The 115,343-nt window shown below is 66.0% G+C and carries 90 protein-coding genes, 1 tRNA gene, 1 pseudogene and 2 riboswitches (2 of these 94 running past the window's edge); of the genes and pseudogenes, 40 read left to right on the top strand and 52 right to left on the bottom strand.

The genetic code is table 11. The features are described 5' to 3' along the window. From FOC84_RS18080 to phnE (FOC84_RS18055), 6 genes are all read left to right on the top strand, one after another. On the top strand, positions 1-55 hold the final stretch of the coding sequence (locus tag FOC84_RS18080; protein WP_173145632.1) for an HAD-IIB family hydrolase. Its footprint begins 761 nt before the window's first position; 55 of the gene's 816 nt are visible here — the last part of the coding sequence; its start codon lies beyond the left edge, outside the window; it ends in the stop codon at positions 53-55. Between the two features lie 12 nt (positions 56-67). After that, positions 68-886, top strand: coding sequence for an IclR family transcriptional regulator (locus FOC84_RS18075; RefSeq protein WP_173145631.1), 819 nt, complete (start codon positions 68-70; stop codon positions 884-886). A gap of 161 nt (positions 887-1,047) precedes the next feature. After that, on the top strand, positions 1,048-2,046 hold the full coding sequence (gene phnD / locus FOC84_RS18070; protein WP_173145630.1) for a phosphate/phosphite/phosphonate ABC transporter substrate-binding protein: 999 nt from the start codon (positions 1,048-1,050) through the stop codon (positions 2,044-2,046). A 6-nt stretch (positions 2,047-2,052) separates the two neighbouring features. Further along, complete coding sequence (gene phnC / locus FOC84_RS18065) at positions 2,053-2,823, top strand: phosphonate ABC transporter ATP-binding protein (RefSeq protein ID WP_173145629.1); 771 nt, start codon at positions 2,053-2,055, stop codon at positions 2,821-2,823. Continuing rightward, a complete protein-coding gene (phnE, locus tag FOC84_RS18060) occupies positions 2,820-3,704 on the top strand; it encodes a phosphonate ABC transporter, permease protein PhnE (RefSeq protein WP_173145628.1) in 885 nt (294 codons plus the stop codon). Before phnC ends, phnE (FOC84_RS18060) begins: the two co-directional genes overlap by 4 nt. Further along, the gene (gene phnE, locus FOC84_RS18055) at positions 3,701-4,525 is read left to right on the top strand and encodes a phosphonate ABC transporter, permease protein PhnE (RefSeq protein ID WP_173145627.1); all 825 of its coding nucleotides are present in this window, start codon (positions 3,701-3,703) and stop codon (positions 4,523-4,525) included. Before phnE (FOC84_RS18060) ends, phnE (FOC84_RS18055) begins: the two co-directional genes overlap by 4 nt. Positions 4,526-4,595: 70 nt before the next feature. On the opposite strand, the gene FOC84_RS33400 is transcribed toward phnE (FOC84_RS18055), so the two are convergent. Then, positions 4,596-12,176, bottom strand: coding sequence for an autotransporter-associated beta strand repeat-containing protein (locus FOC84_RS33400; protein ID WP_254241696.1), 7,581 nt, complete (start codon positions 12,174-12,176; stop codon positions 4,596-4,598). 195 nt (positions 12,177-12,371) lie between these two features. Further along, positions 12,372-12,458 (bottom strand): annotated as a pseudogene (locus FOC84_RS33555) (ESPR domain-containing protein); the annotation flags it as partial. Between the two features lie 341 nt (positions 12,459-12,799). Between FOC84_RS33555 and FOC84_RS17990 the strand changes: the two are divergent. After that, the gene (locus FOC84_RS17990; protein WP_173145626.1) at positions 12,800-14,458 is read left to right on the top strand and encodes a CYTH and CHAD domain-containing protein; all 1,659 of its coding nucleotides are present in this window, start codon (positions 12,800-12,802) and stop codon (positions 14,456-14,458) included. Between the two features lie 78 nt (positions 14,459-14,536). On the opposite strand, the gene ftsY is transcribed toward FOC84_RS17990, so the two are convergent. Continuing rightward, the gene (gene ftsY, locus FOC84_RS17985) at positions 14,537-15,634 is read right to left on the bottom strand and encodes a signal recognition particle-docking protein FtsY (RefSeq protein WP_438800886.1); all 1,098 of its coding nucleotides are present in this window, start codon (positions 15,632-15,634) and stop codon (positions 14,537-14,539) included. A 307-nt stretch (positions 15,635-15,941) separates the two neighbouring features. On the opposite strand from ftsY, the gene rsmD reads away from it, so the two are divergent. From rsmD to FOC84_RS17965, 4 genes are all read left to right on the top strand, one after another. Next, on the top strand, positions 15,942-16,508 hold the full coding sequence (rsmD, locus tag FOC84_RS17980; protein WP_173145624.1) for a 16S rRNA (guanine(966)-N(2))-methyltransferase RsmD: 567 nt from the start codon (positions 15,942-15,944) through the stop codon (positions 16,506-16,508). A 58-nt stretch (positions 16,509-16,566) separates the two neighbouring features. Beyond that, positions 16,567-17,070, top strand: a complete 504-nt coding sequence (coaD, locus tag FOC84_RS17975) for a pantetheine-phosphate adenylyltransferase (RefSeq protein ID WP_173145623.1) — start codon at positions 16,567-16,569, stop codon at positions 17,068-17,070. A gap of 125 nt (positions 17,071-17,195) precedes the next feature. After that, positions 17,196-17,447 (top strand): YfhL family 4Fe-4S dicluster ferredoxin, encoded by a 252-nt coding sequence (locus tag FOC84_RS17970; protein ID WP_173145622.1) that lies wholly within the window; start codon positions 17,196-17,198, stop codon positions 17,445-17,447. Then, the gene (locus FOC84_RS17965) at positions 17,444-18,667 is read left to right on the top strand and encodes a benzoate/H(+) symporter BenE family transporter (RefSeq protein WP_173145621.1); all 1,224 of its coding nucleotides are present in this window, start codon (positions 17,444-17,446) and stop codon (positions 18,665-18,667) included. Before FOC84_RS17970 ends, FOC84_RS17965 begins: the two co-directional genes overlap by 4 nt. A gap of 22 nt (positions 18,668-18,689) precedes the next feature. Here FOC84_RS17965 and FOC84_RS17960 read toward each other — a convergent pair whose 3' ends face one another. After that, the gene (locus FOC84_RS17960) at positions 18,690-19,076 is read right to left on the bottom strand and encodes an MOSC N-terminal beta barrel domain-containing protein (protein ID WP_173145620.1); all 387 of its coding nucleotides are present in this window, start codon (positions 19,074-19,076) and stop codon (positions 18,690-18,692) included. After that, complete coding sequence (locus tag FOC84_RS17955; protein WP_173145619.1) at positions 19,073-21,601, bottom strand: AsmA family protein; 2,529 nt, start codon at positions 21,599-21,601, stop codon at positions 19,073-19,075. Before FOC84_RS17955 ends, FOC84_RS17960 begins: the two co-directional genes overlap by 4 nt. A gap of 394 nt (positions 21,602-21,995) precedes the next feature. Here FOC84_RS17955 and FOC84_RS17950 point away from each other — a divergent pair, with 394 nt between their 5' ends. Together FOC84_RS17950 and FOC84_RS17945 are read left to right on the top strand one after the other, a co-directional pair. Continuing rightward, positions 21,996-23,594, top strand: a complete 1,599-nt coding sequence (locus tag FOC84_RS17950; RefSeq protein ID WP_173145618.1) for an MDR family MFS transporter — start codon at positions 21,996-21,998, stop codon at positions 23,592-23,594. Positions 23,595-23,597: 3 nt separating this feature from the next. Then, positions 23,598-24,044, top strand: coding sequence for a MarR family winged helix-turn-helix transcriptional regulator (locus FOC84_RS17945; RefSeq protein WP_173145617.1), 447 nt, complete (start codon positions 23,598-23,600; stop codon positions 24,042-24,044). 44 nt (positions 24,045-24,088) lie between these two features. Here FOC84_RS17945 and FOC84_RS17940 read toward each other — a convergent pair whose 3' ends face one another. The 6 genes from FOC84_RS17940 to FOC84_RS17915 form a co-directional block, all read right to left on the bottom strand. Beyond that, positions 24,089-25,393: an HlyD family secretion protein gene (locus FOC84_RS17940; protein WP_173145616.1), complete on the bottom strand. Its 1,305-nt coding sequence runs from the start codon at positions 25,391-25,393 to the stop codon at positions 24,089-24,091. Beyond that, the gene (locus tag FOC84_RS17935; protein WP_173145615.1) at positions 25,386-26,873 is read right to left on the bottom strand and encodes a TolC family protein; all 1,488 of its coding nucleotides are present in this window, start codon (positions 26,871-26,873) and stop codon (positions 25,386-25,388) included. The genes FOC84_RS17940 and FOC84_RS17935 overlap by 8 nt, the downstream gene beginning before the upstream one ends. Next, entirely contained in the window at positions 26,866-28,185 is a 1,320-nt protein-coding gene (locus FOC84_RS17930) for an ABC transporter permease (RefSeq protein ID WP_217278767.1), read from the bottom strand. Before FOC84_RS17930 ends, FOC84_RS17935 begins: the two co-directional genes overlap by 8 nt. Continuing rightward, on the bottom strand, positions 28,109-28,783 hold the full coding sequence (locus FOC84_RS17925; protein WP_173145614.1) for an ABC transporter ATP-binding protein: 675 nt from the start codon (positions 28,781-28,783) through the stop codon (positions 28,109-28,111). Before FOC84_RS17925 ends, FOC84_RS17930 begins: the two co-directional genes overlap by 77 nt. Positions 28,784-28,912: 129 nt before the next feature. Then, positions 28,913-29,728, bottom strand: coding sequence for a hypothetical protein (locus tag FOC84_RS17920; RefSeq protein ID WP_173145613.1), 816 nt, complete (start codon positions 29,726-29,728; stop codon positions 28,913-28,915). A 73-nt stretch (positions 29,729-29,801) separates the two neighbouring features. Next, the gene (locus tag FOC84_RS17915; protein WP_173145612.1) at positions 29,802-30,272 is read right to left on the bottom strand and encodes a hypothetical protein; all 471 of its coding nucleotides are present in this window, start codon (positions 30,270-30,272) and stop codon (positions 29,802-29,804) included. 618 nt (positions 30,273-30,890) lie between these two features. Between FOC84_RS17915 and FOC84_RS17910 the strand changes: the two genes are divergently transcribed. Both FOC84_RS17910 and FOC84_RS17905 read left to right on the top strand, forming a co-directional pair. Continuing rightward, positions 30,891-31,646: a sulfite exporter TauE/SafE family protein gene (locus FOC84_RS17910; protein ID WP_173145611.1), complete on the top strand. Its 756-nt coding sequence runs from the start codon at positions 30,891-30,893 to the stop codon at positions 31,644-31,646. A gap of 38 nt (positions 31,647-31,684) precedes the next feature. After that, positions 31,685-32,071, top strand: a complete 387-nt coding sequence (locus tag FOC84_RS17905; protein ID WP_173145610.1) for a ligand-binding protein SH3 — start codon at positions 31,685-31,687, stop codon at positions 32,069-32,071. A gap of 127 nt (positions 32,072-32,198) precedes the next feature. Here FOC84_RS17905 and FOC84_RS17900 read toward each other — a convergent pair whose 3' ends face one another. Further along, on the bottom strand, positions 32,199-35,006 hold the full coding sequence (locus tag FOC84_RS17900; RefSeq protein WP_217278766.1) for a glycoside hydrolase family 19 protein: 2,808 nt from the start codon (positions 35,004-35,006) through the stop codon (positions 32,199-32,201). A gap of 324 nt (positions 35,007-35,330) precedes the next feature. Continuing rightward, entirely contained in the window at positions 35,331-36,089 is a 759-nt protein-coding gene (locus FOC84_RS17890; protein WP_173145609.1) for a hypothetical protein, read from the bottom strand. 609 nt (positions 36,090-36,698) lie between these two features. On the opposite strand from FOC84_RS17890, the gene FOC84_RS17885 reads away from it, so the two are divergent. Then, the gene (locus FOC84_RS17885; RefSeq protein WP_173145608.1) at positions 36,699-37,856 is read left to right on the top strand and encodes an STY4528 family pathogenicity island replication protein; all 1,158 of its coding nucleotides are present in this window, start codon (positions 36,699-36,701) and stop codon (positions 37,854-37,856) included. Between the two features lie 204 nt (positions 37,857-38,060). On the opposite strand, the gene FOC84_RS17880 is transcribed toward FOC84_RS17885, so the two are convergent. The 10 genes from FOC84_RS17880 to FOC84_RS17835 form a co-directional block, all read right to left on the bottom strand. Continuing rightward, positions 38,061-38,702: a tyrosine-type recombinase/integrase gene (locus tag FOC84_RS17880; protein ID WP_254241695.1), complete on the bottom strand. Its 642-nt coding sequence runs from the start codon at positions 38,700-38,702 to the stop codon at positions 38,061-38,063. Positions 38,703-38,897: 195 nt separating this feature from the next. After that, positions 38,898-39,989: a redox-regulated ATPase YchF gene (ychF, locus tag FOC84_RS17875; RefSeq protein ID WP_173145607.1), complete on the bottom strand. Its 1,092-nt coding sequence runs from the start codon at positions 39,987-39,989 to the stop codon at positions 38,898-38,900. 97 nt (positions 39,990-40,086) lie between these two features. Then, positions 40,087-40,872: a CPBP family glutamic-type intramembrane protease gene (locus FOC84_RS17870; RefSeq protein ID WP_173145606.1), complete on the bottom strand. Its 786-nt coding sequence runs from the start codon at positions 40,870-40,872 to the stop codon at positions 40,087-40,089. Further along, positions 40,872-41,468 (bottom strand): aminoacyl-tRNA hydrolase, encoded by a 597-nt coding sequence (gene pth / locus FOC84_RS17865; protein ID WP_054451950.1) that lies wholly within the window; start codon positions 41,466-41,468, stop codon positions 40,872-40,874. Before pth ends, FOC84_RS17870 begins: the two co-directional genes overlap by 1 nt. 97 nt (positions 41,469-41,565) lie before the next feature. Next, positions 41,566-42,180 carry a 50S ribosomal protein L25/general stress protein Ctc gene (locus tag FOC84_RS17860; protein WP_173145605.1) on the bottom strand — a complete coding sequence of 205 codons (615 nt, stop codon included), beginning with the start codon at positions 42,178-42,180 and terminating at the stop codon, positions 41,566-41,568. Positions 42,181-42,326: 146 nt separating this feature from the next. Then, positions 42,327-43,277, bottom strand: coding sequence for a ribose-phosphate pyrophosphokinase (locus tag FOC84_RS17855; RefSeq protein ID WP_173145604.1), 951 nt, complete (start codon positions 43,275-43,277; stop codon positions 42,327-42,329). A 140-nt stretch (positions 43,278-43,417) separates the two neighbouring features. Beyond that, positions 43,418-43,494 (bottom strand) — tRNA-Gln (locus tag FOC84_RS17850). A gap of 1 nt (position 43,495) precedes the next feature. Beyond that, entirely contained in the window at positions 43,496-44,407 is a 912-nt protein-coding gene (gene ispE, locus FOC84_RS17845) for a 4-(cytidine 5'-diphospho)-2-C-methyl-D-erythritol kinase (RefSeq protein ID WP_173145603.1), read from the bottom strand. Between the two features lie 73 nt (positions 44,408-44,480). Then, a complete protein-coding gene (gene lolB / locus FOC84_RS17840) occupies positions 44,481-45,023 on the bottom strand; it encodes a lipoprotein insertase outer membrane protein LolB (RefSeq protein WP_173150217.1) in 543 nt (180 codons plus the stop codon). A 53-nt stretch (positions 45,024-45,076) separates the two neighbouring features. Then, positions 45,077-46,963, bottom strand: a complete 1,887-nt coding sequence (locus FOC84_RS17835) for a tetratricopeptide repeat protein (protein WP_173145602.1) — start codon at positions 46,961-46,963, stop codon at positions 45,077-45,079. Between FOC84_RS17835 and mutM the strand changes: the two genes are divergently transcribed. The 4 genes from mutM (at position 46,962) to FOC84_RS17815 (ending at position 50,880) form a co-directional block, all read left to right on the top strand. Then, the gene (gene mutM / locus FOC84_RS17830; protein ID WP_173145601.1) at positions 46,962-47,789 is read left to right on the top strand and encodes a bifunctional DNA-formamidopyrimidine glycosylase/DNA-(apurinic or apyrimidinic site) lyase; all 828 of its coding nucleotides are present in this window, start codon (positions 46,962-46,964) and stop codon (positions 47,787-47,789) included. The two genes, FOC84_RS17835 and mutM, sit on opposite strands and share 2 nt — an antisense overlap. Before the next feature lie 139 nt (positions 47,790-47,928). Then, a complete protein-coding gene (locus FOC84_RS17825; RefSeq protein ID WP_173145600.1) occupies positions 47,929-48,882 on the top strand; it encodes an MBL fold metallo-hydrolase in 954 nt (317 codons plus the stop codon). A 113-nt stretch (positions 48,883-48,995) separates the two neighbouring features. Then, positions 48,996-50,666: an FAD-dependent oxidoreductase gene (locus FOC84_RS17820; RefSeq protein WP_173145599.1), complete on the top strand. Its 1,671-nt coding sequence runs from the start codon at positions 48,996-48,998 to the stop codon at positions 50,664-50,666. Between the two features lie 19 nt (positions 50,667-50,685). Beyond that, on the top strand, positions 50,686-50,880 hold the full coding sequence (locus FOC84_RS17815; RefSeq protein WP_438800840.1) for a DUF2783 domain-containing protein: 195 nt from the start codon (positions 50,686-50,688) through the stop codon (positions 50,878-50,880). A gap of 6 nt (positions 50,881-50,886) precedes the next feature. On the opposite strand, the gene FOC84_RS17810 is transcribed toward FOC84_RS17815, so the two are convergent. Continuing rightward, positions 50,887-51,795, bottom strand: a complete 909-nt coding sequence (locus FOC84_RS17810) for a LysR family transcriptional regulator (protein WP_173145598.1) — start codon at positions 51,793-51,795, stop codon at positions 50,887-50,889. A gap of 170 nt (positions 51,796-51,965) precedes the next feature. Here FOC84_RS17810 and hmgA point away from each other — a divergent pair, with 170 nt between their 5' ends. After that, entirely contained in the window at positions 51,966-53,264 is a 1,299-nt protein-coding gene (gene hmgA, locus FOC84_RS17805) for a homogentisate 1,2-dioxygenase (protein WP_173145597.1), read from the top strand. 124 nt (positions 53,265-53,388) lie between these two features. Continuing rightward, positions 53,389-54,705: a fumarylacetoacetase gene (gene fahA / locus FOC84_RS17800; RefSeq protein ID WP_173145596.1), complete on the top strand. Its 1,317-nt coding sequence runs from the start codon at positions 53,389-53,391 to the stop codon at positions 54,703-54,705. Here the strand turns inward: fahA and FOC84_RS17795 are convergent. From FOC84_RS17795 to FOC84_RS17760, 8 genes are all read right to left on the bottom strand, one after another. Continuing rightward, a complete protein-coding gene (locus tag FOC84_RS17795) occupies positions 54,648-55,619 on the bottom strand; it encodes an acyltransferase (RefSeq protein WP_254242023.1) in 972 nt (323 codons plus the stop codon). The genes fahA and FOC84_RS17795 overlap by 58 nt on opposite strands. A 522-nt stretch (positions 55,620-56,141) precedes the next feature. Beyond that, a complete protein-coding gene (locus tag FOC84_RS17790; RefSeq protein WP_173145594.1) occupies positions 56,142-58,037 on the bottom strand; it encodes an LTA synthase family protein in 1,896 nt (631 codons plus the stop codon). A gap of 144 nt (positions 58,038-58,181) precedes the next feature. Continuing rightward, a complete protein-coding gene (locus FOC84_RS17785; protein ID WP_173145593.1) occupies positions 58,182-58,910 on the bottom strand; it encodes a FadR/GntR family transcriptional regulator in 729 nt (242 codons plus the stop codon). Positions 58,911-59,075: 165 nt separating this feature from the next. Continuing rightward, a complete protein-coding gene (locus FOC84_RS17780; RefSeq protein ID WP_173145592.1) occupies positions 59,076-59,810 on the bottom strand; it encodes a phosphatase PAP2 family protein in 735 nt (244 codons plus the stop codon). Positions 59,811-59,873: 63 nt separating this feature from the next. Next, positions 59,874-61,244, bottom strand: a complete 1,371-nt coding sequence (locus tag FOC84_RS17775; RefSeq protein WP_173145591.1) for a sensor histidine kinase — start codon at positions 61,242-61,244, stop codon at positions 59,874-59,876. After that, complete coding sequence (locus tag FOC84_RS17770; protein WP_173145590.1) at positions 61,241-61,957, bottom strand: response regulator transcription factor; 717 nt, start codon at positions 61,955-61,957, stop codon at positions 61,241-61,243. Before FOC84_RS17770 ends, FOC84_RS17775 begins: the two co-directional genes overlap by 4 nt. A gap of 28 nt (positions 61,958-61,985) precedes the next feature. Then, positions 61,986-63,401 (bottom strand): FAD-binding oxidoreductase, encoded by a 1,416-nt coding sequence (locus tag FOC84_RS17765; protein WP_173145589.1) that lies wholly within the window; start codon positions 63,399-63,401, stop codon positions 61,986-61,988. 117 nt (positions 63,402-63,518) lie between these two features. Beyond that, a complete protein-coding gene (locus tag FOC84_RS17760) occupies positions 63,519-64,148 on the bottom strand; it encodes a BPTD_3102 family carboxylase-like protein (protein WP_173145588.1) in 630 nt (209 codons plus the stop codon). A gap of 335 nt (positions 64,149-64,483) precedes the next feature. Between FOC84_RS17760 and FOC84_RS17755 the strand changes: the two genes are divergently transcribed. Next, a complete protein-coding gene (locus FOC84_RS17755; protein WP_173145587.1) occupies positions 64,484-65,875 on the top strand; it encodes a phosphomannomutase/phosphoglucomutase in 1,392 nt (463 codons plus the stop codon). An 8-nt stretch (positions 65,876-65,883) separates the two neighbouring features. Next, positions 65,884-67,437: a glucose-6-phosphate isomerase gene (pgi, locus tag FOC84_RS17750; protein WP_438800839.1), complete on the top strand. Its 1,554-nt coding sequence runs from the start codon at positions 65,884-65,886 to the stop codon at positions 67,435-67,437. Positions 67,438-67,474: 37 nt separating this feature from the next. Here pgi and FOC84_RS17745 read toward each other — a convergent pair whose 3' ends face one another. The 10 genes from FOC84_RS17745 to coq7 all read right to left on the bottom strand — a co-directional run bounded on the left by FOC84_RS17745 (position 67,475) and on the right by coq7 (position 80,328). Continuing rightward, the gene (locus FOC84_RS17745) at positions 67,475-68,608 is read right to left on the bottom strand and encodes a glycosyltransferase family 4 protein (RefSeq protein ID WP_173145585.1); all 1,134 of its coding nucleotides are present in this window, start codon (positions 68,606-68,608) and stop codon (positions 67,475-67,477) included. Further along, positions 68,605-69,762, bottom strand: a complete 1,158-nt coding sequence (locus tag FOC84_RS17740) for a glycosyltransferase family 4 protein (RefSeq protein ID WP_173145584.1) — start codon at positions 69,760-69,762, stop codon at positions 68,605-68,607. Before FOC84_RS17740 ends, FOC84_RS17745 begins: the two co-directional genes overlap by 4 nt. Continuing rightward, entirely contained in the window at positions 69,759-70,874 is a 1,116-nt protein-coding gene (locus FOC84_RS17735; protein WP_173145583.1) for a glycosyltransferase family 4 protein, read from the bottom strand. The genes FOC84_RS17740 and FOC84_RS17735 overlap by 4 nt, the downstream gene beginning before the upstream one ends. Before the next feature lie 3 nt (positions 70,875-70,877). Beyond that, positions 70,878-72,809, bottom strand: a complete 1,932-nt coding sequence (gene asnB, locus FOC84_RS17730; RefSeq protein WP_173145582.1) for an asparagine synthase (glutamine-hydrolyzing) — start codon at positions 72,807-72,809, stop codon at positions 70,878-70,880. Positions 72,810-72,854: 45 nt separating this feature from the next. Continuing rightward, positions 72,855-73,997: a glycosyltransferase family 4 protein gene (locus tag FOC84_RS17725; protein ID WP_173145581.1), complete on the bottom strand. Its 1,143-nt coding sequence runs from the start codon at positions 73,995-73,997 to the stop codon at positions 72,855-72,857. After that, a complete protein-coding gene (gene murJ, locus FOC84_RS17720; RefSeq protein WP_173145580.1) occupies positions 73,998-75,347 on the bottom strand; it encodes a murein biosynthesis integral membrane protein MurJ in 1,350 nt (449 codons plus the stop codon). It abuts the gene before it with no gap. Between the two features lies 1 nt (position 75,348). After that, positions 75,349-76,374: an SDR family oxidoreductase gene (locus FOC84_RS17715; RefSeq protein ID WP_173145579.1), complete on the bottom strand. Its 1,026-nt coding sequence runs from the start codon at positions 76,372-76,374 to the stop codon at positions 75,349-75,351. 9 nt (positions 76,375-76,383) lie between these two features. Continuing rightward, positions 76,384-77,661 carry a Vi polysaccharide biosynthesis UDP-N-acetylglucosamine C-6 dehydrogenase TviB gene (gene tviB, locus FOC84_RS17710; RefSeq protein ID WP_173145578.1) on the bottom strand — a complete coding sequence of 426 codons (1,278 nt, stop codon included), beginning with the start codon at positions 77,659-77,661 and terminating at the stop codon, positions 76,384-76,386. A gap of 103 nt (positions 77,662-77,764) precedes the next feature. Next, the gene (locus FOC84_RS17705; RefSeq protein ID WP_088142591.1) at positions 77,765-78,871 is read right to left on the bottom strand and encodes an MraY family glycosyltransferase; all 1,107 of its coding nucleotides are present in this window, start codon (positions 78,869-78,871) and stop codon (positions 77,765-77,767) included. A gap of 779 nt (positions 78,872-79,650) precedes the next feature. Beyond that, a complete protein-coding gene (coq7, locus tag FOC84_RS17700) occupies positions 79,651-80,328 on the bottom strand; it encodes a 2-polyprenyl-3-methyl-6-methoxy-1,4-benzoquinone monooxygenase (protein WP_173145577.1) in 678 nt (225 codons plus the stop codon). 125 nt (positions 80,329-80,453) lie between these two features. On the opposite strand from coq7, the gene FOC84_RS17695 reads away from it, so the two are divergent. The 4 genes from FOC84_RS17695 (at position 80,454) to FOC84_RS17680 (ending at position 84,970) form a co-directional block, all read left to right on the top strand. Further along, on the top strand, positions 80,454-80,897 hold the full coding sequence (locus tag FOC84_RS17695; RefSeq protein ID WP_088142589.1) for an OsmC family protein: 444 nt from the start codon (positions 80,454-80,456) through the stop codon (positions 80,895-80,897). A gap of 110 nt (positions 80,898-81,007) precedes the next feature. Beyond that, positions 81,008-81,979: a thymidylate synthase gene (locus FOC84_RS17690; RefSeq protein ID WP_173145576.1), complete on the top strand. Its 972-nt coding sequence runs from the start codon at positions 81,008-81,010 to the stop codon at positions 81,977-81,979. Positions 81,980-82,336: 357 nt separating this feature from the next. Beyond that, positions 82,337-84,400 (top strand): putative bifunctional diguanylate cyclase/phosphodiesterase, encoded by a 2,064-nt coding sequence (locus tag FOC84_RS17685; protein ID WP_173145575.1) that lies wholly within the window; start codon positions 82,337-82,339, stop codon positions 84,398-84,400. Positions 84,401-84,484: 84 nt separating this feature from the next. Next, the gene (locus FOC84_RS17680) at positions 84,485-84,970 is read left to right on the top strand and encodes a dihydrofolate reductase (protein ID WP_173145574.1); all 486 of its coding nucleotides are present in this window, start codon (positions 84,485-84,487) and stop codon (positions 84,968-84,970) included. Position 84,971: 1 nt separating this feature from the next. Here FOC84_RS17680 and FOC84_RS17675 read toward each other — a convergent pair whose 3' ends face one another. Next, entirely contained in the window at positions 84,972-86,399 is a 1,428-nt protein-coding gene (locus FOC84_RS17675; RefSeq protein WP_173145573.1) for a PLP-dependent aminotransferase family protein, read from the bottom strand. 161 nt (positions 86,400-86,560) lie between these two features. On the opposite strand from FOC84_RS17675, the gene FOC84_RS17670 reads away from it, so the two are divergent. From FOC84_RS17670 to FOC84_RS17625, 10 genes are all read left to right on the top strand, one after another. Continuing rightward, a complete protein-coding gene (locus FOC84_RS17670; protein WP_173145572.1) occupies positions 86,561-87,886 on the top strand; it encodes an aspartate aminotransferase family protein in 1,326 nt (441 codons plus the stop codon). 94 nt (positions 87,887-87,980) lie between these two features. Further along, positions 87,981-89,474 (top strand): CoA-acylating methylmalonate-semialdehyde dehydrogenase, encoded by a 1,494-nt coding sequence (locus FOC84_RS17665; protein ID WP_173145571.1) that lies wholly within the window; start codon positions 87,981-87,983, stop codon positions 89,472-89,474. 217 nt (positions 89,475-89,691) lie between these two features. Further along, positions 89,692-91,200 (top strand): M81 family metallopeptidase, encoded by a 1,509-nt coding sequence (locus FOC84_RS17660; RefSeq protein WP_173145570.1) that lies wholly within the window; start codon positions 89,692-89,694, stop codon positions 91,198-91,200. A gap of 82 nt (positions 91,201-91,282) precedes the next feature. Beyond that, positions 91,283-92,848, top strand: a complete 1,566-nt coding sequence (locus tag FOC84_RS17655) for an ABC transporter substrate-binding protein (RefSeq protein WP_173145569.1) — start codon at positions 91,283-91,285, stop codon at positions 92,846-92,848. Between the two features lie 24 nt (positions 92,849-92,872). Next, positions 92,873-93,814 (top strand): ABC transporter permease, encoded by a 942-nt coding sequence (locus FOC84_RS17650; RefSeq protein WP_054451986.1) that lies wholly within the window; start codon positions 92,873-92,875, stop codon positions 93,812-93,814. A gap of 270 nt (positions 93,815-94,084) precedes the next feature. Beyond that, a complete protein-coding gene (locus FOC84_RS17645) occupies positions 94,085-94,990 on the top strand; it encodes an ABC transporter permease (protein ID WP_173145568.1) in 906 nt (301 codons plus the stop codon). A gap of 5 nt (positions 94,991-94,995) precedes the next feature. After that, on the top strand, positions 94,996-96,687 hold the full coding sequence (locus FOC84_RS17640; protein ID WP_173145567.1) for an ABC transporter ATP-binding protein: 1,692 nt from the start codon (positions 94,996-94,998) through the stop codon (positions 96,685-96,687). 34 nt (positions 96,688-96,721) lie between these two features. Then, a complete protein-coding gene (locus FOC84_RS17635) occupies positions 96,722-98,131 on the top strand; it encodes an amidase (protein WP_173145566.1) in 1,410 nt (469 codons plus the stop codon). Between the two features lie 33 nt (positions 98,132-98,164). Beyond that, a complete protein-coding gene (locus tag FOC84_RS17630) occupies positions 98,165-99,640 on the top strand; it encodes a M81 family metallopeptidase (RefSeq protein WP_173145565.1) in 1,476 nt (491 codons plus the stop codon). Between the two features lie 238 nt (positions 99,641-99,878). Further along, positions 99,879-101,843, top strand: coding sequence for a DUF945 family protein (locus FOC84_RS17625; RefSeq protein WP_173145564.1), 1,965 nt, complete (start codon positions 99,879-99,881; stop codon positions 101,841-101,843). A gap of 82 nt (positions 101,844-101,925) precedes the next feature. Here FOC84_RS17625 and gcvP read toward each other — a convergent pair whose 3' ends face one another. The 8 genes from gcvP to FOC84_RS17585 all read right to left on the bottom strand — a co-directional run bounded on the left by gcvP (position 101,926) and on the right by FOC84_RS17585 (position 112,742). After that, the gene (gcvP, locus tag FOC84_RS17620; RefSeq protein ID WP_173145563.1) at positions 101,926-104,799 is read right to left on the bottom strand and encodes an aminomethyl-transferring glycine dehydrogenase; all 2,874 of its coding nucleotides are present in this window, start codon (positions 104,797-104,799) and stop codon (positions 101,926-101,928) included. Between the two features lie 103 nt (positions 104,800-104,902). After that, positions 104,903-105,280, bottom strand: a complete 378-nt coding sequence (gene gcvH, locus FOC84_RS17615) for a glycine cleavage system protein GcvH (RefSeq protein ID WP_042795177.1) — start codon at positions 105,278-105,280, stop codon at positions 104,903-104,905. A gap of 98 nt (positions 105,281-105,378) precedes the next feature. Beyond that, on the bottom strand, positions 105,379-106,479 hold the full coding sequence (gene gcvT, locus FOC84_RS17610) for a glycine cleavage system aminomethyltransferase GcvT (RefSeq protein WP_173145562.1): 1,101 nt from the start codon (positions 106,477-106,479) through the stop codon (positions 105,379-105,381). Positions 106,480-106,565: 86 nt separating this feature from the next. Next, a riboswitch (glycine riboswitch) is annotated at positions 106,566-106,688 on the bottom strand. Positions 106,689-106,723: 35 nt separating this feature from the next. Continuing rightward, positions 106,724-106,819: riboswitch (glycine riboswitch) on the bottom strand. A 55-nt stretch (positions 106,820-106,874) separates the two neighbouring features. Next, positions 106,875-107,768, bottom strand: coding sequence for a ZIP family metal transporter (locus tag FOC84_RS17605; protein ID WP_173145561.1), 894 nt, complete (start codon positions 107,766-107,768; stop codon positions 106,875-106,877). Between the two features lie 30 nt (positions 107,769-107,798). Beyond that, positions 107,799-108,413: a superoxide dismutase gene (locus FOC84_RS17600; RefSeq protein ID WP_173145560.1), complete on the bottom strand. Its 615-nt coding sequence runs from the start codon at positions 108,411-108,413 to the stop codon at positions 107,799-107,801. 148 nt (positions 108,414-108,561) lie between these two features. Then, positions 108,562-109,764: an NAD(P)/FAD-dependent oxidoreductase gene (locus FOC84_RS17595; RefSeq protein WP_173145559.1), complete on the bottom strand. Its 1,203-nt coding sequence runs from the start codon at positions 109,762-109,764 to the stop codon at positions 108,562-108,564. After that, positions 109,764-112,025: an arginine/lysine/ornithine decarboxylase gene (locus tag FOC84_RS17590; RefSeq protein ID WP_173145558.1), complete on the bottom strand. Its 2,262-nt coding sequence runs from the start codon at positions 112,023-112,025 to the stop codon at positions 109,764-109,766. Before FOC84_RS17590 ends, FOC84_RS17595 begins: the two co-directional genes overlap by 1 nt. 264 nt (positions 112,026-112,289) lie before the next feature. Continuing rightward, positions 112,290-112,742: a hypothetical protein gene (locus FOC84_RS17585; protein WP_173150213.1), complete on the bottom strand. Its 453-nt coding sequence runs from the start codon at positions 112,740-112,742 to the stop codon at positions 112,290-112,292. 113 nt (positions 112,743-112,855) lie between these two features. Between FOC84_RS17585 and FOC84_RS17580 the strand changes: the two genes are divergently transcribed. Next, positions 112,856-113,374 (top strand): GNAT family N-acetyltransferase, encoded by a 519-nt coding sequence (locus FOC84_RS17580; protein WP_088142571.1) that lies wholly within the window; start codon positions 112,856-112,858, stop codon positions 113,372-113,374. A 9-nt stretch (positions 113,375-113,383) separates the two neighbouring features. Here FOC84_RS17580 and FOC84_RS17575 read toward each other — a convergent pair whose 3' ends face one another. Then, the gene (locus FOC84_RS17575; protein ID WP_173145557.1) at positions 113,384-114,625 is read right to left on the bottom strand and encodes a GGDEF domain-containing protein; all 1,242 of its coding nucleotides are present in this window, start codon (positions 114,623-114,625) and stop codon (positions 113,384-113,386) included. Between the two features lie 165 nt (positions 114,626-114,790). On the opposite strand from FOC84_RS17575, the gene FOC84_RS17570 reads away from it, so the two are divergent. Then, on the top strand, positions 114,791-115,343 hold the 5' portion of the coding sequence (locus tag FOC84_RS17570; RefSeq protein ID WP_173145556.1) for a GNAT family N-acetyltransferase. 299 nt of this gene lie beyond the right edge of the window; the window shows 553 of its 852 coding nt (coding positions 1-553); it begins with the start codon at positions 114,791-114,793; its stop codon lies off the right edge, out of view.

Raw genomic sequence — 115,343 nt, 5'->3', positions numbered from 1 at the left:
GGAAATGGCCGACCGGCTGCTGGCCGCGCGGTCCACCCAAGCACAGCCGGCCTGAGGTCCGCACACCGTGGCGACATCCCATCCCGTTTCATCCCCGGCCGCCAACGATGGCCGCCGCAGCATCCAGTCGATCGAGGTGGGCGTGCCGCTGCTGGCCGCCCTGGTCGACGCCGGCAAGCCCCTGACCCTGCGCGACCTGGCGGCAGGCGCTGGCATGACCTCGGCCAAGGCGCACCCGTACCTGGTCAGCTTCATCCGCGTCGGCCTGGTGCAGCAGGACGCCATCACCGGCCAGTACGAGCTCGGCCCCTTCGCCCTGCAGATGGGCCTGGTCAGCCTGCAGCGCCTGGACCCCGTGCGCGTCGCCATGCCGGAAATCGCCAAGCTGCAATCGGAAATCGGCCACACGCTGGGCATCGCCGTGCTCGGCTCGCACGGCCCCACCATGATCCACATGACCGAAGCCAGCTACCCGGTACACGTGAACATGCGCAAGGGCACGGTGATGTCCATGCTGCATACGGCGACCGGCCTGGTGTTCGCCGCCTGGCTGCCGCCCAAGGTCAGCGAGCACTACATCGCGCGCGAGGAAGGCGACACGGCCGTCATCGCCAGCGTGCCGCCCCCGCGCAAGGCCTCCCGCGCCAACATTGAGGCGCAACTGGCGGACATCCGCGTGCACGGCATGGCACGCGCGCTGGGCAACCCGCTGCCGGGCGTGGACGCGCTGTCGGTGCCGGTCTTCGACAACACCGGCAATATCGTCCTGGCCCTGACCAGCCTGGGTCCCACGGGGCTGTTCGACGTGGCCTGGGACGGCGCCATCGCCCGGCCGCTGCTGGCCTGCGCGCAGGAAATCTCGCGCAAGCTCGGCTACCGAAGCTGAACGGGCCAAATTCGCGCAAAAACGAATATAAATCGAACAAAACGAACAAAAGCCGAAAAGAAAGGCAGGGACTTTCCCGAGTGCAGCCCCTCCTCTTCCATGTTTGAATTCAGGTTGAATTAAGTGACACGTCACACAAACAAAGAAAGAGGAGACACAAGATGCAAGCTCTGCGCCTGCTTCAAGCGGCCACGCTGGCCGCCTTCGCCCTGGGTACGTCCGCCGCGCAGGCCGCCGATGCCTGCACCAACCGCGGCGATCTGGACCAGATGTACTGCGACGCCAACAAGGACCTGGTGGCCGACACGCCCACCGATCCGGCCAAGCTGAAGACCCCGTCCACGCTGGTATTCACCTACACCCCGGTGGAAGACCCGGCGGTCTACGAAGACATCTTCAAGCCCTTCACCAAGCACCTGTCCGAATGCACGGGCAAGCGCGTGGTGTTCTATCAGGTGCAAAGCAATGCCGCGGAAATCGAAGCCATGCGCTCGGGCCGCCTGCATGTGGGTGGTTTCTCGACCGGCCCCACCGCCTTCGCCGTGAATATCGCCGGCGCCGTGCCGTTCGCCGTCAAGGGCTACGCCGACGGCTTCCAGGGCTACAACCTGATCGTCATCGTCAAGAAGGACAGCCCCTACCAGAAGCTGGCCGACCTGAAGGGCAAGAAGCTCGCGCACACCGCGCCCTCGTCGAACTCGGGCCACATGGCGCCGGTCGCGCTGTTCCCCAAGGAAGGCCTGACCCCCGACAAGGACTACAAAGTCATCTTCTCCGGCAAGCACGACCAATCCGTCATGGGCGTGAACTCCGGCGACTACGACGCCGCGGCCGTGGCCTCGGACGTGTTCAAGCGCATGGTCGAGCGCGGCCAGGTCAAGGAAGCCGACTTCCGCGTGATCTACAAGAGCGAGAAGTTCCCGACCTCGTCGTTCGCCTATGCGCATGACCTGGAGCCGAAGTTCCGCGACCAGATGCTCAAGTGCTTCTACGACTACCGCTTCCCGGCAGAAATGTCGAAGGCCTTCGACGGCGCCGACCGCTTCTATCCGGTGACCTACGAGAAGGACTGGGCCATCGTGCGCCAAGTCGCCGAATCCGGCGGCGAGAGCTTCAACCGCGCTGCCTACGACCGCGAATCCGCCAAGAGCAAGAAGTAATTCCGTATGACGACGTCGCTACGCATTTCCGGCCTGGTGAAGGAATACCGGGCCGGCCGGCCGGTACTCAACGGCATCGACCTGCAGATCGCGGGACAGGGGCTGACCGCCATCATTGGCCCCTCGGGCACCGGCAAGAGCACGCTTCTGCGTTGCATCAACCGGCTGATCGAACCCACCAAGGGCGAGATCGTGCTGCAGTCCCAGGATGGCACCGTGGACCTGGCCCGCGTGCGCGGCGCGTCGCTGCGCCGCGCGCGCCGGCGCATCGGCATGGTGTTCCAGGAATACAACCTGGTGGAACGCCTGACGGTCATGGAGAACCTGCTGACTGGACGGCTGGGCTACACCTCCGCCGTGAAGGCGTGGATGCGCCGCTTCGAGCCCGAGGACATCCAGCATGCCTACAAGCTGCTGGACACCGTGGGCCTGGCGGGCTTTGCCGACCAGCGCGCCGATGCGCTGTCGGGCGGCCAGCGCCAGCGCGTGGGCATCGCCCGCGCGCTGATGCAGCGTCCGCAGCTGCTGCTGGCGGACGAACCCACCTCCTCGCTCGATCCCAAGACCTCCGTCGAGATCATGGAACTGCTGTCCGAACAGGGCAGCGCCACGGGCATTCCCGTCATCGTCAACATCCACGACGTCGAACTCGCCCGCCGCTACGCCACCCGCATCGTCGGCATGTCCGGCGGGCATGTGGTCTATGACGGCGACGGCCAGGGGCTGGACGCCACCATGCTCAAGACCATCTACGGAGGCGAGTCTTGGCTGGAATGATCGCACCCAAAGGGGCCCGCCCCTTCGCCATGTCCGGACGCGCCAAGGCGGGCCTGCTGTTGCTGCTGGCCTACACGCTGTACGCCGGCGCGCAGCTGGACTTCAGCTGGGCGCGCTTCGAAACCGGCATGGGCCACGCGTCCACGTTTCTGGCGCGCATGTTCCCGCCCAACTTCGAAAAGCCTGCCACCTTGTGGAAGGGCATCGCGGAGAGCCTGGAAATCGCGGTGCTGGCTTCGGTGCTGGGCATCATCATCGCCCTGCCCATCGGCTTGCTGGGCGCGCGCAACATGATGCCCACCTGGGTATCGTGGCCCGCCCGCGCCATCGTGGCGCTGTGCCGCGCGCTGCATCCCGTCATCGTCGCCATCCTGTTCGTCAAGGCCGTGGGCTTCGGCGCGCTGGCCGGCATCCTGGCGCTGACGGTCGCCTCCGTCGGCTTCATCGGCAAGCTGTTCACCGAGGCCATCGAGGAAATATCGCTCAAGCAGGTCGAAGCGGTGCGCGCCACGGGCGCGTCGTTCGCCAACGTGATCATCTTCGGCGTGCTGCCGCAGGTGTTCGCCCGCTTCATCGGCTTTGCGACCTACCAGTTCGACTCCAACCTGCGCAATTCCACCATGGTGGGGATCGTGGGCGCGGGCGGCGTGGGCGGCACCTTGTTCTCGGCGTTCCAGCGCTTCGACTACGACTTCGTCAGCGCCATCCTGCTGACCCTGATCGCCATCATCATGCTGGGCGAAATCCTGGCGGGCTTCGTGCGCGCCGTGTTCCTGGACAACCTGGGCTTCGACCGCATCCTGCAAGGCCGCTTCGCCGGCGCGCGCGGCATCGGCAGCAGCACAACGCCGGTCAAGCGCCGGGCGGAGGTGGACGAATGAACGCCCATGCCTCCATCCTGAATCCGGCGGGCACGCCGCGCGTCTGGCAACGCTACAGCATGGGCCAGCGCCTGTTGCGCTTCGCGCTCTACCTGCTGCTGGTCGCGGCCATCGTGCAGGCGATCCGCGGCGTCGAGGTCATTCCGGAGTTCCTGTACGACGCGCCCGAGCAGATGGCCGACCTGTTCCGGCGCATGTGGCCGATAGACTGGGCCTACTACCCGGAAGGCGTGCACGGCGCGCTGATCGAAACGCTGCACATCGCCACGCTGGGCACCATCCTGTCCGTGGTGATGGCGGTGCCTGTCGGGTTGCTCGCGGCCAACAACCTCACGCCCAGCAAGACCGTCAACATGCTGGCCAGGCTGATCCTGGTGTCCAGCCGTTCGGTCAATTCACTGGTGTGGGCGCTGCTGTTCATCGCCATCTTCGGGCCGGGCGCCCTGGCCGGCACGCTGGCCATCGCGTTCCGCTCCATCGGTTTCGTCGGCAAGCTGGTGGGCGAAGCCATCGAGGAAGCGCAGCGCGGCCCCATCGAGGCCGTCACCGCCACCGGCGCCAGCAAGGCCTCGGTGATCTGGTACGCCTACTGGCCGCAGATCCGCCCGGCCTTCTGGTCCATCGTGCTGCTGCGCTGGGACATCAACGTGCGCGAATCGGCCGTGCTGGGCCTGGTTGGCGCCGGCGGCATCGGCATGGCGCTGGACACCGCGCTGAACCTGTTCCAGTGGGACCGCGTGGCGCTGGTGCTGGCCGCCATCTTCGCGGTGGTCGTCGTGGCTGAAATCATCATCACCCAGGTCCGCAAACGCATCCTCTGACGCGTCCGCGGATCCCTGCAGCGTTCCTTTGCTCCGCCCGGAAACGGGCGTTTTTTTTTGGGGCGACGACTCAGAACCGCACGTTCAGCCCCGCCCTGACGCCGTGATCCTGGGCTCCGCTGGCGAGCTGCCCCTGATACGACAGATCGAAGGAGACCTTGCGGGATACCTGCACATCCAGCCCCGCTTCCAGTACCGCGCTGTTCTTCGCGATGGGCACGCCGGCCACGGTAAAGGCATCGCCCGCCGCGAAGGCCTGGGTGGCGGCGGGTTTCAAATCGCCAAAGGCGTAGCGCCAGCCCAGCGATCCCCGGGCCGTGGCTTGCGCGCCGCCCAGTTCGAAGCTGGACATGAGCCGCGAGCCCAGTGTCGTGTACGTGGTCTCGTTGGTCTGGCTGTTGGCGCGCAGCGCCGCGGCGCCGCCGCTCTCGCTGTAGCCGTCGGTCTTGAGGTTGACATAGGCCAGGTTGGCGAACGGCTCAAGCGCGGCGATGCGCGTGTCGATGCGGTAGCTGAGGTCGGCAAAGGCCTGGACGGTGCGGCCATCGTAGTTGGCCTTGAGGCGGTCGGAGTAGCCGGGCATGGCAACCGAGCGCCGAGTCGCGATGTCGTGCCAGCTGTAGGCCAGCCCGCCGCGCAGACCCAACGCACCCCATTGGCCGCCGCCGTAGGCGCCAAGATGGTAGTTGTCGCTGTCGCCGGAGGAGGCCCGGTCGCGCAGATCGAAATCCGTGCGGGTGTAGCCCGCCATCAGACCCAGCCGCCAGGCGTCGGACACCGGCGCGTCCACACCCAGCAGAAAGCCGCCGGTCGAGCTCTTGACCTGAGCGGCGTTGCCGTCGCCATCGGTCTGGCGCCAGGAACCCAGACCCTGTATCCAGCTGGCTGGCCCCATGGCGCCCGCCGGAGCCAGCCGGGCGCCGTCCCCGGCGGACGCCAGGACTGGCGCCGCCGATGCGCCGACCGCGCCTGCGGCCGAGCGCAGGCGCTCGCTGGCCGCGTCGCGCACATAGCGGCTGTCCTCGAGCAGCACGGTCTTGGCCGACGCGTGGATTTCGCCGGACAGTTGGTCGAAACTGGAACGCAGCAAACCCTTGTCGTCGGGCAGCGCCACGATCGCATCGTAGAGCCCGTTGCCCGCCGCCATGCCGATGCTGTCGATGGCGCCCGCCGCCGCGCGCTGGTTGCGCGTGGCAGCGGCGGTGGCCATGGCCGTGCCGTTGCGCGTCAATTCCAGCGACACCCGGCCCGCGCCATAGTCGTACCCAAGTTGCGGCGTCAGGAAGGCATAGTCGGAAGTCACCGTGTCGAACCGGCCGGACAAGGCGCCGTCAGCGGCCAGTAGCGTGTACACGGAACGCAGTCCGTAGTCGCCATCGATGCCGATATGCGCGACGGAGCCGCCATTGATCGTGGCATTGCCAGTGACATGGATGAGGTCGGCATCGGCGCCGCGCGGATTGGTTTCCACGGCGTAGCGCGCGCCGCTCTCGATGACGAGATCGCCATCGACGGTCAGCGTGCCTATGGAATTGCCCGGCGCCAGCGTGGCGCCGGCCGCCACCGTCACCGTCGAGCCGGCTCCCGAGCCCACGGTGCCCGCGCCTGCAAGCACGCCGCCCGCACCGATATTCAAGCCGCCGCCCAGCTTGCCGTTCAGGGCCAGCCTGCCGCCCTGGACCGTGGTGCTGCCGGTAAAGCCCGAGCTGTCGCCGGTCAGCCCCAGCGTGCCGGCGCCGCTCTTGACCAGGGCACCGTTGCCGGAAATGGCGCCGCCGAACGACGCATTCGCGCCCTGATCGAACACCAGCGTGCCGTTGTTGTCGACGTTGCCGAGGATCGAAGCGGCATTGCCGACCAAGATGCCGTCCCGGATCAGCGTGTTGCCGTAGGCATTGGCCGAGTTGTCCAGACGCAGCGTGCCGGACCCGGTCTTGATCAGATTGCCGCTACCCGAGACCATGCCGGTCAGGCCCAGCGTCGTGCTGGCGGCGACGTCGAAGGTCCCTGTCTGCGCCAGCGCGACCGTGCGCGCGGTATCGAAGCTGCCCGTGGCCGCCAGCGTGCCGCCATTGAACGTCAACGCGCCAGCGGCCGCGCCCAGGTTCGCGTCCTGCGCGACCTGCAAGACGCCGCCGGCGATCGCGGTGCCGCCGGCATAGCTGTTGCTTGCGCTCAGGATCAGCGTGCCGGCGCCAAGCTTGGCAAACGCGCCAGCGCCCGAAACCGTGCCGCTCAGGCCCAGCGCCGTGCCTGCAGCCACGTCGAAGCGACCCGACTGCATCAGCGACATCGGGCGCGTGGTATCGAATGACGCAGTAGTCGCCAGCGTGCCGCCATTGAACGTTACCGCGCCAGCGGCTGCGCCCAGGTTCGCGTCCCGCGCGACCTGCAAGGTGCCGCCATCGACCCGCGTGCCACCGGCGTGGGTATTGCTGCCGCCCAGCACCAGCGTGCCAGCCCCGGTTTTGGCGAACATGCCGCCTCCCGACACCGTGCCGTTCAGGCCCAAGACCGTGCCTGCGGCGACGTCGAAGCTGCCCGACTGCGCCAGCAGGACAGCGCGCGAGGTGTCGAACGACCCCGTGCTCGCCAGCGCGCCGCCGTCGAACGTCAGCGCGCCTGAAGCCGCGCCCAGGCTCGCGTCCTGCGCGATCTGCACGCTGCCGCCAACGATGCGCGTGCCGCCGCCATAGGTGTTATTGCCGCTCAGCACCAGCGTGCCGGCCCCCGCCTTGATGAGCATGCCGTTACCCGATACCGTGCCGGCCAGGCCCAAGGCAGTACCGGCCGCCACGTCGAAGCCGCCCGCCTGCGCCAGCGTGATCGCGCGCGCGGTGTCGAAAGTCCCGGTAGTCGCCAGCGTGCCGCCGTTGAAGCTCAGCCCGCCCGTGGCCGCCCCCAGGTTCGCGTCGCGGCCAACCTGCAGCACGCCGCCCGAGATGGTCGTACCGCCGCCATAGCTGTTGTCGCCGCTCAACACGAGCGTGCCCGCGCCGGCCTTGGTCAGGGTCCTGCCGTCCCAACCGCTGGCGGCACTGCCGGCTTGATCCGTCAACGCCGCTCCCACCAGGAAGCTGTCCGTGGCGTTGGTCAGCGTGAACGTGCCGTGCGCCAGGTTGTTGCCGGCGCTCCAGGACAAGCCATAAGTCGCCAGATACTGCATATTGTCCGCCGACTTGCGCGTATTGACGGTCATGTAGTCCACGGCGCCCGTGAAGCCGCCTACGCTCACCGACGCGAAGTCTCCGCTGATGCCGTGGCGGGTATCGATCAACACCTGGTCGAGCCGGCTCGTGTCGGAGATGCCTGCCAGCCGGAACGTCACGCCATCGCCCAGCAAGACGCGATCGGACTGCAAGGCGGGGCGGCCAGTCGCTGCCGCAATCTCCAGGGCCGTACCGTCGGCCAGATCGGTATCACCCGCCACCGACAGCACGGCCGTCCCCTGCACCGACAGCGTGCCGCCGGCAACCTTCAGATCGCCGCTCAGGTGGTTTGCCTCGCCCGCGACGCCATTGCCGTATTGCAATGTGCCGCCCGTCACCGCGGCCGAACCGCCCAGCACGCCTTGCACGATCAGCCGCCCCTGCGACACGGTCGTCTTGCCTGTGTACGAAGCGTGATTGCCGGCCAGGTCCAGCGTGCCTGCGCCGGTCTTGATCAAATTGCCGCTGCCGGAAATGGCGCCGCCAAAGCTCGCATCGGCGGCCTGCTCGAACACCAGCGTTCCGTTGTTGCCGACATTTCCCGAGACCGAACCGGCATGTCCGACCAGCGTACCTGCCTGAATCCACGTATTGCCGTAGGCATTGGCTCCGTTGTCCAGGCGCAAGGTGCCTGCTCCGGCCTTGAGCAGGTCTCCGTTGCCCGACACCTTGCCCGTCAGGCCCAGCGTCGTGCCGGCAGCCACGTCGAAACTGCCTTGCCGTGTCAGCGCGATCGCGCGCGCCATGTCAAAGATGCCGGTGGTGGCCAGCGTGCCGCCATCGAGCGCCAGTCCGCCAGCCGCGGCGCCCAGGTTCGAATCATTGGAGATTTTCAGCCTGCCGCCATCGATACGCGTGCCGCCGGTGTAGCTATTGCTGCCGCTCAACACCAGCGTGCCGGCTCCGGATTTCGCCAGCATGCCCGAGCCCGATACCGGACCCGTCACGCCCAGCGACGTGCCAGCTGCCACGTCGAACCCCGCCGCCGCGCCCCCCAACGTCACGGCGCGCGACAAATCAAAGGACGACGTCGTCGCCAGCCTGCCGCCGGTGATGTACAGACGGTTGACCAGCGCCCCCAGGCTGGCATCGCTCCCGATCTGCAAGGTGCCGCCGGCAATCGTCGTGTCGCCGATGTAGCTGTTGCTTGGGCCCAGGGCCAAGGTACCCGCCCCCGTCTTGACGAGGGAACCGCCGCCCGAGATTTGCCCATTCAGCCCCAGCCTGGCACCGTCTGCCACGTCGAAGGTTCCTGAGTTCGACAGCGTGACGGCGCGCGCGGTGTCGAAGGAGCCCGTGGCGGCCAGCGTGCCGCCGTTGAAAGCCAGCCCGCCCGAGGCTGCGCCCAGGTTCTCATCGCGCGCCACTTGCAGCGTGCCACCCAGGATCTCGGTGCCGCCGGTGTAGCGGTTGTTCCCGCTCAGCACCAGCGTGCCCGCGCCCGCCTTGGTCAGGCTGCGGCCGTTCCAGCCTTTCGCGGCATTGGGCGCCTGATCGCTCAGCGCCGCGCCGGCCTCGAACCGGTCCGTGGCGCCGGTCAGCGTGAACGTGCCGCCTGCCTGATCGTTGTTGGCCATCCAGCTCAGACCATAGCTGGCCAGATACTGCAGTTGATCCGCCGATTTGCGCGTGTTGACGGCAAGGTAGTCCACCGCGCCCGAATAGCCGCCGACGCTCACGGACCCGAAGTCCCCGCTGATGCCGGTACGGGTATCGATCAGGACCTTTTCCGCCATCCCCGCGCCGGTGATGCCGTTGATCCGGAAAGCAACACCGTCGCCAAGCGTGACGCTGCCCGCCTGCAAGACCGGCCCGTTCGCGCTGGTGTCGACGTCCAGCACAGTGTCATCAGCCAGGCCGACATCGCCCGCGACCGACAAGGTGGCGGCGCCCTGCACCGACAGCGTGCTACCCGCAGCCCTCACCTTCAGGTCGCCACTCAAGCGGTTGGCCGCGCCGACAACGCCATTGCCATACTGCAAGGTGCCGCCCGTGACCTCCGCCGAGCCGCCCAACACGCCCTGCACGGCCAGCGTGCCCGCCGACACCGTCGTCTTGCCAGAGAAAGCAACATGGTCCCCGGACAGCACCAGCGTACCTGCGCCCTGCTTGACGAGCGCGCCAGCCCCGAAGATGCTGCCCGAGAAGTTGCCATTGATCGCCTGGTCGAACACCAGCTTGCCGCCGTTGTTGACGGTGCCGGAGATCGAAGCGGCATTGCCGATCAGCGTCCCCGACTGGATCCAGGTGTTGCCGTAGGCATTGCCCGCCTTGTCCAGGCGCAGCGTGCCCGCGCCGCTCTTGATCAGGTCGCTGCTCCCCGTCACGCTGCCGGTCAGGCCCAGCACGGCGCCGTCAGCCACGTCGAACCTGCCAGGCTGCGCCAGCGCGACGGCGCGCGAGGTGTCGAAAGAGTGCGTGACCGCCAATGTCCCGCCGCTGAAGGTCAGCGTGCCGGAACCCAGATTCGCATTGTTTGCGACCTGCAGCGTGCCGCCGGCGATCACCGTGCCGCCGCTGTAGGTGTTGTTGCCGCTCAGCACCAGCGTGCCCGCTCCTGCCTTCGTCAGCGTGTTGCCATCCCAGCCGGCCGCGGCATTGGCGGCCTGGTCCGACAGCGCCACGCCCACGTCGAAACGGTCCGCAGGGTTGGCCAGCGTGAAGGTGCCATGGCCCAGATTGTTGTTGGCGGTCCAGCTCAAATCGTAGGTGGCGCGGTACTGCAGGCCGTCCGCGGATTTGCGCGTGTGGACGGTAAGGTAATCGACGGCGCCCGTGAAACCGCCCACGCTCACGCCGCTGAAATCACCATCGATGCCGTTCGTGCTCTGGATCAGTACCTTGTCAAGCTGGCTCCTGTCGGCAATGCCGCTCAGCTTGAACACCACGCCGTCGCCCAGCTTGACCTTGTTTGCCTGCAATGACGGACTGCCCGCGCCGGCCGCGATGTCCAACACGGTGGCGTCGGCCAGATCGACGTCGCCTGCGACCCCGAGCGTGGCGCCCCCTCGCAGCGCCAGCATGCTGCCGACGCCGGAGACTTTCAGGTTGCCGCTCAGGCTGTTGGCCGCGCCCGTGGCGCCATCGCCATACTGCAGCACGCCGCCCGTCACCTCCGCGGATCCACCCAGTTTTCCCATCACGGTCAACTTGCCGCCCGACACCTTCATCGCGCCCCTGAAGCCGGAGCTGTCTCCCTCCATGATGGTGGAGCCGGCGATCTGGTTCAGCTGGTGTGTGCCATTGCCCGTGCTTTTGAGCTGCGCCAGGAATCGATAGCCCGCATCGGCATGGTTGAAATTGAGCGTGGCATTGCCCTTGCCGAATTCGATCGCCGAGGCGTTGAGCGTACCGGCCGCGACGGCGGCCTGGTTGGCCTGCGCGCCGATATTGATCGTGCCGGTCGTGCCGAACCCGGGGAACAGGCCATCCTTGGCCAAGGCAACCACCCCTGTTCCGTTCGCACCGACATTGACGGCGCCCGCATTCGCGATCGTCACGCTGCCGGTGCCAAAGAGGAGAGCCTGGCCGAAGCCCAGATTGAGCGCACCGGTATTGTTCCAGGAGGCGCCGGCTCCGCTGACGACCACACTGCCGCTGCCGCCCATGCTGCCCACCACGCTGTCGACAGTCGTGACGACAGCGCCCGTCTCGATGCTCAATAAGCCCTGGGCTGACATGTCTCCCACCAGGAGTCTGCCGCCGCTGGCCCAGGCCGATCCGCTCCCCGTCACCAAGACGGTCCCATGGCCGTCCTGCATGCGGCCGACATAGGCGTCGTTGCTGCTCACGTAGCCGCCCTGCTCGACCGTCATCGCCCCCCGCGCACCGTCCGTGCCGATCAACAGGGCATGGCTGTTCACCCAGCGGGAATTCGCACCGAAAACCGTTACTTGAGCGGCGGAACCCATCTTGGCGTTGACCGTGCCAAACTGGTTCGATACCGTGCCCCCGTCAAGAATTCTGAGCTCGCCGGAGCCGACTTCGCCGACAAACAAGTTGCCCGCAATGTTCCAGGCCCCGCCGCGGCCCACGTCGACCCTGGCCCTGGCGCCCGCCGCAATTCCGGCATCGAGCCGTCCTTCGGACGCGCCCAGTGTGTTGAGAATGGTCAGCCTTCCGCCCATGACCTTGACCGCGCCCGCGAAGGCCGAACTATCACCGCGCAGCAGCGTCTCGCCGGCATAGTGATTGAGTTTATGCGTGCCCGACCCGCGGCTGACCAGCGCCGCGCCGAAGTTGTGGAGGTCGTTGGTGTTGAAGTTCAGCGTGCCCGCGCCCGCGCCGAACTCGAGTAGCCCCGTCGCCAGGACACCGGCGCCCGCGGGCGCAGCGCCGGGAGCCGCGCCGATGTTGATCGTGCCCTGAGCCGAGGCCGAGTCGGCCAGAATCACCATGTGGCCGGGCAGTATCGTCACCTGGCCGCCATCGGCAACGGTCAATGTTCCTACACCGGTCATGCCCACGTGAAGCGGGCCGACGACCGTGAGGTATGGATCTGAATAAGCTCCGAAAGTGGTATCGCCGGTGAGGGTGACCATCGGCCCTGCCTGTACTGCGCCGGCCGTACCCAGGGCCGCCAGCAATATCGCCATCAACGGCAGGCGCGCGCGCGCGGATCTGCTTTCACGGCGACCGCCCTTGCCTTGCCCGCGGGCATGCTCACTTACAACCTGCCACAATCCCGCGCTGCGGTTGAAGACTATGCGATACGTGCGGTTCATGGGGCTCTTCTGTAATCTTGGCCCGCGCAGACTGGCGCCCAGCGGACGCGAGTGGAAATGGCAACGTGCGGGTCGCGTTACCCGCCGATTACAATTAGAAAAGCGATCCGTAACATTGCATATCACTGAAACTGGGTAATTTCAGCGGCCCCGCCGGCTCCGGGCCATATGGCTACCGGCCCTTGGATGCTCCAGCAAGCGTCAGGCGATCAGCCCGCTCAGCCAGTTGTTGATGCGCCGCAAACACGTCTATGCTCCATGTGAAATAAATATGACCGGTCATCAAATCGCCCCCCTTGTTTGATTAAGATCTCGGCTTTTGCCGTTGGACGCTCGTCGCCATGTCGGAACAGGAATTGAAACTGCACGTGCCCGCGGCTTCGCGCCAGGCGGTGCAGCGAGAGGTCAAGCAGCGCGAGGCGACCCGCATCCGCCTGCACGCCATGTATTTCGATACGCCGGAACGCGAACTTGCGCGGGCGCGCATCGCCATCCGGCTGCGCCAGGAAGGCCGCGACTGGGTGCAGACGCTGAAGATGCCCGGCATCAATGCCATCACGCGCATCGAACTCAATCACCCGCGGCCCGGTCCGGTGCTGGACCTGTCGGTGTATGCCGGCACCGAAGTCGAAGCCGCGCTGGCGGCCGTCAAGGGCGAACTGGGCCTGCGCTACGAAACCGATGTGCAGCGCCTGCTGCGCAAGGTCCGCACGCGCTACGGCACGGTGGAACTGGCCTACGACACCGGCATCCTGCGCGCCGGCGCGCTGGAGCTGCCCATCTCCGAACTGGAATTCGAATTGGTATCGGGCCGCCCCGCCGCCATCTTCGCGGCGGCTCGCGGCTGGCAGCAGCGCCACAGCCTGGTGCTGGACCCGCGCAGCAAGTCGGAACGCGGTGATGCGCTGGCCCAGCTGGCGCAGCGCCTGGCCGACGCTGACGCCATTCCCGGCGATGACCTCGAAGCCCGCCGCGCACAAGCCATCGCGCAATTTTGGGCGCCGCGCGGCGCCACATCGGTCAAGCTGCGCGAGGACATGACGGCGCCTCAGGCCATGGCGCGCATCGCCGCCGAATGCCTGGACCAGATTGCGCGCAACGCCGCGGTGCTGGCCGAGGTCGACACCGAAGGCGTATACCGCGCGGGCAACTCCGAACACGTGCACCAGTTGCGCGTGGGCGTGCGCCGGCTGCGTTCGGCCTGGAAGCTGTTCGACGGCTGGATCGCGCCGATTCCGGACGCTCTGCTGCAAGGCGTGCGCACGCACTTCGCCGCCTTCGGCGCCAACCGCGACCAGGACGTGCTGAACGAAACCGTGGCGCCCGCGCTGATGCGCGCGGGCATGCCTGTCATCCCGATGGAAGCCGCGCCCCCGGATCAGGACGCCCGCAGCATCGCCGGCGGCAAGGCTTTCCAGGCCTGGCTGCTGGAGCTGCTGGAATGGAGCCTGGACGTGCCGCCGGCCCTGCCTTCCACCGAAGGCCAGACTATTGCCAACGGCACGCCCAGCGACACCGCGCCCGAGCCCGCCATCCGGCTGGAAGGCGGCGTGGCGACGCCCAGCGTCAAACCCACCATCATTCCGATGCTGGCGCCCGCACCCGATCCGCAGCGCCTGCACAAGCAGCTCGCGCGGCGGCTGCATCGCTGGCACAGCAAGGTGGCCGACCAGGGCACGCAATTCGCGACGCTGGACATTCCCACGCGCCACGAATTGCGCAAGCGCGGCAAGCGCCTGCGCTACAGCCTGGCGTTCGCCGAATCGCTGCTGCCTGCCGGCAAGCTGCGCGGCTATCGCAAGCTCTTGTCGCGCGTGCAGGACGTGCTGGGCGAAATCAACGACCTGGCGGTGGCCAAGGACTACTACGAGTCGTGCACCGCCACCCACCCGCAAGCCTGGTTTGCGCTGGGCTGGATCAGCGCCCGCCTGGAAGAACTGGCCGACGACGCACAGAAAGCGTTCGACGACCTGGCCGCCAGCAAGCCGTTCTGGAAGTGACGCGGGCTTGAATACAAAAGGGACGGCATGCGCCGTCCCTTTGTTTTTTCCGGCGCCTGCGCGCCGGACCCATGGGCCTCAATCCGCCAGCAAAGCCCCGGCGAACTCGTCGGCCACGAAGGGCTGCAGGTCTTCCAGGCTCTCGCCCACGCCGATCCAGTACACCGGGATCGGGCGCACGCCCTGGCTGCCCGCGGCCACGGCGGCCAGCGTGCCGCCCTTGGCGGTGCCGTCCAGCTTGGTCACGACCAGGCCGGTCAGATTGATGGCGGCATCGAAAGCGCGGATCTGCGCCAAGGCGTTCTGACCGGTATTGCCGTCCACCACCAGCAGCACCTCGTGCGGCGCGGCGGCATCCGCCTTGCCGATGACGCGGCGGATCTTCTTCAGTTCTTCCATCAGGTGCAATTGCGTGGGCAGGCGGCCCGCGGTATCCACCATCACCACGCCCATGCCGCGCGCGCGGCCCGCGTTGACGGCGTCGAACGCCACCGCCGCCGGATCCCCGCCTTCCTGCGAAATCACGGTCACGTTGTTGCGGCTGCCCCATTCGATGAGCTGCTCGCGCGCGGCCGCGCGGAACGTGTCGCCGGCAGCCAGCAGCACGCTGGCGCCCTGGCGCTGGAAGGTATGGGCCAGCTTGCCGATGGACGTGGTCTTGCCGGCGCCGTTGACGCCAGCGATCATGACGACCAGGGGCTGCGTGCGCTTCAGGTCGAAGGCGCGCTCCAGCGGGCGCAGGTGATCGGCCAGCAGTTGGCGCAAGGCCGCCTTCACCTTGGCCGGATCCTCGATGCGTTCCTTCTTTACGCGGGCGCGCAGCGCGGTCAGGAGCTTTTCGGTGGCCTCCAGGCCCGCATCGGCCATAATGAGCGCCGATTCGAGTTCCTCGAACAGGTTCTCGTCGACCTTCACGCCGACGAAGATGCCGCCTATGCTCTGGCCCGTGCGCGACAGGCCTTGCTTCAGGCGGGACAGCCAGGAAGCCTTCTTGGGGGCTTCGGCGGCAGGCTCGACGGCAGCCACGGGAGCCGGCGCCGCCACCGGAGCCGCAACCGGAGCGGGAGCAGAGGGCGGCGTGGGAGTGGGTGCCAACGGCGCGGGAGCCGCGACGGGCGCCGGAGCCACTACCGGAGCGGGTACCGGTGCCGGAGCTGGAGCATGTACCGGTGCCAGAGTGGCTGCCGGAGCTGGAGCATGTACGGGCGCAAACGTTGCAGGCGCAACCGGCGCAGGCGTTGCGGCCGGCGTCTCATGCGGTGCAGCAACTGGCGCGGCGGCCGGCGTCGCAGCCGGCGCGGTGGCGGCGGGCGGTTCGATGCTCGGTTCGATTCGCGGTTCGGCGGCAACCGGCGCCGGCGGCGCAGGAATGACCGGAACGGGCTCGGCAGGCGCAACAACGGCGTCTGCGGCCTCCGGCGGCGGCGCGGGCTGGACCGGCGCGGCGGGCGGAGGGGATTTTTTCTTGAAGAAGCGGCTAAACATGGGTAACAAGTATATTCGTATCGTCGGGGGCCAATACAGACGCACCCCCATTGCCGTGCCCGACGTGGAGACGCTGCGCCCCACGCCCGACCGGGTGCGCGAGACGCTGTTCAACTGGCTCAATCACCTGTGGGGCGGCGACTTCGCCGACAAGCAGGTACTGGATCTGTTCGCCGGCAGCGGCGCCCTGGGCTTCGAGGCAGCCTCGCGCGGCGTGGCGCATGTGCAGATGGTCGAGCGGGACAAGACCGCCGCGTCCGCGCTGCGGACACTACGCGACAAGCTCAAAGCCGACATGATACGCATCCACGTGGGCGACGCCATGCAGGTCGCCGAACGCATGGATGCGTCCCGATTTGACCTGATTCTGCTGGATCCGCCCTTCGGCCAAGGCTGGCTGCCGCGCCTGTGGCCCATTCTGCCGGGCATTCTGACCGAGCATGGGCTAGTCTACGTAGAGGCGGAAAACCCCATCGAAGCCCCCGAAGGATTCACGATCTTGCGGCAGGACAAGGCAGGCGCGGTCCACTACCACCTGCTGGAATTTGCTGCATTGCGCAAATAGGTCAATAATCCGAGCTTCGGAGGATGGTGTACACCACTAATAACGGTACGGAGCTCGCATGATCATCGCTGTATATCCTGGCACTTTCGACCCGCTGACCAGAGGCCACGAAGACCTGGTCCGCCGTGCCGCCACGCTTTTCGACAAGGTCGTGGTGGGTATCGCCATCAGCCGCAACAAGAAGCCCTTCTTCAGCATCGACGAACGCGTGGAAATCGCGCGCGAAGTGCTGGGCCACTATCCCAACGTGGAAGTGCAAAGCTTCGCCGGCCTGCTCAAGGACTTCGTGCGCGACCAGAACGGCCGCGTCATCGTGCGCGGCCTGCGCGCCGTGTCCGACTTCGAGTACGAATTCCAGATGGCCGGCATGAACCGCCATCTGCTGCCCGACGTCGAAACGCTGTTCATGACGCCCTCGGACCAGTACCAGTTCATCTCCGGCACCATCGTGCGCGAAATCGCGCAACTGGGCGGCGACGTGAGCAAGTTCGTGTTCCCGTCGGTCGAGCGCTGGCTCCAGGAAAAGGCCAAGGAACGCCGCGAACAGTCCTGGCCGGGCTGAGCCCCGCCGCAGGTATTGCTCCACCCTCGAAGGGCGCGCAGAGCGCCCTTCTTGCGCTGCGCGGCCCGGGCGGGCGACGGCGGTACAATGCGCGTAGCCCTACCCGCCCCATACCGTAGCCCGCCATGGCCCTGACCATCACCGAAGAATGCATCAATTGCGACGTTTGCGAGCCCCAGTGCCCGAACGAAGCAATCTCCATGGGCGAGGACTATTACATCATCGACCCTGACCGGTGCACCGAATGCGTGGGCCACCACGACGAGCCGCAATGCAAGGTGGTGTGCCCCGTGGAGTGCATCGAGCTGCACCCGCAATGGAAGGAAGGCCAGGAACAGCTCATGGCCAAGTACCGCCGCCTGACCGGTGCGGCATGAGCGACGCCGCGCAGTCCAGCATCAACCTCCCTCCTGCCCGCCACCACGCTCGCCGTGATCTGTCCGCATCGGCCATCGCCGCCGGCCTGGTCGCCGTACTGGTCAGCTTCGGCGGCACCGCCGTGCTGATGGTGCAGGCAGGCCATACCGCGGGCCTGGATTCCGCGCACATCGGTTCCTGGATCGGCTCGCTGAGCCTGGCGTTCGGCCTGGGCGGCGCCGTGTACAGCCTGCGCACGGGCCTGCCCATCGTCATGGCCTGGTCCACCCCCGGCGCGGCCCTGCTGGTCACCGCGCTGGCAGGGGTTCCCTTCAATGAAGCCATCGGCGCCTTCATCCTTGCCGCCGCGCTGACGCTGGCCTGCGGCCTGTTCGGCTGGATCGATCCCATCCTGCGCCGCATCCCCGGCGAAATCGCCGCGGCCATGCTGGCGGGCGTGCTGCTCAATTTCGGCATGGGCGTCTTCAGCAACATCAAGCAGCAGCCCGCGCTGGTGCTGGCGATGTGCGCCGCCTATCTGCTGTGCCGGCGCTGGGCGCCGCGCTACGCGGTGCTGGTCGTCATGCTGGTGGCCATCGCCATTGCCTTCGGCTTGAACCTGATCCAGCTGGACCTGCTGGACTGGCGCCTCACCGAATTCGTCTGGACCACGCCCGCCTTCAGCGCGCAGGCCGCGGTCAGCCTGGGCATTCCGCTATTCGTCGTCGCGATGGCCTCGCAGAATCTGCCCGGCCTGGCCATCCTGCAAGCCGCCGGCTACCAGCCGCCCGCCTCGCGCCTGGTGGCGGCCACCGGCCTGCTGGGCCTGCTGGCCGCGCCCTTCGGCGCGCACAGCGTCACGATGGGCGCCATCAGCGCGGCCATCTGCACCGGCCCCGAAGCGCACGCGGACCCGTCCAAGCGATACATCGCCGCCGCCACCTACGGCCTGGGCTATGTTGTGCTGAGCGTCGTTGCCGGCGCCGTGGCCGTGTTCTTCCAGGCCCTGCCCGCCGCCTTGCTGGCCGCGCTGGCCGGGCTGGCGCTGCTGGGCACCATCATGGGCGGCATGGCCGCGGCCATGGCCAACCCGCAACGCCGCGAAGCCGCGCTCATCACGCTGCTGGCCACGGCATCGGGCTTCAGTTTCTGGGGTATCGGTTCGGCCTTCTGGGGCCTGATGGCGGGCCTGCTGGCCCACGCGGCATTCGAGTTCAAGCGCTCGGGCACGCAGGCCTGAGCGGCCCTTGCGCCCGGCCCGTTCAGGCCGGCCAGGCAGCCACGGGCGTGTCGGGATGCACCTTCATGATGCGGCAAGGCACTTGCACGAAGTTGGAAATCCAGGCTGCGGCCAGCTCCCCTTCGTCGATCACGTCGATCACCTGCTCGCCCACCTTCATGCTGTAGCGCACGCTGTCGTCGTCTTCGATGACGTCCAGCGGAATATCCATGCGCAGCATGCCCGGCGCCTTCAGCACCAGATAACCCAGCCGCAGCTCGACCGCGACCTCGGCCAACCGAGGACACAGGGCGCGGTTCAACCACTGCCCGGAATCGTTGGCGACCAGCCATTGCCGGTGATAGCCAGCGGCCTGGGCCTGCGTGGTGGCGCCGCACTCGGCCACGGGTTGGAAGTTCTCGGCGTTCATTTGCCCAGCAGTCCCTTCAAAGCCTTGTCGACGGCCGCGCCGCCCTTGCCCTTGCCTGTCACCGCTTCGCGCAGCTTGTTTTCCAGGCTGCGCTGGAGAATGCCGCCGATGGCGTCCTTCCAGAGCACGGTGTAGGTAGGCTTGTCGAACGGCCCCTTGACGTGCACGGGGATGGTCACGTCCTTCAGGTCTATCAGTTCCTTGCCTTCCGGATCGGCAGCCGGATTGACGACGCGGGCGCGCGCCACCAGGTCCAGCTCGCTCTTGACGAAGTCGATGGTGGCCGGTTCGCCCTGTGTCACGCGCAGCAGGGGCGACACCACGTTCAGGCGCTTGACCGCGGCCACGCCCTTGGTGAAGGCCAGGTCGGCGTCCATCTCGGAGAATGCCGTCTGCTTGCTGGTGTCGGAGGCCACGGTCTCGTTCTGCGATTCCGGTTTGAAGGCGGCCTTCAGTTCGCGCAGCGTCTGCGTCAGGTTGATGCCCTTGACCGCGCCGTCGCGCAGGCGCAGTTGCAGGGTGCCGCCCAGGCCGCTCTTCATGGCGTAGGCGTTGGCGCCGGCCGTCTTCAGGTCCAGCGCAAGGCTGCCCGTTCCGCTCAGCACGTTCTGGCGCGCCAGGTCCATCAGGAACGGTTCGATGGCGATGCCGGCCAGCGACATCTTGGTGGCCAGCTGGTTGCCCTGCGCGGCGTCCACCGACAAGGTGCCCGCCAGCTTGCCGCCGTAGAGGCCAGCCGTCAGGCTGGAGATGTCCAGCTTGCCCTTGTCCAGCTTGATGGCGGCGCCGACGTCGTCGGCCTTCAGGCCGCGCACGACCAGCTTGCCGACCTTGATGGTGCCGTTGACGCTGGGGCCGATCAGCGCCGACAGGTCGATCGTATCGTCGGCGGGCTTGGCGGGAGCGGGGGGAGCCGGAGCAGCGGCCGGCTGCGCCGGCTTGCCGTCTTCCTTCTTGGCTTCGGCAGGCTGCTTGGAAGCGGGCTGCGCGGGCGTTGCCGCCGCGGGCGGCACCAGCTTGTCCAGGTCCAGCGTATCCACCACCAGCGCGAAACTCACCTTCGGTGAATCGCTCAGCTTGGTAATGTCCGCGCTCAGGTCGAACTTGCCGCCTTCCAGCACCGCGTTGATCTTGCTGGTGGCCTGATCCTTCAGCAGGTCCGCGGTCACGCTGCCGATCACGGGAATCTGCAGGCTGCCCTTGGGCAGCCCGGGATCGGTGATGTTGACGTCGCCGCGCAGGCCGGACAGGCCGCCGCTGCGCTGCAGCAGGTTCAAGGACAGCGGCGAGGCGAAGTTCAGCTTGACGATCCTTTCGCCGTTCTTGGAGGTGCTGTCCAGCTTGGCTTCCTTGATGTCCAGCTCACCGGCGTTGCCGCTGATGCCGTTCAGGCCGAAGCTCGCGTCCAGGCCGCTGATGCGCACGCGGCCCGTCAGCGCTTCACCCGTGGCCGACGCCGGAGAGATATTGAGCGCGGGCGCGTCCACGGCGAATTCGAAGGGACCATCGGCCACGCCGCCCTTGGCGCGTATCGCCAGCTTCTCGATCTGCAGCTGGCTCTTGTGCGGGTCGATCGCCAGCTTGGGGATGGCCACGCTGGCATCCACATTGGTCGCGCGCGCAGCGGGATCCGTGACGTCGCCCTGGAACACGACTTCCAGGCCGGCGATGTCCAGCGCAGACTTCTGGCCGTTGAAGGCCAGATTGCCGCGCATGGCCAGGCTCTTGGCCTCGGCGCCCGGCAGCTTGCCGTCCATGCGCAGGTCCAGCTTCTGCGCGGCGTAACGCTTGGCCGACGGGTCCAGCGTCAGCAGCGCCTGGCCGGTCAGATTGGCGTCCACGCGCGGATTGCCGCCCTCGACGCGCGCGGTCATGCGCACATCGAACGGCTGATTGAAGGTAACGCGGCCGGTGTTGGCGTTGATCTTGGTCACCGCCACCGCCATGCCCGTGATGGCGTCCTGCAGCTGCACCTGGCCGTCCTTCAGGTCCAGCCCGGCGATGTCGATCTGCATGTTGTTGCGCGGCTGCGGCAGGTTGCCGTTGGCGATGGCCTGCACCGCGCTCTGCGCCGCGCCCGCCAAGGCTTCGGCGGGATTGGCCGGCGCCGCCGTGACCGGCGCGATGCCGCCCACGAGATTGCTGAAATTGAAATGGCCTTGCTTGTCCCGCACCACCCGGGCCTTGAAACCGGTGATGGCCACGTGATCGACGACGAAGCTATTGGACAGCAGCGGCCACACGGCAACCGCCAGCCTGGTGCTATCGATGGAGGCGAAGGTTTCGGCGCTGTTCGGCTCGGACAGCGACACGCCCTGGACCGACAGCCCGATGCGCGGGAAGAGCGACAGCTCGATCTCGCCGTCGATCGTCAACGTGCGTTGGTAGCGTTGCTGGACAAGCTCTTCCAGCTTGTACTTGTACGCGTTGGGGTCGAATGTCAGCAAGAAGATGGCCAGGCCAACGACGGCCACGACAACCAACACTACCAGGCCTATCAAAATGCGCTTGAACCACGTTTTCATTGCTGCCCCGTCGGTACCTCGACTGGAAATCCTTGAATGCCGTCCGCAGCGCCAGGCGCGCGGAAGGTGCTTTAGCGGCGGAAAAACCGCCCGGCCCATGTAGCCACGGCCTTTCAGGGCGTGCCCGCTCTCTTGCCGAGCCTGGGGCTGCGGCGCCAAAAATGGGGATCTGCCAAGGAAAGCCTGATGAAGACGCCAGCTAGACCAGCGTACAGATAGCGCTATCGTAACAAATCAAGCCGGCTTCGCGCGGAAAGCCAGGCAAAACCGCGCAAATTCAGCACTCTTGCCCCGGGCTCCGTGCTTCGAAATCCAGCCTCGGACCTGACAACTTTCTGTCTCGCGGATTGTAGGGCTAGAATGATTGATACATCAATCATTGATAGATCCAACAATGTCCGCCCCCGCTACAGGCACCCCGCACTCGCCCGGCCAGGTGCTTCCTTTCCGCCAGACCCTGCTCGCCATGCTGGGCATGTGCTTCGTCATGATGATGGTCGCCATCGATCAGACCGTGGTCGGCACCGCGCTTCCGACCATTGTGGCCGAACTCAAGGGCTTCGAACTGTATGCATGGGTAGCGACGTCTTACCTGCTGACCTCCGTCATCACCGTTCCCATCTTCGGCCGGCTGGGCGACTACTACGGGCGCAAGCCGTTCGTGGTGGCGGCGATCGTGCTGTTCACCCTCGCCTCGGTGCTCTGCGGCGCGGCCGACAGCATGTTCACGCTGGTCCTGGCTCGCGCGCTGCAAGGCATAGGCGGCGGCATGCTGGTGGGCACCGCGTTCGCCTCCATCCCCGACCTGTTCCCTGATCCCCATGTACGGCTGCGCTGGCAGGTCATGCTCAGCTCCGCCTTCGGCATCGCCAACGCCGTGGGCCCGACCCTGGGCGGCGCGCTGACGGAGCACTACGGCTGGCGCTCGGTGTTCTACGTCAACCTGCCCATCGGCATCCTCGGCCTCTGGTTCGTCGGACGCTATCTGCCGCACCTGCGCAACCACACGACCGGCCGCGTGCGGCTGGATTGGCAGGGCGCGGTGCTCATCGCGCTGGCGCTGGGCAGCCTGCAACTGCTGGTCGAATTGCTGCCCAAGGAAGGGCTGAGCGGGCCCATCATGCTGCTGGGCGTGGGCAGCGCGGTCGCCTTCGCCGTCCTGCTCTGGTGGGAACGGCGCTGCCCGCACCCGCTGCTGCCGCTGGACATGTTCCGCAACCGCGGCCTGGCCATGCTCTTCACGCTGGCCCTGCTGGTGGGCGTGACCATGTACTCGCTGCTGTTCTACGCGCCGCTGCTGCTGCAGGGCGGCTTCGGGCTGTCGCCCCAGGATGCCGGCCTGCTCATCACCCCCATGGTGGTCTTCATCACCGTGGGCAGCATCATCAACGGCCGCATCATCACCCGCATCCGCAATCCCAACCGGATGCTGTATGCGGGCTTCATCCTGATGGCGCTCTCGTGCCTGGGAATTGTTACCACCCATAGCTATACGTCACATGCGCTCATCGCCGCATACATGCTGATGGCCGGCCTGGGCATGGGCTTCATCATGCCCAACCTGACGGTCTTCGCCCAGCAGACCGCCGGCCGCAGCCATCTGGGCATCGCCACCGCACTGCTGCAATCCCTGCGCATGATAGGCGGCATGCTGGGCACGGCGATCGTCGGCACCATGGTCAGCCACAGCTATTTCAGCGGCGTCGAGTCCACCCTGCGCGGCGCTTCCGCCCGCTGGCTGCCCGAGCTGAACGATCCCCAGATGCTGGTCAATCCCGCGGCCCAGACGCAGTTCCTGGCACAATTGGCGCATCAAGGCCAGGACGGAACCTCGCTGATCGAGATCGCGCGCGTCGCGCTTGTCGGCGCCATCCACGAAGGACAGCTCATCGCCCTGGTGGTTGCCGTGTTCGCGCTCTGGTGTGTGCGGCGCGTGCCGCCGGTCCAGTTGATCCGCCCCTCCAAACCGGAGCCGGCCGGCGTCGGAGAATAGCTTTTGCCCAAACAACAACAAGGCTTGCAGGTCATCCAGCACATGGGGCAGACCTACCGCGGCATGCAGAGCGCGTTCAGCGGCACGGTCGGCCACGCCCTGCCCCGCTGGCGCATCCTGCTGGCGCTGCACGAATGCGGCCAATGCTCGCAGAAGCACCTGGCCGAACGCTGCCGGCTCGATCCCGCATCGCTCACGCGCCAGTTGCAGGCCATGCAGAAACTGGGCTGGATCGCGCGCGCGATGGACCCGCAAGACAACCGCCTGACCAACGCCAGCCTCACGCCCGCCGGCCAGGCCGTGGTGGACGAGGCCCTGCCCAAGCGGGCGGCCTTCTTCGAAGAGTCGCTCAAGGGTTTGTCGGCCGCGGATATCGATACATTGAACCGCGTGCTGAGCGTGCTGGAAGCGAATTTCCTGCGGAAGGCGGATAAGACGCCTCAAGGTTGAAGACGCCAGGCCGAATGCGGCGTTGGCGGAAAACCTCCGAGCAGTCACCGCGCCCGCGCCCTGGACTGCCCATAACCTGTCTGCACATATCCCACATCCAATCCCTGCACCTCCACGCCCTGCGCTATCGCCTGGCCGGGTTTCACGACGATCTTCGACGGCAAGGCATCCAGTGTTGCGCGATAGAGGACGTAGGATGCTCCGTCGGCATCAATCCGCAACGCGTCGGGCGGCACCGCGATGCCCTGTTCATTGCGATACAGAATGACCGTCAAGCGAGCGCTCATCCCTAACCGGACGTGCTTGCTGAGATCGGTGAGCGAGGCGTCGACCGATGCCACTACGTCGTAGTATGCGGCAGCCCCTTGCACGTCCATTGCGTTGCCTTGCACCGCAATGGACTCGATGTGCCCGCCCAGCACCTGCCCGGCAAAGCCGTCGCCCGCGATCTGCACCGGCATGCCTACGCGCAACCGGTGCAGATCCATCTCCTCCACCCTGGAGAGCACCTGGATGTGTTCCCGCCCAGTCACGCTCAACAAGGGCGTACCCTGGCTGACCAGCACGCCAGGCTGCACGCTCAGCGCCTTCCCTCCGTCGGGAACCGAGGGGCGCGCGACGAACCCCGCAAATGGAGCCGTGACCGCCTGACGATCGCGTTGTGCAAGCAACGCCTGATGGCGAGCCTGAGCATTGACCAGCTCCATCTCGACGATCTCCCGGTCCACGCCCTGCCCGCGAGTCTCAACGATGTGCAGCTCCTCCTGCGCGGCGAGCAGATCCTGCTGCTGCGTGCGCACCAGTTGCGCCATGGTGTCGACTTCCATGCGGGCGACGATGCCGCGCGCAAAGAGCATCCGGGTATCGCGCAGGTTCGTCTCTGTATTTTCCAGGGTAGTGCGAGCGGTCTGCACGGCTCGTCGAGCGCGAAAAACGTCGGAACTGCTGTCCCAGTTGCGCAGCTGATTGGCTTCCCGCTGTGCCTTGAGCAGCTCAGCCTGTGCCTGACGCAGCTGAATATCGATCTTCCCAGGGTCAAGTCGTATCAGAACTTGCCCCGCATCAACGGACTGTCCTTCGCGCGCCAGCACTTCGCGGATGACACCTTCGAATGGAGCCCCCAGCGTCTCCTGACGGCTCGGCTGAATACGTCCGACCAAGCCAAGCCGCTGTTCGAGAAGCCGGGGCTCCACGGCCACCCACTCGCTCGTTGCCGGCTCTGTCTCCGCGGCATCTGTCTTCCATGGCCGCCAAAGCAGCATGCCGCCAGCCAGCGACAGCAACATCAGCAAGAGTGGCCTGCGGCCGATGAAGAAGAGAGCTTGGCTCGCAAGACGGAAGCTAGTCATCGAGCGCGATGTCCCAGCTTTGCAGCGTGGTCCCCAGCTTCTGGTCCAGTTCGGCCTGCGCATTGAGATAGCTGACAAGCGCGTTGAGCCTCGCGTTTTCCGCATTGCGCAGATCATTCTCGAAGCTCAGGACCTGAAAGTTGCTGGAGCGGCCCACGGTGAGCTTTTCACGTTCTATTTCCAGTTTTCGGCGAGAAAGATCGCGTGCACGCTGGGAAATTTCGTATTGGCGCCACCGCGTTCCGATATCGCGCACGGCGTTGACCACATCACGCTCCAATTGTTGGCGAGCCTCCGCCAACTGAAGTTCCTGGCTGCGCACGTTGACCTCGGCCTGTACTTCGGTCTGGCGCGTGCTCAAGTCGCCAATGGGAATTTCCACCTGAAGCCCAACATAGTTTTCCCAGTTGCGCGAGGCGCCGCTCAAGGCGCTGCGCTCGCGCGCCTGACTGGCGCCACCCACGAGCGATACATTCCAGAGGCGATCGTTGCGCGCGACGGCAAGATTGACGGTAGCTTGCTCGCTGGCAATGATCTGTGTCAGATAAGCAGGTTGAGAAGCTTCGGCCTGCCGTAGCGCTTCGACAGCATTGACGTCCAGGCGCTGCGCCTGCAAGGCCTCGGTCGCGACAATCGGCGTGTTCAGGTTCAGGGTCAGCAACTGCAGCAGGGCCAGGCGAGCGCTCTCCACCTGATTGCGCGTGTCTTCATAGGCCAGTTCCTGCGTGGCCACCTCGGCTTCCGTTTGCACAATTTCAAATTCGGCCATGCGCCCGGCAGCGATCATGGCGCGATTGACGTCAACCAACTGACGCGCGCGCTCCAGCGATTCCTGCGCAATCGCCAACTGCCCCTGCGCTTGCAGCAGTGCTCGGTAGGAAACAACGACCTGCGTGATGGTCTGCGCGACAATGAGCTTAAGGTTGAGCCGGTTTATCAGTTCATTCAGGCGCGCGAGGCGCACGGGGGCCGTCGCGATGTCCTTCCCGGCGCCGCGCAACAAAGGCTGGATCACAGCGATGTTGGCGCCGTCATTGCGCGACAGGCCGCCCTCGCTGGCCCGCATGTGGCTGTAGTTCCAGCCCAGGCTGACACGACTGCCATAAGGCGTCTGCAGACTCGCGGTGGGGGCCAGGGTCCCCTGTCGGTAGGGATCCGCCTGATTCCGCAGAGAAAGGTAGCTGCCGCGGAGCGTCAGCTTTGGCGTAAAACGATCCTCGGCCACACGCAGGTCGAACTTTTGAGCCACGCGATCCAGATAGGCGCTGCGAATGGCACGGTTTTCCCGCAACCCCAGATAGATTGCGTCGCTCAATGTCAGATCGATGGTTGAGGCATTCAACGACTTCCCGGTAGCGGCAGGTGCCCCCTGGCCTTGCCGACCTGCCTGCATCGGTGCCGTCCGCGCCGCGGCTCTTTCAGAAGTGATGAAGAGTGCTGCGGCAAGCAGCGCAGCAACAATGGCGTGCAGCCTACACATCGCGCAGCGCCTCTACAGGCGCCAGGCGCGCCGCCGCCAACGCCGGTGACAATCCAAAGAACAAGCCAATCGCAATGGCGCTGCCGACACCCAATGGCAACGCCGCCACCGATGCTGAAAACGACGACCAGCCGGAGAGATGCACGAAGAGCCTGGCCGCCGCGAAGCCGCATGCCGCGCCAACCAGCGAACCAGCGGCCGACAGCAGGATTGCCTCCAGCAGAAAGAGGCGCGCAATATCCATGGGACGCGCGCCCAGCGCCATGCGTACGCCGATTTCCCGGCGCCGCTCCGCGACGCTCATCACCATGACATTCATCACGCCTATCCCGCCCACCAGCAGGGAGATGCCCCCCAGACCCGTCAGGAACCATGAAAACAGGCGTGACTGCTGCGCCATGCCGTCCAGCAATTGCTGGGGGATCTGCACATCGATCTCGAATCCGGGCAACCTTTCCGTCAGCCAGGCCTGTAGCTGGGGTGAGGTATGCCCGAGCGTACCGCTATCGGCGTTACGAGCCAGGATGCTGGAAATTTGCGGAAGCGGCATGACACGCCGCATCCCTTCGACGGGCAAAAGAACCGCATCGTCCGGGGAAACGGGTAGCAATGGATTCTGTCCGTTCGGCCATAGAATGCCGACCACTTCAAACAAGTAGCCGCCAAGCCGCATCTGGTCACCCAATGAAACGGCAACGCCTGCGCGTTCCCACTCAGCCGCGACATTCGCCCCCAAAACCGCATGGGTGGCTCCAGCGTCGAACTCGCTCAGGAATCGGCCTCGCGCCAGCCGCAGATCCAGAACGTTCCGCAGCTCGGTATTACTGCCCAATACCGTGACGCTCAGGGAACGTCCCCGCAACCGTGCTTCCGCGCCCGTTGGAATCAACACGGCCGCCGCCGCAATATCGGGCAGCGCTGCGCGCAACGAGCCGACATCCAGGTGAGCGACGGCGGGCACCGCGGCACTGCGACCCTCGATGCGATTCTTCACGCTGGCCACCAATAGATCAGTGCCCATGCCTTGGAAGACGCGCATGGCTTCAAGCTGGGCGTTGTGCCCGATGTTCAACAGCGCCACGACGGCCATGCAGCCCACCGCGATCCCCAACATGGACAAGATGGCCCGCCGCCCCTGCAAGCGGAGGTTCTCGATCGATTCTCGCAGCAGTTGCGACCAGGACGGGCCATAACCGGATTGCAGGACATGACGCCCAACATGTGGCGCCCGCGCCCTAACCATGTGCCTCCCGGATTCGGCCATCGCACACTTCGATGCGGCGTTCCATGCGATTGGCAATTCCATGGTCATGAGTCACCAGGATCAGCGTGGCGCCTTGCTCCCGATTCAAGGAAAGCAGCAGATCAATAGTGTCCTGTGCGGTCTGGCCATCGAGATTGCCGGTAGGTTCATCGGCCAGCAACAGGGCCGGCTCGCCCACCAAGGCCCGGGCAATGGCCACGCGCTGACGCTGGCCGCCCGACAGATCCGCGGGGAGGTACCAGGTGCGTTCTTCCAATCCCACCTTCGCCAGTTGCGCCAGGGCAGCCTGTCTCGCTGCCGGCCGCGACAGGCCGCGATACAGCAAGGGCAACGCGACATTGTCCAGCGCATCGAGGCGCGGCAGTAGATGGAAGCTCTGAAAAACGAATCCAATACTCCGATTGCGCACCCGCGCGCACTCGCCGGAGCCGGCGCGCGTCATATCCACACCGGCGAGCAACACACGCCCGGCGGTGGGCGCATCCAATAGCCCCATGAGGTTGAGCAGTGTGCTCTTGCCGGATCCCGATGCACCGACGATGGCGCAGCTTTGGCCCGCGGGGATGGAAAGCGACACGTCGTGCAATATTGCTTGCCTGGAAGCGCCCGCAGCATAGGCATGTGTGATTCCCTCCAGGCGGAGCATGTCCGTGTCGTATATTCCAGGCACTCCTCCCCCTTCCATCCGCAAACACAAGCATCGCCCCGACAGATGTTCGTTGGCATCAGCGGCAACCGAACACGGCGACTCAGCCGCCTCGCGACGCGCGATATATCAAGAAGCCGATCTCATCCTCAATGCTCCCGCCACATGCGCGGGAGCCACGGTGTGGCGTCGCTTGCCCTGATCGTCGCTCAAGCGCTTTAGCAACAGCGTCAGCAAGGATTGGAATTCGTCCTTCTGCGGCGTCGACTCCGTACGCTTCGACTGAGTAATCGCTACCTCCAGCTTGGCCTCGTAGTCCTGGGGCTCCTGGGCTCTTAGAATGGGCGGCAACGATCTGTGGTAATCCAGCATTTCCTGCAGGGTTTGGGGCGAATCCCGACCTATCCGACGGGAGTCATCGTTCAGCTTCGCGATGATGCCCCGCCTCCATACCTGATCCTGGTCATAGTCTTCCCGCCAAGCCGCTTGACGCTCATTGACGGTGAAGGCTCCGCTATCGTCGTAGGTGATCAATGCCAATTGCTCGCGCGACATCCCTTTGAAGGGATTGGGACCCGCGCCGTTGGCGAAGTCGGTAGCCTGCTTGGCCAGGGCGAGCCGTTGTGGATCGTCCGACTTGGGCACTTCGGCATCAGCCTTGGACTTGTTCATCCGGTAACCGTCGCCTATCAGCTTATCGACAGTGGCGTCGACAATCTTGACCAGGCCCTCGCGGCTGGTGCTGGCATCCCTAGCGGCCGCCCGCGTGCCCGCTTCGCTCAGCAAACGCGCGAGCGACGAAACGCCGGTCTTGCTGGCGGGCAGTGAGCCAGACGCGCCGGACGCCGGAGACGCATGGCTGACGGCGGTTTTACCGGCGAGGTCCTGCCGCGCGGGCTGCTGGCTGCGTACCGCGGAATAACTGAATTGATTGATGTGATTCATATGCCGGTCCATCGTTGATAGGATTTAGACTGTATGCGGCAGCAAGGAGGCAGCGCGAGGCTGCCCCGCCTTGCTACCTCATGGTGAACTCAACCGACCACTCGTGGGTTACGGGGTTCTGCAAGGTGAACGCGGCATTGCAATCCGCCCCTCCGGTGCCCGTGGCCGTCTTGTTCCACTTCGGTATCTTGGTGAGACCACCCGTAATCAGTGATCCCCCGCCAATGGCATACACAAATGTGGTGCCGAAGACGCATGTCTTGCCGTCCATCGTGTAGCGCACGACGGCTGCGTTGGCGTCGGGACTGATCAGGTTCTGCACTTGATACGAGTCTGAATCGCCCGCTCTGACGAGTTTCTTAGGTTTTGGCCTCGCATCGACAAAGGTGCTGGTTTCGTTATTGGTCACGGGCGTATACGTAGCCGGCTGCGCCCCCAGATTCTTGAACGTAACCGTTACCGCAGGCCCTGAAACAGCCGCTCCGGCAGCGCACATCGTAGTGGCGGCAAGTGTTGCTACAACCATGGCTTTCTTGATTTGCATCGCACGAACTCCCATCTGGGCGCTTTTGTGTCGAGTCAGCCCTGGTTGCGGCACATCCGCCAAGCACAGCCTATTCAAATGTGCTGTCGCGCAACCTATCCATCGACGAGCGTCGACACGTTGGCATTGTTAAGAGATTCACTTTCCATTTCCTGCGATTTCTTAACGATTTAGCGACCCAAAAATTTAGCTCTTTTAATCCATCCCTATTCAAAATAACAGGGTTAAATAACTGGAATTCCTAAGAAATCCCGTCAACCGTAGAAAATCAGCGAGACTGACGATACTCTGCTACTTGACTTGAAAACCTCTATGCAAAAGTAAACCGCACGAAGAACGAACTCCATGGAAGCTCTATAAACGGACTAATGCCGAGTATCGGGCTACATTTTCGTATGACCACAGACAAAGCATGAATCAATCTCCAGAAAATGATTAATTCGAGATAATGCATCCGCGCCTTCTTGGCACCCAGAGCTCTCGTTAATCATGGATCTTCTTCCTGACACCCGCAACCATAAGACCCTTGTTATCGGACCATAGGAAAATGCGATTTTCGAGGCACGGGAATCGCCCATAATGCAAATCCCTTCCGTACAAGGCGCAAAGAGCACGGCAATGGATTCCGTATATCTGGTGGTCACCCTGGGCGCGGTCATCGCGGGCTTCGTGCAAGGCCTGTCGGGCTTTGCGTTCGGCCTGGTGGCGATGTCGTTCTGGGCCTGGGTGCTGGACCCGCGCCTGGCTGCGGCGCTCGCGGTCTTCGGCGCCTTGGTGGGGCAGGTCCTCGCCGCCATCACCGTGCGCCGCGGCTTCGACCTGGGACGATTGCTGCCTTTCGTGATCGGCGGCCTGTTCGGCATTCCGCTGGGCGTGGCGCTGCTGCCGCGCCTGGACATGGACTGGTTCAAGGCCATACTCGGCGCCCTGCTGGTGATCTGGTGCCCCGCCATGCTGTACGCCAAGAACCTGCCGAAGATCTCCGCAGGCGGCCGCGCGGCCGACGCGGCCGTCGGCATGGCCGGCGGCGTGCTGGGCGGCATCGGCGGCTTCACGGGCACGCTGCCCACCTTGTGGTGCACGCTGCGCGGATTGGACAAGGACGCGCAACGCGCCATCATCCAGAACTTCAACCTGTCCATGCTGCTGGTGACCATGGGCACGTATCTGGCAAGCGGCATCGTCACGCGCGCCATGCTGCCCATGTTCGCCATCGTCGCCGCCGCCATGCTGGTGCCGGTGCTGCTGGGCGCGAAGCTTTACATAGGCATCAGCGAGGCGCGCTTCCGGCAGATCGTGTTGGGGCTGCTGACGGCGTCCGGCGTCGCCTTGCTGGCATCGGCAGTGCCGCGGCTGCTTGAACGCGTGGCATAGTTCCGCCCCTGACAGCAACACGGACAGGTACAACACCCATGAATCCCGATCGCCGCTACCTCGTCGTCCAGGCCCACGCCAGCGAGTTTCCCGAGCCCATGCTGGTACGCAAGGGAGATCGCGTCACCGTCGGCGAGCGGTACGATGGCCCCGAGGGCTGGCCCGACTGGTATCTCTGCACGCCAGCGAACCAGGAAGCCGGCTTCGTGCCGGCGCAATTCCTGGATCGCCACGCCGACGGCAGCGCCACGATGCTGGAGGATTTCACCAACAAGGAACTGGATGTCGCGGAAGGCGAAATGCTGCGCGGCGAACGCGAATTGAATGGATGGGTGTGGGCGGTCAGGCTCGTGGATGGCGAGACGGGCTGGGTGCCGCTTGAAAACTTGCGTGCATGCGGCCAGGAAGCTCAGGCGCAGGGATGAGACGGCCATCGTGGGCTGACAGAGATCCGCTGGCCCGTGCCGAACATTTCAGTGGACCGCCACCGCAGATTCGATCGTCGAGAAATGACATCGACTTTGCCCACGGATCAGCTGGCAAGCCCCCTAGCTAGAGTGCCTTTGTACGGAGATCAATGAGTTGACGTTGGTCGCGCATGGACGATTCCGAACGATTGAAGGTGGGCGCCACCGTCACCGTCGGCTGCTCGCCATCCTTGATGCGTTTTGTCTTTACCCGCGCCGCAGCCGCCGCCTTTGAAGCTGCCTTCTTGGCACTTGCCTGCGCAATGCGGCGGAACGTGGCCATCACGGTGCGTTTGTCGTCGTCGAAGTCGCCATGATGGGTGGCGCCTGAGGCGGAAAGAGAGTCATCCGGCTCGGTGTTGGGCGCCAGCACCAGATCCACGCCCAATTGCTGCATCAGCGTCCGGTCAATGAAGCGCTCCATGCCCAGGATGGGGCAGCCATCGCGAAACAGTGGAATGCGCGCCGGGTCTTCGAAGGCGTTGGAAACCAGGTAAAGCAGCGACTTGTTGTAGATGCGGCCGCAGTTGTCATCTCGCTCGGCCTTATCCGTGAGGGCAAAGATGGCCATCTTTTCGACCTTTTTCTTCTCCAGCGCGGACGCGTAATGCTCTTTGAACAGCTCTACCTGGCAGGCGGGCGCCCACAAGGTGCAACTCTTTACGGGGATCTTCCGCGCGCCCAGCAGGCTGACCAACGGCGCCAGCAGGATGGAACCGGCGCTGTGACCGACCATGTGCACTTCCAGCGCGGGCAGGCGTTTACGCAAAGCCACCAGCAGGTCGGCGACTTGTTCGGCCGCACCACCATTGTCGCTGGCAGCCAGGGCGTTCTGCTTCATTTCGCTCCAAGCGGATTTTCCGGTGAGCGTGCGCGCCAGCGGCTCCAGCGCATCGTCCAGGCGGTCCAGCATGAAGTCCTTGGCGGCATCCAGCCCCCCCTCGGGCTTTCGGCGATTGACGGCATCGCGCAGGATGTTGGTGATGGTGGTCCAGTAGTCCGAACGCCAGATAAAGGCCAATGGATAAACCTCGCCATCCAATAGCAACGGACGATACTCGGCCAGCCGCTGCACGGCGGCCTGTTCACCCACCAAACCGCCGTGGGCATAAAGAAGGATCCGCGGCACCGCCCAGCCACCGGTAACGCGCGGGATATCCTCGTCGAAAACACGCTGGAGTTCGTCAGTCGTGCTGCCGTAATCGCCACCGGCTTTGAGCGCGCCATTGTTGCCCACGCTGATGATGTGTGGCCGCAAGTCGGCGTAGGAATAGCTGACGGACTGAGCTGCCGTGGTGGCATGCACCGTCGCGGTAGATTCCGGCCGCCGCAGCGTGACTGGCGCGCCCAGGCGGGCCACCCACACGTCGGTGCCGTTCTCCAGCCAGTCGTCGTAGCTCAGCAGACCGAAGCCGCTACGGCCCCAGGCGGGTCCCCAGGAATTCTGAATCCAGAAACCGCGCTCGTCGTAGGCGACGATGGCGAAAGCATGTCCGCCCAGGATTGCGGACGACTGCTGGATCTCCCCATCCGCACCCACATGTGACCATCCTTCATGGACGGTGCAGGTCGCGTACAAGACGCCCACCTCGGCGATCGCCGAATGCATGGCCACCAGATCCTTGTGGTTGACCCGGAAATATGCCCCCAGCGGACGACGCAGCGCGTCGACCACGCGCTCGTCGTTCAGGCCGCCCTCGGCAGGGGAACCCTTGGAGGCAGACTTGACGGCCTTCTTACCCACTTTGACCACGCCGCTGGGGTAGAGCGATTCGGAGCAAACGCCATGCTTGTGCCATCCTTTCATGGCTCCACGTGCGCTGGAGCCGGAATAGTCCTCGCCCGGCCATTCGTCATAGCGACGGGCCAGCTCGTACATCATGCGTGGACTTACCGGCGTTGCATCGGGTACCACGCGCCGGCGCAGCAGCAGGTAGTGAGCCACGGTGGCCAGGCCATAGCCGGTACATGCCCCTTCGGCACCTTGATCGAGGATAGGCACGTTGCACTCAAGATAGTCACCCAGCGGTACGTGCAAGGGCACTTCGATCAGCGTGGGGGTATACATCTGATCGCGGAAGTCCAGGGTATCCGGCCGAGCATCGAGCCGCCGCGCAGGACCTGCGCCTGCCGCCTCCTTTTTGGTCGCGGCGTTCGCCTGGCCGCGGCGGCGTTTGCCGCTTGCTTTCTGATCGGTCGGCTCATCATCGGGCGCGGCCTCCGCGATGAACTCCCAGCCGCGTGTCAACGCCTCCGCCGCCATCGCGGGCGCGGCGCGCCGCGCGCCTGCCTTTCCCCCGCGCCGAGTGGCTTGTACCGGACCAGCAGCCATGTCGGGCAGGCTGCCGCGCAGGACGTCAAGTGCCAGGGCATAGAGGCGCCGCCGGTCATCGGCACCATTCTGGCCTCCGTTGATGCGGCGCGTGATCTCGTCAAACTGGCCTGCATCGGCCAGCGCATTGAGCCCATTACGTTCCCAAAACAGCCCCGCAATCCGGAAACCCACCACGGGGTCGGCTGCTTGTTCAGGCTGACCGACCAGATCCAGGCCCAGCAGTTCCCCATAGCGCGCATAGTTGGCACGACCGGTGATCTGGATCGGTCCACGGCCTTTGAAGCGGCGACCGTCGCCCGGATGCGCGTTGCCAAGTCTGCGCGCCAGATCGCTGGGAGGTTCATAACGCCGCTGCGCTGCCGTCGGCCCCCAGAGCTCCTCCAGGAACTGCAATTCCCCCGACTCATGGCCCAACTGCGCCACAAAGGCGGCCGCCCGCCGCAGGTTGGCGTCGATCTGGTGAGCCGCCATGGCATCGTTGAGAGGCTCCAGGCACTGCGCACGGCGAAGCCGGGATGCGTGGCGCATGATCTGCGCGAGTTGGACATCAGTCAGCATGTTCGTCTCTTCCTCGGCCAGCATCTATCGTCAGTGGATCTTTGCGTCCGATGCTAGTCATGCGCTTTCACATTGCATATCCCTTCAATTGGGTATGGCGCACAGTCAGAGCTTGTCATAGGTTATTGGGCCCCAGGATATTGGGCCCCTGACCCTGGAGCAGGAAAGCCGCCTGGACGGAGCGAGGTTCTGCCCCAGAGGATGACCGTCAAACCACGGGCACTGGGTGCGGTCCAGCAACGGGTGGAGGCAGCGCGCACCGCCCATCGCCAGCGTTGCCGGCTACAGTCCAATCGTCGGATTTTGCTTGGAAGCTCGAATCGGCTACTGCCGTGCAGCAGCCTTGAGCGTTTCCTCTACTCTGGACAACTCTGCTTGCGTCTGAGGGCCGGCATTGCGCGCGCGGACAAGCGGCAGGACCTGCCCAGCCAAAGAGCGCGCGTCTTGAGTCCAGGCACGGGGGTCCGTGCGAGAAAGAAAATAAAGCACATTGATCAAGCCGCTCGGAGAGAGCTTGTCGATCTGATCGCTATTCAGCAACTTCAAGGCCTCGACAATGGCGTCCGCTGAATCATTGAAGTCTCTCTGCAACCTGCCCGTGGCGCGGCGGCGTTCGTCCACGCCAGGCGCATTCATCTGAGAAACAAGGCGAACAATTTCCGCATTTTCAATCTTGGCGATGGTTGCGACACTTTGCGCGGCGGCTTTGCGGACCTCCTCGTTGGGTGACTGCTGCAGCCCTGCGAGCAAGCCGTCCGCCTCTTCTTTGGAAAGTGCAAGCCGGACCATGGCGAGCGCAGCATTGCGCTTGGCCCCATCCTGAACGCTCAGCTCGGGAACAAGACTGTAGACCCACTTGTAACGCTCCACGCGTTCCTTGGACTCTTCAACGCTGGTGCTGCGTCGCCGAAGCTCGGCATCCAGCGCCGCACTCTGAATCTTCAAATCCGCCTCGCGCTGGTCAATCAGTTGCTTGGTCTGCGCATTCCAGATCGTCAGTACGATGGTTACAAGCGTCCCCAAGACACCCACGCCCGCAACGATGCGGTCGAGCCATGATCGGGTAGTGCCTTGGGTATCCATCTCAAAGACCTCACGGGGTGGGTCCGTACGTGTTCGTTGGATTCAATGCATGCTACGGCGGGCATCGCTAGGTGTCTAGTCGCGGAACCACGCACTTTTCCGCGGAGACCTTGGTCAACCTCAAGCGCTGGGCGATGACGGTGTTGGGTTCGCCGTCGGTACTGTTCAGAACCATGCGCCCCCCTATTTTCCAAGGCGGCAGGCGGCGAGCGACTGGCTGCCAACGGCTGAAACCAAAAAACCGCGCATTTGCGCGGCTTTTCAGGTACTTCCACAATTTCACCGAGTTTCACGAAACGCCGTGAAATCGGTCAGACGGATCAGACGTTGATCACACGTTTAAACGTTGATCGGTCTGCAAAGGGCCGTGAATGCTAGGTTTCGCGGGGAAATCAAGCCACTGCCTTTGCGGGAATCGCTGGAAGTACCCCCAGTTGTACCCCCATAAGGGGTATCGGGATGATAGATCAGTCTGGATGCCGGTGCCAGCGCTGCGCCTGCCGGATAAAACGGGTATGGCGCAGACCGCATTGTTGGCTGACGCATGGAACGGTACGCGATGAGATGCAGGGGAACGGGCCGCTGTTGCCCATACCTCGGAGAGCTCTCATGGCAAACCGTCACACCCGCCACAATCCGCTGGGGCAAGATGCCCTGTTCACTACGCCGGCCTCGCTCATGCTCGATGCCCGCCTCACGCCGCTGGAGCGCAATGGTTGGCAGGTTCTGCGCATGCTGCGCTCTGCGGAAGGCATCAGCCCACTGGCGAACCTGGGGCAGTTGCGCCGCTATCTCACCTCTACACCGCTGGGGCAGCGGGCCGGATACGAGACGGCCCGGCGCGCTCTCGTCGTGCTTCGGCTGACGGGGTGGATCAGTCTGGTGGGTCAGCACCGCGATCCTCTGACCGGCCATGTGCTCAGCGAGCTGTATCAGGTTCACGAAAGTGCCCTGGACTTCCAGCAGGCCCGCACGCTCGATGCCAGTCTACCCGCGCTTTTGCAAGCCTCCATCGGCCATGAAAACAACCAGGTAGATCGGGTGGCCGTCCACATTCAGGCAGTGCTGGCGCAGGCACCTGAAGCCGCCTCCATTGCGACCCACGATCAGCGCCACGATGACGATGATTTGCCCCCTATGCCGCCGTCGCAGGCGAGCGAGGCAGCCGACCCGCTGCCATTGTCTGGCGATTCCGCTGGCAGCACGCCTGTTCCGCAACAGACCGAACACGCTCGCCACATGACGGCTGAGCAGGGCAGTACGTATAAGACGTATATGTATAAAAAAGAACGTACGTACCGCGCGCGCGAAGGCGACGGCGATCCGGCATCGCAGTCGGTGAGCTTGCCGCCTTGCCTGAGCAATGCCCAGGCACATCAGCAAAACGACGTGCAGGCCGCCTTGCGGCGGCTGTCGCCGCAGCATCGCCGGGAAGTGCTCGACGAGTTGCAGGCTCGCAGCCAGAGCGGCACCGTGCGCAATGTCGTGGCCTACTTCTTCGTCTTGGTGAAGCGCGTCGTTGCGGGCGAGTTCCGCTTGTGGGCAGGTCGCAAGGAGACGTCTACCACCCCACGGCCTGCCGAGAATCGACCGGCAGCTCCGCCGCGCACCGCAGACCGCCCAAAACCGACTGCGCAACCGGCATCACGTGAAACCGCCCTGGCGCACATCGCCAACATCCGCAAGATCATGAACACCTCGACGAATGCAGGGGACATCGCAGCGCAGGCAATGCAGACCAGGGGATGGCAACCGCATCCTGCGTAATAAATGCTGCCGCGAAACGGGCCGTCACTGCACGCCGCAGTGACGGCCCCGCACACGCCAGCAACAATGCGGGCGCACACCAGATCCCATTGTGTGCGGCAGACATGATGAAGCCCGACCTACACTGACCGGGCAGTTGCCAAGACCAATGGGCTTCGTACATCGGCAACCCCAACAGCGCAGGTTCCTGTAAGCTCAGACCCGTCAAGGCGGAACCACCCCAGGTATGCCCAGCAGCCCACGCAGGCTGGGGATCGGATTGGCCTCGACCAGCCCCCGCACCACCGCGAACTCAAAGATCGCCGCCAGATCGCCTTTGACATGAATGGCTGCCCACGCACCGTGGGCCTTGCACTCTTCCAGCAGTGGGCGAATCTGTTTAACGCCAATGTCACTCATCGGCATCCCGTCGAACTTCGGCGACAGGTACTTCCTGATGCGGGATTCTTTCGTACGGTAGGAACTGAGCCCGAAGACCGGTTTGATCTCCGCCAGGTACGCTTTCGCTACCTTGGCAGACGAGCTTTCACGAGCACGCTTGCGTTCCTCCAGCACTTCCAGGTTGCGCTGCTTGACCTGCTGCCGCTCATGCGCAGGGTGGATACCTTGCTTGACCAAGGCACGCGCTTTCTCGCGGGCAGCGCGAGCCTCCGCAAGACTTACCTGGGGAAAGCTGCCAATGGCAAAGAGGTTCTCCTTGCCTTGCAGGCGGTACTTCCACCGCCAGAGCTTTCCGCCGGCGGGCTTGACCAGCAGGAACAGGCCCCCGCCGTCTGATAGTTTCCAATCTCGATCAGTCGATTTGGCCGACCTGACCTTGAGGTCGGTGAGTAGGTTTTCGGGCATCGTTGGACTCCACTGCGGGGAAAAGTACCCCCACGGTTGAACACGAGTACCCCCAACGCTACCCCGAATTTTCCGGACCTCGATGAACATTAGGAACGCTCAGCAGACCGTATTGTTTCCGCAACTCATTGATTTAAAACGAGTCAATCCGTCCACCAAACGCTACTGAGCGCCACCGAGATCCAGCAAAAATCGTCAGACGTTGAACAGGAAGTTCATCACGTCCCCATCCTGCACGATGTATTCCTTGCCTTCGGCGCGCATCTTGCCCGCTTCCTTGGCGCCCTGCTCACCCTTGTAGGTGATGAAGTCTTCGTAGGCGATGGTCTGGGCGCGGATGAAGCCGCGTTCGAAGTCGGTGTGGATGACGCCAGCGGCTTGCGGCGCGGTGGCGCCGATCGGCACGGTCCAGGCGCGTACTTCCTTCACGCCGGCGGTGAAGTAGGTCTGCAGGCCCAGCAGCTTGAAGGCGGCGCGGATCAGGCGGTTCAGGCCGGGTTCTTCCATGCCCATGTCCGACAGGAAGGCCAGGCGGTCGGCATCGTCGAGGTCGACGATTTCGGATTCGATGGAGGCGCAGATGGCGACCACGGGCGCGTTGCGCGCGGCGGCGAATTCGGTCAGGCGGTCCAGCAGCGGATTGTTGGTGAAGCCGTCGTCGGCCACGTTGCCCACGTACATCGCGCGCTTGGCGGTGATGAAGCAGAGCTGGGCGATATCGGCCTGCTCTTCGGCCGAGAGATCCAGCGCGCGGATGGGCTTGGCTTCGTTCAGCTGGGCCACGCATTTTTCCAGCACGGCCACGATGCGCTGCGATTCCTTGTCGCCGGAGCGCGCGGTCTTCTGGTGACGATGCAGCGCCTTTTCGGCGGTCTGCATGTCGGCCAGTGCCAGCTCGGTTTCGATGACTTCGATGTCGGCGATGGGGTCGATCTTTCCCGCCACGTGGATCACGTTGGGGTCTTCAAAGCAGCGCACCACGTTGACGATGGCGTCGGTTTCGCGGATGTGCGAGAGGAACTGGTTGCCCAGGCCTTCGCCCTTGCTCGCGCCGGCGACCAGGCCCGCGATGTCGACGAATTCGACGGTGGCGGACAGGATGCGTTCGGGCTTGACGATTTCAGCCAGTTTCTGCAGGCGCGGATCCGGCACTTCGACCACACCGACGTTGGGTTCGATGGTGCAGAACGGATAGTTCTCGGCGGCGATGCCGGCGCGGGTCAGAGCGTTGAAGAGTGTCGATTTGCCTACGTTGGGCAGGCCGACGATGCCGCATTGCAGAGCCATGGGAATCCTGTGTAAGTACGGTATTGATCGTTAACGTTCTAGTTTACCCCGGCTGGGCGCTCAAGCCCCGCCGGCCCGGCCGCCGTTGCGGCCCCGCTTAAGCCGCGGCGGCAGGGACCCAGCGCATGATGACCCAGATCATCAAAATGGGGCCGGCGTTGAAAACGGAGTGCAGCAGGATCGCCGCGCCGATTCCGCGGCGCACGCGCATCCAGCCCAGCACCAGGCCCGTGAGCCATTGCGGCAGCACCAGCAGGGGCAGCAGCCAGTACGGCGTCTTGCTGTAGACGAAGTTGGTCAGGTGCACCGCGGCGAAGGTCAGCGCGACCAGGTGGAACACCAGGCCGAAATGCCGCAGGTAGTAGCGCCGCCAGGTGGTGTCCCAACCTTGCAGCGGTTCGGCGCGCTGGCGCGCGCCCCAGCAGGCCAGGATCACGAATGCGGCCAGCAGCAGGCCGGTCCAGACCTTGGGCCCCCACAGCACCACGGGCACCATCGCCGGAATCAGCCACAGCGCCTGCTTGGGGCGGCGCAAGCCGTAGCGGAACAGTATCTCTTCCACCAGCGGCGCCCAGATGACGGCGGTCAGCCAGGGGATGTTGGCGGGATCAAGCCGGTGCGTGACGCCGCCCAGCCCGGCGGCGGCCACTGCCACTGGCCCCAGCGCAAACAGGTTCACTGCCCACAGCAGCGCGGCCCAGGCCAGCAGGCGTCCCGGCCCCAGGCCCGGCCACCAGTCGGCAACCAGCCCGCTGGCGGCCGCACGGCCCGGCAGGCGCGAAGCGGGATGCGGATGGCGGATGAAGCGCCAGAAGTCCGCGATCTCGCTGCGAAAGCGCAGTTTTCCGCCAGACACCGACGCCGATTGCCGCTGGTCTGTCATCAGGCCTCGTTGCCGCTATGGAGTTGACGCGTCGCCAATGGAAAATCGCCGGCCAGCATCGCCGGCACCACGGCGCGGCAACGGTCGATCACCGCTTCTATCTCTTTCTGCTCTTCACGGCGCGGCGGATGCAGCACGAAGTCCGCCACCTGCTGGGCCAGGCCCAGCGTGCGGGGATGGCCGATGCCGATGCGCAGACGCCAGAAGTTGGGGCTACCCAAGGCCGCCTGGATGTCCTTCAAGCCGTTGTGGCCGGCATGGCCGCCACCCTGCTTCAGTTTCACCTGGCCGGGCATCAGATCCAGTTCGTCGTGCAGCACCAGCACCTGCTCCGGCACCAGCTTATAGAAGCGGGCCAGCGCGCCGACCGCCTGGCCGGAACGGTTCATGTAGGTGTTGGGCTTTAGCAGCAGCACGTTGTCCGCGCCCAGGCGGGACTTGGCCACCATGCCAAAAAAGGACTTCTCCAGCGCAAAAGAAGCGCGCAAGTCGTCCGCCAGGTGGTCAGCCAGCCAGAAGCCGGCGTTGTGCCGGGTGGTTTCGTAGTCGGGGCCGGGATTACCCAGCCCCACGATGAGGCGTATAGGAGTAGACATGATGGGGGTGTTTAAACCAAAAAACCCTGCGCATGCAAATGCACACGCAGGGTTTCGGGCATCAGCCGCGGAAAGCCCGGGGGCTTCCCAGCGGGACTTAGGCGGCCGGAGCTTCGGCAGCGCCTTCGTCGGCGGCAGCGCCGCCCTTGACCACGGCAGTGGCGGCCAGCAGCGGGTTGGCGTCGCCACCGTGCGGGACGTAGGTCACGCCCTTGGGCAGAGCGATGTCGGCCAGGTGGATCGAAGCGCCAGGCAGCAGATCCTTCAGGTCCACTTCGATGAACTGGGGCAGCGCTGCCGGCAGGCAGGTGACTTCCAGTTCGGTCAGGACGTGGCTGATGATGGCGCCGCCCAGCTTCACGGCCGGCGAGACTTCAGCGTTGATGAAGTGGAACGGGACCTTGGTGTGCAGGGCCTGGTTGGCGTCCACGCGCTGGAAGTCCACGTGCAGGACTTGCGGCTTGTAGGCGTGCCATTGAACCGAACGCAGCAGGACTTGTTCTTCCTTGGCTGCGCCTTCCAGCGCCATTTGCAGGATCGACGCGTGGAATTGTTCCTTGCGCAGGGCGTGGTAGATCTCGTTGTGGTCGAGTTCGATGTTCAGGGGGGCAGCCGTACCGCCATAAACGATGGCGGGAACGCGGCCCGCGCGGCGCAGGCGGCGGCTCGCACTCGAACCCTGGACGCTACGCGCAGTTGCATTGAATTTCATGGAAAACTCCAAAAACAATAAGGGCGAAGAGACTTCGCCGGTTGGTACACGGCACGCGAAATACGCGCCGCGTTTGTTGCGCCTTGCCGCGACCAGCAAGGCGCAAAACTCTGTATCCGGACTACCCGTCCGAGGGATGCCGCGTCTTAGTCGACGAACAGCGAGCTGACCGATTCCGCGTTCGAGATACGCAGGATGGTCTCGCCCAGCAGCGCGGCGCACGACAGCTGGCGGATCTTGCCGCTGGCCTGGCCTTGCTCGGAGAGCGGAATGGTGTCGGTGACGACCAGTTCGTCCAGTTGCGACGCTTCGATGCGGTCGATGGCGCCGCCCGACAGCACCGGGTGCGTGCAATAGGCGTAAACGGCGCCGGCGCCGCGGTCCTTCAGGGCCTGCGCCGCCTTGCACAGCGTGCCGGCGGTGTCGACCATATCGTCCATGATGATGCAGGTGCGGCCGTCGACTTCACCGATGATGTTCATCACTTCCGACACGTTGGCGCGCGGACGGCGCTTGTCGATGATGGCCAGATCGGCTTCCAGCTGCTTGGCCAGCGCGCGGGCTCGCACCACGCCGCCGATGTCCGGAGACACGATAACCAGGTTCGAGAAATTGCGGCGCCAGATGTCGCCCAGCAGGATCGGACCGGCGTAGATGTTGTCCACGGGGATATCGAAGAAGCCCTGGATCTGGTCGGCGTGCAGGTCCATCGTCAGAACGCGGTCGACGCCAGCCACTTGCAGCATGTTGGCCACGACCTTGGCCGAGATGGCCACGCGCGCCGAGCGCGGGCGGCGGTCCTGGCGGGCATAGCCGAAATAAGGAATGGCGGCGGTGATGCGGCCAGCGGAAGCGCGGCGCAAGGCATCGACCATCACCATGATTTCCATCAGGTTGTCGTTGGTGGGGGCACAGGTGGGCTGCAGGACGAAGACGTCCTTGCCGCGCACATTCTCGTTGATCTCGACCATCACTTCGCCGTCCGAGAAGCGACCGACGGTCATCTTGCCCAGGGACATATCGAGGTGGTTGACTACGTCCACGGCCAGCCGAGTGTTGGCTGTACCCGTGAAAATCATGAAGCTATCGTTTGCCATGATGGATGATGCGATGGTCGTTTTAAGACACTAACGAGGTGATGCGAGGTGATGCACCAGCGGACCCGGAAAATAAAAAAGCTGCTGAACCCGGGCCAGTGTCTTACAGGCGTGTTCAACAGCTTTTTTATGTATTCGGTTGGCTGGGGAGGAAGGATTCGAACCTTCGCATGCCGGAATCAAAATCCGGTGCCTTAACCAGCTTGGCGACTCCCCAACTATCTTGCAATCCAATTCCGCAACGGATGTTCAGCTAACCCAGTACATGCCTGCACTAACCGAAACCGTGGATGCGTTTGGCTGAATATTTTATCAGCGCCGCGCATTATAGCGGATATTTCTGCTTCTGCCAAAACGGCTTCGGAGAGTTCGGAAAATTCGGCGAATAAACACGCACCAGATCCCGACATGCGAACCGGGGCTCCACGAAGGATTCCCTGTTCAGCAAGCCACCGCGATGCCCCAAGCACTTCTGGGTAAAGACGGTAGACCACCGGCTCCAAATCATTCCTGCCGAAGCGGGAAGTAGGCGAAGCAAGAAAGACAGCTATTGTGATGTAAGAAGAATCCCTTGTCAAATCGGGCGCCGAAAATATCCTAGGCGTGGGCACGCTGGCATCCGGCTGCGCCACCAGATAAGCGCGCTCCGGCAGCGTCACCGCGGTCAGATCTTCGCCCACGCCCTGAGCAAAGGCGGACTGCCCGAAGACGAAGACGGGCACATCGGCTCCCAGCGGCAGGGCGAGCTCCATGAGTTCGCGCCGCGACAGCCCCGTGCCCCACAGCCGGTTCAGCGCGATCAGCACCGAGGCGGCATCGCTGGAGCCGCCGCCCAGGCCGCCGCCCTGGGGAATGCGCTTTTCCAGGCCGATCTGCACGCCCTGCTTCGTGCCTGTGGCACGCTGCAGCGCGTGCGCGGCGCGCAAGGTCAGGTCCTGCTCCTCCGGTACGCCCGGCAGCTCCGTGGCGCGGCTGATGACGCCATCGGCGCGCACGTCGAAGTGCAGGGTGTCGCACAGGTCGATGAAGCGGAAAACGGTCTGCAGCAGATGGTAGCCGTCGGCGCGGCGGCCCACGACGTGCAGGAACAGATTCAGCTTGGCGGGAGCGGGTACGTCGTAGAGAGTCACGGCTGGGCGAAAAAAAAGCGGTCGCCCGATTTTACCGGGCGGCCGCCTGTTCCGGGCCGAGGCGGCCCATTGTTCAAGGCTGGTTGACAACCAGGCGCAGCATGATGCGGCGGCCCGGCTCCAGGCGCTCCAGCACCAGCAATTGGGGACCCAGCGTGTCGTAGCGCGACAGCCGCGCACGCCAGCCGCCCTGCTCGAACGCCGCCGGCCGGCCCAGTTCGTCGCGTGATACTTCGGTGGCTTCAGGCGTGGCGGCCAGCTTGCCGCGCAGCCAGTCGCGCAGGCCGGACACCGGCATGCTGCTGCCCAGCGCCTCGGCTGCCAGCGCATCGGGATTGTCGGCGACCAGGCGGGTGCCGTCGGCCTTGGTCAGGCTGGCCGCGCCTGGCCCACCTTCCACGCGTGCCTCGGTCGAGCCCAGGGGATTGGTCAGGTCCAGCACATAGCGGCGGCCGTCGTCCGACCACGAGAAGCCGCCCTGCACGGCATTCTGCTTGCCGCTTTCCTCGTTGACGGTGATGGCGAAACGGCCGATGCGCGAGAAGGCGTCGGCGCTGGCGCCTTCGATCGGCTTGGGCGTGGTGCAGGCGGCCAGCGTCGCCGCCAGCATTGCCATCAGGAACCAGCGCAGCGGCGCGGTGGCGCCGCACACACGTTGGAATACTGCCGTCACAGGCTGATCCCCAGGCGCTTGGCCACGTCCTGAACGGTCTTGTTCTTGGGATCCTTGGCCACCGCGGCGCGCAGCAGCTCGATAGCCTGGTCGCGCTTGCCCTGGGTCCAGAGGACTTCGGCCAGGTGGGCCGCGATGTCGGCCTCCGGACGCACGCTGTAGGCGCGCCGCAGGTAGTCGGCCGCGGCCGCGGAATCGCCCATGCGGTACTTGACCCAGCCCATGCTGTCGAGAATGAACGGGTCGTTGGGAGCGAGTTCGAGCGCTTGCGTGATCAGATCCAGGGCCTCGGGCAGACGCTGGTTGTGATCGGCCAGCGTGTAGCCCAGCGCGTTGTAAGCGTGCGCGTGGTCCGGGTCCAGCGCGATGACCTGGCGCAGCATGCGCTCCAGGTCGGCCAGACGGTTCTGGCGTTCGTACAGCATGGCCAGTTCGTACTTGATCTCGACCGTGTCGGGCAGCGCCTGATCGGCCGCCTCCAGCACCGACACCGCCTGCTTCACGCGGTCGGCGTCGCGCAGGATCTGGGCCTTGGTCAACACGCCCAGGGTGCGCTCTTCCTCGTCCTGGGGACCGGCGGCGTCGATCATGGCCAGCGCGTCGTCGATGCGGCCGCTCTTGGCGCGCAAAGCGGCCTGGCGCATGCGTACCGAGTAGCGCAGCGTCGGATCGTCGATGCGGCCCAGTTCGGCGATGGCGTCGTCGTAGTGCCCCTGGTCTTCGGCAATGCGGGCCAGCAGCACATGGGCGTCGGCTGCGGCGGCGCCGGCGTCGGTCGCGCCCGGCACCGTGGCACGTTGGCGCTGCTGCTGCACGTCCAGATATTGCTGCAACAGGCTCTTGGCCTGCGGCAGCTGTCCGGCCTTGTAAGCCAGTTGCGCCTGCATGAACAAGAGGTCGAAATCTTCCGGCGAGCGGCGCGACATGGCCTGCAATTCAGCCAGCGCGCCGTTGTAGTCGCCGCTGTCGGCCAATTGGCCGGCCAGCATCAGGCGCACCTTGCGGGCGTTGGGATTGCGGGCGATGTAGGCGCGCGCCTCGGTCTGCGCGCGCTGCGGGTCCACCTTGTAGCCGTATTCCAGCACGCGCAGGGCGGCGGGTTCCGACTTGGGATCCGCGGCCAGGGCCGCGCGCGACTCCTGCGCGGCGCGGGTGTAGTCGCCCGAGGCGGAGGCCACGTCCGCCAGCGCCAGGTGCGCGGCCGGCAGCTTGCGCACGCTGTCGCTGAGCGATTCATCCAGGATGCGCAAGGCCAGGCGGCGGTCGTTCAGACGGCTCAGCACGGCCAGGGCCTGGCCGATGGCGGCCGGCTTGTCGCGCGAGGAATCGATGCGGTTGCGCAGAGCCTGCGACAGGCCCTTGGTCTGGCCGTTGGCGGCGGCCAGCGCCAGCTCGGTGGAGCTGGCCTCGACGTCGTTGGGAGACAGGCGCGCCCAGACCCGGGCGGCGTCCAGGGCGCCGGGCAGGTTGCCGCCAGCCAGTTGGAACTCGAGGGCGCGGCGGGCCAGGCGTGGATCGCCGGTATCCCGCGCCAGGCCCAGCATGGTGGTAGCCGCCGAGCCGTACATGCCGCGCTGCGCGGCGATCTCGGACGCGAGCACGCGATAAAAGATGTCGGCGGTCAGCGAGACATAGGGCAACTGCCCGGGGCGCAGCCGGATGACTTCGGTTTCAGGGTGGCGGCTCTGGGGCGCCATCCGAGGCCCGGTCGCGTCGCGCGTCCGGCTGTCGGCGGCCTGGGCCGGTGGGGTCAGTATTGCTGCCAGCGCAAGCGCTAGCGCGGCGATCCCGATGTTTATAGGTTTGAAAGACGACTTCACGCGGCCCGTCCGGTTGATGGCACAATCTTCGTACACGCAATTAATGATCTTACACTGGCTCATGCCGGAACTGCCTGAAGTCGAAACCACGCGTCGGGGAATCGACGCCGTCATCACCGGCCGGACGCTGACGCGGCTGGTCATCCATGAATCCCGCATGCGCTGGCCCATCCCGCCGGATCTGCCGGCCGTGATCGCTGGCCGCGCCGTGCTGGAGTGCGCGCGACGGGGCAAGTATCTGCTGCTGCGGTTCGAACACGGCACCCAGATCGTGCATCTGGGCATGTCGGGGTCTCTGCGCAGCGTCGCCCCCGGCGAATTCCTGCGCAAGCATGACCATGTCGAATGGATCTTCGAGGAAGCGGTGCTGCGCCTGCATGACCCGCGGCGCTTCGGCGCGGTGCTGTGGCACCCGGAGTCCGACGGCCCCATCGAAGCCCATCCCCTGCTGGCCAAGCTAGGCATCGAACCCTTCGACCCGCGTTTCGACGGCGCCTGGCTGCACCGCCACTTCAAGAATCACGGCGCCGCCATCAAGCAGGTGCTGTTGGCGGGCATGGCCGTGGTGGGCGTGGGCAATATCTATGCATCGGAAAGTCTGTTCCGCGCCCGCATCAATCCCAAGACGCCGGCCAACAAACTGTCGCCGGCCCGCTGCGAGCGCCTGGCCGACATGGTGCGCGCCACCCTGGCCGACGCCCTGACCTCGGGCGGCAGCACGCTTCGGGACTATGTCGGGGCCACCGGCGAGCCGGGCGCCTACTTCGAGATCCACGCGGCGGTCTATGAACGCGAGGGCCAGCCCTGCCGGGTCTGCGGCACCCCGATACGGCGCATCGTCCAGGGGCAGCGCGCTACCTATTACTGCCCGAAATGCCAACGGAACTGACCTATTCCACTCCGAAAATCTGCGGGAAATCCCTGTAAAAACAAGGACATTTGTTTATAGCAAACGTATTGCACAAACACTAACGCCGAGCTATATTCCTTCCACACACCCTATTCCTAGAAAAGTGGAAGGAGCCTCCATGAGCAAGCAATTCGCCTCGCACGCCGACCTGGACGACAAGGTCGTCTCGTTCGAAAAACTGTCCGACAACGCCTATGCCTACACGGCCGAAGGCGACCCCAACACGGGCGTGATCATCGGCGACGAGGCCGTCATGGTGGTCGACACCCAGGCCACCCCGGTCATGGCGCAGGACGTGATCCGCCGCATCCGCGAAGTCACGGACAAGCCCATCAAGTACATCCTGCTGTCGCACTACCACGCCGTGCGCGTGTTCGGCGCGTCGGCCTACAACGCCCAGGAAATCCTGGCCAGCCGCGACACCTACGACCTGATCGTCGAGCGCGGCGAACAGGACAAGGCCAGCGAAATCGGCCGCTTCCCCCGCCTGTTCCGCAACGCCGAATCGATTCCGGCCGGCCTGGTCTGGCCGACCATGACGTTCAAGGGCGAGATGACCGTCAACCTGGGCAACCTGGAAGTCAAGCTGCTGCAAGTGGGCCGCGGCCACACCAAGGGCGACACCATCGCCTGGCTGCCCGAGCAGAAGATCCTGTTCGCCGGCGACCTGGTCGAGTACCAATCCACCCCCTACTGCGGCGACGCCTATTTCCGCGACTGGCCCAGCACGCTGGACGCGCTGTCCAGTTTCGAAGCCGAAAAAATGGTCCCGGGCCGCGGCCCCGCGCTGAAGAACGCCACCGAGGTCCGCCAGGGCCTGGCCGGCACGCGCGCCTTCCTGACCGACCTGTACGGCGCGGTGAACCGCGGCGTGGCCGAAGGCAAGGACCTGAAGACCATCTACCGCGAGGTCTACGACTTCATGAAGCCGCGCTACAGCGACTGGGTGATCTTCGACCACTGCATGCCGTTCGACGTATCGCGCGCCTATGACGAGGCCACCGGCTACACCGACCCGCGCATCTGGACCGACAAGCGCGACCTGGAGATGTGGGCGCAGCTGGAAGGCTGATCCCGGCGGGCCGCCCGCCGGCGGCCCTTCCCCGCTGGAACCGGAATCGCGCGCCGCAAGGCGGCGCGCGGCTTCGTGACATAAAAACAATATGACCCACACAGGAGACAACCGTGGGAGACATCGACTTTCAGGCGATGGAATTCGCCTATGAAAAGCACGCCGACCAGGCCGCCAGCGCGCAGGCAAGGCATCAGGTGGTGGTGGTGGGAGCCGGCCCGGTCGGCCTGACCACCGCGCTGGATCTTGCCCGCCAGGGCGTGCGCGTGGTGGTGCTGGACGACGACTTCCGCCTGTCGACCGGTTCCCGCGCCATCTGTTTCTCCAAGCGCACGCTGGAAATCTGGGACCGCCTGGGCGTGGGTCAGCGCATGATAGACAAAGGCGTGTCCTGGAACGTGGGCAAGGTCTTCTTCCGCGAGCAGGAAGTCTGGCGCTTCGACCTGCTGCCCGAGCCCGGCCATCGCCGCCCCGCCTTCATCAACCTGCAGCAGTACTACGCCGAAGGCTATCTGTACGAGCAGGCGCGGCAGGAACCCAATATCGATCTGCGCTGGAAGAACAAGGTCGCCGGCGTGGAGCAGTGCGACGACGGCGTCGTCCTCAGCGTGGAAACGCCCGACGGCGCCTATGCGTTGCATGCCGATTGGCTCATCGCCTGCGACGGCGCGCGTTCGCCGGTGCGCAAGCTGATCGGCCAGGAAAGCCATGGCCGCATCTTCCGCGACCGCTTCCTGATCGCCGACGTCAAGATGCAGGCGGACTTTCCGACCGAACGCTGGTTCTGGTTCGACCCGCCCTTCCACCCCAACCAGTCCGTCCTGCTGCACCGCCAGCCGGACAATGTCTGGCGCATCGACTTCCAACTGGGCTGGAATGCCGACCCGGTCGAGGCCGTCAAGCCCGAGAACGTGCTGCCGCGCATCCGCGCCCTGCTGGGCCCGGACGCGCGCTTCGAGCTGGAATGGGTCAGCGTCTATACCTTTGCGTGCGAACGCATGGACAAGTTCCGCCACGGCCGCGTCGTGTTCGCGGGCGATTCCGCGCACCGCGTGTCGCCGTTCGGCGCCCGCGGCGCCAACAGCGGCGTGCAGGACGCGGAAAACCTGGCCTGGAAGCTGAAACTGGTGCTGGCTGGCCACGCGCCCGAGACGCTGATCGACAGCTACGCCGTCGAACGCGAATACGCCGCCGACGAGAACATCCTGAATTCCTCGCGCGCCACCGACTTCATCACGCCCAAGAGCGACATCAGCCGCAGCTTCCGCAACGCGGTGCTGAACCTGGCCAAGACCCACCCCTTCGCGCGCTCGCTGGTCAACAGCGGCCGCCTGTCGCTGCCCGCGACCTACGCCGGCTCGCCGCTGAACACGCCGGACACGGACGCCTTCAGCGGCCGCATGGTGCCGGGCGCGGTCGCGCTGGATGCTCCCGTGAACGCGCAGGATTGGTGGCTGGCGCAGCTGGACGGCGAATTCGTGCTGGCCCTGTTCTGCGGCGACGCCCTGCCCGACCGCGACACGCTGCTTGCCCTGCAAGCCCTGCGCATGGCGCCGGTGCCGGTCAAGGCCGTGCTGGTGGCCAGCCCGCAGTGCAATCTGTCCGCGCTGCCCAAGGAACTGCCTGCCGTGACGGACCGCGAGGGCTGCCTGGGCAAGCGCTACGACGCACAGGCCGGCACCGCCTACCTGATCCGCCCCGACCAACACGTCTGCGGCCGCTGGCGCGCCTTCAACGCTGCCGCCGTCGCCGCAGCAGTCGGCCGCGCCACGGGCCGCGCCTGAACTTCGAGATCACTCCATCATGCTGATTACCGAAACCAATCTGATCTCGCCGGATGACTTCTACGAAGCCCTGATCGAGACCCACCGCGATCTCACCAACGAGCAAAGCCAGGAACTCAACGCGGCGCTGATCCTGCTGCTGGCCAACCACCTGGGCGACATGAACGTGCTGCGCGAGGCCCTGCGCCAGGCGCGCGCGTCCGTGGCGCCGTAAACCCGTTCACGCCCCCACCGCGAACGTATTCACGATCAAGGCGCGCAGCCACTGGTTGCCGCTGTCCCGGTCCACCCGGCGCTGCCAGTACATATTGGTCTGCAGCGCCGGCACTCTTATCGGCGGCGCCATGTAGCGCAGGCCAAACGGCGGCGCCGCGCTGGCGGCGAGTTTCTCGGGCACGGTAGCCAGCAGATCGGTCGCGCTGACGATGTACGGCACGGCCGAAAAGTGCGGCACGCTGAAATGCTCGGCCAGATCCACGCCCGCGCGCTCCATGGACTGGTTGACCTGCCCATAGGGCGCGGCGCGCGACACGATGAGGTGGCGTTCGGCGCGGAACGCCTTCAGGCCCATGCCGGCGTGCGCCGTCGGATGCGCCTGCCGGAACAGGGTCGCATAGCCCTGGCGGAACAGCATGCGCTGCAACGTGCCCGCCCCCATTTCATCGAATGCGCCGATCGCCAGATCCACCCGCCCGGTCTCCATTTCCCGCGGCAGATCCGGTCCTTGCACCCGCACCGAATCGATGCGCACCAGCGGCGCCACCTGCACGCACACTTCCATCAGGCGCGGCATGAAGTGGATTTCGCCCACGTCCGTCATCGCCACCCGGAAGCGGCGCGTGCTGGTGGCCGCGTCGAACACGTCCTGGTCCTTCAGGGCCTGCGACAGCATGGTCAGCGCCTCGCTGACCGGACCCGCCAGGCGCTGCGCGCGCGGCGTGGGCAGCATGCCCTGCGCCGTGCGCACGAACAGGTCGTCGCCGAATGCTTCCCGCAAGCGCCGCAGCGCGTTGCTGACCGCGGGTTGCGACAGGTCCATGCGCCGCGCCACGGCTGACAGATTGCGGTCCTCCAACAAGTGCTGGAACAGCAGCAGCAGATTCAGATCGACATCGCGCAACTCGGCCATGCGCACCCCCTACTATTCACAAAATTTATAGTCTCTATTTTTACATTCCCGTAGCCGCAGCGGGGGTTTTTTCCGACAATGGCATATCGGCCCCCCGGACACCTTTCCGTACCGGCCACCCCCAACCAGGCCGCGCAGCCAAGCACCGCGCCGCCACTCAGGAGGATTCCATGGAACTGCAATACCAGACCGGCTTCGGCAACAATTGCGCCACCGAAGCCCTGCCCGGCGCGCTGCCGCTGGGCCGCAATTCGCCGCAGCAATGCCCCTACGGCCTGTACGCCGAACAACTTTCCGGTACTGCCTTCACCGCGCCGCGCAGCGAGAACCGCCGCTCCTGGCTCTACCGCATCCGTCCCGGCGCGCAGCACAAGCCGTTCGAAGCCTTCGACGGCGCCGCCGGCTGGCAAAGCACCTTCGGCCAGGGCCCCGTCACGCCCAACCAGCTGCGCTGGAGCCCGCTGCCCATTCCCGCCGCCCCCACCGACTTCCTGGAAGGCGTGAAGACCTGGGGCGGCAACGGCAGCCCCGACGAGCTGGGCGGCGTGGCCATACACATGTATGCCGCCAACCGCTCGATGCAAGGCCGCTATTTCTACAACGCCGACGGCGAACTGCTGCTGGTGCCGCAGGAAGGCCGCCTGCGCCTGGCCACGGAACTGGGCCTGATCGACCTGGAGCCGCTGGAAATCGCGGTCATCCCGCGCGGCGTGCGCTTCCGCGTGGAACTGCTGGACGGCAGCGCGCGCGGTTACATGCTGGAGAACTTCGGCGCGGCCATGCGCCTGCCCGAACTGGGCCCCATCGGCTCGAACTGCCTGGCCAACGCCCGCGACTTCAAGACCCCGGTGGCCTGGTACGAAGACATCGAGGGCGACTTCGAACTCATCGCCAAGTTCACGGGCGGCTTCTGGCGCGCCTCCATCGACCATTCACCGCTGAACGTGGTGGCCTGGCATGGCACGCACGCGCCGTACAAGTACGACCTGCGCAACTTCAACACCGTCGGCTCCATCAGCTACGACCACCCGGATCCCTCGATCTTCACCGTGTTGACCGCGCCGTCGGACACCCCGGGAACGGCCAACATGGACTTCGCGATCTTCCCGCCGCGGATCCTGGCCATGGAGAACACCTTCCGTCCGCCCTGGTTCCACCGCAACATCGCCAGCGAGTTCATGGGCCTGATCCAGGGCGTCTACGATGCCAAGGCCGACGGTTTCGCGCCGGGCGGCGCCAGCCTGCACAACTGCATGAGCGGCCACGGTCCCGATGCCGAGACCTTCGAAAAGGCCTCCCATGCCGACACCAGCAAGGCCCACTACATCCGCGACACCATGGCGTTCATGTTCGAGACGCGGCGCGTCATCCGCCCCACGGAACAGGCGCTGGCCTCGGTAGAATTGCAGGGCGACTACTACCGGTGCTGGCAGGGCATCGCCAAGCATTTCGACCCCAGCAAGGCGTGACGCGCAGGCCTCCTGCTTTCCACGCCCGCGGCGATGAGCGCAAGCTCATCGCCGTTTGGCATTTGTATTTTCCGGCGCCTGGCGCCCGGCCACCGCATAACCACACTGAAAGAGACACGCAGCCATGACCACCATCAACGAAACCCACGACCCGTCCTTGAAGAGCTGGATTGCCAGCGCCAACACCGGCAAGTCCGATTTCCCGGTACAGAACCTGCCCTACGCCGCCTTCCGCCGCCAGGGCACGACGGAATCGTTCCGCCCTGGCGTGGCCATCGGCGACCAGATCCTGGACCTGGCCGCGCTGGCCGCCAAACAGCCCTTCGAAGGTCTGGCGGCCGAGGCCCTGGCCGCGTGCGCCACGGACAGCCTGAACGCCCTGATGGCCCTGGGCCAAGCCCACTGGAGCGCCCTGCGCCTGGCGCTGTCCCGCGCGCTGCGCGAAGGCGCCGCCCTGCGCGGCACGGTCGAGCCCCTGCTGGTCGCCCAGGCCGACGCCGCATACACCACGCCCGCCCGCATCGGCGACTACACCGACTTCTACATCTCGGTGCACCACGCCACCGCCGTGGGCAAGCAGTTCCGCCCCGACAATCCCCTGCTGCCGAACTACAAGTGGGTGCCCATCGGCTACCACGGCCGCGCCTCCAGCATCGGCGTGGACCAGAAATTCCCCCGCCCCGTCGGCCAGACCCGCCCCGCCAATGAAGGCGAAGCGCCGCAATTCGGCCCCTGCGCCCGCCTGGACTACGAACTGGAACTGGGCATCTTCGTCGGCACCGGCAACGCCCAGGGCGAGCGCATCCCCCTGGCCGACGCCGAATCGCACGTGTTCGGCCTATGCATCCTGAACGATTGGTCGGCGCGCGACATCCAGGCCTGGGAGTACCAGCCCCTGGGCCCCTTCCTGTCGAAGAACTTCGCCTCCACGATCTCGCCCTGGATCGTCACCATGGAAGCACTGGAGCCGTTCCGCACGCAGTGGCTGCGCGGCCCGTCCGAACCGCAACCCATGCCCTACCTGGCATCCGACGCGAACCGCGCCAAGGGCGCCTTCGACGTGCAGATGGAAGTCCTGCTGACCACCGAAAAGTCGCGCGCCGACCAGCAGCCGCCCGCCTTCCTGTCGCGCAGCAACTTCCGCGATGCCTACTGGAACGTGGCGCAGCTGATCACCCACCACACCGTCAACGGCTGCAACCTGCAAGCGGGCGACATGCTGGGCACCGGCACCCTGTCCGGCCCGCAACCCTCGGAAGCAGGCTCCCTGCTGGAACTGAGCAACGGCGGCAAAAGCCCGATCGACCTGCCCTGGGGCGAAAAGCGCACCTTCCTGCAGGATGGCGACCAGGTCATCATCCGCGCCGAATGCGTGAAAGCCGGCTACCCGCGCATCGGTTTCGGCGCATGCTCCGGCACGGTGCTGCCCGCCCGCGCCTGATCCGCGCCGGCGCCCGTCCTGGCGGGCGCCGTCAAGGCCTCGATCTCATCGTCCTTGGCCTGCCACTGCTGGCCCAGCCAGTGGTGGAAGGTCGTGCGGAAAGCCTTGTCGCCGGAGTAGTTGCCCTCGCAGAACTCCGGCGGCACCGGCAACTGCCGCATGCGCACCAGCACCTGCCCCGCGCGGCCGCAGGCCAGATCCCAGAAACTGGGCGCCCCCTCCGGATAGGCGATCGTCACGTCTATCATCGAGCGAAACCGCTTGCCCATCGCATTCAACGCCACCGCCAGCCCGCCCGCCTTGGGCTTGAGCAGATGCCGGTACGGCGATCCCTGCGCATCGCGCTTGGCAGGACTGAAACGCGTCCCCTCCGCAAACACCATCACGCTGGTCGGCACCAGCGAAAACTTCGCGCAGGCCCGCCGCGCAGTCTCCTGATCCTGCCGCCCCAGATCCGGATTGCGGCGCAGCGCCGCCTTGCCGTGGCGCTTCATGAACGGAAAATCCAACGCCCACCACGCCAGCCCGATTACCGGCACATAGATCAGCTGCTGCTTCAGGAAGAACTTCAGCAGCGGAATGCGCCGGTTCAACGACTGCTGCAGCACGAAGATATCGACCCAGGACTGGTGATTGCAGTTCACCAGATACCAGTCCGCATAGCGCAGCCCACTATTGCCCTGCACATCCCAGGACACATCCTGGATCCGCGCCAGCCACCCGGCGTTGCAGGACACCCAGGCCGTGGCGATGCCGTTGAGCACGGGATCGACGCCCCGCCTGACCGCCGCGAACGGCAGCAGCAGCTTCAACAAGGCCAGAGGGAACAGCAGCAGGCACCAGAACACCGTGTTGAACGCCAGCCAGACGGTACTGACGACACCCGTCACCCACGCGAACCGCCCGCGCGGCAACGGCAGCACGCGACGCCGCACGGACGCGCGGGCATCGGATTTATTCGATTGGGCCGCGGCAGCGCGGCCAGCCCCGGAAGACGATTCAGGAAAAGTCATGCGCCAGTTTCCTACCTTCAAGAAAAATCCGACTTGCGCAGAATCAAGCCTACCATCAGCGCGCAGCGTCAGCACTCACCGCAAGACAGAGCGTATGCTCGATGAGGCCGCCCGGGCGGCCTCATCGAGCGGGCACCGCAAGATCTTCCGCCACAAAATGACGGTGCCAATTATCCCAAGAACAACATTCTCCCCCGCGATTTCTGGCAATTAACCACCGGAGCTTGGGGCGTTGGGGGCCTGGGGCGCGCGGGGCGTCGATAAGCCCGAGGGAATCCGTAGGGAGCCGAAGGCGTACGAGGATGACGCAGGGGAAGTCCGGAGCGAAGGCTCCGGACCGCAATCGTTGCCCCGCGCGCCCCAGGCCCCCAACGCCCCAAGCGTCTTAAGAACCAGCAACATCCCGCATAAAGAAAGCCACCATCAAGGCAACCGATACCGCTCTTCCCGATAAGCCCAGCTAGCCCACAAGGCATGCGCCAAGGCCTCTTCCGAGAGCTGAGGATCCAAAGGCTCCACCGGCGCATAGACCTCGTCACGCCCCACAGGCGCCGCCTCATACCTGAACTGCCGCGGCGGCTTCGAAGGCTCCAGCACCAGCAACTGATCCCCCCGCAGATACCCGAAATTATCCGCGTACTGCATCATCGCCCGATTCGGATCCCGCTGCGTCAGATCCACGCCCAGCATGGGATTCACGTTGTCCAGGCCCATCAAGGACAGCATGGTAGGCGCCATGTCGATCTGGCTCACCAGCCGCTCATCCTGCCGAGGCGCAATCCCCGCCCCCAGAATCAGCGCAGGAATCTGGAAATGCCGCACCGGCACCGGAATGGAGCCATAGACGCGCGAATCGTGATCCGCGATCACCAGGAACACCGTGTTGTCCCAGTATGGCGCCTTGCGCGCCTTGTCGAAAAACTGCCCCAGCGCCCAATCCGCATAGCGCACCGTGTTGTCCACCGTGGCCGGATCGCCCACCGGCTTGATGCGACCTTCCGGATACTCCCAAGGCGAATGATTGGACACCGAGAACGCCAGCGTGAACACCGGCTTGTCGCCATCCGCGCGCAGCAGCCGGTCCACCTGATTGAACATGTCCTCGTCCGACGCCCCCCAGGATCCCTCGAACACCGGATTCACGAACTTCGGACGATCCACGATCTCGTCGAAACCGTTGCCCAGGAAAAAGGCCCGCATATTGTCGAAGTGCGACTCGCCCCCGTACACGAAGCGCGAATGGTAGCCATGCTTGCCCAACAGCTGCGCCAGCGTGAAAAAGCCCGTCTGCGACCGCGGCAGCTTCACCACGGCATCGGCCACGCTGGGCAGGAAGCCCGCCGTGACCGCCTCGATGCCCCGCACCGAGCGCGTGCCCGTCGCATAGGCCCGATGGAACATCCAGCCTTCCTGCCCCAAGCGGTCGATGTTGGGCGTCAGATCCCGGCCGCCCAGGCTGCCCACATACTGCGCACCCAGGCTTTCCTGCAGGATGATCACCAGGTTCAGCGGCTTGTCCCGGCGCACCGTCGCCTTCTGCTCGTGCAGGCTGGGATAGCGCGCATCCAGCGGCGCACCCGTCAGTCCGGCCTTCTCGCGCACGATGGCGTTCATCTCATCCACCGCCATCTTGGGATACATGGCCGCCGACGATCGCTCATCGCGCATGCGGTAGGCGGCGTCAAACACGCTGTACAGCGAATTCAACGCCAACGCATTGACCATGGCGTCCGAACTGTAGGCGACCTTGGCCGGATTGATCGGACGATGCTCCAGCGTGCCCCGCGCCCCCAGGAACACCAGGGCGAGAATCAGGAACGAAGCCACCGGCCGCTTCCACCACGCCATGAACGGATCGCGCACACGGGTGGGAAACAGCCGGACCGACAACCAGGCGGCCAGCACCAGCACCACGAAGGCCGCCAGCAGCACGCCCTTGTAGCCCTGCCACAGCATCGAACCGACTTCCTTCGGATTCAGCAGGTAGATGAAATAAAGCCGGTTGGGCCGCGTGTCGTATTCCGCGATGAACGGCGGCGTGGAAACTTCCAGCAGCACATACAGCATCCACCAGACGCGGAACCACCAGGCGGTGATGCGGATCGCCAGCGGCCGGTGCCCAAACCAGGGTGACAGCACCGCCGGCAGCGCGATCACCATGGACATCAGGCAGACGTCGATGCGCAGCCCCCCCAGCAGCAACGGCCCCAGCCCGCCAGCGGCCTCGACCCGGTCCCACATCCAGAAGGCCAGGCCCAGACGCGACAGCGTCAATAGTGCCAGGATGGCGACGATGAACCGTAGCGTCAGGCGGCGCATGCGGCTGCCCTCCGCTGGCGCAGGAACGCCCGCTCAGATGATGAAATGCCGCCGTGTATGCCGAGCAGAGCCATGCCGCCTCGTGGTCCGAAATTTGAAAACGCGCAAAGATTAACGCGGTTTTGCGCGAGCCAGCGGCCGCCCTTACTGGGCGCGCCGCAGCCGCTCGCGGCTGTTGCTCAGATGCGTGCGCATGGCCGCGCGCGCGGCCTCCGCATCCTGGCGCTGAATCGCGCCGTAGATGTCCTCGTGTTCGAGATTCACGCGCGCCAGATAGGCGGCGCGGTCCTCGTGCGCGAACTTCGCCGAATTGATGCGGGTGCGCGGAATGATGGCCGAGCCCAGATGCGACATCAGGTCCGCGAAGTAGCGGTTGTCCGTGGATTGCGCGACCAGCAGATGGAACTTGAAATCCGGCGTGACAGTGTCCCCGCCGCTGTCCAGCGCACTCTTGAAGGCATCCAGCGCGCGTTTCATCTCAAGCAGTTGCTCCGGGCTGCGACGGGCCGCGGCCAGGCCGGCAGCCTCGCTTTCCAGGCAGATGCGCAGCTCTAGCAGGACCAGTATGTCGCGCACCGTGCCGATATCGGCCGGGTCCACGCGAAAATCCCCGCCGCCGCTGGGTTCAAGCGCGTACGTGCCCACGCCATGATGCGTCTCGACCAGGCCAGATGCCTGCAGCCGGGACAAGGCCTCGCGCACCACCGTACGGCTGACGCCGAACTGGCGCATGATCTCGGATTCCGTCGGCAACTTGTCGCCGGGCCGGATGTCCCCGGCACGGATGCGCTCCGTAATGCTCTCGACCAGCCCCTGGGCCAGGTTCCGGGGACGGCGCCGCGGCGTGACGGAAGTATCGGCGGGAACGGTCATTGGGAATTATCCGAAAGCAGTTGAGCACGGCCCAGGGCCGAACGTCGGCGCCCATTGTACTTTGGGCCGGCCGCGCGCCTGCACATCAGCATGGCGCCAGCGACGCGCGGCATGCCGACGTATTCACCCGGGGTTGGCACAGGCGCAGGCCGGAAAATCCCGCGACTAGCGGTTCAGGTCCCTGGCGGGGGGCCGGGCCACGATGAGGGGATAGAAAAACAGGGTCGCCAGGAACCACAGCAGGGCCGCGGACCAGAGCGTCTGGCTAAGGAAATGGGCGCCCTGCAGGATGCGCACCACGGAAAAACCCACTCCGGCCGCGATGCCCACGGCCAGCCCCCACCAGCGCCAGGCGGGACGCCCCAGCGCCCAGCCCAAGAAATACAGGGTCAGCATCGAGTAGCCCGCGCCGGCATGGCCGCTGGGCAAGGCGCCGCCCGCCCCGGCCCGCGCCCAGGTCCACCAGTGCAAGGGATAGGGGGTATAGCCGCCCAGGGAATCCAGATCGTAGGGTCGGGGCAGCGTGGTGTAGTGCTTCAACTGATTCACCAGCACCTGCCCCGTCAGGCAGGTTGCCGCCAGGGCCAGTGCAGGCCCGCGCCACGGCCGCCAGGCCGGAATGCGATAGCTGGCCGCCGCCACGCCCACCGCGGCCAGTCCTATCCCAATGGGCAAGGCCAGCACCATGCGATGGCCGATCAGGTCCAGCCCACGGTTCAGGCGCAGCGGAAAATCGTCCAGCACAGGATCGAACAGCGCGCGGGCGATGCGCAAATCCAAGCCGGAGACATTGGCCCACCACGCCAGACAGGCCAGCGCGAGCGTGATCGCAAAGACATGGCTGAACAGATACGAGGCCGGCGTCGGCTTGCGCGGCGCGGGCGGCGATAGAGGCGGCATGGTGGGCGACAGGAGGTCCGTCAGGCAAACGGGCAGCTTAGGTCGCCGACAGTCGAACTTTCGTCAAATTTGACCTTGCGCGCCGCGGGCCGCCTCCACCACCAGGCCCGCGTCGGCCTCGAAACGCAGCGTGAAGCAGGTGCCGCGTTGCTCGCCCTGCCGCGAGGAATCGACCGTCAGCGACCAGCCCTGCATGTCGCAGACGCGCTTGGCGATCGCCAGCCCGAGGCCGCGCGCCGTCTCGTCGGGACTTCCCGCGCCCGAATCCCGCATGCGGCCGCTGTAATAGCGGCGAAACAGGAAAGGCAGGTCGTCGGCGGCAATGCCCTTGCCGTCGTCGCGCAACTCCAGCGCGCCGTCGGCGGCGATGCTCGCCGTCAGCGTCGCCGGCGCGGCGTGCTCCACCGCATTGCGGATCAGATTGCGCAACACGGTCAGCAAGGCATAGCGATCCAGCGTACGAACCTGGCCGGCGGCGATCCGGTTTTCGAAACCCAGCCCGGCCAACCCCGCCTGGGCTTCGTAGCCGCGCCAGGCGTTGTCCATGCATTCGGCGAGATTGACGGACTCTGCCGGGCGCAGCTCATCCCGCGCCATGGAGCGCGCGCTCTCCAGCGACACAATCACATCGTCCACGTTGTCCACCACGCGGGTCAGGCGCTGGCGCTGGTCCGGAGTCAGCACCTGGGTCAGCAGCATCAACTCGCTATCCGAGCGGATCGCGGCCAGGGGCGTGCGCACCTCGTGGCTGAGATTGCCCGCGAATTCGCGCTCGCGCGCGATCGATCTGTCCACCTGGCTCTGCACCCGGTTGAAGGCCTCTATCAGCCGGCCCGCTTCGTCGTCGCGCGTCACCGCCATGTCGGGCGACCCGGGCGCCCAGGTTGCCAGCCGGTCGGTCAGGTCCAGCAGCGGACCGACCGCGATGGCGGCCACGCGCCGCGACAGCGCATAGGCGCCCACCACGCAAATGGCGCCCACGCCCAGCACAATCAAGCCGAAGTCATGCACCCGCCCTTCGTTCTCGGTGGCGTCGTACAGCAGGTACACCTTGCCCCGCGCCGTTTCCGCCACCATCACGTGCCAGGTGTAGGCGCCGGGCTCGACCAGGTGCAGGCCGCTATCCAGGGATTCGATTTCCTGCGGCAGGCCAGCGGGCCGCTTGCCGTCCACGCCGACCCAGGCGCGCATGGAGCCGCCCAATTCACGCACGCCATCGCGCGGCAGGAAACCGTCGCTGGTGCGAGCGTGCTGCACCAGCCGGTCCATTTCGGTATTCAGGATGTCGTTGACCAGATCGTCTTCCATCTGGTCGAAGGTCAGGTAGGCCAGCAGGGCCAGCGCCGTCACGAACAGCGCCACGGTTCCGGTCAGCGCCCATACCACGCGCTGGGTCAGGGTGCCTCCGGCAGACGCCGCGGAAACGCTGCTCATCTCGCAGCCCCGGCTTCCAGCGTCAGCCGCCAACCGGTCCCGTGGATGGTTTCGATGCCGTCGAAACCGGCATCGGCCAATGCGCGCCGCAACAGGTGGACCTGGCTGCGCAAGGCGTCGGACGAAGGCGGCTCGTTGCCCCACAAGGTGGACTCCAGCTCCTCGCGCGACACCACCCTGCCCGGATCGCGCAACAGCGCTTCGATGATGAGGCCGGCCTTGCGCGTGAGGTGCACGGGGTTGCCGTTGACCGACACGGCGCGGTTGCGGGTGTCGTAGGACAGAGGGCCAAAGGCCCGCACCGAGTCCACCGTCGCGCCCTTGGCGCGTTGGATCAGCGCGATCAGGCGCGCTTCCACCTCAAGCAGCGCGAAAGGCTTGGTCAGGTAGTCGTCCGCGCCATGCGAGAATCCGGCCAGCTTGTCTTCCAGGCTATCGCGCGCCGTCAGCATCAGCACCGGCACGTCCGCGCGCATGTCGTTGCGCAGCGTGTGCAGCACCGCGTTGCCGTCCATGCCCGGCAGGCCGATGTCCAGGATCAGGGCATCGAAGCGCTGCTCCTTCAGCCGCTGCAGCGCGGCCGGACCCGAGTAGGCGGCATCGGGCAGGAAGCCGCGCGCCTCCAGGAAGGTGTACAGATTGCCGGAGATGACGGGATCATCCTCCACGATCAGCACTCGGTAATTCGCGCCCGCTGCGGGACTGGTTGCCATGATTGGGGTTCCTGTCGTGCGCGGCGCCTCAGGCCCGCAGCACCTTGCCCGGATTCATCAGCCCTTGCGGGTCCAGCGCTCGCTTTATTCTGCGCATCAGATCCAGTTCGACCGCGCTCTTGTAGCGCGGCAGCTCGTCGAGCTTGAGCTGGCCCACGCCATGTTCCGCGCTGATCGAACCGTTGTGCGCGTGCACGCTGTCGTGCACCACGCCGTAGATATCGCCTTGCAGCGCCAGCAGCTCGGTCTCGGTCTGCCCCGGCGCGTGAGCCACGTTGTAATGCAGGTTGCCGTCGCCCAGGTGGCCAAAGATCACGTGGCGCACGCCGGGAAAGCGCGCCTGCAGCAAGGCGTTGGTCTTGTGCACAAAACCGCCGATGGCGGAAATCGGAATCGACACGTCATGCTTGACTGACTTGCCCAACTCCGCCTCCGCCAGCGGAATGCTTTCACGTAGATGCCACAACGCCTTGCTTTGCGCCACGTTCGCGGCGATGGCGGCATCGTTCACCAGGCCCCTTTCGATGGCCTCGCCCAGCACGGTTTCGAATCGTTCACGCGCGTGCGCCTCGCTTTCGCTGTCGGACAGTTCCAGCAGGGCGAACCACGGCGATGCGGCGGAATCTCCCTCGAACGGCAGGCGCTGCTGCGGGAACAGGCGTACGACGGCCTGCAGGCAGGCGCCGCTCATCAGTTCGAAGCCGGTCAGCGCCGCGCCAAAGCCCGCGCGGGCGCGCGACAGCAGCTCGACGGCCTGGTCGATGCCGTCCAGCGTCAGCAACGCCGTGCACGAAGCCACCGGCCTCGGAAACAGTTTCAGCGTCGCGGCGGTGATGATGCCCAGCGTGCCTTCGCTGCCGATGTACAGGTCGCGCAGGTCGTAACCGGTGTTGTCCTTGCGCAGGCCGCGCAGGCCGTTCCAGATCTCGCCTTCGGCGGTCACGACCTCCAGGCCCAGCGTCAGCTCGCGCGTGTTGCCATAGCGCAGCACCTGCGTGCCGCCGGCATTGGTGGCGAGGTTGCCGCCTATGGTGCAACTGCCTTCGGCGGCCAGGCTCAGCGGAAACAGCCGGCCGGCGGCAGCCGCGGCCTCCTGCACCGCTTGCAGCACGCAGCCGGCCTCCACGGTGATCGTGTCGTTGTCGGTATCCAGTGCGCGCACCGCGGTCAGGCGGGTGGTCGACAGGATCACCGCGCTGCCCGATGGGTCGGGCGTGGCGCCGCCGCACAGGCCGGTATTACCGCCTTGCGGCACCACCGGCACGCCGTGCCTGGCGCACAGCTGCACGGCCGCCGCCACTTCCGCGGTCGAGCCGGGACGGATCACGGCCAACGCGGCCCCTCGATAGCGGCGGCGCCAATCCAGCACATAGGTGTCGGCATCCGTGCCCGTCAGCACGTGGGAAGCGCCCAGAAGGGACTGTAGATCGCTCAGCAAGGTCATAGCGCGGCACAAGTAGCGCCCGGGCGCGCCCAGGCTAGGGATGTGCGGCCTATTGTAGGGGTTGAAATGCCCCAGGTCGCGGCACGGCGGGCTTGCGCAGCCCGCCGGCAGACCGATTCAGCCCACCGCCTGGTCGAGCCGCGCGCCCGTCAGGCCCGAACAATAGGCTCGCGAGGCAATGCGGTTCATGAGGAAGGCGCGGTCGACGCCCGCGGGTCCGGGCATTTCCGACAAGGCGCGATAGGCACGGCGCAGGACCTCGCCCCGGGTCGCGCCGCACACCAGCAACCGCGTGCATGGCAAGCGGCGGTCCACGCAGCCGTCGATGCGCACTTCCAGCGCATGGGCGGCGACGGGCTCGCAGTCATGCACCGCCGCGCCCGAATGGGCCTGCGCCTGAGCGTCGATCACGCGGAACACGCCGCTGCGGTCGTCCAGCGCGAAAGCGACAGTGCCCATGCCCTGCCAGCCGCGGTCCCGCGCCACGTCGGCGGCGACCGTGCGCAGCGCGCTTTCCACGGAGACCGGCAGATGCGGCGCCGGGGATTCGGCGATCAGGACGCGGGCATCGCGCCATACGCAGCGCTCCCAGGCCCGGCCCGTGGCCAGGCCGCCCGCCTCGGAAACGAACACGTGGATGTCGAGCCGGCGCTCACGGCCTGCGGCCGGTCCGGCGTGATCCGTGGGCGGACCCCGCCGGTTTGAGGCGCCTCTGGATGACATGACAGTAGAAACTTTGGCGCCCATGGCCCCTCCCGGTCTTTCTGCTTGCATAGCAAGCGTATCACCTTCGGACGACGAGCAAGTTTTATGCCACGCGCCGCCCCCCCTGGGCAAGCCCCTGGCGCACGGCCGCGCGCCGCACCGGAACAAGGCGCCAGCGCTCAGGCACGCACCAGATCTGGGCGGATCGCGTGCCGCCGTGCATAGACGGAAAAAGCCCTACGCCGTCTGTCGGATGAAGGGGGAGCGCCAATGGGGGATAATTCCGGTTTAACCCCTAGCCAGGCGCGTTTTTATACGCGGGTTTACCAGAATCCGCGCCTAAACCTGTACTGCAACCCAACATCCAAGGAATCGCCGTGGGCGACAACACGCAATTTCCGGGCTCGGTCTTCAAGGCCTACGACATCCGCGGCACGGTGCCCGACCTGATCGACGCCCGCTTCGCCCGCGCCCTGGGCCTGGCGTTGGCCGCCCGTGCGCGCGAACACGGCGTGCAGACCCTGGTCGTCGGCCGCGACGGCCGCCTGAGCAGCGAAATGCTGTCCGTGGCGCTGCAGGAAGGCATGCTGGAAGGCGGCGTCGACACCCTGGACATCGGCATGGTGCCCACGCCCCTGGTCTATTTCGCCGCCAACGTCATGCAGACGGGCTCGGGCGTCGCCATCACCGGCAGCCACAACCCGCCCAAGTACAACGGCTTCAAGATGATGATGGGCGGCCGTGCGCTCTACGGCGAGGACGTGCAGGCGCTGGCCGCCAGCATGAACGGCCCCGCCAGCGCCCCGGCGGCACGGCCCGGCGCGCGCCGCCAGCTGGACCTGGTGGCTGCCTACATCGCGCGCGTGGCATCGGGCGTGAAGTTGGCCCGGCCCATGAAGATCGCCATCGATTGCGGCAACGGCGTGGCCGGCGCAGTCGCCCCGGCTCTGTTCCGCGCCCTGGGCTGCGAAGTCACCGAACTGTTCTGCGAAGTGGACGGCACCTTCCCCAACCATCACCCCGACCCCGCCGAACCCAAAAACCTGCAGGACCTGATCAAGTGCGTGGCCGAGACCGATTGCGAACTGGGCCTGGCCTTCGACGGCGACGGCGACCGCCTGGGCGTGGTGACAAAATCGGGCCAGATCGTCTGGCCGGACCGCCAACTGGTGCTGTTCGCCCGCGACGTACTGGACCGCAACCCGGGCGCCACCATCATCTATGACGTGAAGTGCAGCCGCCACGTCGGCCTGTCGGTCGAAGCCGCTGGCGGCGTGCCGCTGATGTGGAAGACCGGCCATTCGCTGGTGAAGGCCAAGCTGGCCGAAACCGGCGCACCGCTGGCCGGCGAGATGAGCGGCCATATCTTCTTCAAGGAGCGCTGGTACGGCTTTGACGACGGGCTCTACACGGGCGCCCGCTTGCTGGAGATCGTGTCGCGCGACGCCGACCCCTGCGCGGTGCTGGAAGCCCTGCCGCAAGACGTTTCCACCCCCGAACTGAAGCTGGAAATGGAAGAAGGCCAGCCCTTCACCCTGGTCCAGGCCTTGCAGGACCAGGGGCAGTTCCCCGGTGCGGACCGCGTGATCACGATCGATGGCGTGCGCGCGGAGTATCCGGACGGCTTCGGCCTGGCGCGCCCCTCGAACACTACCCCCGTCGTCGTGCTGCGCTTCGAGGCGCAGACGCCGGCGGCGCTGGAACGCATACAAGCCGACTTCCGCCGCGAGCTGACCAAGCTCGCGCCGCAAGCCGATCTGCCTTTCTAGTTTTGCCTATGCCCTTATCGAACAGCCCAGCCTGGCAACAGTTCATCGCAGCCACGCTCGCCGCCCCGCGGCGCGGCGAGCAATTGCGCGTCCTCAACGCTCCCGGGCTGCGCCTGGACCTGAGCGCGCAGGCCTATTCCCCGGACCTGCAGAAAGCCGAGGCCGCGCTGCTCGAACAGCAGGGCTTCGATGCTGCCCGGGCTTGCCTGTTCGACGGCGGCAACGCCAACTGGACCGAGCAACGCGCCGCCTGGCACACGGCCCTGCGCGCGCCTCAACCACCCGCCCGGGTAGCCAAGGCCGTGCTGGCCGAACGCGAGCGCATGCGCGAATTCGTGCGCCAGGCCGACGCGGCCGGACGCTATGGCAGCGTGCTGCACCTGGGCATAGGCGGCAGCGACTGGGGCCCGCGGCTGGTCACGCGCGCCCTGCGCCACGGCGGCGCGCGGCGCGAAGTGCGTTTCGCGTCCAACGTGGATTCGCATTCGGTTGCGGACGCGATGAGCCGGCTGGATCCCCATGACACCCTGGTCATCGTCGCCTCCAAGTCGTTCACCACGACCGAACCGCTGGCCAACGCCGAGGTCGCCATGAACTGGCTGCGCGACGCCGGCGTGGCTGATCCGATCAAGCAGGTCGTGGCGGTCACCGCCAACGTCGAGGCGGCCCTGAATCTGGGCATCCTGCCCGACCACATCTTCCAGATCTGGGACTGGGTGGGCGGACGCTATTCGCTCTGGTCCGCGATCAGCCTGCCGGTCGCGCTGGCGCTGGGCACCGACGCGTTCGACCAGTTGCTGGCGGGCGCCGCCGCCATGGACGAGCATTTCCGCACCGCCCCCATCGAGGAAAACGCGCCCGTCCAGCTGGCGCTGGCCGGCGTCGTGAACCGCAGCGTGCTGGGCTACGACTCCCTGGTGATCGCACCCTATGATTCGCGGCTCTATCACATCGTGCCTTGGGCCCAGCAGCTGGAAATGGAATCGCTGGGCAAGGTCGCCACCGCCGACGGCAGCCCGGCCGGCGTGCCCACCGGCCCGGCCGTCTGGGGCATGTCGGGGACCGACTGCCAGCACACCTTCTTCCAGTGGCTGCACCAGGACACCCGGGGCGCTCCCGTCGACTTCATCCTGTGCGAAAAACCTGACCACGCCTACGCGCGGCATCACGAGCTGCTGATCGCCAACTGCCTGGCGCAGCGTTCCGCGCTGCTGCGCGGCAAGTCCTTCGAGGAAGCGCTGGCCGAAACCTCCGCCATCGAAAGCGATCCCGGCCGCGCGCGGCTGCTTGCGCAGCACCGCGTCCACCCGGGCGGGCGGCCGTCTTCGCTCATCGTGCTGCCGCACCTGGAAGCCTATACCCTGGGCGCGCTGCTGGCGCTGTACGAGCACAAGGTGTTCACCCAGGGCGTGGTGTGGGGCATCAATCCCTTTGACCAATGGGGCGTGGAATTCGGCAAGGCGCTGGCCAAGGGCATCATGCACGAGCTGAATTCGCAGCAGGCCAGCCGGCAGGACCCCTCTACCCGCTACTGGATCGACGCGATCACGCGCCGTCCTTGAGGCCTGGCCGGCGCCCGCGCGGCGCCGGCGCGTCAGCTCAGGCGCTGAGCGCGTCGTAGATTTCCACGTGAATGCGCGCCACGCGCTCGATGTCGAACTCGCGCTCAGCCAACGCCCTGCCCGCAGCACCCATGGACTGCCGCAAGGCCGGATCCTCGGCCAGACGGGCGATAGCGTCCGCCAGCGCCTGTGCATCGCGCACCGGCACCAACAGCCCGGTCTCGCCGGGTTCGATCGCATCGCGGCAGCCAGGTACATCGGTGGTCACGACCGCGCGCGCGCAAGCCGCGGCCTCGATCAGCGACTTGGGCAGGCCTTCGCGGTAGGAAGGCAGCACGGCGATATGCGAGGCCGCGTACAGCGCGGCCACGTCGGCGCGTTCACCCAGCGCGCGCACGCACCCTTCCCGCTGCCAGGCGTCCACATCGTCCTGCGTCGCCGAGGCGGGATTGCCAGCGTCCACGCCCCCGACCAGCTGCATCGTGATGGGCAGGCCGCGCTCGCGCAGCAGCCTTGCCGCCTGCACGAATTCCTGCACACCCTTGTCTCGCAATAGCCGCGCCACCATGGTCGCCACGACGGGCGGCGCCGGTGGTTCGGGTTGGGCCCGATACTCGTTCAGGTCCACGCCCGCGCCCCGGATCATGACGACCTGGGTGTCGCGCACCGCGCCCAGCGACTTGAGCAGATCGCGGTCGCTGGCGTTCTGGAAGATCACGCGGCTGTTGGGATGGCCCAGCGCCAGCCGGTACAGCCGCGCCACCACGGCGCGCACCAGCTTCATCTTCAGCGAATTGGACAGGAACACGAAACCCAGTCCGGAAATCGCCGCGACCATGCCCGGCACGCGCGTCAGGCGCGCGGCGATGCCGCCGTACAGCACGGGCTTGATCGTGACCAGATGCACGATTTGCGGGCGCAGGCGGCGGAACAGCCGTATCAGGGCCAGCAGCGTGCCCAACTCCTGCAAGGGATGCTTGCCGCTGCGCGTCATGGGTATGGCGTGATGCGTCATGCCCAGCGCCTCGATGTCGGCCACGGCCGGGCCGTCCATCGTAGCCACATGCACTTCGTATCCCGCCTGTTGCGCCGCCAGCGCCACCGGCACGCGGTGCGACATGAAGAAGGCCGGATTGTTGACGACAAACAGCAGACGGCGCCCTGCGCTCATGCTTGCACTCCTGAGATGCGGCGCCATACCGCGATATAACTTTGCACCATGCGCGCAAGGTCGAAATTTGCCAGCACGCGGGCGCGGCCTGCCTCGCCCGCGCGCGCATGCCCACGCGACGCGACCTCGCGCAAGGCCGTCTCAATGCCGCGGGCCAGCGCCTCGGACTGCTCCGGCGGCACCACCACGCCGGTATCGCCGACGATATAGGCCGCGTCGCCCACGTCCGTCACGACGCAGTAGACGCCACAAGCCATGGCCTCGGCCACCACATTGGGGAAGCCCTCCGCGCAGCTGGACAGGACATGCAGGTCCAGTCCGTTCATCGCGGCGGGCACATCGTCGCTGGGACCTGCCAGCACCAGCCGGTCGCGCAGGCCTAGCCGGTCGATCAGGGCTGCCAGCTCCGCATTGGTCGTATCCATGCCGCGGCCTATCAGCACGCAACGCAGTCCAGCGTCGCGTCCATCGCGCACCAGCGCGGCGACGGCGCGCAACAGGTTGGCGTGGTCCTTCAGCGGATCCCAGCGGGCCACGCAGCCGATGGCAGGGACATCCTGCGGCAAACCCCATTGCACGCGAACGCGCTGCCGGGCCTCGTCGTTCGGTGCAAAACGCGACAGGTCATAGCCGTTGGCGATCACCACCATGCGTTCGCGGTCATAGCCTTTATCGGCATGGCGCTCGGCCGACTTCTGGGCGGCGCACACGATGGCCTTGGGTACGCGGCCCGACAGCAGCGCGCACGCACGCAGCACCAGGCGCGCCGAACGGCTACTGCGCTCCAGGTGGTCGCCGGAATTGCGGATGCCCCAGGCGATGGCGCGCACGCCCGCCAGGCGCGCCGCCAGGCCGCCGATCAGGTCGGCGTGGTACATCCAGGTCTGCACCGCGTCGGGACGCGCCGCGGCGATCAGCGAACGTAGCGCCATGAAGCCGCCCAGGCTGACGCGCCCGCGCTTCATGCCCAGCGCATGCACGGCGACACCGGCCGCGCGCAGGCGTTCGCCATAGATGCCTTCGTCGGTCAGCGACACGACGATATGCTCCACATCCGCCCCGGCGTAGGTGGCCAGGCGGAACAGCACGGACTCCGCGCCCCCCTGCCCCAGGCCGGTGATGACGTGCAGGACACGCAGCCGCCGGGCGTTCATCGTCCCTCCCGCACGGCATCGAACAATTCATCCCACTCAGCCAGCACGCTGGCCAACGCATAGCGCTGCCGCACCGCGGCCGCGCCCCGCAAACCCAACTGCTGGCGCAGGGAGGCGTCGCCCAGCAGGCGGCGCAAGGCCTCGCGCAAGGCATCGCGATCGCCCGCAGGCACCAGCAGGGCGTCCTCGCCGTTGCGCGTCATCTCGCGCGGCCCGCTCGGGCAATCGAACGCCACGCAGGGCAGGCCCAGCGACATGGCTTCCAGCAACACATTGGGAAAGCCTTCCACCAGCGAACTCAGCACGAAAGCCTGGCCGCGCGCGAGTTCATCCCAGGGCGCTTCGGTACGGCCGGGCAGACTGATGCGCGACTGCAGGCCCAGGCGCGCGACCTGCTGCTCCAGCGCGCCGCGCTCGGGGCCTTCGCCCCAGATGCGCAGGTTCCAGTCCGGGAAATCGGGCGCCAGCTGCGCGAATACGTCGATCAGCAGGTCGAACTGCTTGTCGGTGACCAGGCGTCCCATCGCCAGCAACTCGCGGGGGCCGCCATCTTCGCGCTGCGGCACCCGCGGCGCATCCAGCAAGGGCGCCGGCAGAGGATTGGGAATCACGGCCAGGCGCTTGATGCCAGGCACCTGCCGGGCAAACGGGCCGGCGGTGTCCTCCGCCTGGACCGTCACCATGTCGGCGCGGGGATACAGGATGCGGCGCAGTTGGCGCCATACCGTTCCGGTCGTGGTTTCCGCCACAGGATTGGTGCGCTCGCAAACGATGAGCGGCACGCCCAGTCCCAGGGAAGCCAGGATGGCGGCCACGTTGACGTTGGTCAGGAAGGACACCACCACGTCCGGCTTTGAATCGCGGATGTGCCTGCGCAACGCGAGCAGACGCTTGAATGCCGCCATGGCCCCTGACGCGCGCGTACCCGCCAGATCCGCCAGCCACGCCAGTTCGACCTTGTCCGACAGCGGATAGAAGCAGCTGCCCTTGGACGAGTAGGTGGGCGTCAGGATGACGGAATCCCCGCGTTCGGCCCATGCATTGACCAGCGTGGCGGCGACCCGTTCGGCGCCGCCCGCGTGCATGGAACTGACCAGCATCAAGATTTTCATGCGTCAAAGACTCCCAACCGATCCTCCTTGCTCCTTGCCGTCGCGGTAGCGGTCAAGCCAGGCCTGCATCATCAATACGCCCCACAGATGGCTGTCCCAATTGCGATGGCCCGACGTGTGCTCGCGCCATTTGCGCAAAATGGGCTCGGGTTCGAACCACCCCTCCTGGCGCAAACGCGCCGGGTCCAGCAGCGCATCGGCCCATTCGCGCAGCGGGCCGCGCAGCCATGCGGCCAGCGGCACGGCGAAACCGCGCTTGGGACGGTCCACCAACGCCTGCGGCACATGGCGGTGCAACACCTGGCGCAGCAGCCACTTGCCGGTGTTGCCGCGCACCTTGTATTGATGCGGCAGGCTCCAGGCAAACTCATACACACGATGGTCGATCAGCGGCACACGCGTTTCCAGGCTGACGGCCATGGCGGCGCGGTCCACCTTGACCAGGATGTCGTCCGGCAGGTAGGTCACCGTATCCAGCTTCATCATGGCTTCGAAAGTGGAGCCCTGCATCGCCCGGGCGAACTCGGACACAGGCTCCACGCCGCCCTTCACCACGCGGGAAGGGTCGGCCCAGTACGACACGAAATGGCGATAGAACTCTCCGCGCGTGTCGGTGCGCAGCAGTTCGCCCAGCTTGCCGACCTTGCCGCGCCAGGCACCACGCCCAGGCAGATGGGTGGACGCGCTCAACAGCGCTCCGGCGGGCTTGCGCAGCAGCGCGGGGACGCGCTCGCATTGCTGCCACCAATTGTTCACGCGGAAATAACGCGAATAGCCGCCGAAAAGCTCATCGCCGCCATCGCCGGACAGCGCCACCGTGACGTGCTGGCGCGCCATGCGCGTGACCAGCGAGGTCGGAATCTGCGACGAATCCGCGAACGGTTCGTCGTACATGTCGGCCAGCGTGGGCACCACGGCCAGCGCATCCTCCGCCGTCACGTACAGTTCGGTATGGTCGGTGCCGAGGTGCGTGGCCACGGCCTTGGCGTGCTGTGCCTCGTCGTAGCCCTTCTCGTGAAAACCAATGGCGAAGGTGCGCACGGGCTGCGAACTCTGCGCCTGCATCAGGGCCACGATGGTGGACGAATCGATACCACCGGACAGGAAGGCCCCCAGGCTCACGTCGGACAACATCTGGCCGCCGACCGCCTTGGACAGCACGCCTTCCAACGCGTCGGTGGCCTGCGCGTCGGACTCGAACGACAGCAGCGATTGCGCGGAGGTATCCGCGGCTTCGCGGGCCGACCAGTACACGCGCGGCTCGGGCATGCGGCGGCTGCGGGTGTCGTCGGCCGTGAATTCGACCCAAGTGCCCGGCGGCAGCTTGGCGATGCCCTGGTAAATGGACTGCGGCGCCGGGATGTAGTTGTGCCGCATGAACGACGCCAGCGCGTTGCGGTTGAGCTCGCGGCCGAAGCCCGGAATCGGCATCAGGCCCTTGAGTTCGGAGGCGAACACCAGCTCGGCGCCTGAGTAGCCGTAGTACAGCGGCTTTTCGCCCATGCGGTCGCGCGCGAGCACAAGCTTGCGCGAGGCGCGGTCCCACAGCGCGATGGCGAACATGCCCACCGCGGCCTGCAGGGTGGCCTCGATGCCCAGGGCAGTGAAGCCCGCCAGCAGCGTTTCCGTGTCGGAATGGCCGCGCCAGGACGGCGCCAGCGCCGATTGCTCGAGCTGCTTGCGGATGTCCAGGTGGTTGTAGATTTCACCGTTGAACACCATGACATAGCGGCCGCAGGCAGACGTCATGGGTTGGTGGCCTGCCTCGGTCAGGTCGAGGATCGCCAGGCGCACGTGCGCCAGCGCCAGGTCGGCCTCGGGGTCTTCCCAGAAACCGTTGCTGTCCGGCCCGCGATGGCGGATGCGGCGGCAGCTTTCCGCCAACACCTGCGCCTTGTTCCCGACAGGGCCCCAAATCCCGACTATTCCGCACATGATGAAGTTCTCGTTGTCACTGTAGCAACAGCGCGACGCGCGGCCTCAACGGCCCGTTGCGCTCACGCCGTCAAAAAGTTCTTGCCATTTCCGCAGTACGCGCGCGGCCGAAAAACGGTCGCGCACGTCGGTCGCCGCCTGCGCCATGCGCAGGCGCTCCGTGTCATTGCGCATGACGGCGTCCAGCGCCTTGCACAGCGCAGGCACGTCGCCGTTCGGGCGCACCAGCACGCCGTCCACGCCTTCTCGAATGATCTCGCGCGGCCCCGTGTCGCAATCGAACGATACGGCGGCCAGCCCGCTCGCCATGGATTCGAGCAGGGTGTTGGACAGCCCTTCGAAGCGCGAAGTCAGCACGTACAGATCGGCGCTTTCATACCAGTCGCCGACGTTGCCCGCGCGCCCCGGCATGAGGATGCGCGCCTGCAGACCGGCCTCGCGCACCTGCGCCTCCAGGGCGCGACGCTCGTCGCCCTCGCCCAGGATAACCAGATCCCAGCCGGGATGCGATACGGCCAATTGCGCGTAGGCCTGGATCAGCAGATCGAACCCCTTGTCGGCGTGCAGGCGCCCCACCGCCAGCAAGCGCTTGCGGCCGTCGCCAGACACCGGGGCCAGGACCGGTTCGGCGCGCGGCAGGGGAAAGTGTACGGGGTTGGGAATGACGGCCAGTTTGCTGCCCGGCACGTGCTGCGCCAGCCAGTCGGCGGTACCGCGGGTCAGCGCGACCACGCTGGCCGCGCGCGGATACGTCAGCCTGCGCAGGCGCTGCCAGAAGCCCGACAGGGTCTGCGAGGGCGGATGCGTATGTTCGGTCGCGATCACCCGGCAGGACAGGCCCGTGCAAGCCAGCACCGACAGCACCGACGCGGTCGTCATCATGCCCAGCACGATGTCGGGGCGGAACGACTTGACCACGCGGCGCAAGGCGCGCACTCGTTGCACATTGCTCCAGATGCCGCGCAGGCCGCCGCCCTCGCTCGCCGTGTGCAGCACCTCGCGGCGCACTTTGGGATGCAGGGTATAGACGTCACCCTCGGCGCTGGCCTGCGTCACCACCATCACTTCGCGGCCCATATCGGCCCAATGCGCGCTCAGATCGGCGGCCACGCGCTCCGCGCCGCCGCCATGCAGGGAATGGATGAACAGCAGGACGCGCGGCGCCGGGCGGGTATCGGTCACGGGCATTCAATCGGCCTCTTTGGATTCAGCCTTGCGCATCGCCACCGCGAGGTAGCATGCGAAGGACAACAGATACATGAGGCTGGTGGCCAGCATGATGCCGGCCGCGCCCATCTTGGGCGCCAGCACGGTATTCAACACCGCCTTCAGCGCGAAATTGGCGACGGCGATGGCGGCCATCACGCGGTAGCGGTTCTGGCTGGCCAGCAATTGCACCAGGATCAGCACGCCAAAGTAAAACGGCAATTGCAGCAGTCCCCAGCGAAACACGTGCGCCACGGCCTGGGTGTTCTCGGCGGTGAAGGCGCCGCGCTGAAACAGCACCGACACACCCCATGGCGCCAGCATCCAACCCACGGCGACGGCAACAGCGCCTGCGGCCACCATCAGCACTGACCATTTAAGGGCCATGGCGCGCGCGCGCTCGGAATCGCCGCGTGCTTGCACATCGGCCAGCACCGGCAAGGCCGCACGCCCCACCGACACGGCGCCGATCCCCAGCACCAGCGACAGCAGCCGGCTGGCGTAGCCCAGCGTGGCGTTGGCATTCGCGCCCAGGTTGGCGGCGGCGTACTGGTCCAGCGGGCCGACGAAGCTCATGGCGACCTGGCCGATCAGCATTACCCCCGCGGCGCTCAGCAACTCGGGCCAATGCGGCGATTGCAACGTCAACCGTGGCGCGCCCCAGAAGCCGCCATCGGCGCGCGCCGCCAGCCAAGCGAGCCAGACGGTCTGGATCGCGTAGCCCACCAGGGTGCCCCACAGCAGCGGACCGACGCCGTCGGCGCTGGCGGCCAGCATCACCCAGGCCAGCGTCGCCACGGCGGGCACGCTGTCCAGCAAGGTATTGACGTGCCGCTCCTGCGCCCGCAGCCGCGCGGCGCTGATGCCTGCAATGAGCAGCAGCGTCGACACCGGCGCGAAAGCGCCTAGCAGTTGGCCGGTCATGTCGCCCACGCGGGCCGACAATCCCTGCCCCAGGACGCCCAGCACGTACGGCCAGGCGAACCAAGTCAGCAGCGCCAGCGCAATGCCCGCCGCGGCCACCCAGCCCTGCAACTCACTGATGAACAGATTTCTTTCGGCGGCATCGGCGCGGCGCAGCCGCACCAGCACCGGAATCAGGACCACCGACAGCACGCCCACGATGGTCACCGGCAGCCAAGTGGCCATGGTCATCGTGAACTGGTAGGCGTCCACGGCGTCGCTGACGCCGTAGCGGTACGCCACCGCCATCTCCTTGATGGCGCCAGCGGCCTTGCCCAGCAGCAGGAACACCGCCACCCGGAAGGCGCCCTTGAAGATGCGCTGGTGGTCCGGGTGGATGCTGCCGAGTTTTCTGACGAGTGCTTTCAAATCAACGCAGGAATTGCGTGTACCAAGGCATGGCCACTTCCAGGCCTTGCAGCACGGTGTGCGTAGGCTCGTAACCCAGCAGCCGGCCCGCCTTGCTGACATCCGCCTGCGAGTGGCGCACGTCGCCCGCGCGGAATTCGGCGTAAACCGGCTGCTTGGCATAGGCCACGCCCTGAGTACCCAGCGTCTTCACCAAGAAACCGAAGAGCTGATTCAGGGTGCTGCGGCCGCTGACCGCAACGTTGTAGACCTGGTTGCGGCCTTCCGGCGCGGCCACGGCCGCGAGGATGTTGGCCTGCACGGCATTTTCCACGAAGCAGAAATCACGGCTGGTCTCGCCGTCGCCGTTGATGGTGACGTCCTCGTTCTGGATCATCGCGGCCGTCCACTTGGGGATCACGGCTGCGTAAGCGCCATTGGGATTCTGACGCTTGCCGAATACGTTGAAGTAGCGCAGGCCCACCGTTTCGAAGCCGTAGGAGCGCGCGAACACGTCCGCGTACAGCTCGTTGACGTACTTGGTGACCGCATAGGGCGACAGGGGCTTGCCGATGTTTTCCTCGACCTTGGGCAGGGCCGGATGGTCGCCGTAGGTCGAGCTGGAGGCCGCGTAGACGAAGGATTTGACTTCCTCATCGCGCGCCGCCACCAGCATATTCAGGAAGCCGCCGATGTTCACCTCGTTGGTCGTGATCGGATCCTTCAACGAACGCGGAACCGAGCCCAGCGCGGCCTGGTGCAGCACGAAATCCACGCCTTGCACCGCGCGGCGGCAGGCTTCCAGGTCGCGGATATCGCCTTCGATGAAGGAGAAGCGCGCCCACTGCTCCGGCGTGACGGAATTACGTACTTCGTCCAGGTTGTGCTGAAAACCCGTCGCGAAATTGTCCAGGCCGGTCACGGTCTGGCCCAGCTTCAGCAGGGTTTCCAGCAAGTTCGAACCGATGAAGCCGGCGCAACCGGTCACCAACCATTTGCGCGGCGCGGCCGACAGTTCCTTCTTGGTGCTCTCAAAGCGTGTGGTCATGGGCAATCCTTACAGTCGCAGGTCGGATTCGGAAGGCGAGAGCACGTACTTCAGGTCGTACAGGATGTGCTGCGACTTGCCGAGCTTGCGGATGCCTTCCGCACCCATCGCCTTGAACTGATGATGCGCCACGCCCAGGATCACGGCGTCGTACTTGCCTTCCTCGGGCTTGGCCACCGGGGTCAGGCCGTATTCGTGCATGGCCTCCTCGGGATCGACCCATGGGTCGTACACATCGACATCGACGTTGTAGTCGCCCAGTTCCTTTACGATGTCCACGATGCGCGTGTTGCGCAGGTCGGGGCAGTTTTCCTTGAACGCCAGGCCCATGACCAGCACACGGGCGCCCTGCACGTGGATGCGGCGCTTGGTCATGGCCTTGACCAGCTGCGACACCACATAGCTGCCCATCGAGTCGTTCAGGCGGCGGCCCGCCAGGATGATCTCGGGGTGGTAGCCGATGGATTGCGCCTTGTGGGTCAGGTAGTACGGATCCACGCCGATGCAGTGGCCGCCCACCAGGCCCGGACGGAACGGCAGGAAGTTCCACTTAGTGCCGGCCGCCTGCAACACGGCTTCGGTGTCGATGCCCATCTTGTTGAAGATCAGGGCCAGTTCATTGATCAGCGCGATGTTCACGTCGCGCTGCGTGTTCTCGATCACCTTGGCGGCTTCGGCCACGCGGATGCTGGACGCCTTGTGCGTGCCCGCGGTGATGATCTGCTTGTACAGCTGATCAACCAGCTCGGCCACTTCGGGCGTGGAGCCGGACGTGACCTTCTTGATCGTGCTGACGCGGTGATCCTTGTCGCCCGGGTTGATACGCTCGGGGCTGTAGCCCGCGTAGAAGTCCACGTTGAACTTCAGGCCCGACACGCGCTCCAGCACCGGCACGCAGTCTTCTTCCGTGGCGCCCGGATAAACGGTGGATTCGTAGATGACGATGTCGCCGCGCTTGAGCACGGCGCCGATGGTTTCGCTGGCCTTGACCAGCGGAGTCAGGTCCGGCTGCTTGTACTCGTCGATGGGGGTCGGCACCGTCACGATGAACACATTGGCCTGGCCCAGCACGGCGCGATCGGCCGTGTAGCTCAGCTGGGTTGCTTCCTTCAGCTCTTCGTCGCTGACTTCCAGCGTGTGGTCGTGGCCAGCCTTGAGCGCGTCGATGCGGCGCGTATTGATATCGAAGCCGATGACCGAACGCTTCTTGCCGAACTCCACCGCCAGGGGCAGGCCGACATAGCCCAGGCCGACAACAGCGAGTTTCACATCCTGAATTCGCAACATAACTCTCCCTTCACCGTAGAACGATTACGGCATTTCAAAATATGGTCGGGTAATTAAAAGAAGATTACCGAGCCCCCGGCGGCAATCGCCGGGGCGCCCTAAACTAATCGGAAGTCCGCAAAACGGAAGGCAGCAGCAGCCAGCCCGGCCGGCGCCAGGACACAAGCCGCGAATACAGCCAGATATAGACGGCGGCGAACACCGCCAGACTGGCGCACAACGCCCACGCGTTGTCCCACCAGATGGTGGCGGGCACCAAGCCGATCAGGGCCAGCACCCACATGTAAGGCGAGGCCAGCGCATTGCACAGCGCCGGCACCGCATGCCGCCGGCCCCGGCTGAACGTAACCCGGACCAAACGGCGGAACACCAGCTGGTGCAAGTGCAGGGCATCCGGCTGATCCACTGGCACGCCGCGCTTGAAGCGCCGGCGCCAGATCGAAAACCCGGTTTCGAAGACGGGGTAGAACAGCACCGCCAAGGCGTAGAACGGCGATACGGACGGATTGCGCACCACCAGCAGCACGGCCAGCTCGGCCAGCATGAAGCCGAGGAAGTACGCGCCGCCATCGCCCAGGAACACGCGCCCGAACGGAAAGTTCCAGACCAGGAAACCCAGCGTGGCCGAGGCCAGGGCTGCCGCCACCAGGAAAATCGGCACGTCGCCCACTTGCAGCGCAACCAGGCTGATCGATACCGCCATCAGCGTGGCCACCATGCCGGCCAGGCCGTTCATGCCGTCAACGATATTCAGCGCATGCGTACAGCCGCCCACCGCGAACATGGTGAACAGCAGCGACACGGGCCAGAAAGACAACACGTAGTCCACGGGAGCCATGCCGACGCGGCTGACGCCGCCCAGCAGCCACCAGGCGATCGCCGCCGACAGAAACGCTGCCAGCAGGCGCTTGCTGGCGCCGATGTCCTTGGTGATGTCTTCGAGCAGGCCGGCCACGAATACGGGCAGCGCCGCGACGAACAGCGCGGGCCACAGCCAGGTCAGCGTCATGTTGCTGGGTCCGAGGACCAATAGTCCCGCCAGCGTGCCCGCCAGCACGGCCAGCCCGCCGACGCGAGGCGTGGCGCGGGAATGGTTGGCTTGGGGCTTGTTGAGGTCGCTGTCGCCGGTGAAGGCGCCATGCCAACGCTCCGACGCCACGATGAGTCCCCCCACCATGAATGCGACCACGCAAATGTACAGCCAGGTCACCGAGTCACCTCTGGTTGGTCTATCGAGACAAGCCCGCCATTATCGGAGGCAGGTGTAACGCCCATATATGGGAGGGATAAGGAAGTGCAATTCACCGGCACAGAACGTAACGCCTCGCGCGATGCCGCCCATCCATGGCTGGCACGGCCATCTGGCGAGGCCGGCACGGCAAAACCGCGCAGGCGCGGAAATACAGGTTTCATGGAACGATTGTAGAACTTTCCGCCCAGGCGCACGCGAAATATCCAAGGGAAAACGCGAAGAACGCCCTATGACGCAAGCACCGCGAAAGGCCGCGGACTGTGCCTTATCGGGTTTAAATGGGGACGGATTTAAAATGTCGAAAAAAAAGCCCGAGATCGTGAGATCTCGGGCTAAATCCACCAAAGGAGGAGGGTGGAGGAGACAACCGTGGCATGTTGGGAGCTGGCCTTCCGCTCGCTACGCTTTCGGGGTTTTGCACCGCGCCGACTGCGTTTCAACATCCGATGACTGAATAGTACCGAGGTTTTTTGTGCGATGCAAGAATTTTTTTAGCCTGCCGCACAAGAGATTTTTTGCGTTGCGTTTTTGCCGCAAACCATCAGCCCCCTCCCCGGAAACCCGCGTCAATCAATGATTGCTTCAAAAACCGGGTTTTCGCCGAATGGGTAAACCCGACCGGGGCTTACCCTAGCCCTTATCGGGTAATCCCGCCCTGGATTTCGCACCAAAACAGTGCATTCGGCACCAATCTGCAGCTATTTTTGCGCACTGCAACATTTCCCTTGCCAGGTGTTTCAGACCCAATAGGCCGTGGTCGTCATGACCTTGGACATGGCCCGCATCGCCGCCTTCACGGGCGCCGGCAAAGGTACGCCGCCCGCCGCTTCCGCGCTGGCGCGATGTTGTGCCTCGTCCTCTTTCATCTTCTGGACGATCTGGCGCGAGCGCTCGTCCTGCACCGGCAAGGTGCGCAGATGTTCTTCCAGATGCGCTTCGACCTGCTTTTCGGTTTCCGCCATGAAACCCAGGTTGCGCGGCACGCCGGCATAGCTGGCCAGCACGCCGAGCGCGAACGAGCCCGCATACCAGACCGGATTCAGCAGGCTGGGGCGGCTGCCCAGTTCGGTCAGCCGCTGATTGCACCAGGCCAGGTGATCCACTTCCTCGGAGGCCGCATTCAGCAGCAGCGCCCGCGGCGCGGGCTCGCGGCATACCGATGCCTGTCCCCGGTATAGGGCCTGGGCGCAGATCTCTCCCACGTGATTCACGCGCATGAGCCCAGCCGCGTGGCGCTTTTCCTGGGCCGAGAGGGCTTGGGGCGCCTCTTCGGCCGTGGCCGGATAGGGACGGCCGGCCACGGCGCTGCCGGACAGCACCCGCAGCGCGCGATCGGCCTCGGCCAACAGGGCATCGACGGGGCTGATGCGGCGCAGGAAGGAAACAGGGCTGGGGCGGGACAGAGCGGTGGACATGGGGCAACTCCTCGGGCAAGGCTGGCGCGCACGCCCCTGATGCGGGGCGGGGCTCTCATGCCCGGAATTGTACGCAACAGGTATCATCAGCCATTGACAGCGCTCAAGCTCAAGGACACGACAACATGGAATGCACGATCGACTGGGGCGGCCCGAACGGCATGCTCTTTACCGCCAGCACCGGTAGCGGCCACGTGGCCGTCATGGACGGCGCCGTGGACGGCGGCGGGCACAACCTCGCCCCCCGGCCCATGGAAATGCTGCTGGCCGGCACCGGCGGCTGCACCGCCTACGACGTCGTGCTGATCCTCAAGCGCGGACGCCACGCGGTGAGCGGCTGCAGCGTCAAGCTCCAGGCCGACCGCGCCGATGCCGACCCCAAGGTCTTCACCCGCATCCATTTCGCCTTCACCGTCACCGGCCGCAACCTGCCACGCGCCGCGGTCGAGCGCGCGGTGCAGTTGTCGCACGAGAAATACTGCTCGGCCTCGGCCATGCTGGAGAAGACCGCGGCGCTGACCTTCTCGGTCGAGATCGTCGACACGCAGGAAACGCCCGCCGCCGCTTGAAACGCGCCCGCGTGGTGTAATTCGTCTATCCCTAACTTATACGAGCCGCCGCGATCCATTCGCGGCGGCCGTCTGCGTCACCCGCCGGGCGAGCGTGCGCAAGGACCGCCATGAAACAATACCTGGACCTCGTTCAATCCATCCTGGACACCGGCGCGTGGCAGGAAAACCGCACGGGCATACGCACCCTGAGCATGCCGGGCGCATCGCTGCGCTTCGACCTTCAGAAGGGCTTTCCCGCAGTGACCACGAAGAAGCTCGCATTCAAATCCGCCATAGGCGAAATGGTGGGTTTCCTGCGCGCCTCGCGCAGCGCGGCGGAATTCCGCGAGCTCGGCTGCAAGGTCTGGGACCAGAATGCCAACGAGAACAGCCAATGGCTGGCCAACCCGTACCGCGAAGGGCCCGATGACCTGGGCCCGGTCTACGGCGTGCAATGGCGCCAGTGGCCGGCCTACAAGATGCTGGACGCCAGCCGCCCGGCGCAGATCGCCGACGCCCTGTCGCGCGGCTACGCCCAGGTGGGCGAACTGGAGGAAGGCGGCGTGCCGAAGGTGCTGCTCTACAAGGCAGTGGACCAGTTGCGGCAATGCCTGGACACCATCCATGAGCGCCCCGGCGACCGCCGCATCCTGTTCCATGGCTGGAACTGGGCGCAGATCGAGGAAATGGCGCTGCCGCCCTGCCATCTGCTCTATCAATTCCTGCCGAACGCGACGACCCGCGAAATATCGCTGTGCCTGTACATCCGCTCCAACGATGTTGGCCTGGGCACGCCGTTCAACCTCACCGAAGGCGCGGCCCTGCTGCATCTGGTCGGCCGCCTGACCGGCTACACGCCGCGCTGGTTCACGTATTTCATCGGCGACGCGCACATCTACGAAAACCACCTGCCGATGCTGCGCGAGCAGCTCACGCGCGAACCCTACGAGGCACCCAGGCTGGTGCTGTCGGACCGCATTCCAGATTTCGCCGTCACCGGGCGCTACGAGCCCGAATGGCTGGAAAAGGTGGAGCCGAGCGATTTCTCGCTGTCTGGCTACACCCATCACGCCCCCCTCACCGCCGCCATGGCCGTATAGACCGCCGCGGCCGCGCGCCCGTGGCCGCAGGTGAAGATTGGTGAGCTTCTGGAAGCGCGTTTTCGGTATAACCCATCCCTTAGCCATGGACGCGCGTCCAGAAATGCGCGCGCGCCATTGCTTCCGACCGGCACCTGCCGCGCCGTGCCTGCGCGCGCCGCGAAACCGGGCAATCCGCCCGGCAGCGCCGTCCGCCGGCGTTGCTCTGCCGCCCCCCTTCCCGAAAAAGAGAGCACGAGCGTCACCAGCGTCGACCGCGGAATTCTGTCTTGCGACCGACATGCAACCATAGACTACCAATTGATTTGATATGAAGCCCGCGCGGCGGCAGCATGCGCCAAGGACAGGACCCCACAAATGCTCGTCGGAACTTATAACCCTTCGCTCGTCCTCGTATCCCTAGGAGTCGCCATCCTGGCGTCGTACACGGCGTTGGGCATGGCCAACCGCGTCAGGGCCTCGAACGGCTTGCCCAGCGCGCGCTACTGGCTGGCGGGCGGCGCTTTCGCGATGGGCGTGGGCATCTGGTCCATGCATTTCGTCGGCATGCTGGCCTTCAGCCTGCCCATCGCCATGGGCTACGACCTGCCCCTGACCGTCTTGTCGCTGGTCATCGCCATCGGCTGCTCCGCCTTCGCCCTGTGGACCGTGAGCAAGGACGAACTGCCGCGGCGGCGCCTGGTGATCGGCGCCCTGCTCATGGGAGCCGGCATCGCGGCGATGCACTACCTTGGCATGGCTGCCATGCTCATGGAACCCGGCATCGTCTACGACGCCAAGTGGTTCGCGCTATCCATCGTGATTGCCGTGGCCGCGTCCGGCGCGGCGCTGTGGATCACCTACCGCCTGCGCCATGGCGGGCCCCGCGTGGCCTGGTCGCGGCCGCTGGCGGCAGTGATCATGGGCATCGCCATCGTCGGCATGCACTACACCGGCATGGCCGCCGCCGGGTTCCCCGCGGGCAGCATCTGCATGGCGGCCAACAGCGGCATCTCTGCCGGCTGGCTGGCCATCGCCGTCACCGCGGTGACCCTGAGCGTGCTGGCCATCGCCCTGCTGGTCGCGGTGCTGGACAACCGGCTGGAGGCCCGCACCTCGGCACTGGCATCCTCGCTGGCCGAAGCCAATGAAGAACTGGTACAGCTGGCGCTGCACGACACCCTGACCAAACTGCCCAACCGCATCCTGCTGGAAGACCGGCTGGAGCAGGCGATCGAAAGCGCCACCCGGCGCAAGGGTTACTTCGCCGTGCTGTTCTTCGACCTGGACGGCTTCAAGGCGGTCAACGACGCCTACGGACACCACACCGGCGACGCCCTGCTGATCGACCTTGCACAGCGCATCCGCCAAACCCTGCGCACCCAGGACACCGTGGCGCGCCTGGGCGGGGACGAGTTCATCGTATTGAGCGAAGTGATCGAGCCCACCGACGCGGCCAACGTGGCCGACCGCCTGATCGACGCCATCGCCCGCCCCGTCACGGTCTATGGGCATGAAGTGATGGTGACCTCCAGCGTGGGCATCGCCATCTATCCCAACGACGGCCAGGATACCCACGCCCTGCTGACCAACGCCGACGCGGCGATGTATCACGCCAAACGCCTGGGCGGCACCGGCTACAGCTTCTTCGAGCCGTCCATGAACGCGGACGCGCACGAGCAGATCGAACTGCTGCACGACCTGCGCCTGGCGCAGGAACGCAACCAGCTCGTCCTGCATTACCAACCCAAGTACGAAGCGCCCGCCGGCCCCATCATCGGCGCCGAGGCCCTGCTGCGCTGGAACCATCCGACGCGCGGCCTGGTCGGCCCGGACCAGTTCATCCCCACGGCGGAAAAGACCGGCCTGATCCTGTCCATCGGCGAATGGGTGATCAACGAGGCCTGCCGCCAGATGCGCGAATGGATCAACGCCGGCCAGGGCCACTGGACCGTTGCCGTCAACATTTCTGCCCTGCAGTTCGCCCACGCCAGCCTGGTGGAAACGGTGCGCTCGGCCCTGGAGCGCCATGGCGTGCCGCCCGCCTGCCTGACCCTGGAAGTGACCGAATCCACCGCCATGCGCGACGCCGAGGCCAGCCTGGCGGTGCTCAAGCGCCTGTCCAATCTGGGCGTGACGATTTCGATCGACGACTTCGGCACCGGCTATTCCAGCCTGCTCTATCTCAAGCGGCTGCCGGCCACCGAGTTGAAGATCGACCGCGGCTTCGTCAATCAGCTGGAAAACGACAACGAGGATGCAGCCATCGTGTCGGCCATCGTCGCGCTGGCGCAGCAACTCAACCTGCGCATCGTCGCCGAGGGCGTGGAAACACCTGCGCAGCAGAAGTTCCTGACCGGCCTGGGCTGCGATTCGCTGCAGGGCTTCCTGCTGGGCAAACCCATGCCCGCCACCGAATTCCTGGCACACGCGGTCGACTGAGCACCCGGCGCGGCGCAGGCCGCCGCGCAAATTTGCTACGCTTGCCGTAGCCAGCCGGCCGAACCCCTACCGTCCCGACCCCGCATGCCCGCCAGCCTTACCCTCATCGTCGCCTATTCCACCAATCGCGTCATCGGCCGCGACAACGCCCTGCCCTGGAAGCTGCCGGGCGATCTGGCGCATTTCAAGCGCAGCACCCTGGGCCACCCCATCATCATGGGCCGCAAGACCTGGGACTCGCTGGGACGGCCGCTGCCCGGCCGCAGCAACATCGTGATCAGCCGCAACCCCGATTTCGGCGCCGCGGGCGCCATCGTGGTGCCGTCGCTTGCAGCGGCAATCCAGGCCTGCGGCGACATCGACGCGGCCTACGTGATCGGCGGCGCGCAGATCTACGCGCAGGCCCTGCCGCTGGCCCAGCGCGTGCTGGCCACCGAAGTCCGCGCCGAGGTCGAAGGCGACGCCTTCTTCCCGCTGCTGCCCGCCTTCCAATGGAAGGAAACGGCGCGCGAAGCCCAGCCGGCCGAAAACGGCTACGAATACGATTTCGTGACTTACGAGCGGCAGTGACTCAAGCCGCCGCCCCCGCATTGCGCATGAAGCGCCAGAGGGCGGGCGCCTCCGAGTAGGCCACGTTGAAGCGCACCCAGGGCGTATCGGCCTCGTCCGCCTCGAAGTAGGAGCCTGGCGCCAGCCAGATGCCGTCCTTCAATGCCAGTTCCGCCAGGCCGTTGGCGCCGCGCTCGCGCCACTGTCCGGCCACCTTGGCCCACAGGAACAGGCCGCCTTGCGGCCTCCCATAGATCTCGAAACCATGCTGCGCCATCAGCTCGGCCACGCCCGCATGAGCCTCTGCCAGGCGCTCGCGGGTACGGGCGATGTGGGCGCGGTAGCGGCCCTCGCGGATAACCTGGTGCACGATGCGCTCCATGATCTCCGGCGAGGTCAGGCCCACCGCCATCTTGGTGCGCGCGATGTCACGCGCCAGATCGCGGTGCGCCACCACATAGCCCACCCGCACCGACGGGCTGATGACCTTGGAGTACCCGCCCAGGTAGACCACGCGCCGCGCCCCGTCCAGGGCGGCCAGCATGGGCGTCACGCCGGGCGCCAGTTCGCGCGAGATATCGTCTTCCACCACCCACAACCCGTGCCGCTCGGCCGCCTGCAGGATGCGGAAGGCGTTGGCCATGCTGATGCTGGCGCCCGAAGGATTCTGCAAGGCGGTGTTGACGACCAGGGCCCGCGGCCGGTGGCGAGCCACCGCCGCTTCCAGCGCCTCGCAGTCCAGCCCGTCCGGCGTGCGGGGCACGGGCACCGCGCGCAGGCCCGCCAGGCGCAGCATCTGCAGCAGGTTGGCATAGGCGGGCTGCTCCACCACCACCGTGTCGCCCGGCCTCAGCAAGGTGCGTATCACCATGTCCAGCCCGTGCGTCACGCCCTGGGTCAGCACGACCTGCGAGGCCTCGACCTCCATGCCCTGCGCGCTCAGGCTGGCCGCGATGGTCTCGCGCAGCGGCGCATAGCCGTAGGGATGCCCGTAGTTCGCGATGCGCATGGCCGGCACCCGCCCCATGTGGCGCAGGGCCATGTGCAGCCCCTCTTCGTTCAGCCATTCGCCCGGCAACCAGCCGCAGCCCGATTTGATGGGGATGGAATGGTCCGCGAAGATATCCGACAGCAGCCAGCCGGCGTTCAGGCGCGGCGGCTCCCAGGACGGCGGCTGGCTCGGGCGCGCGGGAGCGTCCGGCGTCGCGACCCGATAGCCCGCGCCCGGCCGCGCCGCCAGCCAGCCCAGCGATACCAGCCGGCTGTACGCGCTGGCCACCGTGAAGGTGCTGACCTCGTACAGGCGCGCGAACTCGCGCACCGAGGGTAGGGACATACCCGGACGCAAGGTCTGTTCTTCGATGGCGCGCAGGATGGCGGCGACCAGCTGCTCGACCAGGGTCGGCGCCTGTCCGCGGCCACGGGCGCGGTTGGGCTGGAAATCGATCACGGCATTAACTGTACAGTTGTGTCGCTTATAACTATACAGTTAGCCGCATTTGCGCAGATCGTATATTTTCATTCCCCTGCGGACGCACCAGAATCATTTCAATCCCGCTGGCTGCACAACCGTCGCCCAAGTCCAGCGCTTGTCCGTCCCCTGGAGCCGCCATGAACGCCCCCGAAAAACTGCCCGACCTGTCCCACCTCTGGATGCCCTTCACTGCCAACAAGCAGTTCAAGGCCCACCCGCGCATGCTGGCGACCGCCAAGGGCATGTACTACACCTCGACCGATGGCCGCCAGATCCTGGACGGCACCGCCGGCCTGTGGTGCGTCAACGCCGGCCACGGCCGCGAGGAAATCGTCGCCGCGATCTCCCGCCAGGCGGGCATCCTGGACTACGCGCCGGGCTTCCAGCTGGGCCACCCGCTGGCCTTCGAAGCCGCAACCGCCGTCGCCGGCATGATGCCGCAGGGCCTGGACCGGGTCTTCTTCACGAACTCGGGTTCCGAATCCGTCGATACCTGCCTGAAGATCGCCCTGGCCTATCACCGCGCCCGCGGCGAAGGCCAGCGCACGCGCCTGATCGGCCGCGAACGCGGCTACCACGGCGTGGGCTTCGGCGGCATCTCGGTCGGCGGCATCTCGACCAACCGCAAGACCTTCTCCGGCGCGCTGCTGCCCGCCGTGGACCATCTGCCGCACACCCACAACATCGAGCAGAACGCCTATTCCAAGGGCCAGCCGGCCTGGGGCGCGCACCTGGCCGACGAACTGGAGCGCATCGTTGCCCTGCACGATCCGTCCACCATCGCCGCGGTCATCGTCGAACCCATGGCGGGCTCGACCGGCGTGCTGATCCCGCCCAAGGGCTATCTGGAAAAGCTGCGCGAAATCACCTCCAAGCACGGCATCCTGCTGATTTTCGACGAAGTCATCACCGCCTATGGCCGTCTGGGCGCCGCCACGGCATCCGAGTTCTTCGGCGTCACGCCGGACATCATCGCCATGGCCAAGGGCGTGAGCAACGCCGCCGTGCCGGCCGGCGCCGTCGCGGTCAAGCGCGAAGTGCATGACGCCATCGTCAACGGCCCTGCCGGCGGCATCGAGTTCTTCCACGGCTACACCTACTCGGCGCACCCGCTCGCCGCCGCCGCCATCCTGGCCACCCTGGACATCTACCGCCGCGACGACTTGTTCGGCCGCGCCCGCAAGCTGTCCGGCGCCTTCCAGGAAGCCGCCCACGGCCTGAAGGATGCGCCGCACGTCATCGACGTGCGCAACCTGGGCCTGGTCTGCGGCATCGAGCTGGCGCCGCGCGCGGGCGCCCCCGGCGCGCGCGCCGCCGAAGTGTTCCAGAAGTGCTTCGACAGCGGCCTGATGGTGCGCTACACCGGCGATATCATCGCGATCTCGCCCCCGCTCATCATCGACGACGCGCAGATCGGCCAGATCTTCGAACAGATCGGCAAGGTACTGAAGGAAATCGCCTGATTGTGCGCCGCCCCGCGAGGGGCGGCTTTTCGCCTGGGCGGCCTCTGGCCGCCCTCCGGCATTTTTCAACGCCCCAGATTCGAGCGTTCCCCCCATGAAGAAGATCCCGCATTTCATCAACGGCCAGCACTACGACGGCCGCAGCAACCGCTACGCCGACGGCTTCAACCCCGCCACCGGCGAAGTCACTTCCTCCATTCCGCTGGCGTCCAACGAAGAAGTGGCGCTGGCCGTCGCCGCCGCCCGAGCTGCCTTTCCGGCCTGGTCCGAAACGCCCGCGCTCAAGCGCGCGCGCATCCTGTTCAACTTCAAGGCGCTGCTGGACAAGCATCAGGATGAACTGGCCGAGCTGATCACGCGCGAACACGGCAAGGTCTTCTCCGACGCCAAGGGCGAAGTCACGCGCGGGATCGAAATCGTCGAATTCGCCTGCGGCATTCCGCAGCTGATGAAGGGCCAATACTCCGACCAGATCGGCGGCGGCATCGACAACTGGAGCATGCGCCAGGCCCTGGGCGTGGTGGCCGGCATCACACCGTTCAACTTCCCCATGATGGTGCCGTGCTGGATGTTCCCGGTGGCCATCGCCTGCGGCAACACCTTCGTGCTCAAGCCTTCCGAGCGCGACCCGTCGGCCTCGCTGCGCCTGGCCGAGCTGCTGGCCGAAGCCGGCCTGCCCGAGGGCGTGTTCAACGTCGTCCACGGCGACAAGCAGGCGGTGGACGCGCTGATCGCGCATCCGGACGTCGAGGCCCTGTCCTTCGTCGGCTCGACGCCCATCGCCGAATACATCTATGCCGAAGGCACCCGCCGCGGCAAGCGCGTGCAGGCGCTGGGCGGCGCCAAGAACCACATGGTGATCATGCCCGACGCCGACCTGGACCAGGTCACCGACGCCTTGATGGGCGCGGCCTATGGCTCGGCCGGCGAACGCTGCATGGCCATCTCGGTGGCCGTGGCGGTGGGCGACGTGGCCGACAAAGTGGTCGAGCGCCTGGCCCCGCGCGTGAAGGCGCTGGTGGTCAAGGACGGCATGCAGCCGGACGCCGAAATGGGTCCGCTGGTGACCGCCCAGCATCGCAGCAAGGTCATGGGCTATATCGAGGACGGCATTGCTTCCGGCGCCGATATGGTGGTCGACGGCCGCGGCCTGAAGGTGCCCGGCAACGAAAAGGGCTTCTTCCTGGGCGGCACGCTGTTCGACAACGTAAAACCCGCCATGAACATCTATCGCGAAGAAATCTTCGGACCGGTGCTGTGCGTGGTGCGCGTGCCGGACTTCGCCTCGGCGGTGGAACTGATCAACGCCCATGAATTCGGCAACGGCGTGGCCTGCTTCACGTCCGACGGCGGCGTGGCGCGCACCTTCGCGCGCCAGATCAAGGTCGGCATGGTCGGCATCAACGTGCCCATCCCGGTGCCCATGGCCTGGCACTCCTTCGGCGGCTGGAAGCGTTCGCTGTTCGGCGACCACCACGCCTACGGCGAAGAAGGCATCCGCTTCTATTCGCGCTACAAGAGCGTGATGCAGCGCTGGCCCGACAGCATCGCCAAGGGCGCGGAATTCACGATGCCCGTGGCTGGATGAGCCCACCCCCGAAGCGCTGCGCGCTTCCCCCTCAAGGGGGCGTCGCTGCGGACCGGCAAAGCCGGCTCCGCGCGACCCCGCTTGGGAAGGTTTTGCCGGATTGTGGTGTTGTGCCTGTTTTGTAAGTCGCGGGTGGTGTGGCAGTGCCACTGTAGAAACTGAAATGGGCGCGGCCTAGCCGCGCCTTCCTCATATCAAAACGACAAGGGGGATCCTGATGCGCATCGGGATAGGCGGCTTTCAGCATGAAACCAATACGTTCGCGCCTTCGCGCGCGGCGTGGGAGGACTTTGCCGAGAAGGGCGGCGGCTGGCCCAAGCTGGTCAGCGGGTCCGCGATGTTCCAGGCGGTGGCGGGCGCCAACATACCGGTAGCGGGCTTTATTGAAGCCATGGGAAGGCACACCTTGCTGCCCACTACCTGGGCGGCGGCCAGCCCCTCGGGGCCGGTCACCAAGGATGCGTTCGAACGCATCAGCGCAATGATCCTGCAGGGGCTGTCGCTGGCGCTGCCGCTGGACGGCGTCTATCTGGATTTGCATGGCGCCATGGTCACGGAACACCTGGATGACGGCGAAGGCGAACTGCTGCGTCGCGTGCGCGAGCTGGTGGGGCCGGACGTGCCCGTCGTGGCCAGCCTGGACCTGCACGCCAACGTCACCCGCGCCATGGTGCGCCACGCCGACGCGCTGGTCTGCTACCGCACCTATCCTCACATCGACATGGCGGAAACCGGGCAGCGCGCAGCCGAACTGCTGTCCTCGCGGCTGGCCGGCATGCCCAGGCCCTGCGTCGCCCTGCGTGCGCTGCCCTACCTGATTTCGCTGTGCTGGCAATCCACCGATATCGAGCCCTCGCGCAGCCTGTACCAGTTGGTGGGTGACATCGAAACACGCGGCGCGCTCAGCCTGTCGTTCGCCACGGGTTTTCCCGCGGCCGACTTCCCCGAGTGCGCCCCCACGGTGTGGGCCTACGGCGCAACCCAGGCCGAAGCCGACGACGCCGCCGACGAAATGGCGCGCGCCGTGCTCAACGCGGAACGCGACTTCGGCGGCAGGCTCTACACCCCGGATGAAGCCGTGCAGGAGGCCATGCGCCTGGCGCACGACGCCAACAAGCCCGTGGTCATCGCCGACGCACAGGACAATCCCGGCGCCGGCGGCAGCTCGGACACCACCGGCGTGCTGCGCGCGCTGATCCGGCACGATGCCCGCGATACCGCCATCGGCCTGATCGTCGATCCCGCGGCCGCGCTGGCTGCTCATCGCGCGGGCGCCGGAAACAAGGTCCGGATTGCATTGGGTGGACACTCGGGTATTCCCGACGATGAACCGCTGGACAGCGAGTTCATCGTCGAGAAAACCTCGGATGGACGCTTCGATACGCACGGCGCCTTCTATCGCGGCTTCCATATGGACCTGGGGCCCAGCGCCTGTCTGCGCATAGGCGGCGTGCGCATCATCGTGGCGTCCAACAAGGTGCAGATGGCCGACCAGGAGATGTTCCGCTTTGCCGGCGTGGAACCGCAACGCGCGGCGATCCTGGTGGTCAAGAGCTCCGCGCACTTCCGCGCGGATTTCACCGACATTGCGGAGAAGATCCTGGTGTGCGCGGCCCCGGGTTCCATGCTGATGGATGCGGCAAAACAACCATGGACACGGTTGCGTCCCGGCATCAGAATGGCGCCTTGCGGACCTGTCTTTTCCGGCAGGCCTGCTACCGCCTGAAGCTCGCACGCCGCCCCCGCGCGGCGGACCAACGACGCAGCGGCGCGATGGCGCCGCTCACTACGCATCAAGGGGAACATTCATGCTGAAGTACGTCCGAGCGGCCGCGCTGGCCGGCGCCACCATGATGATGGCTCACGGCGCCTACGCCGAGACCGTCATCAAGTCGGTGATGCACTCGCCTCTGCGCCTGACCGACCCGCATGCCACCACCGCGTACATCACGACGTGGCACGGCTACATGATTTATGACACCCTGCTGGCCACCGATGCCGACAACAAGATCCAGCCGCAGATGCTGGAAAAGTGGGAAGTCTCGCCCGACGGCAAGACCTACACCATGACCTTGCGCGACGGCCAGAAGTGGCATGACGGCAAGCCGGTGACCTCCGAGGACTGCGTCGCCTCGATCAAGCGCTGGGCCGCCGGCGACGGCATGGGCCGCACACTGCTGAAGTTCACCGACAAGATCGAAGTCATCGACGACAAGAGCTTCCGCATCGTCATGAAGGAACCCACGGACCTGGCGTTGCGCGCCCTGTCCAAGCCCACCGGCACCGCGCCGTTCATGATGCCCAAGCGCATCGCCGAACAGGCCATCGGCCAGCCCATCACCGACATGACCGGCTCGGGTCCGTTCAAGATCGTCGAATTCAAGCCGGGCGTGAAGACTGTCTACGCCAAGAACGCCGACTACGTGCCGCGCAAGGAGCCCGCGAGCGGCCTGGCCGGCGGCAAGGTCGTCAACATCGACAAGGTCGAATGGGACGTCATGCCGGATGCGCTGACCACCGCCAACGCCTTGCTGGGCGGCGAGATCGACTTCGTTGAGCAGTTCCCCTATGACCTGCTGCCGATGATCGAAGGCAACAAGGACCTGAAGGAAGAGTCGCTCAGCCCGGTCGGCTACTTCACGATGTACCGCTTCAACTTCAAGTACCCGCCCTTCAACAACAAGAAGGTGCGCCAGGCCGCGATGTACGCCATCGGCCAGGAAGACGTGATGAAGGCGCTGGTCGGCAATCCGAAGTACTGGAAGACCTGCGCCTCGCTGTGGGGCTGCGGCACGCCGCTGGAAAGCGACATCGGCAAGGACATGGTGGTGCCGTCCAACATCGAGAAGGCCAAGGCGCTGCTGAAGGAAGCGGGCTACGACAACACGCCCATCCTGGTCATGCACGCGACCGATGTCGGCACCCTGTCGGCCCAGCCGGTGGTGATGGCCCAGGCGCTGCGCAAGGCCGGCTTCAACGTCAACCTGGCCGCGATGGACTGGCAGAGCGTGGCCACGCGCCGCGCCTCGAAGGCCGCGCCGGCGGAAGGCGGCTGGAACATCCACAACACCAACTGGTACGCCACCGACGTGATGGACCCGGTCCGCTCCGCCCCGGCCGCGGCCAACGGCGACAACGCCTGGTTCGGCTGGCCCGACTTCCCGCAAATCGAAGAACTGCGCACCAAGATGGCGCTGACCTCCGACCCCGCGGAACAGAAGAAGATCGCCGAGGAAGTGCAGCGCATCGGCATCGATGAAGGCCTGTACGTGCCGCTGGGCCAGATGTCCGTGCCCACCGTCTACTCGACCAAGCTCTCGGGCCTGGTGCATGCGCCGGTGTTCGCGTTCTGGAACGTCAAGAAAGCCCCTTGACGGGCTGCAGTTAGGGGGAAATACATGCTGGCATTTGTCTCACGCCGGCTCCTCGCGACCATCCCCGTTCTGGTGATGGTCGCGGTGGTGGTCTTCGCGATATTGCGTTTCAGCCCGGGAGACCCGGCCATCATCATGGCGGGCGACGGCGCCACGCCCGAGCGTATCGTCCAGATACGCCAGACGATGGGCCTGGACCAACCGGTCATCAAACAGTTCTTCATCTGGGGCGGCAAGCTCCTGCAAGGCGACCTGGGCACTTCGCTCATGTCGGGCGTGCCGGTCACCAAGCTCATCGGGCAGCGGCTGGAGCCTTCGCTGAGCCTGGCGGTGCTGACCCTGGTGTTCACCCTGCTCGTCGCCATTCCGCTGGGCGTGCTGGCCGCGTGGCGGCAAGGCAAGCTGCTGGACCGCGCCGTGATGGGGTTCTCGGTGCTGGGCTTCTCGGTGCCCGTCTTCGTCACGGGGTACCTACTGATCTGGCTCTTCGCCATCAAGCTGGGCTGGTTCAACGTGCAGGGCTACGCGCCGCTGGCCAAGGGCTTCTGGCCTTACCTGCACCGCCTCATCCTGCCGTCGCTGGCCTTGTCCACGGTCTACGTGGCGCTGATTGCGCGCATCACGCGCACCAGCGTCATCGAGGTCATGGGCGAGGACTTCATCCGCACGGCGCGCTCCAAGGGCCTGGGTGAAACCGGCGTGCTGCTGGGCCACGCCCTGCGCAATGCCGCCGTGCCCATCGCCACGGTAGTGGGCCTGGGCATCGCGCTGCTGATCAGCGGCGTGGTCGTGACCGAATCGGTGTTCAACATCCCCGGCCTGGGCCGGCTGGTGGTGGAAGCCGTGCTGGCGCGCGACTACCCGGTCATCCAGGGCCTGACGCTCTTCTTCGCGTTCGTCTACGTGTTCATCAATCTAGTTGTCGATTGCGCCTACACGGTGTTCGACCCGCGGATCAGGTACTAGGGCCTGTTCACACTACATGGAGCCTTGCATGAGTACCCAAAAGAGCGCCTATCAAGGCGCGAAGCGCAGACGTGGCGGGACCACGGCGAGCATTCGCAACGCAGAGAGGTGCTCTTTTGGGTACTCACCCTGCGGGCAGGCCAGCTATCGGGCGTCTGGCGTCGTTGCAGTCACCTTGCGTGGCACAGCCACGCGGCGGCGCCCGCGCCTAGCCAGACGCCCGATAGCTGGCCTGTGCAAGGCTCCATGTAGTGTGAACAGGCCCTAACCATGCAAACGCCTACCGATGCCGCCGCGCAAGCGGCCGCCGATCTCCCTGGAGGCGGCACGCCCCAGGCCACCGCCTGGCGCCAGATCCGCCTGGGACTCAAAAGCTGGCCCGTGATGCTGGCGCTGGTGGTGCTGGTGGCGATCGTCGCCATCGCGCTGTTCGCGCCGCTGCTGGGCACCGTCGACCCCACCCTGCTCAACCCCGGCTCGCGCCTCAAACCGCCCTTCTCCGACTACCTGCTGGGCACCGACGCCTTCGGCCGCGACGTCTGGTCGCGCGTGGCCTATGGCGCCCGCATCTCGCTGATCGCGGGCCTGGGCGCGGCGGTCGTCAGCGTGGCCATCGGGCTGGTCATCGGCGTGATCGCCGGCTGGTTCCGCTCGCTGGACGGGCTGATCATGCGCACCATGGACGCCATCATGGCGATTCCCGGCATCCTGCTGGCGATCGCCCTGGTGTCCGTCACGGGCGCCAGCATCACGACCGTGCTGGTGGCCATCACCATCCCCGAAATCCCGCGGGTGGTGCGGCTGGTGCGCGGCCAGATCCTGACCGTGCGCGGCGAACCCTACGTCGAGGCGGCGCTGGCCCTGGGCACGCCGCTGCCGCTGCTGCTGTGGCGCCACATGGTGCCCAGCACGATCGCGCCGCTGACGGTGCAGGGCACCTACGTGTTCGCGTCCGCCATGCTCACCGAGGCCATCCTGAGCTTCCTGGGCGCGGGCATCCCGCCCGAGATCGCCTCCTGGGGCAACATCATGTCCGAAGGACGCATGTACTTCCGCATGCTGCCCGGGCTGATCCTGTTCCCCGGCCTGTTCCTGTCGCTGACCGTGCTCAGCGTGAACATCCTGGGCGACGCCCTGCGCGACGCGCTGGACCCGAAAATGGTGCGCAGGATCTGATGCCGATGACCTACTCTCCCACTCCCCCCGCGGGCGACACCTCGTCCGCCATCCTGGCCATCCGCAACCTCTCGGTGGAAGTTGCCGGCGCGGGCAACCGCGTCGTGCGCAACCTGAGCCTGGACGTGCACGCCGGCGAAACGGTATGCGTGGTCGGCGAGTCCGGCTCGGGCAAGTCCGTCACCTCGCTGGCCGTCATGGGCCTGCTGCCTCCCGGCGTGCTGGGCGTCAGCGCCGGCTCCATCCGCGTGGAAGGCGAAGACGTGGTCAGCGCGACGCAGCGCCGCCTGCGCGAGATGCGCGCCACCCGCATGGCCATGGTGTTCCAAGAGCCCATGACCGCGCTGAACCCCGTGCATACCGTGGGCAAGCAGGTCGACGAAGTGCTGCGCCTGCACCGCAAGCAGATGTCGGCAGCGGAACGCCGCGCCAAGGTGCTGGACATGTTCCAGTCCGTGCACCTGCCCGACGTCGAGCGCATCTTCGAGGCCTATCCCCACCAATTGTCGGGCGGCCAGCGCCAGCGCATCGTCATCGCGATGGCGCTGATCCTGGAACCCAAGCTGCTGATCGCGGACGAACCGACCACGGCGCTGGACGTCACCACGCAGAAGCAGATCCTGGCGCTCATCAAGGAGCTGCAGGTAAAGCACCAGACCGCCGTGCTGTTCATCACGCACGACTTCGGCGTGGTGGCCGAGATCTCCGACCGCATCGTGGTGATGAACCGCGGCGACCTGATCGAAAGCGGCACGCGCAACGAGATCCTGGCCGAACCCAAGCAGTCCTACACGCGCCGCCTGGTGTCGTCCGTGCCCAGCCTGGTGCCCTCGCGCCGCGAAGCGCCCTCCGGCATGCCGGTGCTGCACGTCAAGGGACTGGGCCGCACCTATGGAACCAAGAGTTCGCTGTTCTCGCGCCAGACGGCGCGCAGCGTGATCGCGGCCACCGACGTCAACCTGACGCTGCGCAAGGGTGAAATCCTGGGCATCGTGGGCGAATCCGGTTCGGGCAAGTCCACCGTGGCGCGCTGCATCGTGCGCCTGATCGAACCCACCGCGGGCCACATGATGATGGGCGGCGAAGACCTCAGCACCCTGTCCGGCTCGGCGCTGCGCCCCGTGCGCCGTCGCATACAGATCGTGTTCCAGGATCCGTACCGTTCGCTGAATCCGCGCCGCACCGTCGGCGAATCCATCATCGAGGGCCTGCTGAACTTCGGCGTGGCCCGCGAGCAGGCATTGAAGCGCGCCGGCGAAACGCTGAGCGTGGTGGGCCTGAGCCCGGACGCGATGCGCCGCTACCCGCACCAGTTCTCCGGCGGCCAGCGCCAGCGCATCTGCATCGCGCGCGCCCTGGTCATGGACCCGGAGATCCTGGTGGCCGACGAGGCCGTGTCCGCCCTGGACGTGTCGGTACAGGCCCAGGTACTGGAACTGCTGGAGCAGGTGCGCCAGCGCACCGGCGTGGGCGTGCTGTTCATCACCCACGACTTGCGCGTTGCCGCGCAGATCTGCGACACCATCATGGTGATGCAGCGCGGCAAGGTCGTCGAGACCGGCTCCGCCGAAACCGTGCTGACCGAACCGCGCCACGAATACACGCGGGCCCTGATCGACGCCGCCCCCGGACGCGACTGGGACTTCCGCAACTTCCGGCCGGTCGCCGCCGGCCTGGGCCACGCCGCCGCGCCCTGAGGCGCGCGCCGCCTGTACACACACTGGAACCGAAATGCCGCAACCGCATGAACTGTCCGCCGTGGAGCTGCTCCAGGCCTACCGCGACAAGACGCTGTCGCCCGTCGAGGTCACCCGTTCGGTGCTGGATCACATCGCGCGCTGGGAACCGCAGCTCAAGGCCACCTACGCCCTGGATCCGGACGGCGCGCTGGCGCAGGCCCGCGCCTCCGAAGCCCGCTGGATGAAGGGTGAACCGCTGGCAACCGGAGGCCACACGCTGGACGGCGTGCCCGCCACCATCAAGGAAAACATCGCCACGCGCGGCGTGCCGGTGCCGCTGGGCACGGCAGCCACGGAACTGAAGCCCGCCGCCGCCGACGCGCCGCCGGCCGCCCGCATGCGCGAAGCCGGCGCCGTGCTGCTGGGCAAGACCACCATGCCCGACTTCGGCATGCTGTCCTCGGGCCTGTCCAGCTTTCACGAACTGACCCGCAACCCCTGGGACCTGTCCAAGAACCCCGGCGGCTCCAGCGCCGGCGCGGGCGCCGCGGCGGCGGCCGGCTACGGCCCGCTGCACATCGGCACCGACATCGGCGGCTCCGTGCGCCTGCCGGCGGCCTGGTGCGGCATCGCCACGCTCAAGCCCAGCCTGGGCCGCATTCCCATCGATCCGCCGTTCATGGGCCGCTGCGCCGGCCCCATGACGCGCACCGTCGCCGACTCGGCGCTCATGATGGGCGTGCTGTCGCAGCCCGACGCGCGCGACCACATGAGCCTGCCCTACCAGGACTTCGACTGGCTGGACCTGGAACTCGACCTGCGCGGCGTGCGCATCGGCCTGCTGATGGACGCGGGCTGCGGCCTGCCCCTGGACCCTGAGATCCGCGCTGCGGTGGAAGCCGCGGCCCGCGCCTTCGAGGCCGCCGGCGCCATCGTGACGCCGATGCGGCCCTGGATGACGCCCGCCATGCTGGAGGGCGTGGACCGCTTCTGGCGCACCCGCTCGGCCATCGACCTGGCGGCCCTGCCGCAAGAGCGCCGCGACAAGATCCTGCCCTTCATCCGCACCTGGGCGGAAAGCGGCGGAGGCCAATCGGGCGAAGCCGTGTTCCGCAGCTACTACGAAACCATGAACGTGCGCGCCAAGACGGTCGCGGCCTGCGCGCCCTACGACTACGTGCTCTCGCCCGTGGCCCCGGTGGTCGCCTACAACGCCGAATGGCCGTCGCCGACCAACGAAGTCGCGACCACCATGCACCACATCGGCTACACGCTCCCCTACAACATGAGCGAGCAGCCCGCGGCATCCGTCAATTGCGGCTACACCAAGGCGGGCCTGCCGATCGGCCTGCAGATCGCCGGCGCGCGCTTCGACGACCTGGGCGTGCTGCGCATCGCGCGCGCCTGGGAAACCATGCGGCCCGAGCAACACCCCTGGCCCCAGCCTCCCCAGGCCGCCTGAACCATCCTCAACAGCAAACCCACAGGAATTCCCATGCGTTGGCTTTTGGCAATGATCAAGCACGAGACGAATACGTTTTCGCCCGTGCCCACTCCGCTTGAACGCTTCTTCCGCGGCAATCCCGAGGTCCTGGCCGGCGAACGCGCCATCAAGGCCTACGAGAACACCGACAGCGGCCTGGGCGGCTATATCGAAGTGGCGCGCCGCGAAGGCGCCGAAATCGTCGTGCCCGTGGCGGCCGAGTCCTGGCCCAGCGGCCCCGCCAGCGCCGAAACCCACGAACGGCTGTGCAAGCTGGTCCTGGACGAGGTCCAGCGCGGCGGCTACGACGCCATCCTGCTGGACCTGCACGGCGCCATGGTCGCCGAGGGCGTGGAGGATGCCGAAGGCGACCTGCTGCGCCGCCTGCGCGAGATCGATCCGCATACGCCCGTGGCGGTGACGCTGGACATGCATGCCAACGTCTATGACGACATCGTCAAGAACGCCACGGTCATCAGCGGCTTCCACACCTATCCGCACGTGGACATCCGCGCCGCGGGCCTGCGCGCCGCGAACGTGATCGCGCGCACCCTGAAGGGCGAGATCAAGCCCGTCATGTCCTGGGCCAACAAGCCCATGCTGCCGCACATCATGTGCCAGGGCACCCATGCCGCGCCCAACAAGCCGCTGCAGGAACGCTGCAAGGAACTGGAAGCCGGCGGCGTGCTGGCCGCCTCGGTCTTCGTGGGATTCCCGCACGCCGACATCCGCGAAGCCGGCCTGAGCGCCGTGGTCTGTACCGACGGCAATCTGGCCGAGGCGCAGCGCCACCGCGATGAACTGCTGGATCGCGCCTGGAGCGACCGCGCCGACTGGGTGTTCCAGCCGGAACCGCTGGCTCCCACCATCGCGCGCGCCAAGGCCATCGAACAAGGCCCGGTCGTGCTGCTGGACCACTACGACAACACCGGTTCCGGCGGCACCATGGACACCACCGCCGTGCTGGCCGAGGTGCTGCGCCAGGAACTGGAGAACGTGGTTTTCTACGCCATCTGCGACCCGGAGGCGGCACAGCAGGCGGCGGCCGCGGGCGTGGGGCAGACCATCACGATCAAGCTTGGCGGCAAGATGGCCATGCCCGCCATCAAGGAGCCCAGCGAACCGCTGGAAGTTACCGGCCGCGTCAAACTGGTGTTCGACGGCGTCTATCTGAACCGCGGACCGATGTACCGTGGCGTGCGCAACGACACCGGCCTGACGGTCGTGATCGACACGGGCCGCGTGGAAATCGTGGTGGTGTCCCGCCACCAGGAGCCCTTCGACATCAATTGCCTGCTGTCGGCCGGCATCGATCCGCTGCAAAAGCGCTACGTCGTGCTCAAGAGCCGAGTCCACTGGCGCGCGGGCTTCTCCGACATGGCGACACAGGTCATCGAATGCACCGGCGTGGGGGTTACCACCTCGGACTACGGCCAGCTTGAATTCAAGCACGTGCGCCGTCCGATCTATCCCCTGGACCCGATGTAATCTCCGGTCGCGGTATTTAGTCCTGAAAAGCCGGCGCGAACGCGCCGGCTTTCATTTTGAAATCTTCTGTAACGGTGGGCGTGGTCACATGACCATCGGCCTCGGTATACTCGCCGCGGGCCTTACAAGCCGATGAATACGTGTATTCCGATGGCGGACGCCAATAACAGGGTCCGGCGGCCAGAAGCAGCCGCGTGTCACCGGATATGACTCGATAATCAACGATACAAGCAGAACGATGAAAAAGAGCGTAGCGATCACCCTGGGCGTGGTCATAGTGGGAGCGGGAAGCTGGGTCGGGGCCACGTGGTACACCGGCAAGCGCATCGAGGAAAGCTCGCAGCGCCATCTGGCGGAAGCCAACGAAAAACTGGCCAAGATCACGCCTCTGTTCGGTCTGCGCATCGATCAGCTGAAGTACGAGCGCGGCCTGTTCTCGACGCAGGCGCGTTATGGCGTGTCGCTGGTCAAGGGCGACAAGATCGCCGAAGACCTGCCCAAAGGCATGATCGAGTTCGACGCATCCATCGAACACGGTCCCTTCCCCAAGAGCGCCCTGGCGCGCGGCGCCATCGCGCCCAAGCTGGCGTTCACGCACGCCGAGCTCGCCAAGACCGACAACATCAAGGAACTGTTCGAGCTGACCAAGGGCGTGGTGCCCCTGAGCGCGGACACGATCATCAATTTCGGCGGCTTCGCCACCTCGACCGCCAATATCGCCCCCGTGCAGATCACGCACGAAGGCAACGCCGTCAACTTCAGCGGCATGGCGATCAACGGCACCTTCGACCGCGCGCAGCAAGCCGTCACGGCGCACGCCCTGATGGAAACGCTGTCGGTGGATGGCGAAAAATCGGACGACCCCATCAAGATGTTGGTGTCCGGCCTGACGATGGACGTCAACAGCCGCATGGGCAAGTTCGGCCTGTCCATTGGCGACTCCAGCGTCAAGCTCAAGCGCATCGACGTCACCCGCCCCGGTGACGACGTCAAGGTCTCGCTGGACAACCTGGGCTATGGCGTCAAGCTGGCCGAAGACGACAAGAACGTCAACGTCGAAGCCACCTACCAGACCGGCAACATCACGTTCAACGACGTGGCCCTGGGCAACGGCCAGGCTGTGATCAAGCTCGCCAAGCTGGACGGCGCCGCCATCAAGCAGCTGTCGGACACCTACAACCAGATCGTGCGCCAGTACATGCTGGGCGCCAGCGACGAAGGCCTGAAGGACGAACAGTTCGACGCCGTGCTGGAAAATGCCGGCAAGCTGCTCAACGGCAACCCCACGTTCAGCATCGACCCGATCAGCTGGAAGACCGACAAGGGCGAAAGCAAGCTGACCTTCGCCCTGGACCTGACCAATCCGCCCAACGTCAAGGATCTGACGCCACAGGAGATCATGGTCAAGGCCATCAAGCAGATCGATGCGACCCTGGTTATCTCCAAGCCCATGGTGCGCGACCTGATCGTGCAGTACGCCGTCAAGAAGCAAGGCTTGACCGCGGAAAAAGCTGCCGAGGAAGCCGACGACCAGATGCGCTCGATGTCCGGCATGGCTGAAATGCTCAACGTCGGCAAGAACGACGGCGACAACATCATCGGCAAGTTCCACTTCGCCGATGGCATGGGCGACCTGAACGGCCAGAAGATCCCCGCCGACGAACTGTTCGCGGGCCTGCTGGGCGCGACCGGCATGGACGACGACATGGACGGCATGGAAGAGGAAGGCGAACCGGCCGAAGGCACGGAACTGGCCGCAGCCTCCGACACCGCGTCCGCGGCCGGCTACATGCAGGACTTCGACCTGGACACCGTGACGACCATGCTGGACGACATGGTCTACAACCCCCGCAAGCAGGATGGCGACGAGGGTCCCGTCCTGATCCTGGATCCCCGCGACACGGGCGCCAGCGAGCTGCGCGTCGACTTCCTGTGCAACGACTTCACCGAGAAGTGCCATGACCTGGTCGTGACCGCGACCTACAGCAGCAAGAAGCCGGTCTCGCTCAAGGCCATCAATGCCTGGAACCAGGAATACCGCTGGACGCGCGCCTACCTGGACGACAAGAACCGGGCCGTGCTGCAGATGGACATGAACTCGGAAGGCGGCATCGGCAAGGAAAACCTGCAGATCATGCTGAACACGTTCTTCAGCATCGCCGAAGACTTCTCCGTGGCCAGCAAGGCCGCGCCGGCGAAGTAAGCCTCGGCCGAAGCAAGACGAAAAAATCCCCCATCTTTTCGGATGGGGGATTTTTTTTGCCGCCGGGCCGCGCCGACTGCGCTTATGCGTAGGCTTCGATCGGCAGGCAGGCGCACACCAGGTTGCGGTCACCGTAGGCGTTGTCCACGCGGGCAACCGGCGGCCAGTACTTGGCGTCGCGCAACGAAGCCACCGGATAGGCGGCCTGCTGGCGCGGATAGTCGTGCAGCCATTCCTCGGCCAGCAGCATCTGCGCGGTGTGCGGCGCGTTCTTCAGGACGTTGTCCTCGGCATCGCGCTCGCCGCGCTCGACTTGGGCGATTTCCTCGCGGATCGAGATCATCGCGTCGATGAAACGATCCAGTTCGGCGACGCCTTCCGATTCGGTCGGCTCGACCATCAGCGTGCCGGCCACCGGGAAGCTCATGGTGGGCGCATGGAAGCCGTAGTCCATCAGGCGCTTGGCGATGTCTTCGGCGCTGATGCCGCTGGTTTCCTTGAGCGGACGCACATCGAGAATGCACTCGTGCGCCACGCGGCCATTGCGGCCCGCGTACAGGACCGGATAGTGGTCGCGCAGGCGGGTGGCGATGTAGTTGGCGTTCAGGATGGCGACTTCGGTGGCGCGGCGCAGGCCGTCGGCGCCCATCAGCGAGATGTACACGAACGGGATCGGCAGGATGCCTGCCGAGCCGAACGGCGCGGCCGAGACCGGACCGACCTTGGCGTCGCCAGGCAGCTTGCCCTGTTCGTTCACCACGCCAGGCAGGTAAGGCGCCAGGTGCGCGCGCACCGCCACCGGACCCACGCCGGGACCGCCGCCGCCGTGCGGGATGCAGAAGGTCTTGTGCAGGTTCAGGTGGGACACGTCCGAACCGAACTTGCCCGGCTGGGCCACGCCCACCATCGCATTCATGTTGGCGCCGTCCAGGTAGACCTGGCCGCCGGCCTGGTGCACCAGATCGCAGATCTCGGTGACAGCTTCCTCGAACACGCCGTGGGTGGACGGATACGTGATCATCAGCGCGGCCAGCTTGTCGCCGACCTGCTCGATCTTGGCGCGCAGATCGGCCAGATCGACGTTGCCGTTGGAATCGGAAGCCACCACCACCACGTCCATGCCGGCCAGTTGCGCCGAGGCCGGGTTGGTGCCGTGCGCGGACGACGGGATCAGGCAGATGTTGCGCTGATGCTGGCCGTTGGCCTGGTGGTAGCCGCGGATGGCCAACAGGCCGGCGTACTCGCCCTGCGCGCCCGAGTTGGGCTGCAGGCTGATGTTGTCGTAGCCGGTGATCTCGCACAGCGCCGCCGACAGGCGGTCGATCAGTTCGTTGTAGCCCTGGCTTTGCGAAGCCGGTGCGAACGGGTGGATCAGCGCGAACTCGGGCCAGGTGATGGGGATCATCTCGGCGGTGGCGTTGAGCTTCATGGTGCACGAACCCAGCGGGATCATGGTGCGGTCCAGCGCCAGGTCCTTGTCGGCCAGCTTGCGCAGGTAGCGCAGCATGTCGGTTTCAGACTGCACGCTGGAGAACACCGGATGCGTCAGGATCGCGCTTTCGCGCGCCACGCCGGCGGGAATGCCGCTGGCGGCGGCCGCGTCCAGCGCGTCGATGTCGAGTTCGACGTCGTCGCGCTCCAGGCCGGCGGCGAAGACGTTGACCAGCGCCTGCAGGTCAGCGACGGTGACGGTCTCGTCCAGCGAAACCGCCAGGCGGGCGCCGTCGACGCGGCGCAGGTTGATGTGCGCGCAATCGGCCGCGGTCAGGATGGCCGGGGTGGCCGCGCCGGTTTCCAGCAGCAGCGTATCGAAGAAGGTGTCGTTGGCGACCTTCACGCCCAGCTTGACCAGCTCGGCACGCAGGATGGCGGTGCTGCGCTGCACGCGCTCGGCGATGCGGCGGATGCCGGCCGGGCCGTGCCACACGGCGTACATGCCGGCCATCACGGCCAGCAGCACTTGCGCGGTGCAGATGTTGGAAGTGGCTTTCTCGCGGCGGATGTGCTGTTCGCGCGTCTGCAGCGCCAGGCGCATCGCCGGATTGCCCTGCGCGTCCTTGGACACGCCGACCAGGCGGCCGGCCATGTTGCGCTTGAAGGCGTCCTTGCAGGCCATGAAGCCGGCATGCGGGCCGCCGAAACCGAACGGCACGCCGAAGCGCTGGGCCGAACCGATGGCGATGTCCGCGCCCCATTCGCCGGGCGCGGCCAGCAGGGCCAGCGCCAGCAGGTCGGTCGCGACGGCCACGATGGCGCCTTGCGCGTGCGCGGCCTCGGCCAGCTTGCGGTAGTCGGCCACCGAGCCGGTGCTGTGCGGATACTGCAGCAGCACGCCGAAGCACTCCGGCAGGCCCTCGGCCTCGTCGCCGATGGCGATCTCGATGTCCAGGCCTTCGGCGCGCGTGCGCACGACTTCGATGGTCTGGGGATGCACGTGGCGCGAAATGAAGAACACCGGGCTCTTCGACTTGGCGCTGCGGCGCGCCAGCGTCATGGCTTCGGCGGCGGCGGTGCTTTCATCCAGCAGCGAGGCGTTGGAGATGTCCAGCCCGGTCAGGTCGGCGACCATGGTCTGGTAGTTCAGCAGGGCTTCGAGGCGGCCCTGGGAGATCTCGGGCTGGTAAGGCGTGTAGGCCGTGTACCAGGCGGGATTCTCAAGAATGTTGCGCAACACCACGTTGGGCGTCTGCGTGCCGTAGTACCCCTGGCCGATGTAGTTGCGGTAGACCTTGTTGCGGCCGGCGATCTGCTTCAGTTCGGCCAGCACGTCGGTTTCGCTGCGCGAGGCGGGCAGCGCCAGCGGGGCCTGGCTGCGGATCTTGGGCGGCACGACTTCCTCGAGCAGGGCGTCCAGGCTGGCGCTGCCGATGACGGCGAGCATGGCGGCCTGGTCGGCGTCGGAAGGGCCGATGTGGCGGGGGATGAAGTCGGTATGGGTGTCTAGGGCGCGCGACATGGAGAGGTCTCGGGATAGCGGGTGTCGTCGGAGGACGGACGGTATTGCATCTTGCGGATCGGGCGCGGAGCTAGTGCTTGCGCGCCCGGTCCGGACCAGCGGCTTAGCCGTTGGCGACGGCTTCGTAGCCGGCGGCGTCGAGCAGCTTGTCGGCGTCGGCGGCATTGACCGGCTTGATCTTGAAGATCCAGGCGGTGAAAGCCGATTCGTTGATCAGGTTGGGGTTGTTTTCCAGTTCTTCGTTGAACGCGACGATCTCGCCGGCCACGGGCGCGTAGATGTCGGAAGCGGCCTTGACCGACTCGACCACGCCAGCGGTCTCACCGGCGTTCAGCTTGGCGCCGACCTTCACGTCGCCGACGAAGACCAGGTCGCCCAATTGGTCCTGGGCGGTATCGGTGATGCCGACGACGAACACGTCGCCTTCGGCTTTGACCCATTCATGGGACTCGGTGTACTTGCGATCGGTGGGCAGACTCATGGGAACTCCTGAGGGAATGCGGGTAGATGAATGGTGTTGCGCGCCTCGCGCGGGCGGCCATCGCCCCAGGGGCCGGCGGCTCGCGCGAAGCTTCGAGTTTACGAGTGTTCGACCGCTTTGCCGTTACGCACGAACGGCAATTTGCAGGCCAGGGCGGGCACCCATTTGCCGCGGATGTCGACTTCGACCGTGTCGCCCGGCTTGACGCCTTGCGGCAGGCGGGCGAAGCCGATCGACACGCCCAGCGTGGGCGACATGGTGCCGCTGGTGAGCTCGCCCATGCCATCCTTGGTGCGCACGGCCATGTGCGCGCGCATGACGCCGCGCTCTTGCAGCTTCAGGCCGATAAAGCTGGCCGGGGTGGCGAATTGTTCCAGGGCGTCGCGGCCGATGAAACGGCGCTCGGCGTTCTTCAGGGACACGGTCCAGGTCAGGCCGGCCTGGTCGGGCTGGGTCAGCTCGTCCATGTCCTGGCCGTAGAGGTTCATGCCGGCTTCCAGGCGCAGCGTGTCGCGCGCGCCCAGGCCGCAAGGGCGCACGCCTTGGGCAACCAGATCGCGCCACAGCTGCACCACCTCGGCGGCGGGCAGCACGATTTCAAAACCGTCTTCACCGGTGTAGCCGGTGCGGGCCACCAGGGTGTCGTCGCCCACGCGGGCGGCCACGAAAGGGGTCAGCGGTTCGCTGGCGGCCTGCCAGGCCGGGCGCGCGGCCCAGACCTTGGCGCGGGCGTTCGGCCCCTGCACCGCCACCATGGCCAGGTCGCGGCGCGGGGTGATGGCGACGTCGAACTGGCCGGCCTGCTTGACGCGCTGCATCCAGGCGACGTCCTTGTCGGCCGTGCCGGCGTTGACCACCACGCGCCATTCGTCGGCGGCGAAGAAATAGATGATCAGATCGTCGATCACGCCGCCCTGCGGATTCAGCATGCAGCTGTACAGCGCCTTGCCGGGCACGGTCAGCTTGGACACGTCGTTGGCGACCAGGCGTTGCAGGAACGCAAAAGCGTCCGGGCCGGCGACGTCGACGTTCAGCATGTGCGACACGTCGAACATGCCGGCGTCCTGGCGCACGACATGGTGCTCTTCCAGCTGCGAACCGTAGGCCAGCGGCATGTCCCAGCCGCCGAAGTCGACCATGCGGGCGCCAGAGGCGACGTGTTCTTCGGCCAGCGGGGTGCGTTTGAGGGTTGCGGACATGCGCGGAAACTCCGGGACGGCAGTGTTGCCAGGGTTACGGAATGCCGGTGGCGCCAAGCGGACTGCGCTGGCACAACGGCTGAATCTTCCGCCCCTCTGTCCTTTTGCCTGAGAGTTGCCCCGCGTGGCGGGTTTGCACCTTCGGCGCCTGGGCTGCTCGCTATGTCCCTAGTTCAGGGGCGGCGCCAGGTCTCTCCAGAGTACTGTTTTGCCGCGTCCATGCGGTAAGAAAACCGGGACGGGGCAAGCATGGGCGGTATGGGTTACCTGAGCGATTCTGGGCGAATTGCGCCTTCGGCGGCGGCCGGACATACAGGCCGCTCTCTCCCGCAACATGCGTGACAGCGCCGAAAGCATACAACGAAAGCCGCGGCCAGGGAATGCCTGCGGCGGCCTCAACCCAGCGCCGTGTCCAGCAGCATCATGAGCACGAAGCCCAACATCAGCCCGCAAGTCGCGTAGACCTCATGCCCCTTGCGGTGCGATTCCGGGATGATCTCGTGACTGATCACGAACAGCATGGCGCCCGCGGCGAAACCCAGGCCCCAGGGCAAGAGCGGCTCGGACCAACCCACCACCGCGGCGCCCAGCACCGCGCCCAGCGGCTCGACCAAGCCGGACAGCATGCCCAGCGCCACGGCGAACGCGCGCTGGTAGCCCGCCGCCAGCAGCGCCACCGCCACCACCAGCCCCTCGGGGACGTCCTGGATCGCAATGCCAGTAGCCAGCGCGGTGCCGCGCATGGCGTCGTTGCCCGCATAGCCCACGCCGATGGCCAGGCCCTCGGGCAGGTTGTGCAGGGTGATGGCGAAGACGAACAGCCAAGTGCGGCGCAGGCGGTGCGCCTCGATCCCTTCCCTGCCCTTGATGAAATGCTCGTGCGGCAGGGTGCGGTCCATCAGCAGCAGCACGGCCGCCCCCAGCAGCACGGCGGCGCCCACCGTCAGCCCTGCGCCCCAGGGACCGTAGCCCAGGTCGCGGCCCGCCGCGATGCCCGGCGCCACCAGCGAAAAAGCGCTGGCCGCCAGCATGACGCCGGCCCCGAAGCCGAACATGCTGTCCTGCATTTTTTGCGGAATGCTGCGGGCGAACAGGATGGGCAGGGTGCCCAGCGCCGTGGCGGCTGCCGCCACCAGCCCGCCCAGCAGGGCATCGGCCACGTGCGGCGCGCGCACGTCCAGATAGGCCCACAGCTGGTGCAGGCCCAGGCAGGCCACCAATACGGCCAGGGTCCACACGCTGATGCTGGTGGCTGCTGGCCGCACGCGATGACGGCTGAAGGTATTCATGTGCCGCTGCCCTCCTTGCCAGGGATGCGCTCAGCGCTGCGTCGCCGCGTAACGGCGCGCCACTTCAGGCCAGTTCACAACATTGTAAAAGGCGCCGATGTACTCGGGCCTGCGGTTCTGGTACTTAAGGTAGTAGGCGTGCTCCCACACGTCCAGCCCCAGGATGGGCGTGTTGCCATGCATCAGCGGGCTGTCCTGGTTGGCGCTGCTTTCCACCGTGAGCTTGCCGGCCGGCGTGACCGAAAGCCAGGCCCAACCGCTGCCGAAGCGGGTCAGCGCGGCCTTGGTGAAGGCGTCGCGGAATGCGGCTTGCCCGCCCAGCTCGGCTTCGATGGCCGCCGCCAGCGCGCCGTCCGGCTCGCCCCCGCCCTCGGGCGACATGACCGACCAGAACAGGCTGTGGTTCGCATGGCCACCGCCATGGTTGCGCACGGCGCCGCGGACGGTTTCGGGCAACTGCTCCAGCCGCGCCACCAGGGACTCGACCGGCTCATTGGTGACGATGCCCGCGCCTTCCAGCGCGGCGTTCAGGCTGTTGACGTAGGTCTGATGGTGCTTGCTGTAGTGGATCTCCATCGTCATCGCGTCGATGTGGGGTTCCAGCGCATCGTAGGCGTACGGCAGGGGCGGAAGGGTGTAAGCCATGCATGTCTCCGTGAGATCCGCCCCCTTGTTCGAGGCTAGATCAATATCGAAAACATAAATGATAAGTATTTTTATTTAATATCACAACGGCAAGCTTCCAATTCTTGCCATAGCGCCGGCCTATCGACGCCATGGCCCTAGGTGGAAACTACAGCGCCTTGCCGCAGGCGACGCCCGAAGCCCAGGCCCATTGGAAGTTGTAGCCGCCCAGCCAACCCGTAACGTCCACGGCTTCGCCGATGAAATAGAGGCCGGCGGTGGTCTTGGCCTGCATGGATTTCTGGTCCAGCCCGCGCGTGTCCACGCCGCCGCGCATGACTTCGGCCTTTTTGTAGCCGGCCGTGCCGCTGGGCACCAGGGTCCACTGGTGGATGTCCTGCGCCAGCGCACGCAAGGTCTTGTCCGGCGCGTCCGCCAGGCGTAGCGCCGCCAGGCCGGGCTTGCCGCCCTGCTCCGCCAGGTGCAGCCAGCGGTCGGCCAGGCGTTTGGGCCAGAGGCCCGCCAGCACGGTATGCAGCTGCTGCCGGTTGCCTGACTTCGACGCCAGCAGTTCTTCCGCCAGATCGCGGCCGGGCGCCAGATCGATCACGATGGGCTCGCCGGGTTGCCAGTAGCTGGAAATCTGCAGGATGGCCGGACCGGACAGGCCCCGGTGAGTGAAGAGCAGATCCTCGAGGAACTCGCCGCGCGCCTTGCCTTGCCCTGTTTGCAGATTGACCTCCAGCGCCACGCCGGACAATTCGGACAAGGACCGCCACTGCTCGGCATCGAAGGTCAGCGGCACCAGGGCGGGCCGCGGCTCCACCACTTTCAGGCCGAATTGCCGCGCGATCTTCAGGCCGAAATCGGTGGCGCCCAGTTGCGGAATGGCCATGCCGCCGGTGGCGACCACCAGTTTCGCGGCGCGGATCGGACCCTGGCTGGAGCGCAGCTCGAAGCCCTGCTCGCCATGGCCGATCTCGGACACCGAGCAGCCCATGCGCCACTGCACCCTGCCCGCGTCGCATTCGGCGCGCAGCATCTCGATGATGGATTCGCTGGAATCGTCACAGAACAGCTGCCCGCGATGCTTCTCATGCCAGGCGATGTGGTGGCGCTTCATCAGCGCCAGGAAATCCTGCGGCGTGTAGCCCGCCAAGGCCGAACGGCAGAAATGCGGGTTGTCGGAGAGGAAGTTGGCGGGGCCGGCGCCGATGTTGGTGAAGTTGCAGCGGCCGCCGCCGGAAATACGGATCTTCTCCGCCAGGCGCTCGGCGTGGTCGACCAGCACCACGCGCAAGCCGCGCTGGCCGGCGACCGCGGCACACATCATGCCCGCGGCGCCGGCGCCGAGTACTGCTACATCGAACATCAGTCTTCGATCAGGCAGTCGACGTAGTAGCGCTTTTCGCCATCCGGACCCACTTCGTCGGCCAGGCCGTGGATGTAGGTTTCGAAACCGGGGAAGCGCTCGTTGAACTCACGCGCGAACTGCAGGTACTGGACGATGGTGCGGTTGAAGCGTTCGCCCGGGATCAAGAGCGGAATGCCCGGGGGATACGGCGTCAGCAGCACGCCGGTGACGCGGCCTTCCAGCTTGTCGATGTCGACGCGCTCGACCTCGCGGTGCGCCATGCGGGCAAACGCGTCCGACGGTTTCAGCGCCGGGACCATGTCGCTCAGGTACATCTCGGTGGTCAGACGGGCCACGTCGCGCTCGCGGTAGGCCTCGTGGATCTGCTGGCACAGATCGCGCAGGCCCATGCGCTCGTAGCGGCGATGGTCACGGCAGAATTCCGGCAGGATGCGCCACAGCGGCTGGTTGCGGTCGTAGTCGTCCTTGAACTGCTGCAAGGCGGTCAGCAGCGTGTTCCAGCGGCCCTTGGTGATGCCGATGGTGAACAGGATGAAGAATGAATACAGGCCGGTCTTCTCGACCACCACGCCGTGTTCCGTCAGGTACTTGGACACCAGCGCGGCCGGAATGCCGGTTTCGCCGAAGCTGCCCGACATGTCCAGGCCCGGGGTAATGACCGTGGCCTTGATCGGGTCCAGCATGTTGAAGCCTTCAGCCATTTCGCCGAAGCCATGCCAGTGGTCGTTGGATTCCAGGATCCATTCGTCGCGGTTGCCGATGCCTTCGGAAACCAGGCGGTTCGGGCCCCAGACCTTGAACCACCAGTCGTTCTTGCCGAACTCGGACTCCACCTTGCGCATGGCGCGGCGGAAGTCCAGGGCTTCGCGGATGCTTTCCTCGACCAGCGCGGTGCCTCCCGGCGGTTCCATCATGGCGGCGGCCACGTCGCAGGACGCGATGATCGCGTACTGGGGCGAGGTGGACGTGTGCATCAGGTAGGCTTCGTTGAAGACGTTGCGGTCCAGCTTGCGGGTCTCGGACTCCTGCACGATGATCTGCGAGGCCTGCGAGATGCCGGCCAGCAGCTTGTGCGTGGAGTGAGTGGCGAACACCATCGCGTCCTGGCTGCGCGGGCGATCCACGCCGATGGCGTGCATGTCTTGGTAGTACTCGTGGAACGAGGCGTGCGGCAGCCAGGCTTCGTCGAAGTGCAGCGTGTCAACATAGCTGCCCAGCTGCTTCTTGATCATTTCGACGTTGTAGATGACGCCGTCGTAGGTGCTCTGCGTCAGCGTCAGGATGCGCGGGTTCTTGTTCACCGCTTCGCGCGCGAAGGGGTTGGCCTCGATCTTCTTGCGGATGTTGTCCGGATGGAATTCTTCCAGCGGGATCGGGCCGATGATGCCCAGGTGATTGCGCGTGGGGCGCAGGAACACCGGGATCGCGCCGGTCATCGTGATGGCGTGCAGGATCGACTTGTGGCAGTTGCGGTCCACCACCACCACGTCGCCCGCGGCGACGTTGGCATGCCACACCACCTTGTTCGAGGTCGAGGTGCCGTTGGTTACGAAGAAGCAGTGGTCGGCGTGGAAGATGCGCGCGGCGTTCAGTTCGGATTCGGCCACGGGGCCGGTATGGTCCAGCAGCTGGCCCAGTTCGTCCACCGCGTTGCAGACGTCGGCGCGCAGCATGTTCTCGCCGAAGAACTGGTGGAACATCCGTCCCACGGGGCTCTTCAGGAACGCCACGCCGCCCGAGTGGCCGGGGCAGTGCCAGGAATACGAGCCGTCCTGCGCGTACTTGACCAGTTCGCGGAAGAACGGCGGCGGCAGGCCGTCGACGTAGCTGCGGGCTTCGCGGATGATGTGGCGCGCCACGAATTCGGGGGTGTCCTCGAACATGTGGATGAAGCCGTGCAGTTCGCGCAGGATGTCGTTCGGGATGTGCTCGGAGGTGCGCGTCTCGCCGTACAGGTAGATGGGGATGTCGGCGTTGCGAAAGCGCAGCTCGCCGATGAAGGAGCGCAGGTTCTTGATGGCGCTGGCCACGTCCTCGGGCGAATCCACGTCGAATTCTTCATCGTCGATCGACAGGATGAAGGCGCTGGCCCGGCTCTGCTGCTGGGCGAACGAACTCAGGTCGCCGTAACTGGTCACCCCGATCACCTCGACGCCCTCGGCCTCGATCGCCGCGGACAAGGCGCGGATACCCAGACCGGACGCGTTCTCGGAACGGTAGTCTTCGTCGATGATGAAAATGGGGAAGCGGAATTTCATGCAGGCGCTCCTGGGGCAAGGCGGGTTCGGACGCGTAACGCGGCGCGAGTGTACTTCTAGGAAAAATCCGCCTGATGACAGACGGCGCGAGCACCCGCCAGGGCGGCGGGAATGGCCGAATTGTAGGGCTGTTTTTCTTACAGTCCTAAGGGAAATCCCGGAATGGCCCGAACAGCCGTTGTCATCGCGCCAAAAGCGGACGTTTTCAGCACAGAGACCCGGGCTGCGCGGGGGAGCAAACCTGGCGCCTGAAGCGCCGGGACGCTAGCGGATGGTGCGGGCCTCGCCTGCCTGCAAGGCCGTCAGGAACTGTTCGAAATAGGGCGGGATGGCCTCGGCCGACCCGTAGCGGATGCGTCTTTCGACCTTGGCGATGGCGCCGAAGCAGACCTCGACGCCGGGTTCGCCGCAGACCAGCACCACCGGATCCTCGTCATCGCACACTTCGTAGAGCCCGCCATGCGCGCGGCGTCCCACCTCGTAGAGGTAGGCGGCGGCGCCGACGGTCTGCATGGGGGTGAGAGGCAAGGTCCCGAGGTGGGCGGCCTCCAACGCCTCGTCCAGCGCATGGACGCTGGACGGCGTGTAGTCCAGCACGGCCCCGGTCGAACCGGCAGCCTGGACAAAGTCCTGCGCGGCCCCTGCCACGCGCGCCACGAACTCTTCCTGGACTTCGTCGCGCTTGGCGTCCTGGTTTGTCTTGAGGAAACCGAACATCATTGGCTCCTTTGTGAAAACCGCAAGCGGCGTTAGGACCATTATAGGCAGCGTGTCCCCCTATACTGCCCAAACCGCAGCCTAACGTTCCCTAATCCCAACACTTGCCTGCCATGCTCCCTGTCATCGTCCGACGCCTTGTTCCCGCCGACGCCGCGCCGCTGCGCCAATTGCGCCTGGATGCACTGGTGGAAACCCCCGAATCGTTCGGATCGAGTTACGAAGAGGAACACACGCTGACATTGGAGGACATCCGCGGCTGGATCCAGCCTTCGGACGACAGCGCGATGTTCGGCGTGTTCCAGGGCGAGGCCCTGGCCGGCATGGTCGGCGTGGGCCGGCAGCGCAAACTGAAGATGCGCCACAAGGCGCATATCTGGAGCATGTACGTGGCGCCGGCGCAGCGCGGCCAGGGACTGGCCCGGCAGTTGATGCAGGCGGCGATCGCCCATGCCGCGGGCATGCGCGGCATCCGCCAGGTGCAGTTGAGCGTGACCGCCAACAACCTGGCCGCGACCGCGCTGTACCTCAGCCTGGGCTTTACCGAGTACGGACGCGAGCGCGAAGCGCTATGTGTGAACGGTGAACTCTACGACGAGGCGCTGATGGCGCTGCCGCTGGCCGGCAAGTAGCCTCCGGCCTCAGGCCGCGCCCGCCCGGCGCCGCGTGCTGTAGGCCCGCACCAGATTGCGGCCTTCGTCCTTGGCCTTGTAGAGCGCCTGATCCGCTGCCTTGATCACCGCCTCCGGCGCACGCAAGGCGTCGCTGCGTTCGGCCACGCCTATGCTGACCGTCACGCGCAGCGGCCGCGCATTGCGCGCGTCACGCCCGCTGCGGCGGCGCAGGCCGATCTGGTCGGCCTTGGGACGCGCCGGCTTGTCGCGCAGCCGCATCTGGTAGGCCTCGATGGCGCGTCTGACGCTTTCCAGGTGCGGCATGCTTTCCGCCGCGGTCTTGCCCGGGAACACCAGCGTGAATTCCTCGCCGCCGTAGCGGTAGGCGTGGCCGCCGCCAGGCACGCGCCGCAACTGCGCCGCCACCATGCGCAGCACCTGGTCGCCCACGTCGTGGCCATGGGTGTCGTTGAAGGCCTTGAAATGGTCGACGTCGGCCATCGCCAGCGTGTAGACGCGGCCCATGCGCTGCAGCCGCTCATTCAGCGCGCGCCGGCCCGGCAGGCCGGTCAGCTCGTCGCGGAACGCCATGTGGAAACCTTCGTGCGCCAGCGAGATGCACAGCGCCGTCAGCGCGGCGGTGGACATCAGCGCCAATTCGACGGGGTGCTGCGCCCCGCGCGGCAAGGCCCAGGCCATGCACACGAAGCCCAACCATTGCCCCGCCTGCTGCGGACGCCCATAGCGCAACAGCAGCAGGGTCAGCGTCAAGCCCGTGGCCAGCAGCGCAATCAGCCCTTCGATCGGCACGCTCAGGTGCGCCAACCTGCCTTGCACGGACAGCATGCCGAGCAGATCGGACACGCCGTCCTTGCCGGCCAACGCGATCGCGGCCGCGCCGGCGGCGATCAGGCCTATCCGTGCGGCCGTGTCCAGCAGCATGCTGGAACGCTCGGACCACAGGGCGTTGATGGTGTAAGCCAGGGACCACCACGCCAGCGCCGGCCCGACGGCCCAGGGCGCTTCCGTGGCCAGCGTCGGCCAGGCCGCCGTGGCGGCCAACACGCTGAGCATCAGCACCATGGTCTGCGCGCGCTGGTACATCAGGCACACGGCGACGCCGATCAGCGCCATCACCCAGGGCACGAACGGCACGATCTGCGTCAGGGCCGGCGGCCATTCGCGCCACAACAGCAGCCCCACCGCGGCGGCCACCGGCAGCGCGGGATAGAACAACAGAGGCAGCCAGGGGATATGGGGGTAACGCACGGATCGGGGCTTTTTAACGCTTGCGGAAATGACGTCGCCAAATCGGCAAACACATGTACTGTCTTTTACGGACGCCGCGGCAGCGTTCTTTAACGCATACGCTGGTAACACTGGGCGCGGCGGCCATGATATGTTTTTCGCCTCCAACCCGCAGACGGACTCCAAATGCGCATCCTGGTCAACATCGACGTGCCCGATCTCGAACACGCCATCGACTTCTATCACCGCGCTTTCGGCCTGACGCTGCGACGCCGGCTGGGACCGAAGGCGGCCGAGATGCTGGGGGCCGAGGCGCCCATCTATCTGCTGGAAAAGGCCGCGGGCACGCCCGCCGCCGGCGCCACGCGCCAGCCGCGCGACTACGCGCGGCACTGGACGCCCGTGCATCTGGACGTGGTGGTGGAGGACGCCGACCGCGCGGTCGAACAGGCGGTGGCCGCCGGCGCGCGCCTGGAAGACCCGGCCGTCTCGCACGACTGGGGCCGGATCGCCCACCTGAGCGATCCCTACGGGCACGGCATCTGCATCCTGCAGTTCCTGGGCCGGGGCTACGACGAGTTCGCCACGCCGCAACTGCAATATTCACCCGTCTCGGAAGCCGATTTCGAGGCTCTGCTGGCGCTGCGCATCGAAGCCATGCGCGAAAGCCTGGAACGCCTGGGGCGCTTCGATCCGCAGCGCGCGCGCTCGCGCCTGCGCAGCACGTTCCGGCCGGAAC

The sequence above is a fragment of the Achromobacter pestifer genome (assembly GCF_013267355.1).
GTDB lineage: Bacteria > Pseudomonadota > Gammaproteobacteria > Burkholderiales > Burkholderiaceae_B > Achromobacter > Achromobacter pestifer_A.
The sequence above is the reverse complement of the archived record's forward strand: the minus strand, read 5'-3'. Positions and strand labels throughout refer to the sequence as shown.

Bases quoted from the DNA above. Each gene is read 5' to 3' on its own strand.
- phnD (WP_173145630.1), top strand. From the start codon at position 1,048: ATGCAAGCTCTGCGCCTGCTTCAAGCGGCCACGCTGGCCGCCTTCGCC.
- phnC (WP_173145629.1), top strand. From the start codon at position 2,053: ATGACGACGTCGCTACGCATTTCCGGCCTGGTGAAGGAATACCGGGCC.
- phnE (WP_173145628.1), top strand. From the start codon at position 2,820: ATGATCGCACCCAAAGGGGCCCGCCCCTTCGCCATGTCCGGACGCGCC.
- phnE (WP_173145627.1), top strand. From the start codon at position 3,701: ATGAACGCCCATGCCTCCATCCTGAATCCGGCGGGCACGCCGCGCGTC.
- FOC84_RS17990 (WP_173145626.1), top strand. From the start codon at position 12,800: ATGTCGGAACAGGAATTGAAACTGCACGTGCCCGCGGCTTCGCGCCAG.
- rsmD (WP_173145624.1), top strand. From the start codon at position 15,942: ATGGGTAACAAGTATATTCGTATCGTCGGGGGCCAATACAGACGCACC.
- coaD (WP_173145623.1), top strand. From the start codon at position 16,567: ATGATCATCGCTGTATATCCTGGCACTTTCGACCCGCTGACCAGAGGC.
- FOC84_RS17970 (WP_173145622.1), top strand. From the start codon at position 17,196: ATGGCCCTGACCATCACCGAAGAATGCATCAATTGCGACGTTTGCGAG.
- FOC84_RS17965 (WP_173145621.1), top strand. From the start codon at position 17,444: ATGAGCGACGCCGCGCAGTCCAGCATCAACCTCCCTCCTGCCCGCCAC.
- FOC84_RS17960 (WP_173145620.1), bottom strand. From the start codon at position 19,076: ATGAACGCCGAGAACTTCCAACCCGTGGCCGAGTGCGGCGCCACCACG.
- FOC84_RS17955 (WP_173145619.1), bottom strand. From the start codon at position 21,601: ATGAAAACGTGGTTCAAGCGCATTTTGATAGGCCTGGTAGTGTTGGTT.
- FOC84_RS17950 (WP_173145618.1), top strand. From the start codon at position 21,996: ATGTCCGCCCCCGCTACAGGCACCCCGCACTCGCCCGGCCAGGTGCTT.
- FOC84_RS17940 (WP_173145616.1), bottom strand. From the start codon at position 25,393: ATGACTAGCTTCCGTCTTGCGAGCCAAGCTCTCTTCTTCATCGGCCGC.
- FOC84_RS17935 (WP_173145615.1), bottom strand. From the start codon at position 26,873: ATGTGTAGGCTGCACGCCATTGTTGCTGCGCTGCTTGCCGCAGCACTC.
- FOC84_RS17930 (WP_217278767.1), bottom strand. From the start codon at position 28,185: ATGACCATGGAATTGCCAATCGCATGGAACGCCGCATCGAAGTGTGCG.
- FOC84_RS17925 (WP_173145614.1), bottom strand. From the start codon at position 28,783: ATGCTCCGCCTGGAGGGAATCACACATGCCTATGCTGCGGGCGCTTCC.
- FOC84_RS17920 (WP_173145613.1), bottom strand. From the start codon at position 29,728: ATGAATCACATCAATCAATTCAGTTATTCCGCGGTACGCAGCCAGCAG.
- FOC84_RS17915 (WP_173145612.1), bottom strand. From the start codon at position 30,272: ATGCAAATCAAGAAAGCCATGGTTGTAGCAACACTTGCCGCCACTACG.
- FOC84_RS17910 (WP_173145611.1), top strand. From the start codon at position 30,891: ATGGATTCCGTATATCTGGTGGTCACCCTGGGCGCGGTCATCGCGGGC.
- FOC84_RS17905 (WP_173145610.1), top strand. From the start codon at position 31,685: ATGAATCCCGATCGCCGCTACCTCGTCGTCCAGGCCCACGCCAGCGAG.
- FOC84_RS17900 (WP_217278766.1), bottom strand. From the start codon at position 35,006: ATGCTGACTGATGTCCAACTCGCGCAGATCATGCGCCACGCATCCCGG.
- FOC84_RS17890 (WP_173145609.1), bottom strand. From the start codon at position 36,089: ATGGATACCCAAGGCACTACCCGATCATGGCTCGACCGCATCGTTGCG.
- FOC84_RS17885 (WP_173145608.1), top strand. From the start codon at position 36,699: ATGGCAAACCGTCACACCCGCCACAATCCGCTGGGGCAAGATGCCCTG.
- FOC84_RS17880 (WP_254241695.1), bottom strand. From the start codon at position 38,702: ATGCCCGAAAACCTACTCACCGACCTCAAGGTCAGGTCGGCCAAATCG.
- ychF (WP_173145607.1), bottom strand. From the start codon at position 39,989: ATGGCTCTGCAATGCGGCATCGTCGGCCTGCCCAACGTAGGCAAATCG.
- FOC84_RS17870 (WP_173145606.1), bottom strand. From the start codon at position 40,872: ATGACAGACCAGCGGCAATCGGCGTCGGTGTCTGGCGGAAAACTGCGC.
- pth (WP_054451950.1), bottom strand. From the start codon at position 41,468: ATGTCTACTCCTATACGCCTCATCGTGGGGCTGGGTAATCCCGGCCCC.
- FOC84_RS17860 (WP_173145605.1), bottom strand. From the start codon at position 42,180: ATGAAATTCAATGCAACTGCGCGTAGCGTCCAGGGTTCGAGTGCGAGC.
- FOC84_RS17855 (WP_173145604.1), bottom strand. From the start codon at position 43,277: ATGGCAAACGATAGCTTCATGATTTTCACGGGTACAGCCAACACTCGG.
- lolB (WP_173150217.1), bottom strand. From the start codon at position 45,023: ATGGCAATGCTGGCGGCGACGCTGGCCGCCTGCACCACGCCCAAGCCG.
- mutM (WP_173145601.1), top strand. From the start codon at position 46,962: ATGCCGGAACTGCCTGAAGTCGAAACCACGCGTCGGGGAATCGACGCC.
- FOC84_RS17835 (WP_173145602.1), bottom strand. From the start codon at position 46,963: ATGAGCCAGTGTAAGATCATTAATTGCGTGTACGAAGATTGTGCCATC.
- FOC84_RS17825 (WP_173145600.1), top strand. From the start codon at position 47,929: ATGAGCAAGCAATTCGCCTCGCACGCCGACCTGGACGACAAGGTCGTC.
- FOC84_RS17815 (WP_438800840.1), top strand. From the start codon at position 50,686: ATGCTGATTACCGAAACCAATCTGATCTCGCCGGATGACTTCTACGAA.
- FOC84_RS17810 (WP_173145598.1), bottom strand. From the start codon at position 51,795: ATGGCCGAGTTGCGCGATGTCGATCTGAATCTGCTGCTGCTGTTCCAG.
- hmgA (WP_173145597.1), top strand. From the start codon at position 51,966: ATGGAACTGCAATACCAGACCGGCTTCGGCAACAATTGCGCCACCGAA.
- fahA (WP_173145596.1), top strand. From the start codon at position 53,389: ATGACCACCATCAACGAAACCCACGACCCGTCCTTGAAGAGCTGGATT.
- FOC84_RS17790 (WP_173145594.1), bottom strand. From the start codon at position 58,037: ATGCGCCGCCTGACGCTACGGTTCATCGTCGCCATCCTGGCACTATTG.
- FOC84_RS17785 (WP_173145593.1), bottom strand. From the start codon at position 58,910: ATGACCGTTCCCGCCGATACTTCCGTCACGCCGCGGCGCCGTCCCCGG.
- FOC84_RS17780 (WP_173145592.1), bottom strand. From the start codon at position 59,810: ATGCCGCCTCTATCGCCGCCCGCGCCGCGCAAGCCGACGCCGGCCTCG.
- FOC84_RS17775 (WP_173145591.1), bottom strand. From the start codon at position 61,244: ATGAGCAGCGTTTCCGCGGCGTCTGCCGGAGGCACCCTGACCCAGCGC.
- FOC84_RS17770 (WP_173145590.1), bottom strand. From the start codon at position 61,957: ATGGCAACCAGTCCCGCAGCGGGCGCGAATTACCGAGTGCTGATCGTG.
- FOC84_RS17765 (WP_173145589.1), bottom strand. From the start codon at position 63,401: ATGACCTTGCTGAGCGATCTACAGTCCCTTCTGGGCGCTTCCCACGTG.
- FOC84_RS17760 (WP_173145588.1), bottom strand. From the start codon at position 64,148: ATGGGCGCCAAAGTTTCTACTGTCATGTCATCCAGAGGCGCCTCAAAC.
- pgi (WP_438800839.1), top strand. From the start codon at position 65,884: ATGCCCTTATCGAACAGCCCAGCCTGGCAACAGTTCATCGCAGCCACG.
- FOC84_RS17745 (WP_173145585.1), bottom strand. From the start codon at position 68,608: ATGAGCGCAGGGCGCCGTCTGCTGTTTGTCGTCAACAATCCGGCCTTC.
- FOC84_RS17740 (WP_173145584.1), bottom strand. From the start codon at position 69,762: ATGAACGCCCGGCGGCTGCGTGTCCTGCACGTCATCACCGGCCTGGGG.
- FOC84_RS17735 (WP_173145583.1), bottom strand. From the start codon at position 70,874: ATGAAAATCTTGATGCTGGTCAGTTCCATGCACGCGGGCGGCGCCGAA.
- asnB (WP_173145582.1), bottom strand. From the start codon at position 72,809: ATGTGCGGAATAGTCGGGATTTGGGGCCCTGTCGGGAACAAGGCGCAG.
- FOC84_RS17725 (WP_173145581.1), bottom strand. From the start codon at position 73,997: ATGCCCGTGACCGATACCCGCCCGGCGCCGCGCGTCCTGCTGTTCATC.
- FOC84_RS17715 (WP_173145579.1), bottom strand. From the start codon at position 76,374: ATGACCACACGCTTTGAGAGCACCAAGAAGGAACTGTCGGCCGCGCCG.
- tviB (WP_173145578.1), bottom strand. From the start codon at position 77,661: ATGTTGCGAATTCAGGATGTGAAACTCGCTGTTGTCGGCCTGGGCTAT.
- coq7 (WP_173145577.1), bottom strand. From the start codon at position 80,328: ATGTCCACCGCTCTGTCCCGCCCCAGCCCTGTTTCCTTCCTGCGCCGC.
- FOC84_RS17695 (WP_088142589.1), top strand. From the start codon at position 80,454: ATGGAATGCACGATCGACTGGGGCGGCCCGAACGGCATGCTCTTTACC.
- FOC84_RS17690 (WP_173145576.1), top strand. From the start codon at position 81,008: ATGAAACAATACCTGGACCTCGTTCAATCCATCCTGGACACCGGCGCG.
- FOC84_RS17685 (WP_173145575.1), top strand. From the start codon at position 82,337: ATGCTCGTCGGAACTTATAACCCTTCGCTCGTCCTCGTATCCCTAGGA.
- FOC84_RS17680 (WP_173145574.1), top strand. From the start codon at position 84,485: ATGCCCGCCAGCCTTACCCTCATCGTCGCCTATTCCACCAATCGCGTC.
- FOC84_RS17670 (WP_173145572.1), top strand. From the start codon at position 86,561: ATGAACGCCCCCGAAAAACTGCCCGACCTGTCCCACCTCTGGATGCCC.
- FOC84_RS17665 (WP_173145571.1), top strand. From the start codon at position 87,981: ATGAAGAAGATCCCGCATTTCATCAACGGCCAGCACTACGACGGCCGC.
- FOC84_RS17660 (WP_173145570.1), top strand. From the start codon at position 89,692: ATGCGCATCGGGATAGGCGGCTTTCAGCATGAAACCAATACGTTCGCG.
- FOC84_RS17655 (WP_173145569.1), top strand. From the start codon at position 91,283: ATGCTGAAGTACGTCCGAGCGGCCGCGCTGGCCGGCGCCACCATGATG.
- FOC84_RS17650 (WP_054451986.1), top strand. From the start codon at position 92,873: ATGCTGGCATTTGTCTCACGCCGGCTCCTCGCGACCATCCCCGTTCTG.
- FOC84_RS17645 (WP_173145568.1), top strand. From the start codon at position 94,085: ATGCAAACGCCTACCGATGCCGCCGCGCAAGCGGCCGCCGATCTCCCT.
- FOC84_RS17640 (WP_173145567.1), top strand. From the start codon at position 94,996: ATGACCTACTCTCCCACTCCCCCCGCGGGCGACACCTCGTCCGCCATC.
- FOC84_RS17635 (WP_173145566.1), top strand. From the start codon at position 96,722: ATGCCGCAACCGCATGAACTGTCCGCCGTGGAGCTGCTCCAGGCCTAC.
- FOC84_RS17630 (WP_173145565.1), top strand. From the start codon at position 98,165: ATGCGTTGGCTTTTGGCAATGATCAAGCACGAGACGAATACGTTTTCG.
- FOC84_RS17625 (WP_173145564.1), top strand. From the start codon at position 99,879: ATGAAAAAGAGCGTAGCGATCACCCTGGGCGTGGTCATAGTGGGAGCG.
- gcvP (WP_173145563.1), bottom strand. From the start codon at position 104,799: ATGTCGCGCGCCCTAGACACCCATACCGACTTCATCCCCCGCCACATC.
- gcvH (WP_042795177.1), bottom strand. From the start codon at position 105,280: ATGAGTCTGCCCACCGATCGCAAGTACACCGAGTCCCATGAATGGGTC.
- gcvT (WP_173145562.1), bottom strand. From the start codon at position 106,479: ATGTCCGCAACCCTCAAACGCACCCCGCTGGCCGAAGAACACGTCGCC.
- FOC84_RS17605 (WP_173145561.1), bottom strand. From the start codon at position 107,768: ATGAATACCTTCAGCCGTCATCGCGTGCGGCCAGCAGCCACCAGCATC.
- FOC84_RS17600 (WP_173145560.1), bottom strand. From the start codon at position 108,413: ATGGCTTACACCCTTCCGCCCCTGCCGTACGCCTACGATGCGCTGGAA.
- FOC84_RS17595 (WP_173145559.1), bottom strand. From the start codon at position 109,764: ATGTTCGATGTAGCAGTACTCGGCGCCGGCGCCGCGGGCATGATGTGT.
- FOC84_RS17590 (WP_173145558.1), bottom strand. From the start codon at position 112,025: ATGAAATTCCGCTTCCCCATTTTCATCATCGACGAAGACTACCGTTCC.
- FOC84_RS17585 (WP_173150213.1), bottom strand. From the start codon at position 112,742: ATGTTCGGTTTCCTCAAGACAAACCAGGACGCCAAGCGCGACGAAGTC.
- FOC84_RS17580 (WP_088142571.1), top strand. From the start codon at position 112,856: ATGCTCCCTGTCATCGTCCGACGCCTTGTTCCCGCCGACGCCGCGCCG.